Origin of the sequence: Laribacter hongkongensis DSM 14985, assembly GCF_000423285.1 — a bacterium.
In the GTDB taxonomy this organism is placed as follows: domain Bacteria; phylum Pseudomonadota; class Gammaproteobacteria; order Burkholderiales; family Aquaspirillaceae; genus Laribacter; species Laribacter hongkongensis.
In genome coordinates this window covers 203,525-302,497 of sequence record NZ_AUHR01000001.1, presented here as the reverse complement: position 1 = coordinate 302,497, position 98,973 = coordinate 203,525, and the positions used below count along the sequence as shown (strand labels likewise).

Below are 98,973 nucleotides of genomic sequence, written 5' to 3'. Positions count from 1 at the left end.
CGATCGATCTGACCTGTCACTTCTTTGACCGTTTGATGAGGCGGCGTGTTGCGAAAGCAGCACGACGGCTCGACAGTTTATGCCTGGTGGCCATAGCGAGTGGGTCCCACCCCTTCCCATCCCGAACAGGACCGTGAAACCACTTAGCGCCGATGATAGTACGGATACCCGTGCGAAAGTAGGACACCGCCAGGCTCCCCATCAAGGCCCCCAGCACACGCTGGGGGCCTTTGCTTTGTCATGCCCGTCCTCGCGCGTACGCGTATACGACCGCCTGCATCGAGTCCGGGAACAGGCCGAACCTTTGCTCATCCTGACCAGCTTCTCTGCTGCATCCGCAGGACGGTTCCGCTCCGGGGCCTCTTTCCCCGGATGACCGGTTAGCCGGTCATTACCTCAACGTGGTTGCCTGTGCCGGAGGCACACAGCCGGGATCAACCTGTCCTGCGCCCAGCAGGGCGAAGCCACGGGCCGGACAGCTCTTCCCCCCGCATCCGGGTACCGGCAGGCGACTGGCTTGTGGACGCTCTTCGCGGATGTCAGGGCGGGTCAGGCTGGCCAGGGACGGCGTGAAAAACGCGATGCTGACCTGCTCCCCCTCCTGCAGATCACTCCTCCGGCGAAACAGCAGCCCGCTGCCCGGCGGAATCTCGTCGCGTGCATAAGGACTGATGTGCCAGTGCAGGTCCAATAGACCGGCAAGGTTGGCGATATTGGTATCGTGTCCGACCAGCACCGTCAGCGGCGCTGCCTGCGGGTCTTGCAAGGTCCGGATCACCTGGTCCAGCAGGGCCGAGCCGTTGGACCGGGCAACCGGCTCGCTGCCGTTGACGAACCTGAAAGCTGCCGCGTGTGCCGGCAACAGCGCCGGCAACTGCTCTGCCGTGACCCCAAGCACGCCGGCAGGCACGCCCTGCGGCCATTCGGCTGCGGTCAGCAGCAGGTTTTCCGCCAGGCTGGCCGCAATTCCCAGGCCGCCGTGCAGCGATACCTGTTGCCGGTCGGTGCTGACATGAATCCGGGAGGGCAGCAACGGCAGTACGCAGCGCCCGGCGGCATCCAGGGACTGGCACAGGCTGGGAGTACAGCAGCCGCTGGCCATCTGCAAAGCCTGCAAGGAGGGTTGCAATGCCTGTTGCAAGCCGGGCAATTGTGGCTGCAGGGCAGCAGTGACCTGCTGGCGATCGTAGCGGCAGACGCCGGCCTTGACCGGATGGAACAACGGGTCGGTCGTCTTTTCGGACCGGACCGCAAACTTCAGCCCGCAACCCGGAGCCAGCCCTTGCAACAAGGCTGCCGCACTGGCCTGCGTGCGCTCGTCAGTATCGGCCCGGACGTGGACGCTTCCTGGTGGCGGGCAGCCTTGTCCGGGCAACAGCCCGGCCTCCCGGGCCTGCTGTCCGAGCGCCTGCCACTGGGCAGTCAGCAGGGCGGCTCCGCGAGGTGTCAGCTCCCCGCGTCCGACCGGCCAGTCCGGCAAGGCCTTGCGTGTCCATGCGGATTGCGTCGGCACGCTCTGGGTCGGAGCCCGCACGCCGTGCCGCATCACGATGACCCATTGTTCTGTTGCTGCCACGGCACTGGCAGACAGGCCCAGCAACAATCCTGGCAAGAGAAGACGCCACATGGTCCGGCTCCGTACGACAAGGTGCTTTTACCTTAGCCAGTCGTCTCCGGGTTTGCCGGCAGGAGTATCGGTCCGCGCAGCTCCAGCAGGCACGGCGGCCAGCCGTCCGCCTCGCTCCAGCGCACCCAGCCGCCGCGCAGGACGGCAATCTGCCGCGCCTGCGCCGGGCTCCAGCCGAAAGTGTCGGCCAGCAACAGACGGATCACTCCACCGTGGGTCACCAGTACCCGGTGGGTTGCTCCGGCGGTCCGGCTTTGCCAGTGCTGCCAGGCCTCTCGTATGCGGCTGGCGAAGGCAGCCATCGATTCACCACCCGGAGGCGTCAGGCGCCCCGCGGCGTAATCGTCCGCCCAGCCTGGCGGCAGCTCTGTCGTCAGGCTGTTTTCCCAGTGGCCAAAACCGGCTTCGCGCCAGCAGGCTGCCAGCTCGACTGCATGAGGCAGGGTCCTGGCGAACGCTGCGCAACGCACAAGGTCGGAGCTGGCGACGGCATCAATGGCCGGGTCGCTTGCGCTGAGGGCTTGCCAGGCGGCCTGCATCTGCTGCCAGCCCGGACCGGTCAGCGGGTGATCGGTGTGCCCCACCAGCCGGCCCGCAGCGTCGATGTCGCCATGGCGCAGCAGGGTGATGGTGCGAATGCTCATGCATCCTTGTCCGAAACACCGGCTTCGGCAAACGTGGCCATGCCGGCATGCAGGGCAATGGCTGCCTGCAACAGCGGGACCACCAGTGCTGCGCCCGAACCTTCACCCAGCCGCAGTTGCAGATCGACCAGCGGCTCCAGTTCCAGGGCTGCCAGCGCCGGGGCGTGTCCTTGCTCGTGCGAGCAGTGGCTGGCCAGCAGCCAGTGCCGCGTGGCCGGCTCCAGCCGGCAGGCCGCCAGCGCGGCTGCCGTGGCGATGAAACCGTCCACCAGCGCCGGCTGTCCCAGCCGGGCAGATTCCAGATAGAACCCGGCCATGGCGGAGATTTCCAGACCGCCGACTTCGGCCAGCCAGTCGGCCGGCGAAATGCAGCGATCTGCCGCCCGCTGCAAGGCCGCGGTAATGATGTCGCGCTTGCGCGCCAGGGCCGCATCATCAATGCCGGTGCCGCGACCGGCCACTGTGGCGCTGTCGAGCCCGGCCAGTGCAGCAATCAGGCAGGCCGAGGCCGTGGTGTTACCGATGCCCATGTCGCCGGCGATCAGCAGGGTGGCACCGGCCTCCACGGCCCGCCGGGCGGCCCGGCGACCGGCCTCGAGGGCTGCGGCGCATTCCTCTGCACTCATGGCCGGTTCGTGCAGCAGGTTGCCGCTGCCGGCGCGTACCTTGGCGTGCACGATGGGCAGTGCCGGATCGAAAACGCCTGCCACGCCGACGTCCACCACTTCCAGCCGGGCGCCGGTTTCGCATGCCAGTACATTGATGGCCGCACCGCCACGGGTGAAGTTGTGCACCATTTCGACGGTGACGGCTGCCGGATAGGCCGACACGCCCTCGCAACAGACGCCGTGGTCGGCAGCAAACACCGTAATGGCCGGTTGCAGGCGGCGGGGTATCGCCAGCCCTTGCCAGGCGGCAAACCGGCAGGCCAGCGTTTCCAGCCGTCCGAGGCTGCCTAGGGGCTTGGTCAGCCGGGACTGGCGTTCGCGGGCCGCAGACAGGGCCAGGGGATCGGGAAGCGGAACAGGCATGATGGACTCCAGAAAGGGCATGACGATACCGAAAGCCGGCGCCAGCCGCTAACGGTGGCGCTATAATCGCGCCCGCCATCAGGGTGTCTGTGCGCATTGAGCGCCAGATGAAACGGGAAGCCGGTGCAAGACCGGCGCTGCCCCCGCAACGGTAAGGTCTGTCCGACGACAAGCCGCATCATGTCTGCCACTGTTCTCGAACGGGAAGGCGATGCGACGCAAGACCGAGCCCGGAGACCGGCCCTGGGGTATCTGTAGCGGAGTATCGCGGGGAGGCGATACTGACGATGCTGGATGATCCGTCAGTGCCCGGGGCATGCGCCCCGTCTTTCTCGCACTCCTTGTTGCCGTCTTTCAGGAGTGTTGTTCACGTGTCCCAATCTGTTTTCCGTTTTGTGGCCGGCGGCGTGTCGCTGGCCATCGGCTCGGCCTTTGCCGCTGCCCCGGCCACTGATGTCGCCGAAACCGTGGTCACGGCCACCCGTACGCCCGTGCAGGCCGCCAGCCTGACCCGCGACGTGTCGGTGATCACCCGCGACGATATTGCCAGGGCCGGTCCGACCAGCCTGCCGGAGCTGTTGTCCCGCGAAGCCGGCATCGAATTTGCCAGCAACGGCGGTGACGGCCGCCAGTCTTCGCTGTTCATCCGCGGCACCAACAGCAACCAGTCGGTCGTGCTGATCGACGGCGTGCGTGTGGTGTCGGCCACTACCGGGGCCACGGCGCTGGAACAGATCCCGCTGGAGCAGATCGAGCGCATCGAGATCGTGCGCGGGCCGGTGTCGGGCCTGTACGGTGCCGACGCCATCGGCGGCGTGGTGCAGGTTTTCACCCGCAAGGGCCGGGGCGCACCGGCACCGCACCTGTCGCTGGCAGCCGGCAATGACGGCACCTGGCGCGTGGGTGCCGGCATCGGCGGCGTAGTGGGGGACACCTCGTTTGCCGTTGACGTGACCCATCGCACCACCGATGGCGGTTTTTCGGCAACCAACGCATCCAGCCAGTGGAGCTACAACCCGGACGAGGACGGCTACCGCAATACCGCCTACAGCGTGCGGGTCAGCCATCTGCTGGCCGAAGGGCACGAAGTCGGCTTCAACGCCTTCCAGGCGTTCGGCCGCGCACAATACGATGCCAACAAGGACCTGACCGGACAATTCGACGACATCCAGAAAAACCGCGTCCAGGCCAACAGCGTCTACCTGAAAAACCAGCTGACCGAACGCTGGCACAGCACCCTGACCCTGAGCCAGGCGGTGGACCGCTCGGAAAACTTCGCTCCTTCGCAACCGTGGGGCGACTACAGCTTCTTCAAGACCACCCAGGACACCCTGACCTGGCAGAACGACTTGGCGCTGGGTGCCGCTGGCCAGCTGACAGCCGGCTACGAGCACCAGAAACAGAAAGTATCCAGCACGCAGGAATTCACAGTCAGCAACCGGCAGAACAATGCCGTGTTTGCCGGCTGGAATGGCGAGTTTGGTGCCAGCCTGCTGAATGCCTCGCTGCGGCATGACAACAACTCGCAGTTCGGTGGCAAGACCACCGGCACGCTGGGCTATGGCTACCGCGTCAACGAAGCCGTCAAGCTGACCGCCAACTGGGGTACGGCCTTCCGCGTGCCGACTTTCAACGATCTTTACTGGCCGGACGACGGCAACGGCTATGTCGGCAACCCGAATCTCAAGCCGGAAAGCTCGCGCAATGCCGAGGTGGGCGCCGAGTTCAGCGGAGCGCTGGGCAAGCTCAAGCTGGCCGCGTTTGAAAACCGGGTGGACGACCTGATCAACGGCTACGACTGCAGTGGCGGTTTCCCGTGCACGTCCAGCAACGTCAACAAGGCCACCATCAAGGGCGTGTCGCTGACCGGTTCCACCGTGCTGGCCGGCACGACCCTGCGTGGCAACGTCAACTGGCAGGACCCGCGCGACGACATCACCGACAAGCGCCTGACCTATCGTTCCGAGTGGTACGGCACGCTGGATGTCAGCCGGCCGTTCGACCAGCTGACACTGGGTTCGACCCTGCGTGCAGTCGGCAGCCGCTACGCTGATTCCGGCAATACCAAGGAGCTGGGCGGCTATGCGCTGGTCGACCTTTACGCCGATTACGCGCTCAATCCGACCACCCGCCTGTTTGCCCGCGTCAACAATGCCTTTGACCGCGACTATGTGCTGGTTCCGGGTTACAACACCGCTGGCCGTGAGTGGCTGGTCGGCGTGAACTGGCAGCCCAAGTAAGCCGCAAGCTGTTTGCCGGGCCCGCATGCCGATGCGGGCCCGAGGAGAAACACCATGTTGCACCTGATTACCGGCGGCGCCCGTTCGGGCAAGAGCAGCCATGCCGAGCAGCTGGCGCGGGCGCATGCCGGGCCGATCCATTATCTGGCCACCGCTGCCGTGGGGGACGCGGAAATGGCGCACCGGGTCGTCATGCACCAGGCGCGCCGTCCGGTGCACTGGCGCGTGATCGAGTGCGGTGCCGGCCTGCCGGCCGCACTGGAGGACGCAGCCCGTCCGGACGGGCTGGTGCTGGTCGACTGCCTGACCCTGTGGCTGGTGCATTTCCTGGAGCAGCCGGCGGCTTTCATGGCGGCCCGGCAGACGCTGCTGGACACGCTGGCCGGCGTGCCGGGTGACGTGCTGCTGGTCAGCAACGAAATCGGCTGTGGCGTGGTGCCGCTGGGCGAGGACAACCGCTGGTTCGTCGATGAGCTGGGCCGGCTCAACCAGGATATCGGCGCCCTTGCCGACCGGGTTACCCTGCTGGTGGCCGGCCAGCCGCTGGCGATCAAGGCAGGCCGGACGTGAAAGGGCGCTGGCTGGCATGGCTGGCGCTGTGGCCGGCACTGGTGCTGGCATCGGTCAGTGCCGTGGACGACACCGGGCAGACCGTGACGCTGGCGCAGCCGGCCCGGCGCATCGTGTCGCTGGCACCGCATGCCACCGAGTCGCTGTACGCCATCGGTGCCGGCACGTTGCTGGTCGGCACCACCGATTTCAGCGACTGGCCGGCCGAAGCGCGCCGCCTGCCGCGGGTGGGTGGCTACGCCGGCGTCAGCGTGGAAAAGGTGCTGGCGCTCCGGCCCGACCTGGTGGTGGGCTGGGCCAGCGGCAATGCACCGCGCGAGATTGCCCGCCTCCGGGCGCTGGGCGTGCCGGTGTTCCTGTCCGAGCCGTCGTCGCTGGAGCAGGTGGCCAGCACGTTCGAGCGGCTGGGGGCACTGACGGCCCGCCAGGACGCTGGCCAGCGCGAGGCGGCCGGTTTCCGGCAGGCGGTGGCCTCAGCCCGGCAGGCGCATGCCGGGCTGCCGGTGCTGGACGTGTTCGTACAGGTCAGCGAGGTGCCGCTGCTGACGGTCAACGGCCGGCAGTTCCTGTCGGCGCTGCTGGAGGTCTGCGGCGGGCGCAACCTGTTTGCCGGGCTGCCGCAGCTGGTGCCGCAGGTCAGTCCCGAGGCGGTGCTGGCAGCACGGCCGCAGGTGATGCTGGTGCCAGGGCCGGTCAGCCGGCTGGAACGCTGGCGGCGCTGGCCGCAGATTCCGGCCGTGGCCACGGGGCAGCTCCATGGCCTGCCGCAGGACTGGGTCAGCCGGCCGGGGCCGCGGCTGGTCCGGGGGATGGATGCCGTCTGTCAGGCGCTGGACCAGGCTCGGGGATCGCGTCCCGGCGCGCCTTCGTAGACGTTTGACCCTGATCGGGCGCCGCGCTACATTCCAATGCATGATAAATGCCGAACTCGAACGTCTGCATGCCACGGTGCAGACCCTTGCCGATCTGTGCGAGCGCCTCGCGGCGGACAAGCGTGAGCTGGCGACCCGGCTGGCCGAGTCCGAAGCGCACAATGCCGCGCTGACGACCCGTCTTGACATGACGCGCACGCGGATCGAGAGCCTGATTGCCCGTCTGCCGGAGGTGAAAGAATGAGCGATACCGTCACCATTTCGGTCGAGCTGATGGGGCGCCGCTTCAGTTTTGCCTGCCCGCTGGGTGAGCGCGAGGCGCTGATGGCGGCAGCCCGCCTACTGGACAAGCGCATGCGCCATATCCGTGACAGCGGCCGCATCGTGGATGCGGAGCGCATTGCCATCCTGGCAGCGCTCAACCTCACGCACGATCTTCGTCAGGGTCGTTCGTCACCGCCTGTAGACATCGAGGCGATTGAGCGTAAAATACAAGACATAGAGAACACGGCACAAAGCACCATCTCCTCGTGTTCTGCCAGTTGATTGCTCTTTGAGATACCGGTTTAGTCCCCTGCGGCGTTCGGGATGGCTTAATTTCCCAGAACCAATATTCGATGCAAGGTTGCTGACATTTAGCATGTGGGCGTGTCGTGCTGGCTTGCCAGTGCGCCCGAAACATGCGGTTGGCGACCACCTGAACCGTAAGGTTCGGGATAAGCAGCCGGATCGACGCTTGCGGGGGCAAAATTTCCACCGCCCCTTTTACGGGGCGGTTTTCGTTTCTCCTGCTGCATTTCCCTTCGTCTTTCTCCCGTGTCCGTGAACAGCCCGACCGAACTCAAGCGTGTGCTGCGGCGCGTCTTGCGCCAGCGGAGGCAGGCACTGTCGCCTGCCGAACGGCAACTGGCTGCCCGCCGGGTGGCGGTGCAGGTGCAGCGCTTCCTGCGGCCGGGGCGCCGGGTGGCACTGTACATGGCAGCCGGGAGCGAGCTGTCATTGCAACCCCTGCTGCAACGGGCCCGCAAACGGCGCTGCCACGTGTTTGTGCCGGTGGTGCCCAGACACGGCCGGCGGCTCGGTTTTGTCGAACTGACAGAAGCCACCCGCTGGCGGGTCAGCCGGCTGGGTATCCGCGAGCCGCTGGGCCGCGGTGTGACGGCCCGGCAGCTGGATCTGGTCTGCCTGCCGCTGGTGGGCTTTGACGATGACGGCTTCCGGCTCGGCCAGGGCGGCGGCTATTACGACACCACGCTGGCACCCCTCGCGAAAGCCGCGCGCCGGCCATGGCTGCTGGGCTGCGCCTTTGCCTGCCAGCGGGTGGATGCCGTGCCGCGCGAGGCGCACGACCAGCCGCTCGACGGCGTGCTGACCGAGGCCGGACGCTGGCCGCGCCAGCTCTGATCCCTTTTGCATTGTCGGGCCGGACGTAGGCACAATGCCGCCTTTGGTCCGGTTGCCGAGCGTGTGTCATGCCTGATGTTTCCCTGTTGTTGCCACTGGCCGGTATTGGCGTAGTGGCCGGTTTTCTGGCCGGTTTGCTGGGGGTGGGCGGCGGGCTCATCATCGTGCCGGCCATGGTATGGGTGCTGGAGGCCGCCGGCGTGACGCATCAGGTCCAGCACCTGGCGCTGGGTACGTCGCTGGCGGTCATGGTGTTCACCAGCTTTGCCAGCGTGCGTGCGCACCATGCACGCGGCGCCGTGGACTGGAGCATCGTGAAGCGCATGGCGCCGGCGATGATCGTCGGCATGCTGGTCGGCTCGCAGATTGCCGGCTGGATTCCCAGCCATGACCTCAAATGGTTCTTCGTCGTTTATGCCTACGTGATCGCGTTGCAGATGCTGGCGGACAAAAAACCGCAGGGCGGCCGGCCCTTGCCGGGGCCGCTGGGACTGTGGAGCAGCGGCGGCGTGATCGGGGTGATTTCCAGTTTTGTCGGCATTGGCGGCGGTTCGATGAGCGTGCCGTTCATGAGCTGGTGCAACGTGCCGATGCCGCGTGCCATTGCCACCAGCGCCGCGCTGGGCTGGCCGATTGCCGTGGCCGGTGCCGTCGGTTACGTCATCAGCGGCTGGCATGCTCCCGACCTGCCGCCGGGCGCCGTGGGCTTTGTTTATCTGCCTGGCCTGCTCGCCCTGAGTGTGGTCACGGTTCTGGTCGCGCCGCAGGGTGCCAGGCTGGCGCACCGGCTGCCGGTGTCGCGCCTGAAAAAAGTGTTTGCCGGACTGATGGCGGTGATGGCCACGCAGATGCTGTGGACACTGGTGCGCTAATTCATGCGGAGCCTGATCCTGGCGGTGCAGTTCCTGACCCGCCTGCCGACGCCGCAGTTGCGCACGTTTGATCCGGCCTGGCTGGCCGGTGCCATCCGCTGGTTTGCCGTGGTGGGCCTGCTGGTCGGCGCGCTGGTGGCAGCCCTGGGCTGGCTGGGCGCCTGGCTGGACCCGTGGCTGGCTGCACTGCTGATGCTGGTGACGTGGGTATGGGTGACGGGCGGGCTGCATCTGGACGGTCTTGGCGATCTGGCCGACGGCCTCGGTGCGGCACACCGCAGTCCCGAGCGCTTTCTGGCCGTCCTGAAAGATCCGCACACCGGCAGCTTTGCCGTGATCACGCTGGCGCTGCAACTATTGGCCAAGCTGGTGCTGCTGATGCTGGCCGTGCGCCACGGCGTGGGCTGGAGTGCGCTGGTGTTGCTGCCGGCGTGGGCGCGGCTGGGCGCCGTATGGTGGACGACCTTGCCGCCCCTGTCGGCCGGCGGCCACGCCGAGCGCTTTGCCTGGCGTCATGACTGGCCGGCATTCTGGCTGTCGTGGTTGCTGCTGGCGGCCCTGTCGGCCTGGCTGGCACCAGTGCTGTTGCTGGCGCCAGTGCTGTGGTGGGGCTGGCGGCGCTTTCTGTGGCGGCGACTGGGCGGCATGAGCGGCGACTGTCTGGGCGCCGGTATCGAACTGACTGAAACCGGACTGCTGTTGCTGGCCGTTGTGGCGACCCGCCTGCCGCTGGCCTGACCGGCACTGGCCAGCTGCAGTCCGCCTGAGCCTGATGATGGTTTGGCGTGCTGCGACCCGCCTGTCTGCTGCATGGCGCGGCAGGGATGCCGGGCACAGGCGGAATCTCAGAACGTGTTCACGATCTCGTCGAGTTGGCGGATCATGGTGGGATGAGGAAGCCCTACGCCAGCGACATCAGTCGAGAGAAGTTTGAAGAAATCCTGCCATTCAGGAGATCGTGAACACGTTCTCAGGCCGAGGCATGCTGCCGGTGTACTGGTGTCGCGCCGGCCGCCGGGTCCGTGCCGGAATTCCGGCTACGCCTGTCCGTTAATGCCGGCCTGCAAGGGCTGGATGGCCGCAGGGCCAGGAGCGGTGTGTACGAACCCGACCGGGCGGAGGGGGCGCCGGGAATTTTGTTTCCCGGACGTGCCGTGTGCGTGCCAGGCTGGATCATCCTTTCCTGCACGGAGTCCGGCCCATGACTGCTCCCAACCTTGCTGACCTGATTGCCCTCCTGAACCAGCTGTACCAGCGTGGCCAGCCGGATGCGCCGGTCCTGTTCTGCGTGCAGTCCGGTTCCCGCCAGACGCCGCTCCTGCTGGAGCGGGTGGCGCTGGAATGGGGTGCCGGCGGTGGCCGTGAAACGGTCCGGCTGACCTTTTCACCCCCTGCCGTCACTACAGACGATGCAGCCGGCCCGGAAGACTGGGTGGTGTAGCCGTACCCGGCGCGCTGTCAGTCGCGGTGGTTACGGGCAGAGTGCAGGGCGTGCCGGTGGTCGTTTTCGGCCAGCCGCAGGGCTTCGGCCTGCGCCGCTTCTTCGGTGTCGAACGGGCCGGCGACAGGCTGCCGCGGAGGCTGTTCGTTGAGGACGTACCAGCGCGGCAGTTCGCCGAGCGACATTTTTTCGATGACATAGCCTCGCATGATGCGGCTCCGGTCGTGTGACTCCCTGTGACATAGGGGCCGGGCCGGAGCGGCTCAAGCCGCCGGTGTCGTCCGGCTGACCGGCGGTCTGTCTGCCAGGTCAGGCGTCGGCGTAGTCGACCACCAGCGGGGCGTGGTCGGAGAACCTGGTGTCCTTGTAGACAAACGCCGACTGTGCGCGGGCGGCAAGGCCGGCGGTGGCGATCTGGTAGTCGATGCGCCAGCCGACATCCTTGGCGTAGGCCTGGCCGCGCTGCGACCACCAGGTGTAGCCGGGTGCTTCCGGATAGAGCTGGCGCCAGACATCCGCCCAGCCTTCGGCAAAGCGTGCACCGATCCAGGCGCGCTCTTCCGGCAGGAAGCCGGAATTTTTCAGGTTGCCTTTCCAGTTTTTCAGGTCGATTTCGTTGTGGGCAATGTTCCAGTCGCCGCACAGCACGATGTCGCGGCCTTCGGTACGCAGGGCGTCGAGGTGCGGCAGGAAGGCGTCCATGAAGCGGAATTTCACTGCCTGGCGTTCTTCCGAGCTGGAGCCGGAAGGCAGGTAGAGCGAGATCACCGACAGGGTGCCGAAATCGGCGCGCAGGTAGCGGCCCTCACTGTCGATCCAGTCGATGCCGAGCCCCTCCACCACCCGGTCGGGCTCGCGGCGGGCATAGAGGCCGACCCCGCTGTAGCCCTTTTTCTCGGCGCAGTGGAAGGCGGCAAACGGAAAACCGGCCGGGGTGCGGTGTTCCGGCTTGAGGTCGGCGAGCTGGGCCTTGAGTTCCTGCACGCACACCACGTCGGCGCCGGTGGTGGCGAGCCAGTCGAAAAAGCCCTTCTGGGTGGCGGAACGGATGCCGTTGAGGTTGGCACTGACAATGCGGGTCAAGAGGTGGTTCTCCGGTGGGAAGCCTGCGGCCAGGCGGCCGGGCGGGCATGCTATCCTTCGCGCCGTTTTGCACAAGGATTGGGATCATGAGCGATTTTCGTCAGGATTTTATTCGCTTTGCCGTCGAAGAGCAGGTGCTGCGTTTTGGTGAGTTCGTGACCAAGGCAGGTCGCCCGAGCCCGTATTTCTTCAATGCCGGCCTCTTCAATCACGGTGCCAGCCTGCTGTCGCTGGCGCGTTTTTACGCCCGCTCGATCAGCGAGAGCGGCATTGCGTTCGACATGCTGTTCGGCCCGGCCTACAAGGGCATCGTGCTGGCCGGTGCCACGGCGATGATGCTGGCCGAGCAGGGCCGCGACGTGCCGTTTGCCTTCAACCGCAAGGAAGCCAAGGACCACGGCGAGGGCGGCACCCTGATCGGGGCACCGCTCAAGGGCCGGGTGCTGATCATCGATGACGTGATTTCCGCTGGCACGTCGGTGCGCGAATCGGTCGAGATCATCCGTGCCAACGGCGCCGAGCCGGCCGGGGTGGCGATTGCGCTCGACCGCATGGAGCGTGGCCAGGGTGAGCTGTCGGCGACCCAGGAAGTGGCGCAGAAATTCGGCCTGCCGGTGGTGGCGATTGCCTCGCTGGACGATCTCTTGGGCTTTCTGGCCGGTAGCCCGGATCTGGCGGATAACCTTACCCGCGTTGAGGCCTACCGCACGCAGTACGGTGTTCGCTGAACACCGGTATTCGGGTGCGCCGGCGGCAGTTGCCGGCCGGCTGCCGGACCGGAAAGGCCACCGCTGAAAAACCCGGCTGACAGCCGGGGAACGTACCCGCTAGGATGGCGGCACTTTATGCTGAAGGAGTGGTTCCATGCAGACTTTTGACGCCATCCGTACCCGCCGTGCGGTCAAGCATTTTGACCCGGCCCATCGCCTGACTGCTGCCGAGGAGCAGACGCTGTTCGAGCTGGCGCTGACCGCGCCGAGTGCCTTCAACCTGCAGCACGGCCGGCTGGTGAAGGTGGATGATCCGGCCCTGCGCCAGTCGATCCGCGAAGTGGCCTGGAACCAGGCGCAGGTGACCGATGCCTCTCTGCTTCTGGTGTTGACCGCCGATCTGGCCAGCTGGCGCAAGCATGCCGGCCGGATCTGGCAGGAAGCGCCGGGACCGGTACAGGATTTCATGACCGGTGCCATCGATGCCTATTACCGCGACAAGCCGTTGGTGCAGCGTGACGAAACCATGCGCAGCGGCGGCATTCTGGCGCAGACCCTGATGCTGGCGGCACGGGCCATGGGCTACGATTCCTGCCCGATGGACGGTTTTGATTTTGACGCCGTGGCGCGTCTGGTCAACCTGCCGGACGATCATGTGATCGTGATGATGGTGGCGATCGGCAAGGCACTGGAGCCCGCCCGCCCGCGCATCGGCAAGCTGCCGGTTGATGAAGTGGTGGTCCGCAACCGCTTCTGACAGCGGCGGGTCAGGCCGGCGTCACCCTCTATGGATGAAAGCGGAAAAACCGCAGTTTTTCTTGCTGGAGTCTTGTGTGCGACGCCGGTTTTGCGTATTATCCCTCTCCTCGCAGCCGGTTTCGGCGGTTGCATGTTCCTCGATAGCTCAGTCGGTAGAGCGCCGGACTGTTAATCCGTAGGTCCCTGGTTCGAGCCCAGGTCGAGGAGCCACACAAAGCGGGAATAGCTCAGTTGGTAGAGCGCAACCTTGCCAAGGTTGAGGTCGCGAGTTCGAGCCTCGTTTCCCGCTCCAGTTTCGCCCGGATGCCCATGTAGCTCAGGGGTAGAGCACTCCCTTGGTAAGGGAGAGGTCGGCAGTTCAATTCTGCCCATGGGCACCATAAGCATCCGTCGCACAGCACATCAGCCTTCCGGCTGATTTTTTTTGTCCGTTTTCCGGCCTGCATGCAAAAAAACGCCGCCCGCATCAGCGGACGGCGTGTCTGCCTGGCGGATCAGCCCTTGCGGTTGATTGCCTTGCTGCCGATGTCGCGGCGCATCTGCTTGCCGGCAAAGCGGATCTGGTCGGCGACGGCATACGCCTTGTTCTGTGCCATTTTCACGCTGTCACCGAGGCCGACGGCACACAGCACGCGCCCGCCGCTGGTGACCAGCTCGCCGGCCGTATTGAAGGTCGTGCCGGCGTGGAAGGTGACGCTGTCGTCGGTTGCGGCCGGAATGCCGGTGATCACGTCGCCCTTGCGCGGGGTCTCCGGATAGTTTTCGGCTGCCAGCACCACGCCGAGCGCTACCCGGCGGTCCCATTCGGCTTCGACCTGGTCCAGTTTCCCGTCAATACCGGCCTCCAGCAGCACGGTGAAGTCCGATTTCAGGCGTGCCATGATCGGCTGGGTTTCCGGATCGCCGAAGCGGCAGTTGAACTCGATGGTGAACGGATTGCCGGCCTTGTCGATCATCAGCCCGGCGTACAGGAAGCCGGTATAGGCGTGGCCGTCCTTCTTCATGCCGGCTACCGTCGGCAGGATGATGTCGCGCATCACCCGCGCGTGCACCTGCGGCGTTACCACCGGTGCCGGGCTGTAGGCACCCATGCCGCCGGTGTTGGGGCCTTCGTCGTTGTCCTTCAGGCGCTTGTGGTCCTGGCTGGTCGCCATCGCCAGCACATGGTCGCCGTCGACCATCACGATGAAGCTGGCTTCTTCACCCTCAAGGAAATCCTCGATCACCACGCGGGCGCCGGCTGCTCCCATCTTGTTGCCGACCAGCATGTCGTCGATCGCGGCGTGGGCTTCGGCCAGCGTCATGGCCACCACCACGCCCTTGCCGGCTGCGAGGCCGTCGGCCTTGATCACGATCGGGGCACCCTTGCCGTCCACGTAGGCACGGGCGGCAGCGGCATCGGTAAAGGTCTGGTAGCCGGCGGTCGGGATGCCGTGGCGCTGCATGAAGGCCTTGGCAAAGTCCTTCGAGCTTTCCAGCTGGGCGCAGTGCCGGGTCGGACCGAAAATGCGCAGGCCGGCGTCACGGAAGGCATCGACGATGCCGGCGGCCAGCGGCGCTTCCGGGCCGACCACGGTGAACTCGACCTTTTCGGCGCGGGCAAACTCGATCAGTGCCGGAATGTCGGTCAGGCCGACGTTTTCCAGGTCCGGGTCCAGCGCGGTGCCGGCATTGCCGGGGGCGACGAACACTTTCTGGATGCGCGGCGAGCGGGCGATGCGCCAGGCGAGCGCATGTTCGCGGCCGCCGGAACCAATAACCAGTACTTTCATGTGCAATGCTCCAAGGAATCTGTCTGTTGCCGCAGGGGTGACCTGTTGCGCGTCTGGGGTTTACAACTGCCAGCGCAACCAGCCGAACAGCACGTTGCCGTTGTTGTGACCACCGGGAATGTACGTGGCCTGCAAGGCCAGACGCCGGTACTCGACCGATACCAGAGGCAGGATGGCCGGGAACGGAATGTAGCTGTAGTCCGAGCGGGCGGTGACGCCGACCGTGAAACCGGCACCCAGCCGCACGTCGTCGGCGGGCCGCCAGATCTTCTGCCAGGCATAGCCGGCAAACGGCTCGACCTTGTCATGCGAGTCGAGGAAGAACATCGCGTACAGCGCATGCCAGTTGCCGTCGCTGTCGTAGCGGTAGCGGCCCAGCCCCAGCCCCCAGGGGTGTTCGTTGTATTCGTCGATCTTGTCCCGGTCGTAAAACGCCCGGTTGTGCCAGGTGATGGCGGGCAGGTACAGCTCGTAGCGGTCCGAGCGCCAGGTGGTTTCGACATTGTCCCAGCTGCGTTGCCAGAAGCCGGGGGCAGCGGAGCTGGCCGGTGTCTCCTGGACTGCCGGTGCAGCGGGAGCAGCGGGTGTTTCGGGGACAGCCGGTACGGTGTCGCCGGCCCGTGCGGGCAAGCCACCCAGCGTCAGCAGGCCGGCCGTCAGCCAGCAAACCATCTGTTTCATCAGGAAACTCCCCGCAGGCAGTGAAAAAGGAGCCGGCGTGCCGGCTCCGTAAGACCCGACCGGATCAGTGGCGGAAGTGGCGGTTGCCGGTGAACACCATGGCAATGCCGTGTTCGTCGGCAGCCTTGATCACTTCTTCGTCGCGCATCGAGCCGCCCGGCTGGATGATGGCGCTGATGCCCTGTTCGGCGATCACGTCCACGCCGTCACGGAACGGGAAGAAGGCATCCGAGGCAGCAACGGCGTTTTTCAGCGACAGGCCGGCATCCTGCGCCTTGCGGGCCGCGATGCGGGTCGAGTCGACACGGCTCATCTGGCCGGCGCCGATGCCGGCAGTCTGGCCACCCGCCGCGAACACGATGGCGTTGGACTTGACGAACTTGGCCACGCGCCAGGCAAACAGCAGGTCGGCCAGCTGCTGCCGGGTCGGCTGGGCCTTGGTGACGACCTTGAGTTCGTCGAGGGTGACGTTCTTGATGTCCGGGGTCTGCACCAGGAGGCCGCCGCCGACGCGCTTGAGTTCGAAGCGGTTGGCACCGGCTTCGACCGGTACTTCCAGCACGCGCACGTTTTTCTTGGCGGCGATCAGGGCCTTGGCGTCATCGGTAAAGGCCGGGGCGATCAGCACTTCGAGGAACTGGGCGCTGACGGCTTCGACGGTGGCCGCATCCACTTCGCGGTTGAAGGCAATGATGCCGCCAAAGGCGCTGGTGGTATCGGTGGCAAAGGCCAGCCGGTAGGCCGACAGCGGATCGGCTGCCACGGCCACGCCGCACGGGTTGGCGTGCTTGACGATGACGCAGGCCGGGTCGTCAAAGGTCTTGACGGCTTCCCAGGCGGCATCGGAGTCGGCGATGTTGTTGTAGCTGAGTTCCTTGCCCTGCAACTGGCGGTAGTGTGCCAGCGTGCCCGGCGCCGGGTCGAGGTCGCGGTAGAAGGCGGCCGACTGGTGCGGATTTTCGCCGTAGCGCATGTCCTGCACCTTGACGACCTGCAGGTTGAGGCGGGTCGGGAACAGGGTGCGGACCGGTTCGCCGGCCAGGCCCTGGTCGGCCTGCACGGCGGTCAGGTAGTTGCTGATGGCACCGTCGTAGGCGGCAGTGTGGGTGAAGGCCTTGCGCGACAGGTCAAAGCGGGTGGCGCGCGACAGGGCGCCGGCATTGGCACCCATTTCTTCCAGCAGGGCCGGGTAGTCGGCGGCATCGGTGACGATGGCGACGTGGGCCCAGTTCTTGGCAGCCGAGCGCACCATGGTCGGGCCGCCGATGTCGATGTTCTCGATCGCGTCTTCCAGCGCACAGCCTTCCTTGGCGATGGTGGCTTCGAACGGATACAGGTTCACGCACACCAGATCGATGTTGCCGATGCCGTGTTCGGCCATCTTGGCGACGTGTTCCGGCAGGTCGCGGCGGCCGAGGATGCCGCCGTGGATTTTCGGATGCAGCGTCTTGACGCGGCCGTCGAGCATTTCCGGAAAGCCGGTGTAGTCGGCGACTTCGATCACCGGCACGTTGTTGTCGGCCAGCAGTTTGGCGGTGCCGCCGGTGGAGAGGATCTCGACGCCGTGGGCAGCGAGGCCGCGGGCGAATTCGAGGATGCCGGTCTTGTCGGAAACGCTGATCAGCGCGCGTTCGATCTTGGTCATGACAGGGCTTTCGGTCGGTTCTTCAGGGTCGGAAACAGCCGCGACGGGCAGACGGCCATGTCACGGCATGCGACACGGCCAGGGCACCGTGCTACAGCAACTGGTAAAGCTTCATTTTCTTGCGCAGGGTGTTGCGGTTCAGTCCCAGCACTTCGGCGGCCCGGGTCTGGTTGCCGCCGGCGTAGTCGAGCACGATTTCCAGCAACGGTTTTTCCACTCGTGCCAGCACCATGTCGTACACGGCAGCCGGCGCTTCGCCGTCGAGGTCGTGGAAATACTGTGTCATAGCCTGGCGGATGGAATCGGCAATATGGTCGTGACCGGGTGTGCTCATGGTTGGATGTCCACGTCCGGCAGGTTGCCGGCGTTGTAGTCAAGACGCTCGCTCTGGCCGGCGAGCTGGTCGAAATAACGGGCAACGGCGGCGCGCTGGGCGGCCGTGCTGTCAAGCTGGTACATCGCCTGCCGGAAGGCGTTGGCATCAAAGAGGCCGTGGGTGTACCAGGCAATGTGCTTGCGGGCGACGCGGCAGCCGAGGTATTCGCCGTAGAAGCCGTACAGGTCGTCGAGGTGCTCCAGCAGCACGGCGCTGATCTCGCTGACGCGCGGCGGCGGCAGGCGCTCGCCGGTGGCGAGGAAGTGCTGGATGTCGCGGAACAGCCACGGCCGGCCCTGTGCGGCGCGGCCGATCATGATGGCGTCGGCGCCGGTGTAGTCGAGCACATGGCGGGCTTTTTCCGGGCTGTCGATGTCGCCGTTGGCGATTACCGGAATGCGGACGGCCGCCTTGACCGCCCGGATGGTGTCGTACTCGGCTTCGCCCAGGTATTTGTCTTCGCGGGTGCGGCCGTGCAGGGCCAGCGCGGCGATGCCGCTTTCCTCGGCCAGCCGGGCCACTGCCAAGGCGTTGCGGTGCTCGCGGCTCCAGCCGGTGCGGGTTTTCAGCGTCACCGGCACGTCGACCGCGCGCACCACGGCTTCGAGGATGCGCGCGACCAGCGGTTCGTCCTTCAGGAGTGCGCTGCCGGCCGCGACGTTGCAGACCTTCTTGGCCGGGCAGCCCATGTTGATGTCAATGATCTGGGCGCCGTAGTCAACGTTGCGACGGGCCGCATCGGCCATTTCCTGCGGGTCGGCCCCGGCGATCTGTACCGAGACCGGGCCGGGCTCGCCGGTGTGGTCGGCGCGCTTGAGGGTCTTGCGGCTGGTGGCCAGCGCCGTGTTGGACGCGATCATTTCGCTTACCGCCAGTCCGGCGCCGAAGCGGCGGCACAGCATGCGGAACGGCCGGTCGGTGACTCCCGCCATGGGAGCGACGACCAGACGGTTGGCAAGCGTGTACGGGCCGATCTGCATCTGCGTAAAAAATAGGCGGCAAGGGAGGAAAGGGGCGCCATTGTAATGGCTTTTGTGCCGGTCGGTACACTTTTTTGCCTAAAATTTGGGCAGTGCTCATCGGTCAGGCCGATGAGCAATTTCCCACGCTTCTGGCATACTCGCCACCATGAAAACGCTCTGTACAGTTCTGATGACTTTGGGCCTCGCCGGCTGTGCCAGCGTCGGGGTGTTCTCGCCGCATGCCCGTACCGATGAAGGCTATCTGTACGAAACGCAGATCGAGCCGCTGGCCGGCAACGACGCCCGCCTGACCGTATGGGCACCGCTGGGGCTGGGGCAGGAACAGCTGGGTCCGGCCCTGCAAAAGCTGGCCCGTGACGAAGCGGCACGGCGTGGCTGCACCAGCTGGACCACCGGCAACCAGGTAGGCGGGCTTTACAACACGCTGTGGCGTGCCCGGCGCTACGTGGCGGCCGACCTGCGCTGCACCATCATCCTGCCGCCTCCGCCAGTGCCGATCCTGCCCCTGCCGGAGGTGGTGGTGACCGAACCGCTGCCGGTGGTCGTGACGCCGGCTCCGGCGGCCAAGGCGGTGAAGCCGGCCACCAAAACGGTCAGGAAAAAGCCGGTACGCAAGAAAAAGGCACCGGCCTGCGTGTGTCCGCCGCCCGCCCGGACCGGCAAGTAAGCACGGTCTGCCGGCGCGGCAGCATCATGAAGAGGGTGAAGTCAGCCTGTAAGCCGGGTTCTGTGTTCGGGTGTTGCCACCTCAGACAGCCATTCCTCTAGGCGCACGGTTACCCGTGCGCTCCAGCAACCTACCCGGGGACGACGCGAGCCACGTCAATGCCCCCTGTTTGGTCTTGCTCCGGATGGGGTTTAGCCTGCCGTCCGTGTTGCCACGTCCGCGGTGCGCTCTTACCGCGCCGGGTTTGCACCCGGCGGCTCCGTGAAGGAGTCCACCTTTTCACCCTTGCCTGTGCCGGGTTACCCCGGCCATCGGCGGTTCTGCTCTCTGTTCCACTTTCCGTCGCCTCGCGACGCCCGGCCGTTAGCCGGCATCCTGCTCTGCGGAGCCCGGACTTTCCTCCCCCCGCAAGCGGGCGGCGGCTGTCCGGCTGACTTCGGCGCGCATTCTAGCCGATTCCGGGGCCGGCAGCCGGGATTGTTGCCGCTGCTGCAATGCGGTAAACAGGTGTCATCGCTTTTTGCCGGCCTGCTGCCATGACCGCCCTGACCCTGCATCCCCTGCGGAACACGCTCAATGACGAGGTGCACGCCCGTCCGTCGCTGCCGGTCAATACCCCGGCGCGCATCACTTCGCTGGCCTTCGTGTTTGACCTCGATGCGGCCGACAGCCAGCGCGCGGCACTGGAGCGGCTGGCGACCCGGCTCGGCATGGCGCCACCGCCGGCCGGTGCCGTGCAGTATGTCGGCCGTGCCGGCGGCATGACCGTGCGCTGGTCGCTGCATACCGAATTCGTGCGCTACACCTTCGGCATCGAGGGCAGCGGTGGCGAACCGTTTGTGCAGAATGCCCTGACCGGCATTCCGGACGACTGGCTGGCCTCGGTGCCCGGCCGCATGCTGGCCGGCGTGCATGCTCTGGTGGTGGGCGAAGCCGAAGCACCCAGCCTCAACGATATGGCGCGCGGCTGGTTTGCCGGCCACGACCTGATCGGTGCCGGCATCGCCGACGGGGCCGCCACGGCCCTGACCGACCTGCGCCTGCATGACGATGCCTACGCCGGCTGCGGCTTTGTCCGTTACGTGGTGCTCAACCGCCAGCTCAATCCGCGCCAGATGGGGCGCATGCTCGGCCGGCTGTTCGAGATCGAGTGCTACCGCATGCTGGCCCTGCTGGCGCTGCCGGTGGCCAAGCAGCAGATGCGTGAACTTGACGAAGTCAGCCTGAGCCTGAGCAGCGCCACCCGCGAACTGCTGGCGCCGACGGCCGGTGGCGACCTGCTGGCCGAACTGACCTGTCTGGCCGGCCGGCTGGAGGACGCCGTCAGCACCAGCCAGTACCGTTTTTCTGCCGCCCGCGCCTATTACCAGCTGGTGGAGCGCCGCATCGGTGAGCTGCGCGAAGTACGGCTCGCCGGCCTGCAACCGTTCCGCGAATTCATGGAGCGGCGGCTGGCGCCGGCCATGCAGACCTGCGACACCGTGATGGGGCGGCAGGAGCGGCTGTCGGTGCGCCTGCAACGGGCGACGGCGCTGATGCGCACCCGCATCGAGGTGGAGCTGCAACAGCAGAACCGCGAGCTGTTGCAGTCAATGGACCGGCGCGCCGGCTTGCAGTTGCGGTTGCAGGAAACCGTCGAAGGACTGTCGGTCGGGGTGCTGACCTACTACGCCGTTGGCCTGTTCGGCTACGTGGCCAAGGCGCTCAAGGTGCTGGGCGTGCCGCTGAATGCCGAACTGGCCACCGGACTGGCCATCGTGCCGATCGGCGGTGCGGTCTGGTGGGGCGTGCAGCGGGCCAAGCGGCATCTGGGGCACGGATGAGGCCGGAACATTCTGCTGGATTCTCCATGTGAAAAAGCCATTCATCCTGCGCAAGCCTGCACGGGCGGGGCGGCTGTCCAGCCGGAGCATGACCGGCAGGCCGGGGCGCGCAGGGACGAAGGCCAGTGATACCATCACGGTTATCCAAGCCTGACTGATGCCGGAAACCGAGATGGACCTTCACTCCTACATGCAAGACCTGGGGCGGGCGGCGCGGGCTGCCAGCCGCGAACTGGCCCGTGCCGATACCCGGACCAAGAATGCCGCACTGCTGGCCATGGCCGATGCCATCGAGCGCGATGCGGCCAAGCTGCTGGCCGCCAACGCCGACGACGTGAAGGCTGCCGTGGCGGCCGGACTGGCGCCGGCGATGGTCGATCGCCTGACCCTGACGGAAAAAACCGTGGCCGGCATGGCCGAAGGCCTGCGCCAGATTGCCTCCCTGCCGGATCCGGTGGGCGAGATGGGCGAGTTTGCCTACCGTCCGAGCGGGATCCAGCTTGGCAAGATGCGCGTGCCGCTGGGCGTGATCGGCATCATCTACGAGGCGCGGCCGAACGTGACCGCCGACGCGGCCGGGCTGTGCCTGAAGGCCGGCAATGCCTGCATCCTGCGCGGCGGCAGCGAGGCGTTCCGCTCCAACCAGGCCATTGCCGCCTGCGTGCACGAAGGGCTGGCCGCGGCCGGCCTGCCGACCGGCGCCGTGCAGGTGCTGGAAACCACCGACCGGGCCGCAGTGGGCCTGCTGATCACCATGCCGGAATACGTCGACGTGATCGTGCCGCGCGGCGGCAAGGGCCTGATCGCCCGCATCAGTGCCGAAGCACGCGTGCCGGTGATCAAGCACCTCGACGGCAACTGCCACACCTACGTCGATGTCGATGCCGATCTGGAAAAGGCACTGCCGGTCTGCGACAACGCCAAGACCCAGCGCTACGGCACCTGTAACACCATGGAAACCCTGCTGGTGCACGAGGTGGTGGCCGAGGCGTTCCTGCCGGCGATCTGCCAGGTCTACCTCGACAAGGGCGTGGAGCTGCGCGGCTGCGCCACCACCCGCGCGCTGATCGGGGCCGACAAGGTGCAGCCGGCCACCGAAGAAGACTGGCTGACCGAATATGCCGCGCCGATCCTCGCCATCAAGGTGATCGACAGCCTCGATACCGCCATCTCCCACATCAACCACTACGGCAGCCACCATACCGACGTGATCATCACCGAGAACTACTCGTCGGCCCGGCGCTTCCTGCGCGAAGTGGATTCGTCGAGCGTGATGGTCAATGCTTCCAGCCGGTTTGCCGACGGGTTCGAATACGGCCTGGGGGCGGAAATCGGCATCTCGACCGACAAGATCCACGCCCGCGGCCCGGTTGGACTCAAGGGGCTGACCAGCGAGAAATGGATCGTGTTCGGCGACGGGCAGGTGCGCGGCTGACCCGCAGCGCTTCCGCCACCTTTCCCGACACCAACCGGAGCTGCGGCTCCGGTTGTTTTTTGTACCGGTCCCGGTGCCAATCTCTTGCGGCGCTCCATGCTCCTTCGTCATTCGTGCGTCAAGCCGGCCGGCATCGCGGCACCGGCCGCAGGGGTTTTCCGATGGCCAGCCGCAGGTGTCATGCCTGCCAATGGCGGTTTCGGGAGGATGGGTGCACCAGATGCCGCAGGCAGGTTTCGCGCATCCTGGTGCCGCGTCCGGTAGCGCCGGCATTGACGGTGGCAAAACCACGGGAGGGATGGGGCGGGAGTCGTCCCGGCGGCCGGACATCGTCTGCGGCCCGTTGCCGGCCTGGCGGCTCCGCACCGGCAACGGAGGGCGGCGGCGCAAGGCGGCGGACGTTGGCTATCCTCTAGTGATGCATTTGCAACATTTCACCGGAGACTGTCATGCCGCTGCCCGACCAGCCCCACCTGCGTTACGAAGCGCTTTATGCCGAAGGCAAGGCCCGGCGCAGCAGTACGCCGCGCTCGGCCCACGCCGAGCTGCCGGCACGCGGCAACCGCAATCCGCTGGCCTTGCTGGAGCAGTCGTCCCTCGGGCGGGTGCCGGCGCTGGTGCCCCTGCGTTACCGGCGCATGCTGGCGTCGCCGTTTGCCTATTTCCGCGGCGCGGCGCTGGTGCAGGCCGACGATCTGGCGGCCGGGCCGGGGTCCGGCATTACCGTGCAGGCCGGCGGTGACACGCACCTGATGAACTTCGGGCTGTTTGCCTCGCCCGAACGCAACCTGGTGTTCGACATCAATGACTTTGACGAAACGCATCCGGCGCCGTGGGAGTGGGACCTCAAGCGCCTGCTGGTGAGCGCGGCGCTGGCTGCGCGCGAGCAGGGAGCACCGCCGGCCGTGGTACGCGACATGGTGGCAGCCGGTGCACGCCAGTATCAGGCCTCCATCGGCCGGGCTGCGCGCATGGGGACGCTGGAGGTCTGGTACGACAAGGTGACGGCCGACAACCTGGAGAGGGCGGCGGGTGACGACCCGCTGCTGAAGCAGCAGCTGGGCCGGCTGGTGCGCCAGGCGTTCAACCGCACCCATGACCGCCTGCTGCCCAAGATCACCCATGCCGGCGAAGGCCGCTTGCGGCTGCGCGACATGCCGCCGACGCTGTTTCACGTGCACGGGGCCGGCTCATTGCTGCCGGATGACGACAGCTGGCTGGCCAGCGGCGACTGGGACGGACTGGTGCGGCCGATGCTGGCCGAATACCTGGAGACACTGGTGTCCGACCGGCGGGCGCTGATTTCGCGTTTCCGCACGGTGGACCTGGCTTTCAAGGTGGTCGGGGTCGGTAGTGTCGGTACCCGCTGTCTGGTGCTGCTGTTGCAGGACGACTTTGACCAGCCGTTGTTCCTGCAACTGAAAGAGGCGCGGCCGTCGGTGCTGGAGGCCTATACCGACCGCTCGCCGCATGCCCACGAAGGTGCGCGCGTGGTGGCCGGGCAACGGCTGATGCAGGCGGTGAGCGACCCCTTTATCGGCTGGACCACCGGGCCGGCCGGCCGGCATTTCTATATCCGCCAGCTGCGCGACATGAAGGCGGCGGTACATCTGGAGCTGCTGGGGCCGGGCTGTCTGACGGCCTATGTGCGGCTGTGCGCGCGGGTGCTGGCCCGGGCGCATGCCAAGGGCAGTGGCCGGGCGGCGGAAATCGCCGGTTATATCGGCAGGGGAACGTCGCTGGCCGAGGCCATGACCCGTCATGCGCTGGGGTATGCCGACTTGGTCGAGGCCGATTTTGCCGAATTCCGGGAGGCGGTGCAGTCGGGCCGGTTGCCGGCGGACGTGCCGGCGCTGGACGGGCAGGTGGTGCCGCCGGCCTTATGAGTGGCAGGGGATGCTGGCCGGGAGTGCCGGGTGGACGCAGTTGCGGCCGGCATCCTTGGCGTCGTAAAGGGCCCGGTCGGCCATTTGCAGGGCCCGGTTCAGGTCGGCTGCTACATGACAGGCGCTGTAGCCGAAGCTCATGCTGAGGACAAACGGCTGGCCTTCGGGCGTGTGGTACAGCGTGTCGGCCATGACGTGGCGCAGGTGCTCGCACACCCGGAAAGCCTGGTCTGCGGTGTGGTGGACGGCAGCAGCAGCAGGAATTCCTCGCCACCCCAGCGGGCACAGACGTCGTACTGGCGCAGGTGTGACAGGAAGCGGCGGGACACTTCGGTCAGTACGGTATCGCCCATGTCGTGGCCGAGCGTGTCGTTGATGGACTTGAAATGGTCGATGTCGGCCAGCACCACGGCAAAGGGCTGGTCGGGATGACGGTCCAGCTTGGCGGCTTCTTCCAGCAGGCGCTTGTGCATGAAGCGGCGGTTGTAGAGGCCGGTCAGTGCGTCGTGGGTTGATTGCTGGCGCAGTTCTTCATGCAGGTTGCGCATGATCTGCTGGTAGCGGTCGCTGATGCGCAGCAGGCGTTCGAGCTGGCGCAGCTGCCGTTCATAGCGCTGACAATACGACAGGCCACGCTCGCGTTCGGCGTCCTGGTAGCGGTCGGCAATATGCGTGATGCGTTCGAGCTGGCGCAGCAGGTGGCGGTGCCGCTCCATCAGGGCAGCCAGGGCCTGGTGGAGCGGAAGCCCCTGTGAAGCCGGATCGGCCAGCAGGCGGTCGACGGTTTCTTCCAGATCGCGCATGTCGGCCTGCATGGTCAGCCTGCCCGCTTGAGGATGCTGAACGGAAACGAGCAGTCCTCGCGGAATTCCTCGGCCAGCTCGGCCACGCGCTCGTTTTCGGCATCGTAATGCCAGGCAAGGCTGACGGCCTTGCCGGCCTGATGGGCTGCTTCCATGTCGTCGAAGAGGTCCATCAGCATGCGGATGCTGCTGGTGTTGATGTAGAGGAGTGACAGCTCCAGCGTCAGTGGCGCTTGGATTTCGGCCAGATAGCGGTTGATCCATGTCAGCAGCGGGTCGAAGAATTCGAAGGCGTCTTCCGGATAGGAATCGCCGCGCAGGCTGACCCGGCCGGAGGTCCAGTCGGTATCGATGGCCGGGGTAGAGGTGGTGCCGGTTAAATGAATGTCCTGCATACGGTTCACGAAAGTTACAGGACAACCTGCAGGCTGAAAAAGCCGCTGTGGTCGTCCAGTCGGTTGAAGGATGCAGCCAGGGGCTGGCTGGCTTTGCGGGCCATGTCGATCAGCCCCAGACCGGCGCCGCTGCTGGCTCCGGCCTGGCGCGGCTGGCGCATCTGGGTTTTCCACAGGGCCTTGAGCCCGGTCTTGTCGAGTCCGGCCAGATGGTGGATGCGTTGCAGCAGCGCCTCGCCGTCCGCGATGTCGACCACATTGCCGGCATTGATGATGTAGTGATCCTGTTCACGGGAAATGGTAATCGTGCCGCTGGCCTGCGAATCTGACAGATTCTTGCTGGTGGCGTAGTGGCGGATGTTCTGCGTCATTTCGATGTAGATGGTGAATACATCGGTGACTTCGGTCGGCGTGGCGGACAGGGCTTCAAGGTGTTTGCGCAGAGCCAGCCCGATTTCTTCGATCAGGGTGGCCGAGAACAGTCCGTTGAAGGCCAGCAGGATGTTGTGCCGTTCGAACTGGTTGCGCAGGGCGAGAAGATCTTGTGGGGGCATCGTGTCGCTCAGGCAGGGGTCGTGGAAGAGGAGCAGGCGAGGTCGCCGGCGGGTTTGCGCGGGTCCGGCATGGCCGTGAACCCGATCACGCAAATGTCGTCGAGCTGCGGCTCTTGTCCCTGCCAGTCAGTCAGGGCGGACGTCAGCGTTTCCAGCCGGTCAGCCCATGGCAAGGTATGGAGTGTACCCAACAAACCGGCAAAGCGGCTGGCGCCGAAGCCGAATTCCTGCGGGCCGCCGCTTTGGTCGAGGAGGCCGTCGCTGGTCAGGTAACAGTCGAGGCCCTGAGCCGGCAGGGTCTGGCTCTGGTAGGTTTCCTGGCGTTTTTCGCCCAGTGCCCGCCGGCCACCCTTGCAGACCGTGACCGTGCCGTCGCGGTCGATGCAGTAGAGGGCGATGCGGGCTCCGGCATAGGTCAGGGTGGCTTGTCCCGGATCGATGCGCACCAGTGCCGCCTCCATGCTGGTGGGCACGCGCTGGCGGCTGGCCAGCTGTTCGGCAAACGGTGCGCGCACGATTTCGTTCATGACATTGAGGATGGCGGCCGGGTCGTGGCTGCCAACCCGGTCGATGGCAGTCTGGAAAGCGCCGTGGGCCAGCACGGTCATCAGGGCTCCGGTCACGCCGTGGCCGGCGCAGTCGACCAGTCCGGCCAGCCAGCCGTCAGCATCGCGATGAAAGAGGTACAGGTCGCCGCTGACGATGTCCTTGGGGCGCCACAGCACCAGCAGTTGTCCCTGGCAGGTGTCGGTCAGGGCGGTCTGCGGCAGCATGGCATGCTGGATCATCCGGGCACAGTGGATGTTGTCCTGCTGGCGGGTCAGCATGTCCGTCAGCTCGCGGGTGCGGGCGCTGACGGTGGCTTCCAGCTCGGCCGTGTGGCGCTGTACGCGGCTGGCCATGCGGTTGAAGGCTGTGGCCAGCTCGCCGATCTCGTCCTGGCGCGTCAGGTGCAGGTTGATGTCGTACCGGCCGCTTTCCATGCTCCGTACGCCCTGGCTCAGCGCCAGCAGTGGCTTGAAGACCAGCAGGTGGGTGCCGAAATACATCAGGATCATGGCCAGGACCAGCAGGCCGGCCAGTACGGACAGGGCGCCGAGCAACAGGCTGGAGTCAAGGAGGGCGCCGGCATGGGCTTCGACGGCGCTGACGGCAAACCAGTCGAGCGCCGGCAGCCAAGTGATGGCCATCAGCTGCTGCTGGCCTTCCAGGGTGACGTTCAGGGTCTCCACCGTGCTCTGGCTGGTCCGCAGCCGCTGCATCGCTGCCTGGACCCGCGGCTGGTCATCTGGCCCCGACAACAGCCGGAACAGGGTCTGGGTCGGCACCTTGTCCGTCACCATCTGGTGCTCGATCCGGGCCGGATCCGGATGGGCCTGGATGGCACCGTTGCCGGCCAGCAGCATGGAGCTGAGTCCGGACGTGTCGTGGCGGGCAAAACGTTGCAGGAAGTGCGTCAGCTCGAATCCGGTACCGACAAAGCCCAGAGGCGTGCCGTCGGTATCGGTCACCAGCACGTTGACCCAGACGTTGGTCACGCCTACCTGCTGGTTGGTATTGATGTTGAAGTTGTAGGGCGTGCGTTTGGCGGTGCTGGCAAAGAACCATGCATCCGCCGGTACGTCGCGCTGCATGGTGCCGCGCGGAGCGCTGGAAAAAGCCAGGGTGTTGTCGTTGAAATAAAAATGCCGGCTGGTAATCACGCCGGCAAACAGGCTGTGTTCGCCAAACAGGCGGCGGAATGATTCGGCCTCGGCAAAAAAGGCTTTCCGGTAATCCGGGCGGGATTCGTCGCGCAGGAAATTGCGGGTGGCATCACTGTCGGCCAGCTTTTGTGACAGGGCCAGCTCGCGGGCCACGGGCAGCATGAACTGCTCTTTGCTGAGCAGTGCATGGTTGCGCACGACTTCGGCTCCGTAGCGCTCGCGGGTCAGGTCGATGAAAATCCAGCTGGTGGCCACGGCTGCCAGCAAAAGCATGACAGCCAGCAGCCCCATGAAGGTGGCTGCCTTGCTGCGCAGGCCCAACCGCAAGATTGCAGACATGGCACGCCCGGAGAATCCGGCAGATACCGGATACGGATAGATAGAGCGGATATTCTATCTGCTGCACATGCAGCAAGGTGTGTGCTACCTCAAAAACGCTCGCCAGGCGCCAGATAACGCCACTGTCCCTGCGGCAAATCCCCCAGCATGATGCGGCCGATGCGGATGCGCTTGAGGCCGACCACGCGCAGGCCGACCAGCTCGCACATGCGGCGGATCTGGCGTTTCTTGCCTTCCACCAGCACGAAGCGCAGCTGGTCGCGGTTCTGCCACCACACGCGGGCCGGTTTGAGCGGCACGCCGTCGAGTGCCAGACCGTGATTGAGCAGACGCAGGCCTTCTTCGGACAGGCGGCCTTCCACGCGCACCAGATATTCCTTGTCGACCGGCGAGTTTTCGCCGATCAGCTGCTTGGCAATGCGTCCGTCCTGGGTCAGCACCAGCAGTCCGGTCGAGTCGATGTCCAGCCGGCCGGCCGGTGCCAGTCCCTGCAACTGCGCGGGCTTCCAGACCGTGCGGCTCGGGTCCTGTTGCCAGTGCCGCTCCGGCACGATCAGGGTGGCAGCCGGCTGGTAGCCTTTTTCAGCCTGCCCCGACACATAACCGATCGGCTTGTGCAGCAGGATGGTGACACGGGTGTTCTGTGCCTCGCGCGCCCGTGCGTCCAGCGTGATGCGCTGGTCCGGGCTGACCTTGCTGCCCAGCTCGCTGATGATCTGGCCATCGACGCTGACCCAGCCGCGTGCGATGTAGTCGTCTGCCTCGCGGCGCGAGCACAGGCCCAGTTCGGCCATGCGTTTGGAGAGGCGAATCTTGTCCGATTGGGAGTCCATTGACGTATCCGGTACGCCTTGCGGCGCAGAAAAACCAAAAACCGGAAACGGTCCCGCCAGCGGGCGGGCCGTCTTCCGAAAACCTTGAACCGGTCGCCCGGTTGCACTGATCCGTGCCGGCCGGTCCCTGCCGGTTGCGTACGGCAAGGACCGGATCAAAACAAAACGTCCCGCGCTGATGCGGGACGTTACAGTATGCCGTCACCCGGTCGCTGGCAGTGTCGTGCCGGTGACCGGTGGCGTCGTGGTGCTTACTGGTCCTGCAACCGCTCGCTGACATACGCCGAGGCGCGCAGCTGTTGCAGCCATTCGGCGTAGACCTGTTCGGACTTGCGGGCGCGCAGCTCCTGGCGGATTTCCGCACGCTGGCGTGCGTCACCGATGTCCTGCTGGCGGGTGCCGTCGACAAGGATCAGGTGCCAGCCGAACGGCGAGCGAACCGGCTGCGACAGCTGGCCGACCGGCAGGGCGAGGTAGGCACGTTCGAATTCCGGCACCATGTCACCGGGGTTGACCCAGCCAAGGTCGCCGCCTTTCGGGGCACTGCCGTCTTCGGAATACAGCTTGGCAGCTTCGGCAAACGGCATGCCGTTTGCGATGCGGTCGCGGATCTGCAGGATGCGCGTCTGGGCGTCCTTGTCGCTGGTGATTTCATTGGCGCGCACGAGGATGTGGCGGACCTGGCGCTGTTCGACCATCTGGGCGTCACCCCGGCTGCGGCGGGCTTCCAGCTTGAGGATGTGCAGGCCGTTGGCCGAGCGCAGCACCTGGGTCGACTGGCCCGGCTTGAGCTGTTCCAGCGCTGCCACGAAGACCGGCGGCAGGCGGGTGGCCGAGCGCCAGCCCAGATCGCCGCCCGACAGGGCGTCCTGTGCATCCGAGTAGCTGGCGGCTATCTGGGCAAACGGTGCGCCGGCGGCCAGTTTGGCCGCGGCATCGCTGGCACGCTGCTGGCGCTTGGCCACTTCCTGCGGGCTGGCCTGCTCGGGCAGGGTGATCAGGATGTGCGACAGCCGGAATTCGGTCCGGTTGGCCGACACGGCGCTCCTGAGCACGGCGTCGACTTCGCTGTCGGACACGTTGACCTTGCTGTCGACCTCGCGTTCACGCAGGCGGTCGAGGATCACCTGGCGCGACAGGTCGGCCCGGAAGGCGGCTTCGTTGATGCCGTCGGCCTTGAGACGGGCACGGAACTGTTCCGGTGTCAGGCGGTTCTGTTCGGCCAGCCGGTCCATGATGCGGTCCAGCTCGGCACTGTCGAGGGCGATGCCGTTGTTGCCGGCGTACTGGAGCTGCACCTCTTCGTTGATCATGCGTTCGAGCATCTGCTGCTGCAATACGCCGGCGGGCGGCAGCGGTACCTTCTGGCGCGTCAGCTGGGCTTCGGCTTCGCGCACGCGGGTATCCAGCGCCTGCTGGGTGATGGCCTGCTTGTTGACGACCGCGACGATGCGGTCAACGGTGCGGACTTCTGCAGCAGCCGAGGCCGGGGAAGCCAGCAGGCTGGCGGCCAGGGCCGCAGCGGCAAAACGGGTCAGGGACGAGGGGATCATCATGGCAGCACGGAGTTTCGGGAGGGCTCGACATAGCCTGGCAATGCCAGTTTGAGGGCCTCCAGCGGGTTGTTGCCGAGCTTGCCCAGGCCGGCGAGCTCAAGCTGGAAGAAGAAGCTGGTTTTCTGGCTGTCCAGGCCGTTTACGTAGCGCTGGGCGAGGAAACGCATGGCCCAGCAGCCGGCACGGTATTCGATACCGGCCAGCCGCTCCAGCGACTGCTTGTCGGACAGCGAGTAGTTTTCGCGCGCATAGCCGTACCAGCGCGGGGCGATCGGCCACAGGATGCCGAGGTCGATCTGTTTCTGGTTGGTGAACAGCGTGTTGCTGACCTGGACTTCGCGGTCGTAACGGTAGCGCAGCGACAGGATGCGCGCGTCGTCCGGCGAGTAGCGGATGCCGGCGTTGTAGTACTCCGGTTCGCTGAGGGTGTTGTTCCACTGGAAATTGCCGTCAAGGCGGGTGCGGCGGTTCAGGTCGCCGCCGGCGCTGACGAGGATGTCCGACAGGCCTTTTTGCGGCGGGGTGCCGCCGGGCAGGGTGACGCGCTGGTCGATGAACGAGTAGCGGGCCGCCACGCCGACCCGCAGCCGCTCCAGTCCGTTGTCCGGATCGATGAAGCGGCTGGTGAGTGCGGTGGTGATCTGGTTGGCGTCGTTGATGCGGTCGTAGCCCGAATAGCGGTTGGGCGTGAAGATCTGCGCGTAGTCGAACTGGTTGAGCACGGTGTCGAAGACCGGCAGCCGTGACTGGTCGCGGTAGGGGATGTAGACGTAGTAGAGGCGGGGCTCCAGCGTCTGTACGTAGTCGTTGTCGCCCAGCGAGAACGGCCGGTTGAAGAACAGTCCCGAATCGACGCTGACCATCGGCAGGGTGCGGGTCAGGGTCTCGCTGACCTGGTCGGCGTAACCGTGACGGTCGCTCAGCGCGTAGCGGGTGTAGTTGAGTCCCAGCTCCGGCGTGGCATAACCCCAGCTGCGGGTCAGTGGCAGCGAGACGCTCGGGTTGAGGACCAGGCGTTCGCCTTCCTGCAGGGTGGGGTGGGCAAAGTTGACATATTCACTGGTGAAGCGGGCATCAACGCCACCCCACTGGCGGCTGCTGTTGAACACGATTTGCGGCAGGCGCTGGTACGGCGTGGTGATCGGTGCGGCCGGATCCTGCAGGGTCTGGTATTTCTGCGTGCGCAGCAGCCAGCTGCCCCAGCCCGGACTCCAGGTCAGGTAGGCGTCCTGCAACAGGTTGGTGTTGTCGGCCACGCTGAAGCGGCCGGAACCGAAGTCGCGGAAGTAGCTGTCGTCGCTGGCCCGGCTGTAGTCGATGCCCAGTCCGACGGTAGGGCTCAGGCGCTGGCTGTGCTTGAACGACACATAGTTGCGATTGCCATCGTATTTGCGGTCGTCGATGCCTTGCAGTACCAGCGTACCGCGGTAGTCCGGGTCCAGATAGCGGTATTCGCCGCCCAGCATCAGGCCGCGGCTGGTAATCATGCGTGGCGTGATCGTGGCGTCGCGGTTGGGGGCGATGTTCCAGTAGTACGGCAGGGTGAAATCAAATCCGTTGCCGCTTTCCATGCCGAATGTCGGCGTCAGCAGGCCGGACTTGCGTCGTCCGTCGAGCGGGAAATCGAAATACGGCGCCCACATCAGCGGTACGCCCTGGAACTCGAACACGCCGGAACGGGCCTCGCCCACGCTGGTCAGATAGTTGAGCCCGATGTCGCGGGCGCGGATGTACCAGTCGTCGCGACCCGGTTCGCAGGTGGTGAAGCGGCCTTGCTCGACGCGGTAGAGCTGGTCGCCCAGCATTTCGACCTTGCTGCCTTCGGCCCGCAGGGGGCTGGTCTTGCGGGTCATGTCCGCGTCGTAGATGACGCCGCGTTCGGCATCGATCAGGTAATCAAGGTCGCGGCCGACCAGCTTGTCGCCGTTGGCGCGCAGCAGGGTGGCACGCGGCCCGGCCAGTACCCGGTTCTGTGCCTGGAAGTAATCCAGCCAGTCCGATTCCACGGTCTGGTCCCCGCGCGTGACCACCACTTCGCCTTCGGCACGCAAGGCGTTTCCGATGACGCCCGTCATCTGGTCGGCGGTCAGCACCGTTTCCGGTGCCGTTCCGGTGCCGGTTGCGGGTACGACAGGTGACTGGACTTGCGTCTCCGGCGTTTGCCAGGCAGCAGCACGGTCGGTGCCGGCCAGGGGGGCGTCGGGAACGGCAGGGGCATCGGCCAAGGCGAAGGCAGAAGCCAGCGCCGCGGCAAGAGGGGTTACGCGGATCAAGCGCATCGAGCGGGTGGCAGTATTCGGAAGGTCGGCGGGCACGACGACAAACGAATTGTCGCGCGAACGGTACGGAAATCGTGCGCTAAAATCGCACAGTTTGCCTTTTGCCGCAATTCTTGAGACCCGCATGTCCCGATTCCAAGCCCTGCAAGACTGGGTGGCTGCCCAGCGCCCCGGCCAGACCTTTACCCTGGCGCCAGCCTCGGCCGACGCCAGTTTCCGCCGTTATTTCCGTGTGTCATTGGCGGGCGAAAGCCTGATCGTCATGGACGCGCCCCCCGGGCACGAGGACTGCCGTCCGTTCGTGCAGGTCGCCGGGCTGTTTGCCGGTGTCCACGTGCCGGCCATTCTGGCTGCCGACCTTGAGCAGGGATTCCTGCTGCTCGAAGACCTTGGAAACACCACCTACCTGGACGTGCTGACACCGGACAATGCCCGGTCGCTGTACCTCGATGCCATTGACGCCCTGGTGACCATCCAGACCGCCAGCCGACCGGCGGTGTTGCCCGGATACGACGCCGCCCTGCTGACCCGCGAAATGCAGCTGTTCCCGGAATGGTTTGCCCAGGTGCACCTGAAAAAGCCCTTCACCCTGGCGCAGCGCAAGGTATGGGACGAAGCGCTGGCGCTCATCCTCGGCAACGTGCTGGCGCAGCCGCAGGTGTTCGTGCACCGCGACTACCACAGCCGCAACCTGATGCAGACCACGGAACGCAATCCGGGCGTGATCGACTTCCAGGATGCTGTCTACGGCCCGGTTACCTACGACCTCGTGTCGCTGTTCAAGGATGCCTACGTCAGCTGGGACGAGGAATTCTGCCTCGACATGGTCATCCGCTACTGGGAGCGCGCCCGCAAGGCCGGTCTGCCGGTCAATCCGATGATCGACGAATTCTGGCGCGACTACGAATGGATGGGCGTGCAGCGTCACCTCAAGGTCGCGGGCATCTTTGCCCGCCTCTGCCACCGCGACGGCAAGGACGGCTACCTCAAGGACATTCCGCTGGTGCTCGGTTACCTCAAGAAAGCCTGCAACCGCTATCCGGAACTGCGCCCGCTCGGCGAGCTGATCCGCGACCTGACCGGCGAGCAGCAGAATGTCGGGTTCACCTTCTGATGAGGGCGATGATCCTGGCAGCCGGTCGCGGCGAGCGCATGAAGCCGCTGACCGACCACACGCCCAAGCCCCTGCTGCCGGTCGGCCGCCAGCCACTGGTCGGCTGGCACCTCACCCGGCTGGCCGCTGCCGGCTTCACCGACATCGTCATCAACACCGCCTGGCTGGGCGCACAGTTGCCGGCCAGGCTCGGCGATGGGGCCGAGTGGGGCGTGCAGATCCGTTATTCGCACGAAGGCGCGACCGGGCTGGAAACCGCCGGCGGCATCGCCACCGCCCTGCCACTGCTGGGGGATTCGCCGTTTCTGGTGGTCAACGGCGACGTGCTGACCGACATCGATTTTGCCGCCCTGCGGGCAGTGGCGCCGGTGCTGGATGGCGTGACGCGACTGGCGCACCTGGTGCTGGTGGATAACCCGCCGCATCACCCGGACGGTGACTTTGCCCTGGCGGCTGACGGCCGGGTCAGCGCCAGTCCGGCGCTGACCTTCAGTGGCGTCGGCGTCTACCATCCGGCCCTGTTTGCCACTACCCCGGCCGGGCAGCCGGCCCGGCTCGCGCCGCTGTTGCGGCAGGCGATGGCGGCCGGACAGGTCAGCGGTTGCCATCACCACGGGCTGTGGCTTGACGTGGGCACGCCGGAACGGCTGACCGAAGCCGACCGGCTGGCGGCAGCATGGAGCTGACGCCGCGCCGGCTGCTGGGCATCGACCCCGGCAGCCGCATCACCGGGTTTGGCGTGATCGACCTCGTCGGCAGCCAGCGCGTCTATGTTGCCTCGGGTTGCATCCGCACCCGGGCCGGCGCACCACTGACCGAGCGCATCAAGACCCTGCTCGAAGGCCTTTCCGAAGTAGTGGCCGCCTACCAGCCCGGCGAAGCGGCGGTCGAGCAGGTGTTCGTCAACGTCAATCCGTCGGCCACGCTGATGCTCGGCCAGGCGCGCGGCGCGGTGCTGTCGGCGCTGGTGCTGGCCGGCTTGCCGATCAGCGAATACACCGCCTTGCAGGTCAAGCAGTCGGTGGTGGGGCACGGCAAGGCCGACAAGGAGCAGGTGCAGCACATGGTGGTGCGGCTCCTGGGACTGACTGGCACGCCGCAGGCCGATGCGGCCGACGCGCTGGCGGTGGCGCTGTGCCACGCCAACCACAGCCATGCGGCGATTGCCGGTTTTGCCAGGGCCGGCCTGCGCATCAAGGGCGGGCGGCTGGCCTGACCCCTCGGCGGGGGGCGGTTTTTGGCGCTACAATCCGGTCATTTTTCGCCATTTACTTACCGGAGCCTGCCCGCCATGCGCGCCAGCCAGTATTTCCTCTCGACGCTGAAGGAAGCGCCGAACGAAGCCGAACTTCCGTCCCACAAGCTCATGCTGCGCGCCGGCATGATCAAGCGCCTGTCGAGCGGCCTTTACACCTGGATGCCGCTGGGGCTGCGCGTGCTGCGCAAGGTAGAGGCCATCGTGCGCGAGGAAATGAACCGCGCCGGCGCCATCGAGCTCCTGATGCCGGCAATCCAGCCGGCCGAACTGTGGCAGGAATCCGGCCGCTGGGAGTTTTACGGCAAGGAACTGCTGAGGGTGAAGGACCGTCACGAGCGGGATTTCTGCGTCGGCCCGACCCACGAAGAAGTGATTACCGACGCCGTGCGCAAGGAAGTGAAGAGCTACAAGCAGCTGCCGCTCAACTTCTACCAGATCCAGACCAAGTTCCGCGACGAAGTGCGTCCGCGCTTTGGCGTGATGCGCGCCCGCGAATTCGTGATGAAGGATGCCTATTCCTTCCATGCCGACTTTGACAGCCTCAAGGCCACCTACCAGGGCATGTACGACGCCTATTGCCGCGTGTTCACCCGGCTGGGGCTGGATTTCCGTCCGGTGGCAGCTGATACCGGTTCGATCGGCGGCACCGGCAGCCATGAATTCCAGGTGCTGGCCGACTCCGGCGAGGACGTGATCGCCTACTGCCCGACCTCCGGCTTTGCCGCCAATATCGAACTGGCCGAAGCCGTGGCGCCGGCCACGCCGCGTCCGGCGGCCAGCCAGCCGCTGGCCAAGGTCGCCACGCCGGGGGTGAAAACCATGGCGGATCTGGAAGCCTTCCTCAAGCAGGATCTCAAGACCATGGTCAAGGCGATCGTGGTCGAGGGAGACGATGGCGCCCCGGTGCTGCTGATGGTGCGCGGGGATCACGAGCTCAATGAAGTGAAGGCCGAGAAGATCGCTGGCATCAAGCTGCCGCTGACCTTTGCCAGCCCCGAATCGATCATCGCCGCGTTTGGCGCCAGGCCGGGTTCGCTGGGTCCGGTCGGCTTCAAGGGCCGCATGATTGCCGACCGCACCGTGGCGGTGATGGCTGACATGGTGACCGGTGGCAACGAGGACGACGTGCACCTGACCGGTGTCAATTTTGGCCGTGACTGTGCCGAACCGGAAGTGGCCGACCTGCGCAACGTGGTGGAGGGCGATCCGAGTCCGGATGGCCAGGGCGAAATCCGCCTGCGCCGCGGCATCGAGGTCGGACACGTATTCCAGCTGCGCAAGAAGTACGCCGAGGCAATGGATTGCGGCTTCCTCGATCAGGACGGCAAGCGCCAGATCATGGAAATGGGTTGCTACGGCATCGGCGTGTCGCGTGTGGTGGCAGCGGCGATCGAGCAGGGCTTTGACGAGCGCGGCATCATCTTTACCGACACCATGGCACCGTTCACGGTCAGCATCGTGCCGATGGGCTACCGCCGCAGCGAGAGCGTGAAGGCCGCCGCCGATGCGCTGTACGCCGAGCTGGTTGCAGCCGGAGTGGACGTGCTGCTGGACGACCGTGACGAGCGTCCGGGCGTGCTGCTGGCCGACAGCGAACTGATCGGCATTCCGCACCGCGTGGTGATCGGCGACCGCGGCCTGAAGGAAGGCAAGGTGGAATACCAGGGCCGGCGCGAGACCGAAGCGACCAGCGTGGAAGTGGCGGAAATTGCCGCTTTTGTGCGGAGCAAGCTGGCCGTCTGACCGTCATGCGCCGGTTCCGGTGACTGTTCAGGCGGCTGACACGGTCGCCGGGATGTCCGGTTTCAGGATACCTCCAGGCCAGGATTCATGGCTCGTGCAATAAACGAATAACTCCCGCTGCTGGCGAGACTGGCAGCGGGGGTTTTTGCATGGGGAGGTTCTGGCAGGATGTGAGGGCAGGGCGGGTTTGCTGCCGGAGGTCAGGCCGGTGCTGGCGCCGTAAGGCTCTGCAGTGTGCCATCCGGGCTGCGTCGGTCCGTGGCGGCTGGCTGAGTGGCCGGGTGTGCTGGCAGCAATGTGTGCCTAGGCGTGCGGATGTTGCTGGACGAGTTCGCGCAGGAGATCAAGGCCGGCTAACCAAACCCATGTTTCGGATAGTTGCGAACTTGGTAGATCAGTAACTTGCCGATGAGTCATGCGGTTTTGTTGGCGACTCTAAACACGGAGATTCCGGATGCAGAAACTACAGGGGGGACGCGAGGCCGTGCGTTGCCGTCTGCGGGTTGTTGCCGGGGTCCCTGCCTGCTCCGGGCCGTCCGGGTGTGGCCGGAGCTGATGTCGTGCCCCTGTCCGGGCACGCAATGCCCGGTCGCTGTGCATGACGTGCAGAAGACCGGGCGGGGATTCAGTTGCTGCCGCGGGCGCGCCAGAGTTCGTCCAGATGCTGGGTGGCAGAGGTCAGTTCGCGTTCGGCACCACCCTTGAGGCTGCTGGCCTCCATGACTTCCTGCTCGGCGCGGGTTTTGGCGGTCTGGGCATCGGTCAGGCGCTGGTCGGCCCGGGTGAGTTCCTTTTGCGCGGTATCCAGCCGCTGCTGGGCCGTGTTGAAATTCTGGCGGGCGGTCTGGAACCGCAGCTGGGCCGCCAGCAACTGTTCGTCCAGCGACTGGGCCAGGGCGGAGCCTGCCAGTGAGGCCAGCGTCAGGCCAAGAAGGATGCGCGGGATCATCGGGACTCCTGAACCGGAAAGGGAAGCCCCGATAATGCCAGGTCAATGGCCGGGCGTCGAGCCGGCCAGGCTGGAGAAAGGGCCTTGGCCGGATGTTGCGGGCAAGGATGTCGTGCCGGCGTGCGGCAGGGGCCATGGTTTGCGTACCAGGCGTCCGGGGGATGCCGGCATGGCTGATGGATGAGGCTGTGTTGTTCGTACGGACGAAGCGCAGCGGCTGGAGTCGTCCGCCTGGTTGCCGGTCGGGCTGCCATGAGGGCGGTGCCGGAAGTTTGCCGCAACAGGCCGGAAACGGACCTGTCGCGGACCAGGGGTGAAGGTTGCTCAGGCACGGGCGTCGAACGCGGCATGAAAGGTCACGGTGGCGCAAGGGACGGGCGGGCCGAAGCTCAGGGCCTGGAAGTAGCCCGGCGGGATGCCGGGCAGGGTGAGGCCGGTATCCGGTACGAAGCCGAAGCGCGAGTAGTAGGCTGGATCGCCCAGCAGCACGCAGCCGCTGGCGCCGGTCTGCTGTTGCAGCATGGACAGTGCCTGTCGTACCAGCTGGCTGCCGATGCCGCGCTGCTGGCAGTCAGGGTGGACGGACAGGGGGCCGATGCCGTACCAGCCCGGGGTGCCGCAGGACAGGGTGACGGGGGAGAGGGCGATGTGTCCGGCCAGTTGTCCGTGTTCCAGTGCGACCAGCGACAGGGTGAGCTGGCCGCTGCGGCGCAGGGCGTTGACGATGAACTGCTCGGTATGGTTGGTGTGCGGGGCGTTCAGGAAGGCTTCGCGGGTCAGCTCGCTGATGGCGTTGATGTCGGAGGGTTGCTCGGGGCGAAGATGCAGGGACATGACGGGCTTTCGTGCAGGATGCCGGGCCGCCGGCCTGCTGCGTCAGGGCAGCGGCCGGTGGGTGGGACGGTTACTGGTTGTCGAGCTGGGCGCGAACGGCGAGCAGGCCGTTCCTGTTGATCCGGTAGGGCTGGCTGTTTTTCGAGCTGACCAGCCGTTTGGCCTTGAGCTTCTGGAAGACGGCCAGCGTGCAGTCGGACAGGATGTGCCCTTCGCGGGTATGGCATTCGACGGTGGTGATGCGGCCGGCGTCGTCGCGGATGCGTACGATGTAGCCGCCTTTGGCGAGGACGTGCAGGGTCCTTTGCTCCGGTCTGGAGATATTCATTATGGATAACTGCCGGCAATCAATGACTCACGCGGCGGCTGCCTGCGTCTGGCAGAGCCGCCCGGTTTGCGGGACATGTCGGTAACATTGGCCTGGACAACAGGCCTGTGTTACCGGATTGCTGCAATCTCCAACATATGAACCTTCTGCAAAGGATCTGGATGAGGTGGCCTGTTCAGGGCCGGAAAACATGCTAACGGCTCGGGGGCAGGCAGGACAATGCCCTGCGGGATGCAGCCCCGGTTGGCCGTCGCAAAAACAGAAAACCCGGCCAATGACCGGGTTCTGCCTGAAACGGTGGTGGGTCGTGCGGGATTCGAACCTGCGACCAACGGATTAAAAGTCCGCTGCTCTACCAGCTGAGCTAACGACCCGAGTCATCCCTGACGGGGTGACTTGAAGCAATCTGTGGTGGGTTGTGTAGGGTTCGAACCTACGACCTACGGATTAAGAGTCCGCTGCTCTACCAGCTGAGCTAACAACCCAGAGTCATCCCTGACGGGGTGACCTGAAGCAATCTGTGGTGGGTTGTGTAGGGTTCGAACCTACGACCTACGGATTAAGAGTCCGCTGCTCTACCAGCTGAGCTAACAACCCAGAGTCATACCAGGCAAGTGATGCGCGGCGGCAAAGTGGTGGGTCGTGCGGGATTCGAACCTGCGACCAACGGATTAAAAGTCCGCTGCTCTACCAGCTGAGCTAACGACCCTCTTGCGCCGAGAGGCGGCAATTTACGCGCTGAAAACGTATTTCGTCAAGTCATTATTGAGGAACGGAAGGCGTTACGGCCGAAATTTCCTGCAGGAATGCCGCTGGCGGCATGAAACCGATCACCCGGCCGCTCTCCTGGCCTTGCGCAGAAAACAGGATGATGCCCGGCGGGCCGAACAGTCCGAAGTGCTTGAGCAGCGCCTGGTGCGCCGGCGTGTTGGCCGTCACGTCAGCCTGCGCCAGCGCCATGCCGCGCATGGCCTGGGCCACCGCCGGATCATGGAACGTCTTGCGTTCCATCTCCTTGCACGACGCACACCAGTCGGCATAAAAATCGAGCAGGACCGGCCGGCCGCGGTTGGCCGTGAGGAAAGATTCCCACTCCGCCAGCGAACTGACGGACGTGAAGGCCGGAGCCGCCGTTGCCGGACTGTCGGCACGGGCTGTCAGCGGGGCCAGCGGATAGCGCGGGTCGTCGGCGCCAGCGAGGCTGCCGACCAGCTGTACGGCACCCAGCAAGGCTGCCAGCAGGCCAAGGCTCTTGAGCAGGCGGCGGCCGGGGTGACTGCCGGCCGGCATGGAATCAAACGCTCCGGCAAACACTGCGCTGACGATCAGGATGATGCCGTAGGCCGCCAGCGGCAGCGCCGGCGGTAGGTAGGGCGCCAGCAGGTAGACCGCCAGCAGCAGCATGCCGACCCCGAAGACGGCCTTGACCGCCTTCATCCACGGTCCGGCTTTGGGCAGCAGCTGGCCGCCGGCCGCACCGACCAGCAGCAGGGGCGCTCCCAGTCCCTGTGCCATGGCGAACAGTGCCACACCGCCGGTCAGGGCATCGCCACTGGCACCGATGTAGCCCAGCGCCACCGCCAGCGGCGGCGCCACGCACGGGCCGATGATCAGCGCCGACAGCGCGCCCATGCCGAACACCGATGCCAGTCGGCCGCCGGTCAGCCGGTTGGACGACGACGCCATCCGGGCCTGAAAGCCGGCCGGCAGCTGTACGCTGATGATGTCAAACATGGCCAGCGCCAGCAGGACCAGCATGACCGCTGCCAGCACGGCCACTTCCGGCCGTTGCAGCCAGACGGTCAGCCAGCTGCCGGTCAGCCCGGCGGCGACGCCGACCACGGTATACGTCAGCGCCAGTCCCTCAACATAGGCCAGCGCCAGCAGCAGCCCGCGCCAGCCGTGGGCAGCCGTGCCGTGGCCGGCAATGATCGCCGAAACAATGGGCAGCATCGGGTACAGACAGGCGGTCAGTGCCATACCCAGCCCGGCGACAAAAAAACTGGCGGTCAGTGCTTCCCAGCCCAGCGATCCGAGTCCGCTGCCGTCACTTGCCGGCTGGCTGGCCGGTGATGTGGCAGCCGGCGGGGCCGACAGAAAACCGGCGGCCGGCGAACCGGCCGATACCGTGCGTCCGTCCGCGGCCAGCGACAGGCGGATGGTCTGCGGCGGATAACACACGCCGGCATCGGCGCAGCCCTGCTGGGTGATCACCAGCTGGACCGGCGACGGCGTACCGGCGGGCAGCCGTGCTTTGCCTTCGACCGCCTGGCGCCAGACCGGGGTTTCGCCGAAAAACGGATCATGCTTGAGCTGGCCCGGCGGCAGTTCCGGCCGGATGTCGGCGGGCGGTTCGGTCCGGATGCTGACACGGTCGCGGTACAGGTAATAGCCGTCGGCAATGGCCCAGTTCAGGCGCACGACATCGCCCGAGCGGCTGGCAGACAGGGCAAAGGCCCGTTCGGGCGGCAGCAGGTCTTCGGCTGTCAGGGCGTGCGCGCAGAGCGCAGTCCAGAACAGCAGGCAGGCACACAAGAATCGCTTCATGGTCGGAGGGAATAATGTCTCAGGGTTGGCTTGAAATCGTTTCACTGACGACCCAGCTTAAATAGGGCGCGTAGCCGGCAGAGACCGGCAGTTGCAGGATTTCCGGTACGTCATACGGATGCGACTGCCGTACCTGCCGCTCCAGGGCCGGCCAGGCGGCCGCCGTTGTCTTGATGAGCAGCGTGACTTCCTCGGCGCATTCCACGACATCGTTCCAGCGATAGACGGAAGTGACGCCAGGCAGCAGGTTGACGCAGGCAGCCAGCCGTTGTGTGACCAGCAAGTGTGCCATCGTGCGGGCACTGTCTGGATCGGGCATATTGACAAGAACCAACCGCACGTCTGATGGATCATTGCTACGCATGCGAATTTTTCTCCTGTTGCTTCTGGCGTTTCCGTTCGTCGAACTCGCCCTGTTGATCTCGCTGGCCGACTGGATCGGTGCCGGCGGGGTGTTCCTCTACCTGGTGCTGTCGGCCCTGTTGGGCATTGTCATGCTGCGCAACCAGAAGCTCGGTGCCCTGCTGACGCTGTTTTCGGTCATGCGCGAAGGCCGGGCTTCGGTCTGGCAGCTGATGTGGCCGCTGCGCTACCTGCTGGCCGGAGCACTGTTCGTGCTGCCCGGCATCATCAGCGAAGTGGCGGCCGTCCTCCTGTTGCTGCCGTTCAAGGGGCCGGCGCTGGGCAGTGCCGGCACGGGCGGTACTGCGGGCAGTCCGCCGTTCGACACGCCACCGGGGCCGCAGGCCGGCGGTGGCAGCACGATAGACGGTGAATATCACCGGGTGGATGATGATCGTACACAGTTGACCGAACGCAAACCTTAATTCATGCCGAGCAGTTACGTTACAGGCTTATTCCTTGACAGGTAACAGCCCGGCGGCCGCTTCGGGCGTGATGCCCCGGATGTCGACCACCTTGTGCCGGCTGCAATCGCCGCTCTTGAGGGTGACGGCCGAGCGGGACACGCCAAGGCCGCGGGCCAGGAAAGCCAGCAGGCAGGCGTTGGCCTTGCCGTCGACCGGCGGAGCGGCCAGCCGGATCTTGAGCGCGTCTCCGTGAAGGCCGGCCACCTCGGTGCGCCTGGCGCCCGGCTGGACGTGCAGGGTCAGCCGCACGCCGTCGGCCGTTGCTGTCAACCAGTTCATCCTGTATCCGTGATGCGTGTTGCGGACACAGATTCTAGCAGTCACCCCTTATGGAGGATTTGTCCATGGATATCGGTATCAGTCAGGAAGATCGTGCGCGCATCGTCGAGGGACTCTCTCGGGTGCTGGCCGACACCTATACGCTTTATCTCAAGACGCACAACTTTCACTGGAACGTCGTCGGACCGAAATTCCGCACCCTGCACCTGATGTTCGAAGAGCAGTACAACGAGATGTGGATTGCCCTCGACGCACTGGCCGAGCGCATCCGCGCACTGGATGCTCCGGCACCCGGCACCTACGCCGAGTTTGCCCGGCTGACCGCCATCGCCGAAACCGTCGGCGTGCCGGATGCCGACACCATGACCCGCGTGCTGCTCGACGGCCACGAAACCGTCTGCCGCACCATCCGTGGCCAGCTGGCTGCCCTGGACGCCGCCAACGACCAGCCGTCGCTCGACCTGCTGACCCAGCGCCTCGAAGTGCACGAAAAAACCGCCTGGATGCTGCGCAGCCTGCTGGCCTGACTCACCGCATTCACTCTCTGGCAACGCGCGACTGACCGTCGCGCGTTTTTTTGTGCCCGGACGGTAGCGGATGCGCCGGTAGCCGGGTGCAGATTGTCTATGCTGTTTACATTGATCGTCGTGTGGTTTATTTCATGCCTATCACCTTGCCGCTTCCCGCGCCCCGTCAACCTCGCGTGCTGGTCTGGGTTGCCATTGTGCTGGGCATGGCGGCGGTCGCATGGCTATCCCTGGTTCCGGCACGAGTCAGTCCTGTCGCTCCGCTGGTCTGGTGGCCGGTCGGAGTAGCGCTGGCTGTCATGCTGCGCTACGGCTTGCGTACGCTGCCGGCCTTGTGGCTGGGACTGGTGGCGGGCATGGTACTGGGCATGCCCGCCGAACCGCTGGTACACATGCTGTTCGATAGCCTGCCCGACCTCCTTGTCGCCGGCGCAGTGGCCGTCTGGAGCCGCTGGCTCCTTGGCGGAATCCAGTTACCGCCTTGGAGGCAGACCCTGCCCGGTCTGCTCTTGCTGATGTTGCTGGTACTGGTGGGAGAGAGCATCAACTGTGTCCTGGCCCTGCTGCTGTCCGGACAGCCTGATCCAGCATGGCGCGAACCTCTGCTGGAATGCTGGTTGGCGGACCTGCTGGCATTTCTGGTCGTCGGATCCCTGTCGATGCCCAGCCGCTGGCGGCTGGGATCGTGGGCCATGGAGGCCGAACGGGCTGCTGTTCTGACCATCGGCGTGGTGTCATGGAGCGTGGCAGCCTGGTGGGAAGGGCCGGCACCACTGGTCAGCCAGCTGGTGTCTTTCGGTTTCATTCCGCTGGTGGTCTGGACCGCCATCCGGCTGACCCTGCGCGACGTCGGATTGCTGACCCTGCTGGCCGTCCTGCCGTTTTATGTGCTGGGGGTGGCGCCGGCCGGGCTGGAGCAGATCGGCCTTGCCACCGGCAGCGGCACCGGATTCGTGGTGATGCTGCTGGTGCTGTACCTGCACGACAGCGAACAGCAGCGGCACCGGCAGGAGCGCCTGCGCCGGCAGGAAATGCGCCAGCTGCGGCGGGCACAGCGCGACATCATCCTGCAGGCAGCCGACATGATTCCTTCTGCCGTGGTACTGACCCGGCTGAGCGACCAGACCATCGTTTACGCCAACGAGGCCCTGGCGCGCCTGTTCGGTTATCCGCGTGCATCCTTCATCGGCCGCACCTCGCTGGAAATGGGCATCTGGAACAACCCGGACGACCGGCACGAGCTGCTGGCGCGCATGCATGCGCCAGTACCGCAGCCGTTCAACTGCTGGATGCGCCGGGCTGACGGCACGCGCTTCTGCATCGAGCTGCAAAGCTCGCGCGTGACGTGGGGCGACAGTGCATACATGCTGACGGTGGCGCACGACATCGACCAGCTGGTGCGGGCCGAGTCGCTGGCGCGGGACGGCGAACGCTCGATCAAGGAGGCGCTGGCCCGGGCGCAGATCGGCTACGTTGACCTGGACCTGGCCCGCGACCGGGCGGTCGGCAACAGCGTGATGGCTGAAATGATGGGCTATCCGGACGACGGAGCAGTGCTGTCGCCGATTCCGCAGGACTGGATCGGGCGCGTGCATCCGGACGACCGTGACATGGTGCGGCTGCGCTACCGCAACCTGATGGCCGGACGGGCGCCCATCGACGGCCTGGAATTCCGGCTGGAGCACGACCGGGACTGGCGCTGGGTCATGGCCACGCTGGTGCCGATCGAAACCCTGCCGGACGGGCGGGCCTTGCGCGTGCTGGGGGTCTACGTGGACGTCACCCGCCTGCATCTGGCCACGGCCGAGCTGCGGCTGGCCGCACACGTACAGGAACACACGCCGGACGCCGTGCTGATCTGCGATGCCGCCGGACGGCTGCTCAAGGCCAACCGGGCCATGCAGCGCCTGACCGGCTGGGCGCCCGAAGTGCTGGTCGAGGAACTGCTGGCAGACCTGCGTTCCGATGCTTACCCCGTGCCGCCGGCCAACCGCAGCTGGGAGGGCGAATGTCACTACCGGACGCTGTCCGGCGTACCGCTGGCCTGCTGGCAGCGCCAGAGCCCGGTCCTTGACGAGTATGGCAACCTGTCATACCTGCTGGTGACGCTGAGCGAGCTGTCCGAACGCCAGCGGCAGGAGGCGCGCATCCGCTATCTGGCCGAGCACGATTCGCTGACCGGGCTTTACAACCGTGCGGCCCTGATCGAACGGCTCGGCGACGTGCTGTCCCAGGCGCGGCGCCAGCCGCATGTCGGTGCAGTCATGTATCTCGACCTTGACCGTTTCAAGCAGATCAACGACACCCTCGGGCATGAAGCCGGCGATGCCCTGCTGATCGAAGTCGCGCGGCGCATCCGTTCGGTCGTGCGGACTGGTGATGCGGTCGGGCGCATGGGCGGCGACGAATTCGTGGTCCTGCTGGCACGGCTGGAGTATCCGCGCGATGCCGCTGCGGTGGCCGACAAGCTGCTGGCCGCCTTGCTGGAGCCCTTTGTCCTGTCCGGGCAGCGGGTCGAATCGCCGGCCTCGATCGGCGTCGCCATGTTTCCGCAGGACGGCGAGGATGCCGACACCCTGCTGCGGCATGCCGATGCCGCCATGTACGACGTCAAGACACAGGGACGGGGTCGCTGGCAGTTCTTTACCTCGGCCCTGCAAAGCCAGGTGGCCAACCGCCGTGCCCGCGAGGCCATGCTGACCCGGGCGCTGGAGCGGCGCGAATTTGTGCTCGAATACCAGCTGATCTACGGTAATCCGGTGCGCGAGCCGCTGGCGATGGAAGCTCTGCTGCGCTGGCATACACCGGCCGGCGAACGGCTGCCGGCGCAGGCATTCATCGATCTGGCCGAGGACATGCGGCTGGCGCTGCGGCTGACCCGCTATACCCTGGACCTGGTCGGCCAGCAGCTGGCCGGCTGGCTGGAGGCCGGGCTGGTGCCGGTACCGGTAGCGATCAACCTGACCTCCCGGCAGTTCCATGACCCGTTGCTGGTGACGCATGTGGCCGAGACCTTGCGGGAACACCGGCTGGACGGGCAGTGGATCGAGTTCGAGGTGGCCGAATCCGCCCTGTTTGCCGATCTGGAACAAAGCCGCAAGCAACTGGCCCGGCTGGCCGAACTCGGCGTCGGTGTGGCCGTGGACCGTTTTGGCGGCGACATCCGTCGCTGGTTCGAGCTGGCTGATGCACCGCTGACCCGGATCAAGGTCGAGTGCAGCGTCCTGGCCGAACTGTCCGGAAATGACCGTGGCCGCATGGCGCTGTCGGCCTGGCAGGGCGTACTGGGTCGGCCTCTGGCCGTAACCGGCGTTGAAAGCGATGACGATCTGGCCTGTGCCGAACGGATCGGCAGCCAGGCCGTACAGGGCTGGGTCTGCCAGGCGCCGCTGAATGGCGAGCAGATGGCCCAGGTCCTGCGCCAGCGGCAGGCGCGGGAGGCCGGTCTGCTCGCGGAGCCGCCGGCGGCCGGGTAGCGCGAAAGGGCGTGTTACACTGCTCGTTTCCGTGTCTGCCTTGTGTGTTTGCCTTGCGTCACGAGACCGTTTTCCCTGCCCGCCGCCTCAGGCGCCTTGTTGCCCTGCTGACGGCTCTGGGGCTGCACGTTGCACTGCTGTGGACGCTGGGCGGATCTGCCGTCCGGCCGCTTCCGGCTGCATTGCCGCCGCTGGAGGCGTGGCTGGTGACGGCTCCGCCACCACCACCACCACCGGTTGTTCCTGCCAGGGCGGAGCCGGCTCCGCCGCCCCCGGCCGAACCGCCGCCCAAGGTGGCCCGCGCCGCCATTCCCCTGCCGCCTCCGCCCAGGAAACCGGTGCTGCCCAAGGCGGAGCCGGTGGCACCCCGTACCGAAATCCGGACACCCGAGCCGCCACTGCGCACTCCGCCGGCTGGCGCCAGTGCGCGCGACTGGCTGGCCGATGCGCGTGCACTGGCGCGCGATGACCGCGACAGCGGTCGCAACCAGCCGGTCAGCCAGCGCTCTGCCCGTGTGGGCAGTTCAAGCCGTGATCCGGTGTTGCGGGCGTATGCCGACGGCTGGCGGCGCAAGGTCGAGGACGTGGGACGGCTCAATTATCCCGAGTCGGCACGGGCGCAAGGTCTGGCCGGCCGGCTGGTGCTGGCCGCCGACATCGCACCGGACGGTACATTGCTGTCAGCCCGCATCGAGAAAGGCTCCGGCCAGCCGGAACTGGACTCGGCGGCGCTGAACATCGTGCGGCTGGCGGCACCCTATGCCCCGTTTCCGCCGGCCCTGGCGCGTGACTATGACCGGCTGACGCTGGTGCGGACCTGGTCGTTCAGCCGGGACGGCAACCTGTCAGCCCCCTGACATCTGGTTTTTTCTGGAGAATTTCCATGTACGAAGTAAATCGCAGCGTGCTTGTCATCAAACCGAAGCAGCCTTTTGTGGACTGGCTGTTGTCGCTGCCGTTCCGGTTTGATCCGGAGGAGGTCAACCTCCTTAACCTGCGCGAAGACTGCAACGCATTGCTGGTACCGCCGGTCGAGGATTTTTCCGAGGTGCGCGATTTCATCAAGGCCAACTGGTCCGGCCTGTTCGAGGCCGAGCTGGCCGACTGGTGCGAGGACGACAGCCTGTGGCCGACGCCGCGGACGCAAAACCTGTTTTCGCAGTGGTTCGAGGTGGAAACCCATTCGGTGGTGACGGACCTGGCCGAGGCACCGCTCGAGCGCGAGGCATTCGATGCGCTGGACCTGCCGGATGCCGAATGAATGGCGATGTGGTGTAATCACCGCAAACGGGCGTTTGAACCCGTCCATCCAGCGGAGGAACCATGCATCAGATCGACATAAAAGTTCGCGGTTACCATCTCGACCTCTACGGTCACGTCAACAATGCGCGTTACCTGGAGTTTCTCGAGGAAGCGCGCTGGGCCTACTTTGATGACGAGGCTGATCTGGTGGCTTACATGCACGAAGGCTTTGCCTTCGTGGTAGTCAACATCAACATCAGTTACCGGCGCCCGGCGCTGATGAACGAGGTGCTGACGCTCGACACCAGCATGCACGAGGTGGGCCACCGCTCGGCCGTGATCCGGCAGGTGGTGCGCCACAAGGAATCCGGTGCCGTGGTGGCCGAGGCTGACGTGACGTTTGTGCTGTACAGCGAGCGGGACAAGCGTGCCATCGTGATCGATGGCGAGCTGCGCGCGCTGCTGGAGCGGCTGTCGGCCCGTGACCGGGCGGCCGGGTCGGACTGCAAGTAAACAACAACGAGGTGGCAATGAAGAAAATCCTGCTGGCCGTGGCGGCGCTGGCCGTAGTGGCGGTCATCGCCTGGACGGTAACCGACCGTAATCCGGCTCCGGCGGTGCAGTACCAGGCCCTGGATGGTCGTACCACCTCCACCGAGGCACTCAAGGGCCGGGTGGTGCTGGTCAATTTCTGGGCAACCAGCTGTCCTGGCTGCATCAAGGAAATGCCGGCGCTCAAGGATACCCACACCAGATATGCGCCCAAAGGCTACGAAACGGTGGCGGTAGCCATGAGCTACGACCCGCCCGATTACGTCAAGACCTATGTCGAGCAGAACCGGTTGCCGTTTTTCGTGGCGCTCGACAGCCAGGGCCAGCTGGCACAGGCCTTCGGCGGCGTGCAGCTGACGCCGACATCGATCCTGGTCGGCAAGGACGGCCAGATCATCAAGCGCTATCTGGGCGAGCCGGACTTTGCCGAACTGCACCGGCTGATCGAGCAGGCGCTGGCGGCCTGATCCGGCATTCGCAAGGCATCCTGTGCGGGCAGGCCGGCAACGGTCCGCCCGTTTTCATGAAAATGTCACGATTATCCGGTCGCAATCGACGCCGACAGGGTCGGTGCGGTGCTATCATCCGCAGCTTGTTGCCGACCATTCGTTTGTTAGTCCGTCATGCTCAACCGACGCCCCCGTCGTTCCATGAGCCAGATCAACGTCGTGCCCTATATCGACGTGATGCTGGTCCTGCTGGTGATCTTCATGGTGACTGCCCCGATGTTTGCGCCGGGTGTGGTCAACCTGCCGTCCGTCGGACGCGCGGCGCAGGTCGAAACCGAACCCCTGCAGGTGACCATCGGCAAGGATGGCGAATACGGTCTGGCCGACAAGGGCAAGACCACGTCCTATGGCGAGGTGCCGGCGCTGGTCGCCGCCATCCAGTCCGACCTGGCCGGGGATGCCCAGCGCCCGGTGGTGATTTCCGCCGACAAGACCGTGGCGTACGAAAAAGTCATGGATGTCATGAGCGCCCTGCAAAAAGCCCGGGTCGAGCGGGTCGGCCTGCTGGTCAAGTCGGAGCAGTAATGACCCCGGTCGAGACACGCCGGGCGAGCTTTGCCGCCTCGCTGGGCCTGCATCTGTTGCTGGTGGTGGTCCTGACCCTGTCGGTATCGGTCAGCTCCCCGTCGTTCAACGCTCCGCCGGCCATGGCCGAACTGTGGAGCGCGCCGCCGATGACCCGCATGCGGGCGCCGGAACCCGTGGCACCGTCCCGTCCCGAGCCGGTGCCGGAGGCAGAAAGCGTACCGCTGCCCGAAGTGGCCAAACCCGACATCGCCCTGAAAAAACCGGAACCGAAGCCGGAAAAGAAGCCCGAACCCAAGCCTGAGCCGAAACCGGAACCGAAGCCGGAGAAAAAACCCGAGAAAAAGCCGGAACCCGAGCCCAGGGCCGAACCCAAAAAGACCGAGAAAAAAGCCGACAGCAAGCCCGTCGCCAAAAATGACGTACCGGCCAAACCGGCATCGAAAAATGCCCGGCCCGGCGATTTTGACGTGGATGACGCCCTGGCAGACCTTGGCAGCACCAATACCCGCATCCCGCCCAACAGCACCCGGACCCAGTCCGGCAGCAAGGATGGCGTACCCAATGGCGTGGCTGGCGGCGTGGGTGCCGGCAGCGGCAACGGCGGCAAGGGCTACGAATCACTGGTGATTTCGCGCGTGCGGCCGCTGGTGCAGGTGCCGTCCGATCTGGCCGGCAATCCGACCGCCGTGGTGCGGGTCACCCTGCTGCCTTCGCTTGAGGTGCGCGAGGTCAAACTCCTGCAATCCTCGGGTAATGCACAATATGACGAGGCCGTGCAGCGTGCCGTGCTGGCGGCCAAGACGTTTCCTGCCCTGCTGTCGGGCATGAAGTTTTCCGACGTGCGGGTGATGACCCTGAAATTCCGACCGAGGTAGCGATGAAGCTGATGCAATTCTGGTGCAAGTCCGTGCTGCTGCCGGCCCTGTGCGCGCTGTTGGCCGCCGGCCCGGCGCGCGCCGAGCTGACTGTCGAAATCGTTGGTGGCGGCACCAGCCAGCACCCGATTGCCCTGCCGGTGTTTGCCGGTGAAAACCAGCTGCCGGGCGGTCTGACCCCGATCGTCAAGAGCGACCTCGCCCGGACCGGCGTATTCCGCTTCGTCGACGTGGCCAGTGTCGGCAACAACCCGTCCGAGCCCGGCCAGATCCAGTATCCGCTGTGGCGCTCGGCCGGAGCGTTTTCCATTTCGGTCGGCAAGGTCGTGCCGCAGGCCGACGGCCGGATGGCCGTGAGCTTTGCCCTGATGGACGTGAACCAGAAACGGCAGCTGACCGGCGGCAGTTTCGCCATCGAGCCCAAACAGGGCCGGCAACTGGCGCACCTGATTGCCGACATGATCTACGAAGCCATCACCGGCCAGAAGGGCATCTTCGGCACGCGCATCGTGTATGTCGCCCAGCAGGGCCGCAACAGCTACGAGCTGCGGGTGGCCGATGCCGACGGTGCCGGCGAACAGACGCTGCTGCGCTCGAAAGAACCGCTGATGTCGCCGGTCTGGTCGCCGGACGGCAGCCGCGTGGCCTATGTCTCGTTCGAAACCAAAAAGCCGGTGGTATACGTGCACAACGTGGCCACCGGTGCCCGCCGCGCCGTGGCCAACTTCAAGGGCTCCAACTCGGCCCCGGCCTGGTCGCCGGACGGCACGCGACTGGCCGTGGCGCTGACGCTGTCGGGCAATACCCAGATCTATCTCGTGGGGGCCGACGGCGGTACACCGCGCCGGCTGACCCAGAGCCAGGGCATCGATACCGAACCGGCTTTCACGCCGGACGGCAGCCGCATCCTGTTCACTTCCGACCGTGCCGGCGGCCCGCAGATCTACAGCATGCCCGCGAGCGGCGGCCCGGCCACCCGGCTGACCTATGAAGGCAATTACAACGTCAGCCCGGCAGTCAGCCCTGACGGCAAGAGCTTTGCCTTCGTGCGCCGCGAAGGCGGCCGTTACCGCGTGATGGTGCAGCAATTCGGCTCGTCGCAGGCCAACTACGTGTCGGACACCCAGTTCGACGAGTCACCGAGTTTTGCCCCCAACGGCAAGATGATCCTGTTCGCTTCCGAGCAGGGGGGCCGAGGCGTGTTGTACACCGTGACTGCCGACGGCCTGACCAAAACCCGGCTTGGCGCTTCGGGTGATGTGATGGAGCCCGACTGGGGTCCGATGCCGCGCTGATTTTTCCCTGATACTTCCTCATAACAAGGAGATCCAAGATGTTGAAGCAGTCCCTGTCCGCTCTCGCCGTCGTCACCCTGCTGGCCGCTTGCGCCAGCACCAAGCCGGCCGATCCGAATGCCAATGCCAACGCCGCTGGTGCCAACCAGGGCGCTACTGCCGGCCAGATGACCTCCGGCAACGTCGATCCGCTGAAGGATCCGAACAACATCCTGTCCAAGCGCAGCGTGTACTTCGACTTCGACAGCTCGGCCGTCAAGGGTGAATACCGCCCGGTAGTGGAAGCCCATGCCCAGTACCTGAAGCAGAACACTGCCCGCAAGGCGCAGATCCAGGGCAACACTGACGCCCGCGGCAGCCGCGAATACAACCTGGCCCTCGGCCAGCGCCGTTCGGAATCGGTCAAGCAGGCCATGCGTGTGCTCGGCGTGCCGGAAGCCCAGCTCGAAGCCGTCAGCTTCGGCAAGGAAAAGCCGCGCGCTACCGGCACCACCGCCGCTGACTACGCTGAAAACCGCCGCGCCGACGTGGTGTACGACGGCGAATAAGCAGGGTTACGGTCCGGCCGCAGGCTGACCCGTACCTCCCCGACCCGGATGCGGCTGTGGCAACATCCGGGTTGTTTTTTGCCGACTCCGAAAGCCCGTTCGCATGAATCCGATTCTCCGACGCCTGACCCTGGCCGCGTTGCCGGCCTTCGTGGCGGCTGGTTGCGCCTCGACCAACGATCTGGAGCAGACCCGTGCCCAGGTCGTGCAGCAGCAGCAGCGCCTGCAACAGATCGAAAGCAAGATTTCCAACGAGCAGCTGCTGGAAATGTTGCGGCAGGTGGAAATCCTCAAGGCCGAGACCGCCAAGCTCAAGGGCGATGTCGAGGTGCTGACCTATAACCTGCAAACCACCCAGACCCGCCAGAACGACCTCTACAACGACCTGGACCAGCGCCTGATGCCGCTGGAGGGCAAGACGGCCGCACCGGCTGCCGCCGCCGGTGAAACTGCCGGCAATCCGGCCGTGGCGCAGACCCAGCCGACGGTCGATCCGGTACAGGCCGGTTATGACCAGGCGCTGGGTCTCTTGCGCCAGCGGGACTTCAAGAAGGCCATCCCGGCGCTCAAGAGCTTTATCGATGCCAATCCGCAGGCTGCGCAGGCTCCCGATGCCCGCTACTGGCTGGGCGTCGCCTACAACGCCGAACGCCAGTTCCAGCCGGCCATCGACACCTACCAGCGCTTTATCGAGCTGTCGCCCAACCATCCACGTGTGCCGGATGCCATGCGCAACCTTGGCGGTTGCCAGCGTGACCTGGGTGACACCGCCCGTGCCAAGTCCACCTGGCAGGCGCTGATCAAGAAATTCCCCAAGAGCGAAGCCGCCCAGAAAGCCAAACAGCAGCTGGCCAGCCTCAAGTGAGGGCCGGATGGCGTGCAGTCACCGAATTTGTCGTGCTGTTCGCCGGCCTGCTGGCCTACATCGTGGTCGGGCTGGTGCGGGAAGCCATCGGCTGGCTGCGCCGGACCGGACGTGGCCCCGGCTGATTCAGCCGGTTGCCTGCGGCTGTACGTCCAGCCAGTACAGGCCGTAGTGGACGTGATGCTGCTGCAAAGCCGTGACCATTGCCCGCGTCAGCCGGTGGCCGGCTGCCAGCAGCAGGCGGCCGTCCGCTGTAACCAGGTTCTGCGTCAGCAGGTCACCGGCGCGCAGCCGGCCGACACGGGTGCGTTTTCCTGATGGCAAACTGACGGCAGGCACGGGTGGCGACATGAATGTCGTGGCCATGTGGTGCAGCGGATCGCTGCGTGGTCGCTTGTGGCTCAGCAGGTGCCACACCATTGCCTCGATGTCCGCTGGCCGCAGCGGTTTGGCCAAAAAACCGTCGGCGAGCAGGGCTTCGGCTGCCAGCCGGTGCAGCGGGTCATCATGGCAACTGAGAAAGACGAACGGAATGTTGGGGCGGGTGGCCGTTTGCCCAGCACGGATATGTGCCAGCAGCTCCAGCCCGTTCATCGGCGTCATCTCCACATCGCAGACGATGGCATCAATGTAGTGCTCATGAATCACCCTGATGGCGCTGTTGCCATCCGTGGCCTGCAACAGACGTTCAGGCTGGGTGCCCATGCCGGTCAGCACCCGTGCCAGCAGGGCCCGGACCAGAAGCAGGTCATCGACGATCAGGATGCGCGCTTGCGCCAGAGGGATGGACATGGCATGACTCCGGTCATCACATGGCATTCAGCATATGTGATGATCGGAGCCATGATGCTACGGTATGCCGGAAGGTACGGGTGACGGTGTTTGAGCATGTGTGGCGCGTAACACGGTAATGGTTTCCGCACCGAAGTGCCGGCGATACTGTAACAGCACGCTGATCACGGCGGAGGTCAGGATGCTGCCGCGCGGCAGCAGCAGGTTACCCGAGTGGCTGCACAGGTCTGCCGTCAGCAGCTGACCCGGTGCCATGGCCAGTACCGGTCGGGTGAGCGAGAGCCCGGCCGGCAGCGCTGCCGGCAGCCTGACCACCTGGCAGCAGGCCGGTTCGGCCGGCCGGCGCGTGGCCAGCAGGCGGATGATGCTGCGCTCGACCTGGAGCGGGTGCGGCGGTTTGGCGATCACGCCGTCCACTGCCAGCCGGGCCGCTGCCAGCCGGTGTTCCGGCGTGCCGTCGGCGGTGACGACCAGCACCGGCTGGTTGGCCGGGGCCGCACTCTCGCCCTGGCGGATGCGTGCCAAGAGTTCCAGCCCGCTGACCGGCGCAAAATCCAGCGCGCTGATGACGATGTCTGCCGGTTGCTCGGCCAGCTGCGCCAGTGCGCTCTGCCCGTGCTCGGCGTGGTGGATGCTGGTGGCCGGAATGCCGAGCCGGGTCAGGATGCCGGTCAGGATGGCGCGGGCCGGCGGCAGCCGGTCGACCAGCAGGATGCGGCTGGCCGCGAGTCGTTCCCTCATGCTGTCTCTCCGCTGCCGGTCGTGTCGTTGCCGGTTTCCGGACCGGGCAGGCGTGTCACCAGCAACTGGTCGATGCGGTGGCTGTCGATGTCGACCACTTCAAAGTTGTAGCCGGCAAACTTGACGCAGTCGGTGCGCTTGGGAATCTTGCGCAGCATGTACATCATGAAGCCGGCGATGGTTTCGTAATGCTCGTCGTCCGGAAACTGGTCGATCGCCAGTGCCCGCATCACGTCGTCGATCGGCGTCACGCCGTCCACCAGCCACGAATGCTCGTCGCGCTGCACGATCTGTTCTTCCTCGCCGGCGCTGATCAGGTCACCCATCACCGTGCTCATCACGTCGTTGAGGGTGATCACGCCCACTACCAGCGCGTACTCGTTGAGGATGACGGCGAAGTCCTCGCGGGCGCTCTTGAAGCGGGCCAGGATTTCCGACAGCGTCAGCGTGTCCGGAATCAGCAGCACCTGCCGCAGCATCGGCTCGGTCTTGAGCGAGATCGACTGGCCGTTGAGCATGCGTACCAGCAGGTCCTTGCTGTCGACATAGCCGACCACCCGGTCGATTTCACCATCGCTGACCAGATACTTGCTGTGGGCGTTGGCGGCCACCGTCTGCCGTACCTGTTCGCTGTCGGCATTCAGCGGCAGCCAGACGATGCTCTCGCGTACGGTCATCGACGAAGCCACCGTGCGGCTTTCCAGTTCGAACACGTTCTCGATCAGCTGGTGCTCGCCGGCGGCCAGCACACCGGCTTCGGCACCGGCTGCCACCACGGCCGCGATGTCTTCGGACGTGATGGCGTCCTCATGCCGGGTGGGGATCTTCAGCAGGCGGAAGATCGCGTCGGCCAGCCCGCTGAAAAACCATACCAGCGGCCGGCACAGCGTCACGCACACCAGCATCGGCCGGACCACCCGCACGGCAATGGCTTCCGGAAACAGCAGCCCCAGCCGCTTGGGTACGAGGTCGGCGATCAGGATGAACAACGCCGTTACGGTCACGAACGAACAGACAAAGCTGATGGTGGCCAGCTCCGGGCCGGTGTAGACCAGCCCGATCAGGCCGGAATAGTACGGGGTAAAGGCCGACTCGCCGACGATGCCGCCGAGGATGGCCACGGCGTTGACGCCGATCTGCACCACGGTGAAAAAATGTCCCGGCTCGGCCTGCAAGGCCAGCACCCGCCGGGCGTTGACATGGCCTTCGTCGGCCCACTGGCGCAGGCGCATCTTGCGGGCGGCGGCCAGGGCGATTTCCGAAATCGAGAAGAACATGCTGGCGGCGATCAGCAGCAGGATCAGCCCCAGTTGCTGTGCAAAACTCATACAGTATCCGTCAGTAGTGTCCGGTTTTTGCTGCCGGACGAGGCCACCAGCATACACCGTGAGCCCGTACCAGCCGCATGGGCTGGCGTAAAATGCCCGGTCCGAAGCTGAAAAACCTGACCGGTTTCCGAACAAAAGCATGACAAATTCCTGTGAGCTGTGCACACCCTCTCCGTTTCCGGTGCTGTTTGCCGACACCCGCCTGAGCGTGGTGCTGGTCACCGACACACCGGACTATCCGGCATTCTGCCGCGTGATCTGGCGCGGACACGTACGCGAAATGACCGATCTGTCCGCCGCCGACCGGGCCTACCTGATGGACTGGGTGTTCCGTACCGAAGCGGCCCTGCGCACGGTGCTGGCACCCGACAAGATCAATCTGGCCAGCCTTGGTAACGTGGTACCGCACCTGCACTGGCACGTGATCCCGCGTTTTGCCGACGACGCGCATTTTCCGGCGCCGGTCTGGGCAGCGCGGGCCCGCGACGGCGTGGCCCATGGCCGGCCGGACCTGGCCGCAGCCCTGCGGGAAGTGCTGGGCACCAACCCGCCGGCGCCACAAGGCCTGGCGTGACAGACAGCCTGGTGCCGGCCGCAAGAGCCGGATGCCGGCTGGCCGACGTGAAATGAAGCAGACCGCCGGCCGTGGGCCGGCGCGCAAGGAAGTGATGGCAGCATGAAGTGGTGGCAATTGGGCAGCATCGCAGGTCTGGTGCTGGGATTGGGAGCGTGTTCCGAACAGGCCACGCAGGATCTGGCAGACGCCGCGCTCAAGGCCGGCCAGCAGGCCGTGGTCAAGGAGCTGAAAAACCTGGCGCAGGCCTCCGCGCAGCCGGCAACGGCACCGGCTGCTGACCCGGAGGTCGTTGAACTGGTCTCCGGTACCCGGGCGGTGGGGCAGCGGGATTTCACCAATGCCAAGAAGGTGTTGCCGCGGGTGTTCCGCGGGCTGGAGGAGGATTTTTATTGCGGTTGCCGCTATCAGGGCAAGGATGTGGACTGGGCCAGTTGTGGCTTCGTACCGCGCAAGAACGCCGAGCGTGCCAGCCGCATCGAATGGGAACACGTCGTGCCGGCATGGACGCTGGGCCACCAGCGCCAGTGCTGGCAGGACGGCGGGCGCAAGAACTGCGCCGCCAGCGACCCGGTGTTCCGCATGGCCGAAGGCGATCTGGTCAACCTGGTGCCGGCCGTCGGTGAAGTGAACGGCGACCGCAGCAACTATCCGTTCAGCGCCTGGAGCCGGCAGCCCGAACCGGTATACGGCCAGTGCCGGACGGTGGTCGATTTCGGCATGAAGCGGGTGCAGCCGCGCGAGGAGGTTCGTGGCCGCGTGGCACGCATCCAGTTCTACATGCACGAACGCTACGGCCTGCGCATGTCCGCCCAGGACCGGCAGCTGTTCTGCGCCTGGAGCCGAGAATATCCGGTTGATGGCTGGGAAACCGAGCGCAACCGGCGCATCGAGGCCATCCAGGGCAGCGGCAACGGTTTTGTGACCGATCCGGCGAAACTGGCTGCCGTGTGCGGCTGAGCAGACGGCATCAGCCCAGCCGGAAATAGGCAACCGAATCCACCAGCTGCGCCGACATGGCGTCGAGCCCCTGCATGCCGTCGGCGAGCTGCCGGGTGGCGCCGTGGTTGTCGCGGGCCAGCTGCGCGACATGAGCGGCCTGTTCGGCCATGCGCCGGGTGCCCTCGCGGGCATGCCCCAGCTGTTCGACGATGGCGGCGATGTCCTGTCGCGCCACCTCGGCGCTGGCGCTGATCTGCTTCATGGTCAGCAGCGCCCGGTCGGCCAGCCCGGCGCTGCCTTCTGCCTGGGTGGCATTCTGGCGGAAGTCCTCGCCGGCACTGGTTGCCGTGGCGCGGATTTCGGTCATGAACCGGGTGATCGATTCGGTGGACTGGCGGGTGCGGTCGGCCAGTTTCCGGACTTCGTCGGCCACCACGGCAAAGCCCCGTCCCTGCTCCCCGGCGCGGGCCGCTTCAATGGCGGCATTCAGCGCCAGCAGATTGGTCTGCTCGGTCACTTCGCTGATCATCTGCACGATCTGGTTGACCTGTGAAATCCGCTCGTCGAGGGCACTGATCCAGTGGGCAGCCTTCTTGACGGCACCGGCTGATTCGCGGATTTCCTCCACGACCTGCAGGATGACCTGCTCGCCGGCCTGGGTCTGCTGCCGGCTCTGGTCGGCCCGCAGGGCTGCGGCATGCATGGTGTCGATGGCACCCGCCAGCTGCTCGGTGTCGGCAGTGATCTGCTCGGTGGCCGTTTGCTGCCGGGCGCTGCTGCTGTCAAGACCGCTGGCCAGCCGGGCGATTTCGCAGGACACCTGGCCCAGGCCGGTGCTGCAGGTGCTCATCTGGCTGACGACCGCGTGCCATTGCTGTTGCAGCCGTGCCAGCTCGCCGATCAGGCTGTGCTCGGTGCCGGCCTGCGGTTGGATGGAGCGCGACAGGTTGCCTTCGGCCAGCTGGTGGGTCAGCTGGCGTGCATCGCGGGGTTCGCCGCCCAGCTGCTGGAACATGCTGCGGTACAGCCAGCGGGCCGCCAGCAGCAGCAGCAGGGCAGTCAGCCCGGCACAACCGGCAATCCACAGGCTGGCCTGCCACAGGCTGGCTTGCAGGCTGGCGGCTTCGGCAGACGTTTCGGTGTCGAGGTGGGCACTGAGGGCCGAGAGCTGCTCGTCCGAGCGGGTGACCTGACGGTCAAATTCGTCCATCAGCGCATTGCCCTCTGCCCGGCCCTGTTCATACGCGGGCAGCATGCGTTCGCCCTGGGCCAGCGTGGTGGCGGCAGAAGCCTTGAGGCTGCGGGCTTCGCCAGCCAGAGCCGGTGCCAGCTTGGCCAGCAGGTCGAGGCTTTTGAGCGCCTGAGCCTGCGCCTCGCGCGCCTCGGTGAGCGAATCCGGATTACCGGTCAGCGCGGCATCGGTCAGGAACTGCTGTACCTGTACCAGCTGGTAGCGGGACTCCGCCAGGGTACCCATCAGGGGTGTGGTGACTGTCTGGGCCAGCCGGATGTGGTGACGGATCACCTGCAACTGCTGGACGGCCACGCCGGCCAGAATGCCCAGCAGGACCAGGCAGGTGCCGATGAAAATGCTCAGGCGGGTACTCAGGCGCAAGGCAGGACGGGGCATGACGGTCTCCGGCAGCTGGGGTATGCGCAAAGCATAGTCAGGGCCGCGTGTCATGCCAGCCTTGCCGGCCGGAAGGCACCATCCGGTGCCCGTCCGCAGGTCAGATGTTGGCGCCCTCGTCGACAAACACCGACAGTTTCTTCGGTCGTACCCACACTGCATCACCCGGCAGCAGGCCGAGCTGGCGGTATTCTTCGCGTGACAGCGCCGCGTCGATCAGGCGGTCGTCGTCGGCGCGTACCTCTATTCGCACCACCGGCCCGACGGCGTGGATGTGCTCGACCACTCCGCGTGCCAGCGCCTCGCCGGCCTCGCGCGACAGCGCGAGGTCGTGCGGTCGCACGTAGATCCGTGCTGCGCCTCCGGATTGCGCGGCCGGGGTTTCCAGCCGGTGCCGGTAGTCGCCGATCGCCACGCCACCGGCTTCGATCCGCCCGTGGAACAGGTTGACGTCACCGAGGAACTGGGTCACGAACGGACTGGCCGGCGCATCGTAGATCTGCGCCGGGGCACCGACCTGCTCGATGGCACCGTGGTTCATCACCACCACCCGGTCGGACACTTCCAGCGCCTCTTCCTGGTCGTGGGTGACGAACACGCTGGTGATGTGCATTTCGTCGTGCAGGTGGCGCAGCCAGCGGCGCAGTTCCTTGCGCACCTTGGCGTCCAGCGCCCCGAACGGCTCGTCGAGCAGCAGCACCTTCGGCTCCACCGCCAGCGAGCGCGCCAGGGCAATGCGCTGGCGCTGGCCGCCCGACAACTGGCTCGGGTACGCGTCAGCCAGCCAGTCGAGCTGCACCAGCTTCAAAAGCTGCATCACCTTGTCGCGGATCGCCTCTTTCGGCGGCCGGCTGGCGCGCGGGCGCACGTTCAGGCCGAAGGCCACGTTGTCGAACACCGTCATGTGGCGGAAGAGGGCGTAATGCTGGAACACGAAACCGACCTGGCGTTCGCGCACATGGCGGTCGGTGGCGTCTTCGCCGTGAAACAGGATCTGGCCGCTGTCGGGCACTTCCAGCCCGGCGATGATGCGCAGCAGCGTGGTCTTGCCGCAGCCCGACGGGCCGAGCAGGGCCAGCAGCTCGCCCGAACCGATGTCGAGGCTGACATCGTCCAACGCGACAAAATCACCGAAGGTCTTGCGGATATGGCGGATATCGATACTCATGGACGTCCATCCTGTCAGGGAGTCGGTGCGCTGACAGCCAGCCGGGCGCGGGCTTCGAGCGGTACGTCGCGGCCGGCAGCGTGTTCGCGGCTGGCGCGCCATTCGACGAGGGTTTTCAGCACCAGCGTCACCAGCGCCAGCAGGGCAAGGATGGCCGCGCAGGCAAAGGCACCGACGAAGTTGTATTCGTTGTAAAGGATTTCCACGTGCAGCGGGATGGTGTTGGTTTCGCCGCGGATGTGGCCGGACACCACGCTGACCGCACCGAACTCGCCCATCGCCCGCGCATTGGTGAGGATGACGCCGTAGAGCAGGCCCCACTTGATGTTGGGCAGCGTCACCTTCCAGAAGGTCTGCCAGCCCGAGGCACCCAGCACGATGGCGGCCTGTTCCTCGTCGGCGCCCTGCGCCTGCATCAGCGGGATCAGTTCGCGGGCGACAAACGGGAAGGTGACGAACACGGTGGCCAGCACGATGCCCGGCACGGCAAACATCACCTTGATGTCGTGGTCGGCCAGCCACGGGCCGAGCCAGCCGGCGCTGCCGAACAGCAGCATGTACATCAGGCCGGCCACCACCGGGCTGACCGAAAACGGCAGGTCGATCAGCGTGGTCAGCAGGCTCTTGCCGGGAAACTCGAAGCGGGCGATCGCCCACGCCATCGCCACGCCGAACACCACGTTCAGCGGTACCGAAATGGCGGCGGTCAGCAGGGTTAGCCGGATGGCGCTGACGGCCTCCGGCTCGGTCAGGGCGGCGGCGAACAGCTCCCAGCCCTTGGAAAACGCCTCCCAGAACACCGAGACCAGCGGGACCAGCAGGAACAGGGTCAGGAACGCCAGGGCGATGGCGGTCAGCAGCCAGCGTACCGGCCGTGATTCTGTGGTGGCGGCCGAACGCCGGTCGTGGGCAGCAAGAGCCATGGACGGGGCCTCCCTAGCGCACACCGTGGCGGCGGTTGGCCCACCACTGGATGCCGTTGATGACGAAAAGCAGGACGAAGGCGATCACCAGCATCGCCACGGCAATGGCCGTCGCGCCGAGGTAGTCGTATTGCTCGAGCTTGCCGATGATCAGCAGCGGGGCAATCTCCGACACCATCGGCAGGTTGCCGGCAATGAAGATCACCGAGCCGAATTCACCGCTGGCGCGGGCAAATGCCAGGGTGGCGCCGGTCAGCAGTGCCGGTGTCAGCGCCGGAAACAGCACGTGGCGGAAAATCTGCCAGCGGCTGGCGCCGAGGCTGGAGGCGGCTTCTTCCAGTTCGGTTTCGAGGTCTTCCAGCACCGGCTGCACCGTGCGCACCACAAAGGGCAGGCTGACGAAGGTCAGCGCCACCAGGATGCCCAGCGGGGTGAAGGCCACCTTGATGCCCAGGGGTTCGAGCCACTGGCCGAACCAGCCGTTGGGCGCGTACAGCGTGGCCAGCGCAATGCCGGCCACTGCGGTGGGCAGGGCAAAGGGCAGGTCTACCAGCGCATCCACCAGCCGCTTGCCCGGGAACGGGTAGCGCACCAGCACCCAGGCCACCAGAAAGCCCATGACCGCGTTGATGAGGGCCGCCAGCGCCGAAGCGCCGAACGAGAGGCCCAGGGCGGACAGGACTCGCGGGTTGAACACGGCGGCGGCGAAGCCGGCCCAGCCGAGGGCGCCCAGCTTCATCACCAGGGCGGCCAGCGGCAGCAGCACGATCAGGGACAGCCAGAAGAGGCCGTAGCCCAGCCCCAGGCCAAAGCCCGGCAGCACGGAGTGGCGCGCGAATGCCATGCTGATTCCTGCCTAGCGCTTGGCGTAGATCTGGTCGAAGGTGCCGCCGTCCTTGAAGTGGACGTCCATGGCCTTCTTCCAGCTGCCGAAGGTTTCTTCAACGGTAAAGGTCCTGATCGGCGGGAACTGGCTGCTGAACTTCGCCAGCACGGCCTTGTCGCGCGGACGCAGGTAGTTCTGCGCGGCGATGGTCTGGCCTTCCGGGCTCCACAGGTATTGCAGGTAGGCTTCGGCCTCCTTGCGGGTGCCCTTCTTGTCGACCACCTTGTCGACCACCGACACCGGGCTTTCGGCAAGGATCGACACTTTCGGATAGACCACGTCAAAGCTGCCGCGGCCGAATTCGCGTGCCACCATTTCCGCCTCGTTCTCGAACGTCACCAGCACGTCACCGATCTGGCGCTGCATGAAGGTGGTGGTGGCGGCCCGGCCGCCGGCATCCAGCACCGGCACGTTGGCAAACAGCTTCTGTACGTAGGCGCGTGCGGCCGGTTCACCGCCGGCCTGCTGCGCCTGGCCCCAGGCGGCAAGATAGGTGTAACGGCCGTTGCCGGTGATCTTCGGATTGGGAATGATCACCTGCACGCCCGGCTTCACCAGGTCGTTCCAGTCGCGGACCTGCTTCGGGTTGCCCTTGCGGACGAGGAAAATCATGGTCGAGGAAAACGGTGCGGCATTGTCCAGCAGGCGTTTTTGCCAAGTGGCCGGCAGCAGGCCGCCGCGCTCGGCCAGGAGATCGATGTCCGGTGCCTGGTTCATGGTGATCACGTCGGCCTGCAGGCCGTTGGCAACGCTCATGGCCTGCTTGGACGAGCCGCCGTGCGACTGTTGCAGGGTAACCGTTTCGCCGGTCCGGGCCTTGTAGGCCTTCTGGAACGCCGGGTTGTAGTCCTTGTAGAAGTCGCGCATCACGTCGTAGCTGACGTTGAGCAGGGTGGCATCTGCAAGGGCCGGCAGGGACAGGCCGGCGAGGGACAGGGCCAGGAACAGGCGGCGCAGGGTGGCAGGCATGACACGGACTCCGGGCGGAATGGCAATGCCCGGAGCTTACCCAATTGTCTTTATATCCATAAAGACCGATTGTTAATTCGTTTATATCTTTTGGAAATTAAACGACAGGAACCGGCGAGGCCGCTTTCTATACTGGACCCCGGCGGGATGTCCCCGCGTGAAAGGCATGCCATGACGCATTCTCCTCCGGTATCCGGACTGGTCAGCGTGGCCAGTCCGCTGGATGTCGGCCGGACACTGGACCGGTTGTCCGCTGCGCTGACGCAACGTGGCTGGTGCGAATTTGTCCGCATCGACCATGCCGCCGCCGCAGCGGCCGTCGGGCTCAGCCTGTTGCCGCGCACCGTGCTGGTATTCGGCAACCCGGCCAGCGGCACCGGGCCCATGCAGCACGCACCGACCCTGGCCATCGACCTGCCGATGAAAATGCTGGTGTGGCAGGACGATGCCGGGCAGGTCTGGGTGAGCTACAACAGTGCCGGTTATTTTGCGGATGTCATCCTTGCACGCCACAATCTTGTTCCACCGGATGGCCAACACGAACGGCTGGCGGATCTGCTGGACCAGGTTGTACAGGACGCAACCGCATTTTATGCGGAATAGCCTTGTTTCACGTTCAAAATGACTGGATCAGGGTTATTTCTTGAAATAAACGGCTGCAGTGTCTATTTTTCGGGTTCGGCAGATCTTTCAGGGCGTTGGCATGGCTGATACCCGTCAATTTTTCGCCGAGGCCGGACCGGCACCATGCCGGTCTGGCGTGTCTGGATCATTGCCCCGGTATCTGCCGGGGTTTTTTTGGGTACAAGTTCCGGTCAGCCGGCACTCAGCCGCAGCAGTGCCCGGCTGACCAGCACCAGCCCCATGCTGGCGGTGACCGTCATGGCCGAGCCATAGCCGGCGCAAGCCAGCCCCTGCGGCGCGGCACCGCTTTCACAGGCGGCGCCGGCCTGCGGCTTGCGGACCGGTTCGTCGGAAAACACGCATTCGATGCCGAACCGGGCCTTGGGATCGCGCGAAAAACCGTATTTCTTGCGCAGTTCATAGCGCAGGCGGGCACAGACCGGGTCGCCGGTGACCCGGGCCAGGTCGGCTACCTGGATGCGGGTGGGGTCGATGCGGCCGCCTGCGGCCCCGCTGACCAGCAAGGGCAGCGACTGGCGCCGGCACCAGGCCGCCATGGCGGCCTTGGCGCGCAGGTCGTCGATGGCGTCGATCACCAGCCCGACGGGCGGGGCCAGCAGGGTGGCGACATTGTCGGCGCTGATGAAATCCTCGACGGTGTGGACCTGGCAGGCCGGGTTGACCAGCCGGACGCGCTCGGCCATTGCCTCGACCTTGGGCAGGCCGAAAGTGCCGTCCAGCGCGTGGATCTGCCGGTTGACGTTGGATTCGCACACGTTGTCGAGGTCGATCAGCGTCAGCTCGCCCACCCCGGCGCGGGCCAGTGCTTCCACGGCCCAGCTGCCCACGCCGCCGATGCCGACCACGCAGACATGGGACTGGCGGATGCGGCCGGCTTCGGCGTCGCCATACAAACGGTGCATGCCGCCAAAGCGGCGGTCGAGGTCGGGCGCAGTCATCGCGGCAAGTCCCTGAAAAAACGGCGGATGCTAGCGCCCTCCTGCCTGCGCCGGCAAGAGGCGGCCGGCCGGCTTGACCGGGGTCAAGGCCTGGATATGCAAAATAAATAGAATGGCCGGCGTTTTTGTCCACGGAAAGACACGCATGACTGCCTGCCGTATTGCCATGATCGGAGCCGGTGAAACCGGTACGCCGCTGTTGCAGCAACTGATTGATGCACCGTTTGTCGAAGTGGTCGGCGTGGCCGACCTTGATCCGGCCCAGCCGGGCATGCAGCTGGCGACCCGTCACGGCGTGGCCGTGACCACGCAGTTCCAGGCGCTGGCCCGTGACGCCTCGATCGACATCCTGATCGACGTGACCGGCGTACCCGAAGTACGCGACAACCTGCGCGCCATCATGCAGGTCACCAGCAACACCCACACCCTCATCATGCACGAGCGCATTGCGCTGCTGATGCTGTCGCTGTCGGCCGGCCAGTGGGTCGGCAGCAAGCACGACGACCTCGAATACGCCTGAGCCTGCCTGCCGGGAATGCCTGCCGGCGCAGTGTTCCGGCCGGTGTCATGACCGGTGCTGCACACACGACAACGCCGCATTTCCTGGTCCGGGAAGTGCGGCGTTGTCGTTACGGGCCTTGGGGTCGGCAGTCAGGCAGCGTTGCCGACCGGGGCCCGCCGGCCATGTTGCCTGTGTAGGCCGCCCGCCGTGTGCGCCCGTCCGGTCCCGTTGCGCCGGGCGCTGCCGGCCGTTTCCGGCCGGAAGCCGGCGCAGGAAGGCATTACCACGAGGTGTCGCGGTCCGGCGTGGCAGTGATGCGGTGCAGTGACAGGTCAGCGCCGTTGTATTCCGCCTCGTCCTCCAGGCGCAGGCCCATCGAGCGGCGCAGCAGGCCGTATACGGCCAGTCCGCCGGCAAATGCCAGCGTGACCAGTCCCAGCGTGCCCGCCAGCTGGCTGGCGAAGCTGACCCCGCCCAGTCCGCCCAGGGCTGTCTGGCCGAAAATGCCGCAGGCCAGCCCGCCCCACACTCCGCACAGGCCGTGCAGCGGCCAGACACCGAGCACGTCGTCGATCTTCCAGCGGTTTTGCGTCAGGGTGAACAGCTGGACGAACAGTGCGCCGGCCACCGCTCCGACCACCAGTGCCCCGACCGGGTGCATCACGTCGGAACCGGCGCACACGGCCACCAGCCCGGCCAGTGGGCCGTTGTGGATGAAGCCGGGGTCATTGCGGCCAAGCCATTGTGCCGCCAGCGTGCCGCCGACCATGGCCATCAGCGAATTCATCGCCACCAGCCCGGAAATTGCCTCCAGCCGCTGCGCGCTCATCACGTTGAAGCCGAACCAGCCCACGATCAGGATCCAGGCACCCAGCGCCAGGAACGGGATGGAGGACGGCGGGTGGGCGGCAATGCCGCCTTCCCGGGTATAGCGGCCCCGGCGCGGGCCGAGCAGCAGCACGGCGGCCAGCGCCATCCAGCCGCCCGAAGCGTGAACCACCACCGAGCCGGCAAAATCGTGGAATGCAGCGCCGAAGGTGGCTGTCAGCCAGTCCTGCACGCCGAAGTGGTTGTTCCAGGCCAGCCCCTCGATCAGCGGGTAGACCAGTCCCACCAGCAGGAAGGTGGCGGCGGTCTGCGGCCGCAGGTTGGCCCGTTCGGCGATGCCGCCGGAAATGATGGCCGGGATGGCGGCGGCAAAGGTGAGCAGGAAGAAGAACCTGACCAGTTCATAACCGTGACTGGCCGCCAGCAGCGTGGCCGGTGCCCAGAACGACACGCCGTAGGCCAGCGTGTAGCCGACGGTGAAATACGCCACCGCCGACACGGCAAAGTCGGTGAGGATCTTGACGAGGGCGTTGACCTGGTTTTTTTTGCGTACGGTGCCGAGTTCCAGAAAGGCAAACCCGGCATGCATGGCCAGGATCATGATGGCGCCGAGCAGCAGGAACAGGACGTCGCTCGAAGTCGGGGCAGGAGAAGTCATGGTAGGCACCGTGATGGGGAATACGGTGCTGTTTTAGCAATATTTATGCCAATAGTTTATTTTGTGTCGAAGACCATGCAGGCTACCCGTGCCTCATCTTGATGCATTCATGCCGTTTCCGGGTGCATCTGTTGGCGCTGTTTTTGTGCCAGTCCGGCATAGTGCGCTGCTTTGTCCGGCTGTCCGGTATGGGCATAGAGCACAGACAGGTTGTGGCTGGCCAGAAAACTGCCGCGGGCCGGAAGGCTGTTTTCATGATGGTGGGCGGTGCCAAGCTCAAGGCAGCCCAGCCAGGCTGCTTCGATGACAGACAGGATGGCCGGCGCGTCGGCCGGTGCGGCGATGGCGTAGTCCAACAGCAGGTCGCCCAGCACGAACAGGAAATCGGCCGAGTCGGCCAGATGCGGCTGCCAGTGTTCCGCCAGGGGGATGGCCTGGTCGAAACGGCCAAGCTTTTTCAGGCAGAACAGCAGGCGGCACACCAAGTCTGCCGTATAGGGAGGGTATCCGGCCGTGTCGGGCAGGGCCTGGAGGTAGTGATGGACGGCGGTGGCAAAGTCGTCGCGGACCTCGAATTCCTTGCCGGCTTGGTAGTGCAGATAGGGATTGGTCGGATACGCTACCAGCTCTGCCTGCAGCAGTGGCAGGTTGCGTTCTTTCTTGTGGGCATTGAGCGGATGCTCCAGATAGCCATCATGCCCTAGCACGATCCGGGTACGGAAATACGGCAGGTCCGAGGCGGGGTGTTCGTGTATCCGTCCCTGATAGCGGACCGTTGCAGGCAGCAGCCGCGGAATCCAGCAGTCGGCATGCGTCCGCAGCCCTTCTAGGACACACTCGCTGCGGACGCATACAAGCCCAGTGCTGTCTGGTACATGACGGACTGCTTCACGCAAAGTTGCCGGATCGACCAGCCATTCATCCGCGTCAATGACGAAATTCCAGTCCGTACAGGAAAGGGACAACGCCGCATTGCGGGCAGCGGAAAAATCGTCATTCCATGCAAAATGTCCGATCCGGCAGCCAAACCGGCTGGCGATGGCAACGGTGTCGTCGGTTGATCCGGTATCTACCACCACGATTTCGTCAACGTGTGCGGACACGCTTTCAAGGCAGCGGGCAAGCCGAGCGGCTTCGTTTCTGACAATCAGGGTAGCGCTGACGCTGGGCATGGACAATATTCCGGTCATCGATAACGGAGGGCATCTAGGCAGAAGGGACCATCCGAGTCAAGTCCGGGCAGCCCGGATGCCTTTGCCTACACTGAAGGGTCGCTGCCGCCTGGCGGTATTTCAGGAAGGAACACATATGGACAAGCTCCTGCATCTTGACCTCAATCTCGACAAGCACCTCGACGCTACACTGGTGATCGAATGCCCTGTCTGTGGCCATGAAATCACTCACCATTTCCGTTCGCTGGAGCCCGACAGCGTGCTGGTGTGCAGCCAGTGCCAGCACAGCGTCACGGTCAGCGAGGCTGACCTGGAGCGGGCCGAGGCGCTCTACCAGGCCATGCTGCGTGACGGCGAGCAGTAACCCCGGCCGGGCGGCCCGGTTGACAGCGCCCGCCCGGACACCGACCATCGCGCTCCCTGTCGTTGTCCCCTGGTTGCATCATGCCGCGCGCCGATGTTGTTCTGGTTGAACTGGGCCTTGCGCCGTCCCGTACCGTTGCCCAGCGGCTGATCGCCGCCGGGCGTGTGCATGTCGAGCGCGGCGGCCGGTCCGTGACCGTGAAAAAATCCAGTGAAACGCTGGATGCCGGCGAAGCGGTCGGGATCACGCCGGACCCGGCCGACCGCTACGTGTCGCGCGGGGCGCTCAAGCTGGAAGGCGCTCTGGCGCGGACCGGCGTCAGCGTGTCCGGCCGGCTGGCGCTGGACGTGGGCCAGTCCACGGGTGGCTTTACCGACTGCCTGTTGCAGGCCGGTGCGGCACGGGTGGTGGGCATCGACGTCGGTCACGGGCAACTGCATCCGCGCATTGCCGATGATCCCCGGGTGGTGGCGTTTGAAGGCATCAATGCCCGTGCACTCGATCTGGCTGCCATCCGGGCCGCCGCCGGGCAGGATTCCGTCGACCTGATCGTGTGCGACGTGTCGTTCATCTCGCTGACGCTGGCCTTGCCGCCGGCCCTGCCGCTGCTGGCACCGGGCGGCGTGTTGCTGTCGCTGGTCAAGCCGCAGTTTGAAGTCGGCCGCGAAGGCATCGGCCGTGGCGGACTGGTGCGCGATGCCGGCCTCTATCCGCAGGTGGAAACGAAAATCCGCATCCTGTGTGCCGAAGCCGGTCTGAGCGTGCGTGATTACTTCGACAGCCCGATCCTGGGGGGCGACGGCAACCGCGAGTTTTTCGTCTGCGCCGTGCGCGAATAACGCCCGGATCTGGCGCTTGCCGGTGAGTGTGCCCGGGATTCATGCCGTGGCCGGAGATTCATGATCCAATCATGCCGGATGCCGGCGCACAGGCATGTTCCTTTGCCTGCCGGTTGTCCTTTGGTGGAGGTGGCTGGCTCCCGGCGGCAGGACTCCTTAGTGTCCAGGCGGTCTGGAACCGGCTGACCGGGAGTGCCGCCTCGCGTCAGAGGGCAGGCCCGGGATCCGGCCCGGTCACTGTTTGCCCGGCTCATGTGCCTGTATTGTTGCCTGCCTGTGCTTTGCGCGGAGTAGCCTGCCGGTGTTGCCGGTCTGGTTCCGCCAGCAGTGTGTCCGGCTTCAGGGGCTGGCAGGGCGCCGCCGGTTGGCTGCACCCATGCTGCACGGGCGGATTCAGCCCAGTTGCTGGCCGGCAAGGCCTGGGCGGCCGGCGACAAATGCGCTGGCCTCCAGCCGCTTGCCACCGGCGGGTTGCAGGCTGGTGATGCAGAGTGCTCCCTCGCCGCAGGCCACGGTCAGGCCATGCCGGTCGGCGGCGATGACCATGCCGGGCGTGCCGCTGCCCGCAACCGGGGTGGCGGCCCAGACTTTCAGGGTTTCGCCGCCCAGCCGGGTCCAGGCGCCAGGCACCGGGCAGTAGCCGCGCACGCGCCGATCGAGCTCGGCAGCCGGCAGGTTCCAGTCGAGTCCGGCTTCTTCCTTGCTGAGTTTCTGCGCGTAGGTGACGCCGGCTTCCGGCTGGATCACTGGCGGGTAGCGATCCGGGGTGGCCAGCACGTCGACAATCGCGCTGGCACCCAGTGCCATCAGGCGGTCGTGCAGGCTGGCGGCGGTGTCGTCCAGGCTGATCGGCGTGGTGACGACATGGCGCATCGGCCCGGTGTCGAGACCGGCTTCCATCTGCATGATGGTGACGCCGGATTCGGCATCACCGGCGAGAATGGCGCGCTGGATCGGCGCGGCACCGCGCCAGCGCGGCAGGATGGAGGCATGGATGTTGAGGCAGCCCAGCCGCGGCAGGTCGAGCACGGCCTGTGGCAGGATCAGCCCGTAGGCGGCCACCACCATCACGTCGGCCTCCACGGCACGCAGCATGGCCTGGGCCTCGTCGTTGCGCAGGCTCAGGGGTTGCTCGACCCGCAGGCCGAGTTCCAGCGCCCGTGCCTTGACGGCCGAGGGCTTGAGCTTCATGCCGCGGCCGGCCGGCCGGTCGGGCTGGGTCAGCACCAGCGGAATGTCGTGGCCGGCGGCGGCCAGGGCCGAGAGGGCGGCGGCGGCAAAGTCGGGAGTGCCGGCAAAAATCAGTTTCATGGGCGCACCGTGGACAAAAAGGCCGGCGGCCGAAAGGCCGCCGTGGTGAATCGGAACCACCCCGTTCCGGGGCAGGAAGCCAGCAGTTACAGGCTCTGGCGCTCGCGCTTCTTCAGCTTCTGCTTGATGCGGCTCTGCTTCATCTGCGACAGGTGTTCGACGAACACCTTGCCGTCGAGGTGGTCGATTTCATGCTGGATGCAGATGGCCAGGAGACCTTCGGCGTCGAGGCTGAAGGGCTGGCCATTGCGGTCGAGGGCTTCGACGGTGACGGTTTCGGCACGGGTGACCTTGTCATAGATGCCGGGCACCGACAGGCAGCCTTCTTCGTATACGGTTTCGCCGGCCTTGCGGGTGATGACCGGGTTGATCAAGACCAGAAGGCCGTCGTGTTCTTCCGACAGGTCGATCACCACCAGCCGTCGGTGATAGTCGATCTGGGTGGCGGCCAGCCCGATGCCGTGGGCGGCGTACATGGTCTCGGCCATGTCGTCGATCAGGCGGCGCAAGGCGTCGTCGACAACGTCGACCGGCCTGGCTACCGTGTGCAGCCGTTCGTCGGGGTAATGCAGGATGTTGAGTAGCGCCATGGCGTGATAATGTCTGTAAATCAGAGGGATGCGAGCGGGCGGCACTGCCGTCGGCTGGCACTTTACATGTGGGTGCCGTGAGCTGTTTGACAAGGGTCGCCATGCCGTCAACCACCATTATATCGACAGCTGCCTGCTCTGACGGATTCCGTGCAGGCTCCCGTTCTGCCACTGCCTTGCCGGCGGCCCTGTTGCATCTGGCCCACATTCCCGGCCTGGGTGCCGTTCGCCTCAACCGCTTGTTGCAGGCATTCGGCTCGGCCGAAGCGGTACTGGAGGCCGGTACGGCCGGGCTGACCGGCATCGTGCCGGCCAGACTGGCCGAGGCCATCGTGCAGACCGACACCCGGCGCGAACAGGAGGCCGTGGCAGCATGGCTGGCGCGCGGCGAAGGGCGCGACCTGCTGACGCTGGCCGATGCCGACTATCCGCCGGCGCTGGCCGAGCTGACCGACCCGCCACCGCTGCTGTACTTGCACGGCCGGCGCGAGCTGTTGCAACAGCCGATGCTGGCCGTGGTGGGCAGCCGGCAGGCAACGCCGCAGGGACGACGGGATGCCACCCGCTTTGCCCGGGCACTGGCCGGATCGGGGCTGACCGTGGTCAGCGGCCTGGCGGCCGGCATTGATGCGGCTGCGCACGAAGGTGCACTGGCAGCCGGGGGCGGGACCGTCGGCGTCATCGGCACCGGCATCGACCGCATTTATCCGGCAGCCAATCGTGATCTGGCGTACCGGATGGCGGCCGAAGGGTTGCTGGTCAGCGAGCTGCCGCTGGGCAGTCCGCCGCTGGCCGCGCATTTTCCGCGGCGCAACCGGGTGATTGCCGGGTTGAGCCTGGGATGCCTGGTGGTGGAAGCCGACCTCGAAAGCGGCTCGCTCATCACCGCCCGGCTGGCCCTGGAGGCCGGGCGTGAGGTGTTTGCCATGCCGGGGTCGATCCACTCGCCGGTGGCCAAGGGCTGCCATGCCCTGATCCGGGAAGGTGCCAAGCTGACCGAGTGCCTGGAGGACATCCTGTCCGAGTTGCCGCCCGTGCTGTCTCCGCCGGCGGCGGTGACCCGGTCGCAGGCTGTGCCGCAGGTCATCGAGGATGCGGTACTGGCTGCGCTGGGAGCAGAAATCCTGACGCTGGACAGCCTTGTCGAGCGTACGGGCTTGACGGTCGACACCCTTTTGGGGATGCTGCTCGCTCACGAGCTTGCCGGACAGGTTGTGGGACTGCCGGGCGGGCGTTATCAGCGCATGCTGTAACCTTTTGACGGTGCAGCATTTTTTCTTTCCGGTTCTGGTTCATTCATGTTTGATGTCATCGCCTTTCTGGTGCAGGAGTATCGCGACTTTTCGGCCTGTCCCGGCCCGGACGATCTGGCGCGCAAGCTGGCAGCGGTGGGATTCGAGGATGACGTGATCCATGATGCACTGGACTGGCTGTCGTCACTGCTGGCGCAAGGGGCCGTGCCCGAGGTGCTGGCCGAAAGCCGCCTGCCGCGCATCCTGACCCAGGAAGAGCGCGAGGGCCTGCCGCTGGAAGTACAGGATTTTGTGCTGTTCCTGGATCGGGTCGCCGCCGTCAACAACGTGCAGCGCGAGCAGATCCTCGACCGGCTGATGGATGTGCCGCCCGACGAACGCTCGCTGGATGCCGCCCGCCTGACCGTGCTGGCAGTGCTGTGGCGCCACGCGGCCGAGGTCGATGCGCTGATCGCCGAGGAACTGATGGTGGCGATCGACGGACCCATGCCGTTGCAATAAGGGCCATCTGCCCTTGTGGAGTGCCATCCATCGCTCTACCATGCCGCCCTTCGACAGGCCGGGCTTGCGTTTTGTGCACGTCTCCCGGATAGAAACAAGGGTTCCGACCCGCTGCATCACGTGATATCGACATGCCCGCCAATCTGCTGATCGTTGAGTCGCCCTCAAAGGCGAAACCGCTGAAAAAATACCTCGGGGCCGACTTCGAGGTACTCGCCTCTTATGGGCACGTGCGCGATCTGGTGCCGAAGAACGGCGCTGTCGATCCCGAGCACGACTTTGCGATGAAGTACCAGATCATCGCCAAGAACGCCAAGCACGTGGACGCCATCGCGTCGGCAGTGCGCGAGGCCGACAACATCTACCTCGCAACCGACCCGGACCGCGAAGGCGAAGCGATCTCGTGGCACCTGTTGCAGATCCTGCAATCGAAAAAGCTGCTCAAGGACAAGAACGTCCAGCGCGTGGTGTTCCACGAAATCACCCAGAACGCCGTGCTGGATGCCGTGGCGCATCCGCGCAACATCCTGCAGGAACTGGTGGATGCCCAGCAGGCACGCCGGGCGCTCGACTACCTGGTCGGCTTCAAGCTCTCGCCGCTCCTGTGGAAGAAAATCCGCCGCGGCCTGTCGGCCGGCCGGGTACAGAGCCCGGCCCTGCGGCTGATCTGCGAACGCGAAGCGGAAATCCGCGCCTTCGAAACCCGCGAATACTGGTCGGTGCACCTCGACAGCCACAAGGGCCGGCAGAAATTCTCCGCCCGCCTGACCGACTGGCTGGGCCGCAAGCTCGACCAGTTCGACATCCCCGACGAAACGTCGCAGGCCGGTATCCTCGCTGCCCTGGCGGGCAAGCCTGCCAGCGTGACGGCGGTGGAAAAGAAAAAGAAGTCGCGCAGTCCGGCTGCACCGTTCACCACCTCGACCCTGCAACAGGAAGCCGTGCGCAAGCTCGGCATGACCACCGACCGCACCATGCGCACCGCGCAGCAGCTCTACGAAGGGGTCGATGTCGGCCAGGGCCAGGTCGGCCTGATCACCTACATGCGTACCGACGCCGTGGTGCTGTCCAACGACGCGCTGACCGAAATCCGCTATTACATCGGCGAACACTTTGACGCCGACTACCTGCCCAAGAGCCCGGTCAGCTACAAGAACAAGTCGAAGAACGCCCAGGAAGCGCACGAAGCCATCCGGCCGACCTCGATCTTCCGTACGCCCGAATCGGTCAAGCCCTTCCTGACGCCCGAGCAGTTCAAGCTCTACACCATGATCTGGAAGCGCACGCTGGCCTGCCAGATGGCACCGGCGAAGTTCGATACCACCGCCGTCGACATCACCGTCGGCGACGGCGTGTTCCGTGCCAGCGGCCAGGTGCTGACCTTTCCCGGCTTCATCGCCGTCTACCAGGAAGACAAGGACAGCGACGATGCTGCCGCCGGTGACGACGACGAAGCCCGCCTGCCGGTACTGGAGGTCGGCGACGAACTGCCGGTCGACAAGCTCTACGGCGAGCAGCACTTCACCCAGCCACCGCCGCGCTATTCCGAAGCCAGCCTCGTCAAGGCGCTGGAGGAATACGGCATCGGTCGCCCGTCCACCTACGCCTCGATCATCAAGACGCTGAAGGACCGCGAATACGTCACGCTGGAGAAAAAACGCTTCGAGCCGACCGACACCGGTGACATCGTCAACAAGTTCCTGACCGAGCACTTCGAACAGTACGTCGACTACAACTTCACCGCCCGGCTGGAAGACCAGCTTGACGACATCTCCAACGGCAAGCGCCAGTGGGTGCCGGTGCTCGACAGCTTCTGGCAGGGCTTCAAGAAGCAGCTGGAGGAAAAGGAAGGCATCAGCCGCGCCGAAGTCACCACCCAGCAGCTTGACGAAGCCTGCCCCAAGTGCGGCAAGCCGCTGAACATCCGCTTCGGCAAGCGCGGCCGCTTCATCGGCTGCACCGGCTACCCGGAATGCGACTACACCCGCAACCTCAACGAAACCGCCGAAGAAGCCGCAGCGGCCGCCGCTGCCGAGCAGGAAGAACTGGTGGTGATCGAAGACCGGGTGTGCCCGGAGGACGGCGGCCAGCTCGTCATCAAGAAGGGCCGCTTCGGCAAGTTCATCGGCTGCGCCAACTACCCCAAGTGCAAGCACATCGAGCCCCTGGAAAAGCCGCGTGATACCGGCGTCACCTGCCCGGTGTGCAAGACCGGCCATCTGGTCGAGAAAAAGAGCCGCTACGGCAAGCTCTTCTACAGCTGCAACACCTATCCCAAGTGCACCTACGCGGTGTGGAATCCGCCGGTGGCGGAAAACTGCCCGCAGTGCGGCTGGCCGGTGCTGACCATCAAGACCACCAAGCGCCGAGGCACCGAAAAGGTGTGCCCGCAGAAGGAATGCGGCTGGAGCGAAGTCATCGCCCCGCCGGCCGGCAAGGACGAAGCACCGGCCGACTGAGCGGCACGCCTCTCAGCCGTTTTCCCGCACGCCACGCCTGACACGCGTGGCGTGCGGCTTTTCAGGGCGGCGACCACGACTGGCGGTAGCCGGCCGGTCCGGGCATGGCGATGCGCTCCGGCAGGTTCCGGGTCAGCCTGTCTTCCACCGGACAAACCGGGCGGGCAGGCCGTGGCGTATTCCGGCCTGTTCCGGGCACCACCAGCGTCATGTCGGCTGCGATGAAGCCGGCGGCATGTCCGGTCCTCCGTGTTGTCACCGGTACGTTCCCCGACTCCCTGCCAAGGCGGCCGGGCACGGTATTGCCCTTGGGCGCCGGCCGCAGGCCGGGGCAACGTGCGCCGATCTGGCGGAGTTGTCTCCTGGCTCCTCCTGCGCGTACCACACGGGCCAGTCATGCTGGGCCGACAAGCCGGCCGCTCATCCCGTGCCGGAAAGCGGCCGTCCCGTGTTGCCGTGCCGGCAGCCATGCTTCCGGCCGGCCTGCCGCTGCCACGGCATGCCCCGGGCATGGCCCGGCACCTCTTTCCGGTCAGCCTGGCCGGCCGCAGTGGGAAAAGCGACTGTGCCCGGCGCAATCCTGCTGCGGGCGGGCTTGACGGTGGCGTTGTCAGGTAAGGACAATTTACCCATATAGGTTTGACCGCCCGGCCTTGTCGGTCCGGGCGGTCGTTCATGTGGGGATCATGGAAGCAACATCCTTGTCGGCCGGTGTCGGGCCGACTGCGTTTGACGACATGCGCGCCGGCATCCGGCGCGGTTTTCCGATCGTGCTGGGTTACCTGCCGCTCGGCTTTGCCTTTGGCGTGCTGGCCGTGCAGAACGGCATCCCCGGCTACGCCGCGGTGCTGATGTCGATCTTGGTGTTTGCCGGCTCCGGCCAGTTCATCGCTGCGGCCATGTGGGGCGCAGGGGCAGCACCGTGGGCGATCATCTTCACCAACCTGATCATCAACCTGCGCTACCTCTTCATGTGCGCGGCGCTGGCGCCGTGGCTGTCGCGCTTTTCGCGCCTGCGGCAGGTGCTGTTCGGCTACGAAATCACCGATGAAATCTTTGCCGTCCACTCCAGCGCCATGCACCGGCATGAAACCGCGCGGGCGCCCCTGGTGTTTGCCGTCAACCTGACTGCCCACTCGGGCTGGGTCGGCGGCACGCTGCTGGGTGCCGTGTCCGGTTCGCTGCTGGCCGATCCGCGCCATCTGGGGCTGGACTTTGCCTTGCCGGCCATGTTCTTTGCCCTGCTGGTGCCGCTGTGCCTGACGCGCCTGCGGCTGCTGGTGGCCCTGCTGGCCGGTGGTCTGTCGGTCGGCTTTGCCCTTCTGGGCACCGGCAGTTGGAACGTGATCCTTGCCACCCTGATCGGCGCGTCGGTTGCCACCTGGCTGACCCGGAAAGAGGACAAGGCATGAGCTCGACGTCACTGTGGATCACCATTCTGGGCATGGCGCTGGTGACGGCGCTGCTGCGTGCGCTGCCGATCACCCTGCTGGCCGGCCGCCAGCTGCCGCCCCTTCTCGCCCGCTGGCTGTCGTTCGTGCCGGTGACGGTGCTGGCGGCCCTGCTGCTGCCGGACATCGTGCTGCGGCAAGGCGAACTGGCACTGACCGTCGACAACCTGTTCCTGTGGGCATCGCTGCCGACGCTGGCGGTGGCCTATTTCACCCGCAACTTCTTCGGCACCATGCTGACCGGCATGGTGACAGTGGGAGTGGCACGCTGGCTGCTGCCGGCCGTGTTCGGGCTGTAGCCGCGCATCCAGTCAGGATCTGGCCGACACGCTTTCGCGTCCACGTTGGCGGAAGGGCTGGCACGGATCCTTTGCCGGCGCTGCCGGCTGGCAAACCGCCGCCGTTGCAGTGCGACGCAGCTGCCGGCCGCACATGAGGCGAGCCGGTCCAGACCTGCCGCTTCCTGGCTGGCGGACAGACAGGCCTGGCACGCTCAGTGCGGCGGCAGGCTCAGGCGGGCCAGCAGGCTGCGCATGACGTGCTGAACCTGTTCGGTCAGTGCCGCGCGGTCGAGTTCCGGATGCAGGACGGCACGGATCAGCAGGCCGTTGAACAGGGCGCTGATGACTTCCAGCGTGCTGTCAAGCAGCTCCGGCGCAATGGCCGGCTGCGCCGGGTCGCCCAGCAGCAGCTCGCGCAGGTGCTGGCGGGCGCTGGCATCGGCTTCGCGCAGGATGCTGGCCACGTGCGGATTGCGGGCTGCTTCGGCCAGCATTTCCAGTTGCAGGGCGCTGTAGGTGGGTTCCAGGTTGTCGTCGACACCGCGCTGGACCGAGTTGACCAGTGCGGCGTGCAGCGATTCCGGCCGGGCGGCGATTTCGGCCATCAGGGAAAACAGCTGCTGCAGGTCGCGGCTGATGATGGCGGTGATGATGTCGTCCTTGCTGGCGAAAAAATGGTAAACGTGGCCGGCGCTCATGCCGGCGGTGCGGCAGATCTGCGCCATGCTGGCCCCGTGGTAGCCGTGCCGGCGGAAGCAGTCGGCCGCGGCATCGAGAATCTGCTGGCGGCGGGCTTCAGCCAGCAGTGGATCATGCTGGCGGCCGGGTTTGCGGCGAGTGGACGGGTTCATGGCGGGTCGTGTGACGGGTGGATCGGAAAAATGACATTGGATTATCGCGGCTGGCGATCTGGCCGGCGACTCTTTTTATACGTCATGGCATGAAAAATGCCGCCGGTGCACCGGCGGCAGGATACCTCAGCCGGAGAAGATCAGCCGCTGTTGCGCAGGCCGGTGGCCAGGCCGTTGATGGTCTGGTGGATGGCGTACAGCAGCTCCGGATTGTCCGGATCCTGGCGCAGGCGGGCCAGCCCGTCGATCTGCAACAGGTTGAGCGTGGTGAAGTACGGCATGCGGGCAGCCAGGCTGCGCGCCAGGGTCGGGTTGCCCGCCAGCAGCCGGGTCTGGCCAGTGATGGCGCAGAAGGCATCGCGGGTGCGCTCGAATTCGCCGCGGATCAGGCCGTATACCCGTTCGCGCACGGCCGGGTCCGGCACCAGCGAGGCGTATTCCGCCGCAATCTGCATGTCGGCCTTGGCCAGCACCATTTCCATGTTGTCGAGGGCGACGCGGAAGAAGGCCGATTCCTGCCACAGCGCGGCCAGCCGGTCGCGGCCGGTGGTGCCGTGGCGGGCGAGGAAGGCGCTCATGGCGCTGCCGACGCCGTACCAGCCCGGCAGCATCACCCGCGACTGCATCCAGCTGAATACCCACGGGATCGCCCGCAGGTCGCTGATCGACGCCAGCGTCTTGCGCGAGGCCGGGCGGCTGCCGATGTTGAGCTTGGCGATCTCGTTGATCGGCGTGGCGGCCAGGAAATAGTCGATGAAGCCGTCGGTTTCGATCAGCTGGCGATAGGCCTGATAGCTGTCGGCCGCCAGTTCGCCGAACACGCTTTCGTCGGTCGGGCAGGACGGGCGCGGCACCAGGCTGGCTTCCAGCGTGGCGGCCAGCAGGGCTTCGAGGTTGCGCTGGCCGATGGTGCGGTCGGCGTACTTGGAGGCGATGACTTCGCCCTGTTCGGTGATGCGGATCTGCCCGGCCACCGTACCGGCCGGCTGCGCCAGGATGGCATCGAAGCTCGGGCCGCCGCCGCGGCCGACCGAGCCGCCGCGGCCGTGGAACAGGCGGATGCGCACGCCAAACAGGTTAAAGACTGCCACCAGCCGCTTTTCGGCGGCATAGAGCGCCCACTGGCTCATCAGGTAGCCGCCGTCCTTGTTGCTGTCGGAGTAGCCCAGCATCACTTCCTGTACGTCCTGGCGGCTGGCCAGCAGGTCGCGGTACAGCGGGATGGCGAACAATTCGCGCATCACCGTGTCGGCGTGTTCCAGATCCTCGATGGTCTCGAACAGCGGGATGATGTTGGCGCGTGCCCGGTGGCGGCCGTCGGCCTCCAGCGGCAGCAGGCCGCTCTCCTTCATCAGCAGTGCCACTTCCAGCAGGTCGCTGGCCTCGGCGCAGTTGGAAATGATCAGGTTCGGCAGTGCGCCCTCGCCGTAGCGGTCCTGCAAGGCCCGGGTGGCGGCAAACAGGTCCAGCTCGCGCTGCACGCCGGGCGAATACTCGATGAACGGCGAGGCCAGCGGCCGGGCGTGGGCGAGCTCGGCGAGGAGCCAGGCGCGCTTGCCGGCTTCGTCCAGCGCGTCGTAACCGGGCTGGCCGGCGCGGGCAAACAGTTCGGCCACGGCCGCGCCGTAGAGGTCGGCATGCTGGCGCTGGTCCAGCGGCATCAGGAAGAAGCCGAACACGCTGACCGCGCGACGCAGTTCGCGCAGGCGGCCGCCGGCCAGCAGCGTGCTGCCGTGGGTGTCGAGCGAGCGGGCGATGGCGGTCAGGTCGGCGCCCAGCTCGTGCCGGTCGCGGTAGGGTGCCGCCTCGGCATGGCCAAAGCGCGAGTGGAACGGAATGTCGCGCTCGCGGGCGGTGGCGGCCAGCCGTGCCAGCAGGGTGGCGATGGCGCGGCGGTAGGGTTCTTCTTCGCGGCTGATGGCGGTATCGGGCGAGCAGTCGCTCAGTGCCTGCACGGCCGGGCTGACCTGCACCCGGCGGTCGGACAGCGACAGCTCGCGGTAGAGGCCTTCGAGTTCGTAGTCGTAATGGGCAAAGGCAATTTCGGCCTGGCGCGACAGGGCGTAGCGCAGCAGGTCGGCGTTGACGAACGGGTTGCCGTCGCGGTCGCCGCCGATCCAGCTGCCGATGCGGTAAAAGTTGGGGATTTCGATGCGGGTGCCGAAGGTGGCAGCGATGTCGTCTTCCAGCCGGCCGTACAGGGCCGGCAGGGCATCAAGGAAGGTCAGCGGATGATAGGCGATGCCGTTTTCGATTTCGTCCTTGACCGTCAGCTTGAAGGGGCGGATGTCGGCCGTCTGCCAGAGCGTCAGCAGCACCCGCTTGAGCTTGGCCGTCAGGGCGGCTTCGGCGTCGGCATCGACATCGGGGTGGTCGAGCAGTTGCAGGAACTTGCGGATGGCACGCTGGCAGTCCAGCGTGGTCTGGCGCTGCACTTCGGTCGGATGGGCGGTCAGCACCGGCACGATCTGGGCGTATTCCAGCAGGCCGGCCAGCGTGTCGGCGGTGATGCCGTGTTCGCGCAGGATGGTCAGCGCACGGGCCAAGCTGCCCGGCTGCGGTGGCGAACCGGCCTTGCGGTGCGCCTTGCGGCGGCGGTTGTGGTGCAGGTCTTCGGCGAGGTTTTCCAGCTGGGCTAGCAGGCCGCTGGAACGCAGCAGGGTGTCGAGGACAACGGGTGACAGCTGTTGCAGGTGCGTGCGCAGCGGGCTGAGGTCTTCGGTGTGACAGGCCAGTTGCGGGATCTGCTCGACTTCTTGCCAGACGGCATCGCCGACCTGCTCGCGTACGACCTCGGCCAGCAGCCGGGTCAGGCGCATGCGATCGCGCGTCAGGGGCAGATCCTTGTCAAAGTCGGAAGTCATGCTCAGGTATCCTAGAAAAATGAACCGGGTCGACTGTTGGCTAATGAAAATCCGGTACGGTCATGATGTTAGAATTGCAACAAATTAACACAGGAATATTGGGTATGAAGCAAGTCGTCATTGCCAGCCGCGAGAGCCCGCTTGCCATGTGGCAGGCCGAGCATATCCGGGCGCGTTTGCAGGCGCTGTATCCGGGGCTGGAGGTCAGCATCCTGGGCATCACCACGCAGGGCGACCGCATTCTGGACAAAACCCTGAACAAGATCGGCGGCAAAGGGCTATTCGTCAAGGAGCTTGAGCTAGCCATGCAGGAAGACCAGGCCGACCTGGCAGTGCACTCGATCAAGGACGTGCCGATGGATCTGCCCGAAGGCTTTGCGCTGGCGGCGATCTGCGAGCGCGAAGACCCGCGCGATGCCTTCGTGTCGCCGCGCTACGCCAGCCTCTCGGAGCTGCCGGCCGGCGCCGTGGTCGGCACGGCCAGCCTGCGCCGCGAAAGCCAGATCCGCGCCCGCTATCCGCACCTCCTGGTAAAGCCGCTGCGCGGCAACCTGCAAACGCGGCTGCGCAAGCTCGACGAAGGCCATTATGACGCCATCATCCTGGCGGCCTCCGGCCTCAAGCGCATGGGGCTGGCCGAGCGCATCCGCATGGAGCTGTCGACTGCCGACAGCCTGCCGGCCGTGGGGCAGGGCGCGCTGGGCATCGAAATCCGTGCCGACCGCACCGACCTGATGGCGCTCCTGGCGCCGCTCAACCATCCGGCCACCTACGCCTGCGTCACAGCCGAGCGCGCCATGGGCCGGGCGCTGGGTGCGAGCTGCCAGATTCCGGTGGGCGGCTATGCCGAGCAGCACGAGCACATGCTGGTCATGCGTGGCTTTGTGGCCACACCCGACGGCACCACCCTGCTGCACGCCGAAGCCACGGCTCCGGCCGAATACGCCGACGCGCTGGGTCGCACGATTGCGAAGAAACTGCTGGACCAGGGCGCCGACGACGTGATCGACGCGGTGAAGGCTGCCGGCTGAGCGTTGCCGCCTGACTGACCAGCGGGCGTCCCGGCGGGACGCCCGTTTTGTTGCCGGCCTGCCTATAACACAGGCATGTCCGCTTCCACTCCCCCGGCTCCCCCGCGTTGGCGGGTGCGCTTCCAGCTCTACCTGACCGCCGTACTGGCCCTACTGGCGCTGGTGGCGGGTAGCGCCGTGTCGTGGCTCAACTACCGCAGCGCCAGCAGCCAGCTGATCGACAGCCATGTCACCCAGTTCGATTACGCGGTCAGCGCCGCCGAATCCCGTACCGAACACCTGCTGGCGCCGGTGGACGCCACCTTGCAGATGCTCGGCGGCAGCGCACTGGTCACGGCCGGCTCGCTGGCCGCCCGGCTGGAAGCCCTGCCGCTCCTGATCCGGGCCCTGCGGCAAGACCGGCGCCTGTCGGCGCTTTACCTCGGTTATCCGGACGGCGAGTTTTTCCTGCTGCGTCCGCTGGATTCACCCGACAGCCGGCGTCTCTTCATGGCGCCGCCCGACAGCCGCTATCTGGTTCAGGGCATCGACCAGCAGGACGGCCAGCGCTGGATGCAGTTTGTCTATCTCGACGAAGCCGGCCGGGTGCTGTATCGCCAGCGGCTGCTCAGTCCGCCGTTCGACCCGCGTACCCGGGGCTGGTACCAGAGCGCCGTCCGGGCTGCCGGCCAGCGCATCCTGACCGAGCCCTACCGCTTCTACACCACCGGCGAGGCCGGTGCCTCCGTGGCACGCGAAATCGCACCCGGCGTGGTGGCCGGAGCCGACCTGTCGCTTCAGGACCTGTCGCGCTGGCTGGTGCGCCAGCCGCGGATCAGCCGCAGCGAAATCGTGCTGTACGATGCCACCAGCCTGCGCCTGCTGGCGTCCAGCCTGCCGCCGCAGCCCGACCGGCACGGGCTGGCCCTGCCGGAGCTCGGCAACCAGGGATCGGCCGCCATGGCCGCGCTGGCGCGCGGGCCGCATCCGCTCGGCGCCTACCCGGTCGAGGTGGACGGCGAACCGTGGCGGGTGGTGGTGCGGGCCTTGCCGCAGACCAGCTACGGGCCGCCGCTGCGGCTGGCCGTGCTGGTGCCGGAAGACGAACTGCTGGCCGCGGCCCGGGCCGAGGGCGCCCGGGCGCTGCTGCTGACCGGGATACTGGTGCTGGTGGTGGTGCCGCTGGCATGGTGGATTGCCGGCCGGGTGTCGGCCTCGCTGGTGGAGCTGGCCGGCCGCGCCCGTGCCATCAATGCACTGGATTTCTCGCCGAGGCCGCCATTGCACTCGGCCATCTGCGAGATCGACACGCTGGCGCAATCGATGGACGGCATGCAGGCCACCATCGGGCATTTTCTGGCCATCGGGCTGGCCCTGATGCGCGAGCGGGAGCCGCACGCCCTGTATGACCGGTTGCTGGCCGAAACGCTGGCTGCGGCCGAAGCGGCAGCGGCAGGACTGTATTTTCTGGATGCCGACCGGCGCCAGCTGTTGCCGGCCGGCGGGCTGACCGGCGAACAGCCGCTGATCCTGCCGGCACTGAGCCTGCGCAGCAGCCTGCACGACGTGCGGGCGCGGGCACTGGAAACCGGCCGTTCGCAGATCGAGTCCCTGCAACCGGACAGCCCGGTCTTTGACGATCTGCCCCCATCGGTCGCAGCCTTGGGACGTCAGGGAGCATCCATCCGGCTGTGTGTACCGCTGATGGGGCACGAGGGGCGCAGCATCGGCGTACTGGTCCTGCTGTTCGTGCACGGACAGACGCTGTCCCACGAGCGTCAGGCTTTTATCGAAGCCCTGGCCGGGCTGGCCGCCGTCGCCATCGACAACCAGCAGCTCCTGAGCGCGCAGACGGCGCTGCTCGATTCGCTGATCCGGCTGCTGGCCGGTGCCATCGACGCCAAAAGCCCGCACACCGGCGGCCACTGCCAGCGCGTGCCGGTGCTGCTGCGCTGGCTGGCCGAAGCTGCCTGCGAGGCCCGGCAGGGACCGTTTGCCAGCTTTCGGCTGACACCCGGACAGTGGGATGCACTGCTGATCGCCGGCTGGCTGCACGACTGCGGCAAGGTCACCACGCCGGAATACGTGGTCGACAAGGCGACCAAACTCGAAACGCTGTACGACCGCATCCACGAGATCCGCACGCGCTTCGAGGTGCTCAAGCGCGATGCCGACATCGATTACTGGCGCGGCGTGGCCGCCGGCGGAGATGCCGCGGCCCTCGGCCGCACCCGCGACGAGCGCCATGCCGCACTGGACGCCGACTTTGCCTTTGTTGCCGCCTGCAACACCGGCGAGCGGCCGTTAAGCGACGCTGACCTTGCACGATTGCGACGCATCGGGGCCCGGACCTGGCAACGTACCCTGGACGACCGGCTTGGCATCAGCCATGAAGAACAGAGCCGGCTGCCCGCTGCCGGTCCGCTGCCGGCCACCGAACCCCTGCTGGCCGACAAGCCCGGTCACCGCGTGCCGCGTCCGGACGGTGACGGTACGGCGGCCAATCGCCGGCGCGGTTTCAGCATGGAAGCCCCGGACTGGCTCTATGACCGGGGCGAGCTTCACAACCTGAGCGTGCGTGTCGGCACGCTGACCGCCGAGGAACGTTACAAGATCAATGAACACATCATCCAGACCATCGAAATGCTGAGACAGCTGCCGTTTCCGCCCCACCTGAAACAGGTGCCGGACATCGCCGGCAGCCATCACGAACACGTGGACGGCAGCGGTTATCCGCGCGGCCTGATGCAGGACGACATGAGCGTCGAGGCGCGCATGCTGGCGATTGCCGACGTATTCGAGGCGCTGACCGCGGCCGACCGCCCCTACAAGACCGGCCAGCCGGTCAGCGAGGCACTGGCGCGCATGCGTGCCATGTGCGAGCGCGGCCATCTGGACCGCGATCTCTTTGTCCTGTTTGTCGAAAGCGGCGTCTGGCGCCGGTACGCCGAACGCTATCTGGCACCGGCCCAGCTCGATGCGGTGGACGTCGCCGCCGTGCTGGCCCCGCCCGGCGACCGGACCCCTGCCACGCTGCGCTGAAAAATGAACCGTATGAAATTCCCGCTTTCCTGCCCCCTGTGGCTTGTCGCCGCCTCTGCCCTGCTGGCGGGGTGTGCGTCCACCCACGGTATCGAACCGCAAACCCGTACTCCCGATCCGGCCGCACTGGCGCTGGTCCCGGCGTCGTCGGCCACCGCCGTGCGTCCGGTGGCCGACGACGCCTGGCAAGCCCTCGGTTCGCCGGCACTGGCCGGACTGGTGCAGCGTGCTCTCAGCGACAACCCGGATCTGGCCGCTGCCGCCGCCCGGGTGCGTGCCGCCGGGGCCACCCTGTTGCAGGCCCGTTCCCGGCGCCTGCCGCAGCTGGATGCCCGACTGACGGTCGAAAGGCTGCGCGAGTCGGCCAACGGCCTGTATCCGCCACCGATCGGCGGCCAGTGGTACACGCTGTACCAGCCTGAGGTGACGTTCAGCTATCTCTTCGATTTCTGGGGTCAGATGGCCGCGCTGGCGCGTTCGGCCGAGGCTGGCGTGGCCGTGGCTGCCGCCCGCGAACGCGACGTGCGGCGCCTGCTGGGCTATGCCGTAGCCATGCAGTACGTGGCCCTGGCCGAATCGGTCGAACGTCAGGAGCTGCTGTCCCGCGAGCTGGCCACGTTCGAAGCCCGCCAGTCGCTGTTGCAGCAGCGGGTGGCAGCCGGGCTGACGCCGCGCAGCACGCTGGCTGTCCTGCGGGCCGCGACCGAACAGCAGCGCGGAGCGCTGGCAGCGGCCGGGCAACAGGTGGCGCTCAACCGGCACGCACTGGCCCAGCTGACAGGGCAGGGGCCCGAGGCCACGCGCCGGTTCATGCCTTCCCCTCTGCCGGATCCCGCCGCCCTGGTCCTCCCGTCCGAACCCACGCTGGCTGCCCTGGTGTCGCGACCGGACGTCGAGGCCGCGCGACTGGCCATTACCGCTGCCGCCGAAGACATCCACGCTGCCCGGGCGGCGTTTTATCCGAGCATTTCGCTGTCGGCGTTTGCCGGCCTGTCGGCGCAGGACACGGGTGACTTGCTGACCCGCGCCAGCCGCATGTTCGGGCTGGCACCGGTGATCGACCTGCCGCTGTTTGACGGCGGCCGCCGCCGCGCCGGGCTGGCCGCGGCCTCGGCCGGATTCGATGCGGCCAATGCCAGCTATACCGCCAGCCTGATCACGGCTGCGCGCGAGGCGGCAGACGGTTATGCAGCGGTCGAGGCCAGCCAGGCCGTGCAGCAGGCCGCCACGACCGCGCGCGCCGAAGCTGGGCTGGCCCTGCGGCTGGCCGGCGAGCGGGCCGGAGCCGGCATCGGCTCGCGCGAAACCGCGCTGGCCGCCGAAGCCGAACTGCTGGCCGCCCGCCAGAGCGAAACCAGTGCCCGGGCCACCGCCTGGCAGGCACGGCTGGCAACGGCCCGTGCGCTGAGCCGCTGAATCCACAAGATCAACTAGGAAACACGTTCATGAATACTGCTGATACTCCGGCGCCGGCACCTGCCCGCACCCGCAAGAAGGCCCTGATCTGGCTTGCGGTGGTGGTCATCGTGTGCGGCGTGGCTTTTCTCCTGTACTGGCTGCTGTACGGCCGCACGCACCTGTCGACCGACGACGCTTACGTCGGCGGCGATCTGGTGCAGATCACCCCGCTGACCGGCGGCACCGTGGTCGCCATCAATGCCGACAATACCGACCTGGTGCGGGCCGGCCAGCCGGTGGTGCGGCTGGACCCCACTGACGCCACGCTGGCGCTGGAGCGGGCCGCCACCCAGCTGGCGCAGGCGGTGCGCTCGACCCGCGGGCAGACTTTCAGTGCCGATGCCGCTGCCGCCGAGGTGGCGCTGCGGGCCGCGCAGCTCAAGGAGGCGCAGGGCAACCTGGCGCGCCGGCAGAAGCTGGCCGGTACCGAAGCGGTGACGGCCGAGGAGCTGGCCAATACCCGCGATGCCGTGGCCAGTGCCGAGGCGGCGCTGAATGCCGCCCGGCAGCAGCAGGCGGCGGCGCGGGCGCAGGTGCTGGGTTCGCCGCTGGCCGAGCAGCCGGCAGTGGCCAGCGCCATCAGCGCCTACAAGAGTGCCTGGCTCAACTGGCGGCGCACGGTCATCGTGGCGCCGGTCGACGGCTATGTGGCCCGGCGCACGGTGCAGGTGGGCAGCCAGATCCAGCCGGGAACGCCGCTGATGGCGGTGGTGCCGCTGTCGAAGGTGTGGGTCGAGGCCAACTACAAGGAGACCCAGCTGAGCCAGATCCGCATCGGCCAGCCGGTGACGCTGACCAGCGATGTCTATGGCTCGTCGGTGGAGTATTCCGGCCGGGTGGCGGGCCTGTCGGCCGGGACCGGCAGCGCGTTTTCGCTGCTGCCGCCGCAGAACGCCACCGGCAACTGGATCAAGGTGGTGCAGCGGGTGCCGGTGCGGATCGAGCTGGATCCGGAACCGCTGAAAAAGCATCCGCTGCGCGTGGGGCTGTCGATGGTCAGCACGGTGGATACCACGGACACCAGTGGTCCGGTGCTGACGACCGTGGCGCGCGCGAAGCCGGTAATGGCAACGCGGGTGTACGCGGCCGAGCTTGACGATGTCAGCGCCCGGGTGGCGGACCTGATTGCCGCCAATGCCGGCGGGCAGGGCTGAGGCGATGACGTCGCATCCGCCGCTGACGGGCGCGCAGCGCTGGCTGATTACCGTGTCGCTGGCGATGGCCACTTTCATGATGGTGCTGGATTCGTCCATCGCCAACGTGGCCATTCCGACCATTTCGGGCAACCTCGGTACCTCGGTCAACCAGGGTACGTGGGTGGTGACGAGCTTTGCCGTGGCCAATGCCATTTCGGTGCCGATCACCGGCTGGCTGGCCCGCCGCTATGGCGAGGTACGGGTGTTCATGGTGTCGGCACTGGGCTTCATCGTGGCGTCGGCACTGTGCGGCCTGTCGCAGTCGCTGGAGATGCTGATCTTCTTCCGGGTGTTGCAGGGCGGGATTTCCGGCCCGCTGATTCCGCTGTCGCAAAGCCTGCTGCTGCCGTGCTATCCGCGTGACAAGCAGGGGCTGGCACTGGCGCTGTGGGCGATGACGGTGGTGGTGGCGCCGATTTTCGGGCCGATCCTCGGCGGCTGGATTTCCGACAACTGGCACTGGAGCGGCATTTTCTTCATCAACGTGCCGATCGGCATCCTGGTGCTGTGGGCCGGCTGGCCGATCCTGCGCCATCGCGAGACTGACACCTTCGTGCTGCCGGTGGACAAGATCGGGCTGGCCCTGCTGGTGATCGGCGTGGGCAGCCTGCAGATCATGCTCGACAAGGGCAAGGACCTGGGCTGGTTCGGTTCGTGGGTGATCGTCACGCTGGCGGTGGTGGCGGTGATCGGCATCGTGGCGCTGATCATCTGGGAACTGACCGATCCGCATCCGATCATCGACCTGTTCCTGTTCCGTTCGCGCAATTTCACCATCGGCACCATCGCCATCAGCCTGGGTTACATGCTGTATTTCGGTGCCATCCTGCTGCTGCCCCTGCTGTTGCAGGCGCAACTGGGCTACACTGCCTTCCAGGCCGGGCTGGCGACGGCGCCGGTCGGCATCCTGCCGGTGATCCTGTCGCCGCTGATCGGGCGGTTTTCGCACCGCATCGACCTGCGCTGGCTGGCTTCGCTGAGCTTTCTGGCATTTGGCGGCAGCTTCATCTGGCGCGCCTGGACCTTCGAGCCGGGCATCAACTTTGCCGGCGTGGCGTGGCCGCAGTTTGCCCAGGGGCTGGGGGTGGCGTGCTTTTTCATGCCGTTGACGGCGCTGTCGCTGGCCGGACTGCGTCCGGACCAGATCGCCGGTGCGTCGGCGCTGTCGAATTTCCTGCGCACCCTGTTCGGTGCGATCGGCGCGTCGATCGTGACCACCATGTGGGACCGGCGCGAGGCCGTGCACCATGTCGGGCTGATCGGCCATCTGGACCCGTACAACCCGGCCTACCGCGCTTCGCTTGACCAGCTGGCGGCGGCCGGATTGCCGCCGGAGGCCGCGAAGACCCTGATTGCGCAGCAGGTGACGCAGCAAAGCTACATCATCGGCGGCAACGAACTGTTCTGGGTGTCCGGCCTGTTGTTTTTTGCGCTGGTGATCATCGTGTGGTTTGCAAGGCGCCCGTCGCCAGCGGCTTCCGCGGCCGGCGGCGGGCACTGACGGCGCCGGGCAGCCGGCCGGTGGCTGGGCTATGGTGAAGCCTAACGGCGTGTTTGAGAGGGCACGCCCGGACGCGACGGGGCCGGCATCTGCAATTGGCCCTATCCGTCGGCGCGCAGTCAGGCTAAACTTCGCGCTCCCGCGTTGAGCCGATCCCGCGCGGGTTTTCTCTTTCCCGAGTGGCGCGTTCTGCGCCCATCGTTACGAATTTGCTGTCTGCCCGGATTGGCCTCGCGAATGCGAGAGGCGGGCGCGGGAACCATGCTGCATGAGCTCGATTTCCTTTGCCGACCTTCAACTGGTCGATCCACTGTTGCGTGCGATCACCGAGGCTGGCTACACCGAACCGACCCCGATCCAGCGCGAGGCGATTGCGCCCGTGCTGGCGGGACGGGATTTGATGGCCGCTGCCCAGACGGGCACCGGCAAGACCGCCGGCTTTGCCCTGCCACTGTTGCAGCGGCTGGCGGCGACCCACCCGCACCCGCATCCGGCCGGAAGGCCGCGTGGGCTGGTCCTGACACCGACCCGCGAACTGGCCGCCCAGGTGGGCGAGTCGATTGCCACGCTGGGTACACACCTGCCGCTGACTTCGCTGGTGATCTTCGGTGGCGTGCGCGTCAAGCCGCAGATCGAGGCGCTGACCCAGCGTGTCGACATCCTGATCGCCACGCCGGGCCGGCTGATCGATCTGGCCAAGCAGGAGGCCGTGGACCTCTCGGGGGTGGAAATCCTCGTGCTGGACGAGGCCGACCGCATGCTCGACATGGGCTTCATCCGTGACGTGCGCAAGGTGCTCAAGCTCCTGCCGGCCGAGCGGCAGAACCTGTTGTTCTCCGCCACCTTCAACGACGACATCAAGGCACTGGCCGACACCTTCCTGCACGACCCGCAGCTGGTGGAAGTCTCGCCGCCCAACAGCACCACCGAACTGGTGACGCACCACGTGCATCTGGTGGACCGCAACCGCAAGCGCGAACTGCTGACGCATCTGGTCGAGTCGCGCCAGTGGCAGCAGGTGCTGGTATTCACCCGTACCAAGCACGGCGCCAACCGGCTGGCCGAAGTCCTGGCGAAAGGCGGCATCCCGGCCGCTGCCATCCACGGCAACAAGAGCCAGGGCGCCCGCACCCGTGCGCTGTCCGAATTCAAGGACGGCAGCCTGCGCGTGCTGGTGGCCACCGACATCGCCGCCCGCGGCATCGACATCAGCGAACTGCCGCAGGTGGTGAACTACGAACTGCCCAACGTGCCGGAAGACTACGTGCACCGCATCGGCCGCACCGGCCGTGCCGGCAGCCCGGGCGAAGCCGTGTCGCTGGTGTGCGTGGACGAACTCAAGCTGCTGGCCGACATCGAGGCCTTCATCGGCCGTCCGATTCCCCAGTTCACCGAACCGGGATTCGAGGCCGACCTGAGCGTGCCGCCGCAGCCCTTGCTGCCGCCGCGTCACCAGCAGGGCCGCCAGGATGGCGAGGGCGGTGAGCCACGCGGGCAGCGCAACAAGAAAAAGCCGCACAACAAGCCCGCGCGCCGGGCCGATGCACCGACCCTGCCGATGGATGCGCCGGAGCATGACTCCGGAGCGCCGGCTCCGGTTGCAGAAGCCCAGCCGCCGCGACAGCGCAAGCCGGCTCCCGGCCAGCCGAATCCGGCAGGCAAGCCGCAAGGTGCTGCCCGCGACGGCAAGAAGCCGCGCCCGCAGAACCAGCAGAACAAGAAGTCCGGCCAGCCGTTTGAAGCCCGCGAGCCGCGTCCGCCGCGTGAAAACGACGGCAACCGGACCGATGGCCAGCGCAAGCCGCGTTCGGGCAATTCGTTCGAAAGCGATCCGTCGGTCTACCAGGGGCAGCCGGTGCTGCTGTCACACCTGATGGACCTGTCCGGTGCCACCCCGCGTCCGCGCCGTCCGCAAGGCGGCGGCCACGGCGGACCGGGCGGCAGCTTCAAGGGCGGCAACAAGCGCCATCGCGGTGGCGGCAACGGCGGCGGCGGTGACAACCGCGGCAACCGCTGATCCGGCCGGTACACAGCATGAAAACGGGCTGCCTGATGGGCAGCCCGTTTTGCATCGGCAAGGCGGCGGATCAGCCGGCCAGTTGCCAGCGCAGGGTTTCACCGGCGCGCAGCGGAACCAGCGTGTCGTTGCCGTAGGGCAGGCTGGCCGGGACGGTCCATTCTTCGCGCTTGAGCGTGACCGTGCCGGTATTGCGCGGCAGCCGGTAAAAATCCGGGCCATTGAAGCTGGCAAAGGCTTCCAGCCTGTCGAGTGCGCCGGCGTCCTCGAAGGCTTCAGCGTACAGCGGCAGGGCAGCGTGGGCGCTGAAAATGCCGGCGCAGCCGCAGGCGGCTTCCTTGGCATGGCGGGCATGCGGGGCGCTGTCGGTGCCGAGAAAGAACCGGGTCGAGCCGGAGGTCACGGCACGGGCGATGGCGGCGCGGTGTTCCTCGCGCTTGAGCACCGGCAGGCAGTAGTGATGCGGGCGCAGGCCGCCGGTAAACAGGGCGTTGCGGTTCATCAGCATGTGCTGCGGCGTGACGGTGGCGGCGATGTTGTCCGGGGCGGCCAGCACGAATTCGGCGGCCTGGCGGGTGGTGATGTGCTCCATGACCACGCGCAGCGTCGGCAGTTCGGCCAGCAGCGGTTGCAGCACGGTGTCGATGAATACCGCTTCGCGGTCGAACACGTCGATCTGCGGATCGGTGACTTCGCCGTGCACCAGCAGCGGGACACCCAGTTCAGCCATGCGCGTCAGCGTGGGCAGGCAGCCTGACAGGCTGGTGACGCCGGCATCCGAATTGGTGGTGGCGCCGGCCGGATAGAGCTTGAGCGCGTGCACAAAGCCTGATTCGGCCACGCGGTCGATCTCTGCCGGCGGCGTGTTGTCGGTGAGATAGAGCGTCATCAGGGGCTCGAAGGCTGGTCCGCCGGGCGGCAGGGCGGCCAGGATGCGCTCGCGGTAGGCCGCAGCCTGGACTACGGTGGTGACCGGCGGCTTGAGGTTGGGCATGACGATGGCGCGGGCGAATTCGCGGGCGCTGTAGGCCGCGACGGCCGCCAGGGCCTCGCCGTCGCGCAGGTGCAGGTGCCAGTCGTCGGGACGGGTAAGCGTCAGGGTGTGCATGGGCAGGCTCGCTGGGCGGTGGGGATTATTTGCGGCGCAGGACGATGCGGAACTTGCCGTCAGGGCGGGTATCCGACAGCAGCAGGACATTGCCGGTCTGGCGGCAGAACGCGTCAAAGTCACCGGGTGCTGCCGGGTCGGTGGCAATCACTTCCAGCACCTGACCGCTTTGCAGGGTGGCCAGCGCCTTTTTGGCGCGCAGCATGGGCAGCGGGCACGACAGGCCGCTGACGTCGAGAGTCTGGTCTGGGTTCATGACGTAGAGTCTTGGGACGAAACGAAAAACGCGGGTATTCTACCCTTGCCACTGATTTCCCGCCCTGTTGCTGCCATGTGCCTGATCGCCCTTGCCTGCCATGCCGTCCCCGGTTTTCCGCTGGTGCTGCTTGCCAACCGTGACGAGCAGTACGCGCGCCCGAGCGCGCCTGTTGACTGGTGGGACGACCAGCCCGGCATTCTGGGAGGGCGCGACCTGCAAGCCGGCGGTGGCTGGCTGGCCATCCACCGTGACGGCCGCCTGGCAGCCGTGACCAATGTGCGGGACGGCCGCCGGTATGCCGGCCGGCGCAGCCGTGGCGAACTGGTGACGCACTTCCTGACCAGCGAAGGGCCGCTGACGGATTTTACCGGCTGGCTGAGCCGGCATGGCGGAGACTTCGCCCCGTTCAACCTGGTGTTCGGCCGGGTGGATGCGCTGTATGTCTATCACAGCCCGACGCGGGAGCTGCGCCGGCTGACACGCGGCATCCACGGCATCAGCAATGGCCGGCCTGACGCCGGCTGGCCCAAGGTGGAGCGCCTGAACAGCCACCTGCGCGGGCTGGCGCGCCTGCCCGCCGAGGACAGCGTGTTCGAGTGGCTGGCCGACCGCGAGGAAGCGCCGCTGGCGCAGCTGCCCAACACCGGTGTCGGTGCCGGGCTGGAGCGGCTGCTGTCACCGGTATTCATCGCCGGCCGCGACTACGGCACACGGGCCAGCAGTTTTCTGGTGGTCGATGCACAAGGTCGGGTACGCTTCACCGAACAATCCTGGTACGCCGGCCGCCCCGACCGGCGGCGTCCGTTTCAATTCCGTCTGGAGCCCCGTTCATGTCCTTCCCCCGCCTGATCTGCCTTGCCCTCGCGTGTGCCGTGTCGTCCGTCGCCCTTGCGCGCCCGGATGGCCCGCGAAATTTCCAGGGCGACTGGGAAGAAAAAGCGCCGTGGCAGGAATCCGCTGCCGAGCTGCCGGCCTGGCCCGCTGCTGACGACTGGAAACCGTTTGATGCCGGCCGGGTCAGCGACAACCGTTTTTACGTGTCGGCGTCCTCGATCACCCTGCCCGGTGACGGCACCGTGCGCTATGCCCTGAAAGTGGTCAGCCCGGAAGGTGCCCAGAACTACATGGTTGAAGGTGTCCGCTGCGCCACCCGCGAGTGGAAGCGCTTTGCCACGGGCCGCCCGGAGACCGCCAGCTGGCGCGTCAATCCGCGTGCCGGGTGGCAGAAGATGATTCCGGGCCATGTGCCGCAGGTCCAGCTGGACCGGGCAATCTTCTGCCCCGAGCGTGGCTACCCGGTGGATTCGGCGGACGAAGCCCGGAAACTGTTATCACGGGCGGGTTAAACCGTCTGTTTGGATGTTTTTGCCGCTGGTCAAAAACGCCCCTGTCTCTCTGACGGGGGCGTGTCGTTTTCTGATACATTAAGTCATTGATCGAAAAGGACGATGGGTTGCTCGGCCTCAACGAAGTGAAGCATGTCCATGCTTGTTTCCGGTGGTGAACTTGATTTTTCGCAATATCAAACTTGGGATAATTCTCTAGATTGGTGCCGAAAAGCAAAGCAAATGCCTTTTCTGGCATGTTTTTGCAATTTTTCGTTCCAAATAACGGAGATGACCCATGAAGAAGACCCTGATTGCGACCGCTGTCGGCATGACCCTGTGTGTTCCGGCCCTGGCTGCGACTGAATTCACTGGCGACAAGATCGACGGTGTACCGGTGATCAGCAAGCTTGACGTCAGCGACCTGGCTGCCGGCAAGACCCACCGCTTCTTCTTCAAGGGCAGCGAGAACGGTATCGGCGAAACGTTCTACGTACCGGTGGTGGTGGCCAAGGGTGCCAAGGACGGCAAGAAACTGGTGCTCAACAGCGGCAACCACGGCGACGAAGTGAACGGCGTGCGCGTGGTGCAGAAAGTCATGGCCGGCATTGATCCGCAGAAGCTGACCGGCACCGTGATCGGCGTGACCGGCTCCAACCCGAATGCCATCAACCGCATTACCCGCGAGTGGGAAGGCTACAACGACGGCGGTTTCAGCCAGAACTTCAACCGCCTGTTCCCGGGCAAGGCCGACGGCACCGCCCAGGAGCAGCACGCCTACCGCATGTGGAACAACCTGTGGAAGGGTAACGCCGACGTGCTGATCGACATGCACACCCAGTCCACCGGCACCACCTTCCCGTTCTTCATCTACGCCGATTACCGCAATCCGGTCGTGGTGCGCATGGCCGAACTGTTCCCGGCAGACCAGATCAAGAAGGATCCGGGCGAAAAGGGCTCGACCGAGACCGAATTCGTGTCAGCCGGCATTCCGGCCATGACGGTCGAACTGGGCAATCCGCGTGCTTTTGACCCGGACATGGTCAGCCGTGGCGTGGAAGGCACCCGCAACGTGATGATCGATTTCGGCATGATCAGCGGCAAGATCGGCCGGACCACCAAGACCCAGAAGACCTATTTCGGCAATGACATGGCCAACGTGCGCGCCACCCAGGGCGGTTATGCCGAAGTGCTGGTCAAGCTCGGTGACGACGTGAAAAAGGGCCAGAAAGTGGCCGTACAGCTCAACCGTTTTGGCGATGTGGTGAAGGAATACACCGCTCCGGTAGACGGCAAGGTGCTGTCGACCGGCTCTGATGCCGTACGTGAAGCCCGTGGTCTGCTGGTGCGCATCCTGACCCGGAACCCGGACCCGAAGTGCGACAAGGGTTGCTGATGATTGCCGGTTGAAGGCAGGCTCCCTGCACCGCGCTCTTGGGCGCGGTGTTTTTTTAGCGGCGGTCGGCCTCCAGCACGACAAAGCCGTTGCGCATGCGGTGGCGCCAGGTCTCGAATTCGGCCAGCGGCAGCGGCCGGGCAATCAGGTAGCCCTGGGCGAGGTCGCAGCCGGCATGCTGCATTTCCTGGTATACCTCGGTGGTTTCCACGCCTTCGGCAATTACCGACAGGCCCAGCGCGTGCCCGAGGCTGACGATGGAGCGCACGATGGAGCGGTTGTGCGGGGTCAGGTCGGTCAGGAAGCCGCGGTCGATCTTGAGTTCGTCGACCGGCAGGCGCGACAGGTAGGCCAGTGACGAGTAGCCGGTGCCGAAGTCGTCGATGGAAATCCGCAATCCGGCCCGGTGCAGTTCCTTGAGGGTGTGCAGAACCCGTTCCGGCTCGGCCATCAGGGCGGATTCGGTGATTTCCAGGCACAGGTCGCATGGCGAGGCCGAGTGTGCAGCCAGCTTGCCCAGTACCCGGCCGGCAAAGGCCGGATCGGCAAGGTCGCACATGGAGATGTTGACCGAGACGGGGAGCGGGATCAGCTGCCGGCGCCAGTCGGCCACCTGCTGGCAGACGGCGTCCAGCATCCAGTCGGTGAGCTGGCGGATGCGGCCGGTTTCTTCGGCAAACGGGATGAATTCGGAGGGCGCCACCCAGCCGCGCTGGGGGTGCTTCCAGCGGATCAGTGCTTCGGCCTGCATCGGATGGCCGGTGATCAGCTCGACCTGCGGCTGGTAGTGGACCTGCAGTTCCTGGTTGGCCAGCGCGCGTTTCAGTTCACCGAGCAGGCTGAGCTTGGTGTGGTGGCGCTCGCGTTCCAGCGGGTTGAATTCGGCCCATTGCCGGTGCTGGTGCTTGGCGGCATAGAGTGCCACCTCGGCATAGTGCGACAGCTGGCTGATGTCTCCGCGTCCGTCTGCCTGTGGATAACCGGCAAGTCCCAGCGTGATGCTCAGGTCGACCTGGTGCTCATCCACGCGCAGGGGAGTGCCTTCGAGCTCGCGGATCAGCAGCTCGGAGATGTCGGCTTCGGCCTGCTGGCTGTTGCAGACCAGCAGGGCAAACACGTTGCCGCTCATGCGGAAACACACGGTATGGTCCAGCGGCAGCCTTTCCAGCCGGCGGGCGGTCAGGCGCAGGGCAATGTCGCCGGCCTCGAATCCGAGCAGGTCATTGATGACCCACATGCGGTCAATGTGGACCAGTACCAGCAGTACGCGGGTGTCGGGTACGCTTTCGAGGTGGGTCAGCTGCTGTTGCAGGGCCTTGCGGTTGCCAAGACCGGTCAGCTCGTCCTGGAGTGCCTGGTTGCGCAGGTCGCGTTCCCGGGTGGCGATGGCTTCGCCCATGCGGTTGAGGCTGTCGGCCAGCTGGCCGATTTCGTCCGGACGGTGGACGGGTACCCGCAGGCGGTAGTCACCATTGGCAATGCGCTGGGTGACATGCAGCAGCTCACGCAAGGGGCGGGTGAGGTTGCGCGCCACGAGCCAGGTCAGCACCAGTGCAATGACGATAATCTTGAGGCCGATGACTGCAACATGCAGCAGGCCGTCGTGGTGGTGGAAGATGGCCTGCTCCCGGTCCAGGTAGATCAGCCAAGAATAGCCGACGATCCCGACCAGATTGATCACCATGAACAGCAACAGCATCTTGCTTTGCAGGCCAAGCCGTATCAAGCCCCGATTCATGAACACCTCGCATCGCGTGTCCGCGCAAAGGAGGGCGGATCCCGCTCAAATCATTTGCTTTGTCTTAGTGAGTAGTCGAAATGCTTGCCGGAGGGCAAGACCGTGACCCCGAATTTGGCATCCTTTGGTCTGTTGATTTATGCATTTTCGATGGGCGGTGCCGGTCGGACCAATTGGCCGGGGCCCAAAACACCACGCCCCCGCAAGGCGGGGGCGTGACGGATGCAGCAAGGACCGGCCGTTCAGTCCGGCTGGTAGGCGTACGGCCGCGGAGGTACGCGCGACGCGGCAAAACGCGCCAGCTCGTCCAGGTCCTGCGGGCGATCCCACCAGGTCTGGCGCAGCTTCAGACGCTCGGCCTGGACCTGCGGGTTTTGCTCCAGAAATTCATTCATGAAGCGGGTGTAGTCTGACTGGTACATGGCCATGATGGCTCTCCTCTTCCTGTGCAGTGCGGCGGATTGTAGCCCAATCAGCGTAATGGCATGTGACGGCATGGACCGTTTGCGCCAGTCATGAAGGCGGTACGGCACGGCTTGAAAGGTCTTATACTTGTCGTTTTCGTTTCGCATGCAGCAACGGGAGTCACACATGAATGACAACAAAGCCTGGTCCGGGCGCTTTGCCGAGCCGGTGGCCGAACTGGTCAAGACCTACACCGCTTCGGTGGATTTCGACCGACGCATGGCCGAGTTCGACATTCAGGGCTCGCTGGCGCACGCCCAGATGCTGACCCGCGCCGGCGTGCTGTCCGAAACCGACCTCGACGCCATCCGCTCCGGCATGCACACCATCCTGGAAGACATCCGCGCCGGCCGTTTCGAATGGTCCGTCGATCTGGAAGACGTGCACATGAACGTCGAAAAGCGCCTGACCGACCGCATCGGTGACGCCGGCAAGCGCCTGCACACTGGCCGCAGCCGCAACGACCAGGTCGCCACCGGCATCCGCCTGTACCTGCGCGACGCCATCGACCGCATCGTCGGCTTTGTCCGGGGCCTGCAGGCTGCCCTGCTGGATCTTGCCGAGCCGAACGCCGCCACGGTCATGCCGGGCTTTACCCACCTGCAAGTGGCGCAGCCGGTCACCTTTGGTCACCACCTGCTCGCCTACGTAGAAATGCTCGGCCGTGACGCCGAGCGCATGCAGGACTGCCGCAAGCGCGTCAACCGCCTGCCGCTGGGTGCCGCCGCACTGGCCGGCACCACCTATCCGATCGACCGCCACTACACTGCCGAACTGCTCGGCTTCGACGACGTGTGCCACAACTCGCTGGACGCCGTCTCCGACCGCGATTTCGCCATCGAGTTCACCGCCGCCGCCAGCCTGGTGATGACCCACCTGTCGCGCCTGTCCGAAGAGCTGATCCTGTGGATGAGCCCGCGCGTCGGCTTCATCGACATTGCCGACCGCTTCTGCACCGGCAGCTCGATCATGCCGCAGAAAAAGAACCCGGACGTGCCGGAGCTGGTACGCGGCAAGGCCGGGCGGGTCACCGGCCACCTGATGGCGCTCCTGATGCTGATGAAGGCGCAGCCGCTGGCCTACAACAAGGACAACCAGGAAGACAAGGAACCGCTGTTTGACACGGTGGACACCCTGATCGATACCCTGCGCATCTACGCCGACATGATGCGCGGCATCACCGTCAGGCCGGAAGCCATGCGCGCCGCCGTGTTGCAGGGTTTTGCCACCGCCACCGACCTTGCCGACTATCTGGTGAAAAAGGGCGTGCCGTTCCGCGACAGCCACGAAATCGTCGCCCGCACCGTCAAGCTGGCCGAAGTGCAGGGCTGCGACATCGCCGACCTGCCGCTGGACGAACTGCGCGAATTCAGCGAACTGATCGAGGCCGACGTCTACGACGTGCTGACACCGGAAGGCAGCCTGGCCCAGCGCAACCACGTCGGCGGGACCGCACCCGAGCAGGTGCGCGAGCAGATCGCCCGCTGGCGCCAGCGGCTGGCCCACGCCTGATCCCGCATCCGGGCTCCTCTGCACCCACCCGCCGGCCGGCGGGTTTTTTCGTGCCGCAGACCAGCGCAGATGGCCGGACCGGCAGCATCTGCCGGCTATTCTCGCCCGTCAGCCCGTCAGCCCGTCAGCCCGTCAGCCCGTCAGCCCGTCAGCCCGTCAGCC

The 98,973-nt window shown here is 66.0% G+C and carries 97 protein-coding genes, 7 tRNA genes, 1 rRNA gene, 2 other RNA genes and 1 riboswitch; of the genes, 58 read left to right on the top strand and 49 right to left on the bottom strand.

Annotated elements, in window-relative coordinates; all coding sequences use genetic code 11:
• Positions 1-82 precede the first annotated feature (82 nt).
• Positions 83-195, top strand: a 5S ribosomal RNA gene (gene rrf, locus G542_RS0101510).
• Between the two features lie 196 nt (positions 196-391).
• Here the strand turns inward: rrf and G542_RS15595 are convergent.
• Genes G542_RS15595 through cobT form a run of 3 tightly spaced genes read right to left on the bottom strand, consistent with a single transcriptional unit; the run spans position 392 to position 3,302 of the window.
• Positions 392-1,627 (bottom strand): histidine-type phosphatase, encoded by a 1,236-nt coding sequence (locus G542_RS15595; RefSeq protein WP_012698667.1) that lies wholly within the window; start codon positions 1,625-1,627, stop codon positions 392-394.
• 32 nt (positions 1,628-1,659) lie between these two features.
• On the bottom strand, positions 1,660-2,271 hold the full coding sequence (locus tag G542_RS15590; protein ID WP_012698666.1) for a histidine phosphatase family protein: 612 nt from the start codon (positions 2,269-2,271) through the stop codon (positions 1,660-1,662).
• A complete protein-coding gene (gene cobT / locus G542_RS0101495) occupies positions 2,268-3,302 on the bottom strand; it encodes a nicotinate-nucleotide--dimethylbenzimidazole phosphoribosyltransferase (RefSeq protein WP_012698665.1) in 1,035 nt (344 codons plus the stop codon). Before cobT ends, G542_RS15590 begins: the two co-directional genes overlap by 4 nt.
• Positions 3,303-3,366: 64 nt before the next feature.
• Positions 3,367-3,562: riboswitch (cobalamin riboswitch) on the top strand.
• Positions 3,563-3,673: 111 nt separating this feature from the next.
• Between cobT and G542_RS0101490 the strand changes: the two genes are divergently transcribed.
• From G542_RS0101490 to G542_RS0101450, 10 genes are all read left to right on the top strand, one after another.
• A complete protein-coding gene (locus tag G542_RS0101490; RefSeq protein ID WP_162142317.1) occupies positions 3,674-5,542 on the top strand; it encodes a TonB-dependent receptor domain-containing protein in 1,869 nt (622 codons plus the stop codon).
• 54 nt (positions 5,543-5,596) lie between these two features.
• Positions 5,597-6,112, top strand: a complete 516-nt coding sequence (cobU, locus tag G542_RS0101485; protein ID WP_012698663.1) for a bifunctional adenosylcobinamide kinase/adenosylcobinamide-phosphate guanylyltransferase — start codon at positions 5,597-5,599, stop codon at positions 6,110-6,112.
• Positions 6,109-6,984 carry a cobalamin-binding protein gene (locus tag G542_RS0101480; RefSeq protein ID WP_012698662.1) on the top strand — a complete coding sequence of 292 codons (876 nt, stop codon included), beginning with the start codon at positions 6,109-6,111 and terminating at the stop codon, positions 6,982-6,984. Before cobU ends, G542_RS0101480 begins: the two co-directional genes overlap by 4 nt.
• Before the next feature lie 40 nt (positions 6,985-7,024).
• Positions 7,025-7,228 (top strand): hypothetical protein, encoded by a 204-nt coding sequence (locus G542_RS0101475; RefSeq protein ID WP_012698661.1) that lies wholly within the window; start codon positions 7,025-7,027, stop codon positions 7,226-7,228.
• Entirely contained in the window at positions 7,225-7,530 is a 306-nt protein-coding gene (locus G542_RS15585; protein ID WP_034984698.1) for a cell division protein ZapA, read from the top strand. The genes G542_RS0101475 and G542_RS15585 overlap by 4 nt, the downstream gene beginning before the upstream one ends.
• A 22-nt stretch (positions 7,531-7,552) precedes the next feature.
• A non-coding RNA gene (ssrS, locus tag G542_RS17770) (6S RNA) lies at positions 7,553-7,733 on the top strand.
• Between the two features lie 67 nt (positions 7,734-7,800).
• Positions 7,801-8,388: a 5-formyltetrahydrofolate cyclo-ligase gene (locus G542_RS0101465; protein WP_244878666.1), complete on the top strand. Its 588-nt coding sequence runs from the start codon at positions 7,801-7,803 to the stop codon at positions 8,386-8,388.
• Between the two features lie 68 nt (positions 8,389-8,456).
• The gene (locus tag G542_RS0101460; RefSeq protein ID WP_012698658.1) at positions 8,457-9,260 is read left to right on the top strand and encodes a sulfite exporter TauE/SafE family protein; all 804 of its coding nucleotides are present in this window, start codon (positions 8,457-8,459) and stop codon (positions 9,258-9,260) included.
• Positions 9,261-9,263: 3 nt separating this feature from the next.
• The gene (locus G542_RS0101455; RefSeq protein ID WP_012698657.1) at positions 9,264-9,998 is read left to right on the top strand and encodes an adenosylcobinamide-GDP ribazoletransferase; all 735 of its coding nucleotides are present in this window, start codon (positions 9,264-9,266) and stop codon (positions 9,996-9,998) included.
• A gap of 463 nt (positions 9,999-10,461) precedes the next feature.
• Positions 10,462-10,701, top strand: a complete 240-nt coding sequence (locus G542_RS0101450) for a hypothetical protein (protein WP_012698656.1) — start codon at positions 10,462-10,464, stop codon at positions 10,699-10,701.
• 17 nt (positions 10,702-10,718) lie between these two features.
• On the opposite strand, the gene G542_RS15580 is transcribed toward G542_RS0101450, so the two are convergent.
• Both G542_RS15580 and G542_RS0101440 read right to left on the bottom strand, forming a co-directional pair.
• On the bottom strand, positions 10,719-10,910 hold the full coding sequence (locus G542_RS15580) for a hypothetical protein (protein ID WP_034984696.1): 192 nt from the start codon (positions 10,908-10,910) through the stop codon (positions 10,719-10,721).
• Between the two features lie 100 nt (positions 10,911-11,010).
• A complete protein-coding gene (locus G542_RS0101440; RefSeq protein WP_012698654.1) occupies positions 11,011-11,784 on the bottom strand; it encodes an exodeoxyribonuclease III in 774 nt (257 codons plus the stop codon).
• Between the two features lie 86 nt (positions 11,785-11,870).
• Here G542_RS0101440 and pyrE point away from each other — a divergent pair, with 86 nt between their 5' ends.
• The 5 genes from pyrE (at position 11,871) to G542_RS0101415 (ending at position 13,633) form a co-directional block, all read left to right on the top strand.
• Positions 11,871-12,512 (top strand): orotate phosphoribosyltransferase, encoded by a 642-nt coding sequence (gene pyrE, locus G542_RS0101435; protein WP_012698653.1) that lies wholly within the window; start codon positions 11,871-11,873, stop codon positions 12,510-12,512.
• Positions 12,513-12,648: 136 nt separating this feature from the next.
• The gene (locus G542_RS0101430; protein WP_012698652.1) at positions 12,649-13,251 is read left to right on the top strand and encodes a nitroreductase family protein; all 603 of its coding nucleotides are present in this window, start codon (positions 12,649-12,651) and stop codon (positions 13,249-13,251) included.
• A gap of 136 nt (positions 13,252-13,387) precedes the next feature.
• Positions 13,388-13,463 (top strand) — tRNA-Asn (locus G542_RS0101425).
• Positions 13,464-13,469: 6 nt separating this feature from the next.
• A tRNA-Gly gene (locus tag G542_RS0101420) sits at positions 13,470-13,545 on the top strand.
• A 13-nt stretch (positions 13,546-13,558) separates the two neighbouring features.
• Positions 13,559-13,633, top strand: a tRNA-Thr gene (locus G542_RS0101415).
• A 114-nt stretch (positions 13,634-13,747) separates the two neighbouring features.
• Here the strand turns inward: G542_RS0101415 and purD are convergent.
• From purD to dusB, 5 genes are all read right to left on the bottom strand, one after another.
• Positions 13,748-15,025 (bottom strand): phosphoribosylamine--glycine ligase, encoded by a 1,278-nt coding sequence (gene purD, locus G542_RS0101410; RefSeq protein ID WP_012698651.1) that lies wholly within the window; start codon positions 15,023-15,025, stop codon positions 13,748-13,750.
• A 60-nt stretch (positions 15,026-15,085) separates the two neighbouring features.
• Positions 15,086-15,706, bottom strand: coding sequence for a lipid IV(A) palmitoyltransferase PagP (gene pagP, locus G542_RS0101405; RefSeq protein ID WP_012698650.1), 621 nt, complete (start codon positions 15,704-15,706; stop codon positions 15,086-15,088).
• Positions 15,707-15,770: 64 nt separating this feature from the next.
• Positions 15,771-17,351: a bifunctional phosphoribosylaminoimidazolecarboxamide formyltransferase/IMP cyclohydrolase gene (gene purH, locus G542_RS0101400; RefSeq protein WP_012698649.1), complete on the bottom strand. Its 1,581-nt coding sequence runs from the start codon at positions 17,349-17,351 to the stop codon at positions 15,771-15,773.
• 91 nt (positions 17,352-17,442) lie between these two features.
• On the bottom strand, positions 17,443-17,685 hold the full coding sequence (locus G542_RS0101395; RefSeq protein ID WP_012698648.1) for a helix-turn-helix domain-containing protein: 243 nt from the start codon (positions 17,683-17,685) through the stop codon (positions 17,443-17,445).
• Positions 17,682-18,707 carry a tRNA dihydrouridine synthase DusB gene (dusB, locus tag G542_RS0101390; RefSeq protein ID WP_012698647.1) on the bottom strand — a complete coding sequence of 342 codons (1,026 nt, stop codon included), beginning with the start codon at positions 18,705-18,707 and terminating at the stop codon, positions 17,682-17,684. The genes G542_RS0101395 and dusB overlap by 4 nt, the downstream gene beginning before the upstream one ends.
• A 172-nt stretch (positions 18,708-18,879) precedes the next feature.
• On the opposite strand from dusB, the gene G542_RS0101385 reads away from it, so the two are divergent.
• Positions 18,880-19,377, top strand: a complete 498-nt coding sequence (locus tag G542_RS0101385; protein ID WP_147640261.1) for a hypothetical protein — start codon at positions 18,880-18,882, stop codon at positions 19,375-19,377.
• Between the two features lie 33 nt (positions 19,378-19,410).
• On the opposite strand, the gene rnpB is transcribed toward G542_RS0101385, so the two are convergent.
• Positions 19,411-19,815: RNase P RNA component class A (rnpB, locus tag G542_RS17300), an RNA gene on the bottom strand.
• A gap of 98 nt (positions 19,816-19,913) precedes the next feature.
• Here rnpB and G542_RS0101380 point away from each other — a divergent pair.
• The 3 genes from G542_RS0101380 (at position 19,914) to G542_RS0101370 (ending at position 24,521) form a co-directional block, all read left to right on the top strand.
• Positions 19,914-21,200: a DUF3422 domain-containing protein gene (locus G542_RS0101380; RefSeq protein ID WP_027823186.1), complete on the top strand. Its 1,287-nt coding sequence runs from the start codon at positions 19,914-19,916 to the stop codon at positions 21,198-21,200.
• 172 nt (positions 21,201-21,372) lie between these two features.
• Positions 21,373-22,635, top strand: a complete 1,263-nt coding sequence (locus tag G542_RS0101375; RefSeq protein ID WP_027823185.1) for a glutamate-5-semialdehyde dehydrogenase — start codon at positions 21,373-21,375, stop codon at positions 22,633-22,635.
• Positions 22,636-23,084: 449 nt separating this feature from the next.
• On the top strand, positions 23,085-24,521 hold the full coding sequence (locus tag G542_RS0101370; protein ID WP_027823184.1) for a DUF2252 domain-containing protein: 1,437 nt from the start codon (positions 23,085-23,087) through the stop codon (positions 24,519-24,521).
• On the opposite strand, the gene G542_RS19400 is transcribed toward G542_RS0101370, so the two are convergent.
• From G542_RS19400 to G542_RS0101335, 8 genes are all read right to left on the bottom strand, one after another.
• The gene (locus G542_RS19400; RefSeq protein ID WP_280513432.1) at positions 24,516-24,713 is read right to left on the bottom strand and encodes a diguanylate cyclase domain-containing protein; all 198 of its coding nucleotides are present in this window, start codon (positions 24,711-24,713) and stop codon (positions 24,516-24,518) included. The two genes, G542_RS0101370 and G542_RS19400, sit on opposite strands and share 6 nt — an antisense overlap.
• Complete coding sequence (locus G542_RS19395; protein ID WP_280513431.1) at positions 24,659-25,324, bottom strand: diguanylate cyclase domain-containing protein; 666 nt, start codon at positions 25,322-25,324, stop codon at positions 24,659-24,661. Before G542_RS19395 ends, G542_RS19400 begins: the two co-directional genes overlap by 55 nt.
• Before the next feature lie 14 nt (positions 25,325-25,338).
• Positions 25,339-25,719 carry a biofilm regulation phosphoprotein SiaC gene (gene siaC, locus G542_RS0101360; protein WP_012698639.1) on the bottom strand — a complete coding sequence of 127 codons (381 nt, stop codon included), beginning with the start codon at positions 25,717-25,719 and terminating at the stop codon, positions 25,339-25,341.
• 14 nt (positions 25,720-25,733) lie between these two features.
• Complete coding sequence (siaB, locus tag G542_RS0101355; protein ID WP_012698638.1) at positions 25,734-26,273, bottom strand: biofilm regulation protein kinase SiaB; 540 nt, start codon at positions 26,271-26,273, stop codon at positions 25,734-25,736.
• A gap of 8 nt (positions 26,274-26,281) precedes the next feature.
• Positions 26,282-28,318: a SpoIIE family protein phosphatase gene (locus G542_RS15570; RefSeq protein ID WP_081666701.1), complete on the bottom strand. Its 2,037-nt coding sequence runs from the start codon at positions 28,316-28,318 to the stop codon at positions 26,282-26,284.
• 89 nt (positions 28,319-28,407) lie between these two features.
• A complete protein-coding gene (locus tag G542_RS0101345; protein WP_012698636.1) occupies positions 28,408-29,151 on the bottom strand; it encodes a pseudouridine synthase in 744 nt (247 codons plus the stop codon).
• Between the two features lie 251 nt (positions 29,152-29,402).
• Complete coding sequence (locus G542_RS0101340) at positions 29,403-30,707, bottom strand: peptidylprolyl isomerase (protein WP_051189838.1); 1,305 nt, start codon at positions 30,705-30,707, stop codon at positions 29,403-29,405.
• Positions 30,704-33,112: an LPS-assembly protein LptD gene (locus tag G542_RS0101335; RefSeq protein WP_081666700.1), complete on the bottom strand. Its 2,409-nt coding sequence runs from the start codon at positions 33,110-33,112 to the stop codon at positions 30,704-30,706. The genes G542_RS0101340 and G542_RS0101335 overlap by 4 nt, the downstream gene beginning before the upstream one ends.
• Here G542_RS0101335 and G542_RS0101330 point away from each other — a divergent pair.
• From G542_RS0101330 to G542_RS0101315, 4 genes are all read left to right on the top strand, one after another.
• Positions 33,111-34,100 carry an aminoglycoside phosphotransferase family protein gene (locus G542_RS0101330; protein ID WP_012698633.1) on the top strand — a complete coding sequence of 330 codons (990 nt, stop codon included), beginning with the start codon at positions 33,111-33,113 and terminating at the stop codon, positions 34,098-34,100. The two genes, G542_RS0101335 and G542_RS0101330, sit on opposite strands and share 2 nt — an antisense overlap.
• On the top strand, positions 34,100-34,786 hold the full coding sequence (gene murU / locus G542_RS0101325) for an N-acetylmuramate alpha-1-phosphate uridylyltransferase MurU (RefSeq protein ID WP_027823181.1): 687 nt from the start codon (positions 34,100-34,102) through the stop codon (positions 34,784-34,786). Before G542_RS0101330 ends, murU begins: the two co-directional genes overlap by 1 nt.
• Complete coding sequence (ruvC, locus tag G542_RS0101320) at positions 34,777-35,316, top strand: crossover junction endodeoxyribonuclease RuvC (RefSeq protein WP_027823180.1); 540 nt, start codon at positions 34,777-34,779, stop codon at positions 35,314-35,316. The genes murU and ruvC overlap by 10 nt, the downstream gene beginning before the upstream one ends.
• Before the next feature lie 75 nt (positions 35,317-35,391).
• Complete coding sequence (locus G542_RS0101315) at positions 35,392-37,101, top strand: proline--tRNA ligase (protein ID WP_027823179.1); 1,710 nt, start codon at positions 35,392-35,394, stop codon at positions 37,099-37,101.
• A 625-nt stretch (positions 37,102-37,726) separates the two neighbouring features.
• Here the strand turns inward: G542_RS0101315 and G542_RS0101310 are convergent.
• From G542_RS0101310 to cutA, 9 genes are all read right to left on the bottom strand, one after another.
• Entirely contained in the window at positions 37,727-38,050 is a 324-nt protein-coding gene (locus tag G542_RS0101310; protein ID WP_012698629.1) for a hypothetical protein, read from the bottom strand.
• A gap of 324 nt (positions 38,051-38,374) precedes the next feature.
• Positions 38,375-38,884: a GNAT family N-acetyltransferase gene (locus G542_RS0101305; RefSeq protein WP_027823178.1), complete on the bottom strand. Its 510-nt coding sequence runs from the start codon at positions 38,882-38,884 to the stop codon at positions 38,375-38,377.
• Positions 38,885-38,954: 70 nt separating this feature from the next.
• Positions 38,955-39,212 carry a YjhX family toxin gene (locus tag G542_RS0101300; protein WP_012698627.1) on the bottom strand — a complete coding sequence of 86 codons (258 nt, stop codon included), beginning with the start codon at positions 39,210-39,212 and terminating at the stop codon, positions 38,955-38,957.
• A gap of 298 nt (positions 39,213-39,510) precedes the next feature.
• Positions 39,511-39,586 (bottom strand) — tRNA-Lys (locus G542_RS0101295).
• 35 nt (positions 39,587-39,621) lie between these two features.
• Positions 39,622-39,697 (bottom strand) — tRNA-Lys (locus G542_RS0101290).
• A 36-nt stretch (positions 39,698-39,733) separates the two neighbouring features.
• A tRNA-Lys gene (locus tag G542_RS0101285) sits at positions 39,734-39,809 on the bottom strand.
• Between the two features lie 36 nt (positions 39,810-39,845).
• Positions 39,846-39,921 (bottom strand) — tRNA-Lys (locus G542_RS0101280).
• 53 nt (positions 39,922-39,974) lie between these two features.
• The gene (locus G542_RS0101275; protein WP_244878665.1) at positions 39,975-41,759 is read right to left on the bottom strand and encodes a protein-disulfide reductase DsbD; all 1,785 of its coding nucleotides are present in this window, start codon (positions 41,757-41,759) and stop codon (positions 39,975-39,977) included.
• A gap of 19 nt (positions 41,760-41,778) precedes the next feature.
• Positions 41,779-42,123 (bottom strand): divalent-cation tolerance protein CutA, encoded by a 345-nt coding sequence (gene cutA, locus G542_RS0101270; protein WP_012698624.1) that lies wholly within the window; start codon positions 42,121-42,123, stop codon positions 41,779-41,781.
• On the opposite strand from cutA, the gene G542_RS0101265 reads away from it, so the two are divergent.
• A complete protein-coding gene (locus G542_RS0101265) occupies positions 42,122-42,586 on the top strand; it encodes an FxsA family protein (protein WP_027823175.1) in 465 nt (154 codons plus the stop codon). The genes cutA and G542_RS0101265 overlap by 2 nt on opposite strands.
• A gap of 27 nt (positions 42,587-42,613) precedes the next feature.
• On the opposite strand, the gene G542_RS0101260 is transcribed toward G542_RS0101265, so the two are convergent.
• Positions 42,614-42,907: a DUF167 domain-containing protein gene (locus tag G542_RS0101260; RefSeq protein ID WP_012698622.1), complete on the bottom strand. Its 294-nt coding sequence runs from the start codon at positions 42,905-42,907 to the stop codon at positions 42,614-42,616.
• 65 nt (positions 42,908-42,972) lie between these two features.
• On the opposite strand from G542_RS0101260, the gene G542_RS0101255 reads away from it, so the two are divergent.
• The 12 genes from G542_RS0101255 to G542_RS19390 all read left to right on the top strand — a co-directional run bounded on the left by G542_RS0101255 (position 42,973) and on the right by G542_RS19390 (position 53,449).
• On the top strand, positions 42,973-43,434 hold the full coding sequence (locus tag G542_RS0101255) for a Dps family protein (protein WP_012698620.1): 462 nt from the start codon (positions 42,973-42,975) through the stop codon (positions 43,432-43,434).
• Between the two features lie 134 nt (positions 43,435-43,568).
• Positions 43,569-46,910, top strand: coding sequence for a bifunctional diguanylate cyclase/phosphodiesterase (locus G542_RS0101250; RefSeq protein WP_081666699.1), 3,342 nt, complete (start codon positions 43,569-43,571; stop codon positions 46,908-46,910).
• Between the two features lie 53 nt (positions 46,911-46,963).
• A complete protein-coding gene (locus tag G542_RS17295; RefSeq protein WP_162142316.1) occupies positions 46,964-47,767 on the top strand; it encodes an energy transducer TonB in 804 nt (267 codons plus the stop codon).
• A gap of 26 nt (positions 47,768-47,793) precedes the next feature.
• Positions 47,794-48,171 (top strand): hypothetical protein, encoded by a 378-nt coding sequence (locus tag G542_RS0101240; RefSeq protein ID WP_012698618.1) that lies wholly within the window; start codon positions 47,794-47,796, stop codon positions 48,169-48,171.
• 62 nt (positions 48,172-48,233) lie between these two features.
• Positions 48,234-48,665, top strand: coding sequence for an acyl-CoA thioesterase (locus G542_RS0101235; protein ID WP_027823172.1), 432 nt, complete (start codon positions 48,234-48,236; stop codon positions 48,663-48,665).
• A gap of 17 nt (positions 48,666-48,682) precedes the next feature.
• Positions 48,683-49,171, top strand: a complete 489-nt coding sequence (locus G542_RS0101230) for a peroxiredoxin family protein (RefSeq protein ID WP_012698616.1) — start codon at positions 48,683-48,685, stop codon at positions 49,169-49,171.
• A gap of 156 nt (positions 49,172-49,327) precedes the next feature.
• Positions 49,328-49,738 carry a protein TolR gene (gene tolR / locus G542_RS0101225; RefSeq protein ID WP_012698615.1) on the top strand — a complete coding sequence of 137 codons (411 nt, stop codon included), beginning with the start codon at positions 49,328-49,330 and terminating at the stop codon, positions 49,736-49,738.
• Positions 49,738-50,616 (top strand): energy transducer TonB, encoded by an 879-nt coding sequence (locus tag G542_RS0101220; protein WP_027823171.1) that lies wholly within the window; start codon positions 49,738-49,740, stop codon positions 50,614-50,616. The genes tolR and G542_RS0101220 overlap by 1 nt, the downstream gene beginning before the upstream one ends.
• 2 nt (positions 50,617-50,618) lie before the next feature.
• Positions 50,619-51,911 (top strand): Tol-Pal system beta propeller repeat protein TolB, encoded by a 1,293-nt coding sequence (gene tolB, locus G542_RS0101215; RefSeq protein ID WP_027823170.1) that lies wholly within the window; start codon positions 50,619-50,621, stop codon positions 51,909-51,911.
• A gap of 38 nt (positions 51,912-51,949) precedes the next feature.
• The gene (pal, locus tag G542_RS0101210) at positions 51,950-52,459 is read left to right on the top strand and encodes a peptidoglycan-associated lipoprotein Pal (RefSeq protein WP_012698612.1); all 510 of its coding nucleotides are present in this window, start codon (positions 51,950-51,952) and stop codon (positions 52,457-52,459) included.
• A gap of 103 nt (positions 52,460-52,562) precedes the next feature.
• Positions 52,563-53,324: a tol-pal system protein YbgF gene (ybgF, locus tag G542_RS0101205; RefSeq protein ID WP_027823169.1), complete on the top strand. Its 762-nt coding sequence runs from the start codon at positions 52,563-52,565 to the stop codon at positions 53,322-53,324.
• On the top strand, positions 53,321-53,449 hold the full coding sequence (locus G542_RS19390) for a hypothetical protein (protein ID WP_012698610.1): 129 nt from the start codon (positions 53,321-53,323) through the stop codon (positions 53,447-53,449). The genes ybgF and G542_RS19390 overlap by 4 nt, the downstream gene beginning before the upstream one ends.
• 1 nt (position 53,450) lies before the next feature.
• On the opposite strand, the gene G542_RS15560 is transcribed toward G542_RS19390, so the two are convergent.
• From G542_RS15560 to paeA, 3 genes are read right to left on the bottom strand one after another with little or no spacing between them, the layout of a single operon-like run.
• Entirely contained in the window at positions 53,451-54,116 is a 666-nt protein-coding gene (locus tag G542_RS15560; protein WP_012698609.1) for a response regulator, read from the bottom strand.
• Positions 54,117-54,173: 57 nt separating this feature from the next.
• Complete coding sequence (locus G542_RS0101190; RefSeq protein WP_012698608.1) at positions 54,174-54,857, bottom strand: response regulator; 684 nt, start codon at positions 54,855-54,857, stop codon at positions 54,174-54,176.
• Positions 54,854-56,185, bottom strand: coding sequence for a polyamine export protein PaeA (paeA, locus tag G542_RS0101185; RefSeq protein ID WP_027823168.1), 1,332 nt, complete (start codon positions 56,183-56,185; stop codon positions 54,854-54,856). The genes G542_RS0101190 and paeA overlap by 4 nt, the downstream gene beginning before the upstream one ends.
• Before the next feature lie 139 nt (positions 56,186-56,324).
• Here paeA and G542_RS0101180 point away from each other — a divergent pair, with 139 nt between their 5' ends.
• Positions 56,325-56,759, top strand: a complete 435-nt coding sequence (locus G542_RS0101180) for an HIT family protein (protein WP_012698606.1) — start codon at positions 56,325-56,327, stop codon at positions 56,757-56,759.
• A 102-nt stretch (positions 56,760-56,861) separates the two neighbouring features.
• Positions 56,862-57,719 carry an endonuclease gene (locus tag G542_RS0101175; protein WP_027823167.1) on the top strand — a complete coding sequence of 286 codons (858 nt, stop codon included), beginning with the start codon at positions 56,862-56,864 and terminating at the stop codon, positions 57,717-57,719.
• Between the two features lie 10 nt (positions 57,720-57,729).
• Here G542_RS0101175 and G542_RS0101170 read toward each other — a convergent pair whose 3' ends face one another.
• The 5 genes from G542_RS0101170 to G542_RS0101150 form a co-directional block, all read right to left on the bottom strand.
• Positions 57,730-59,331 carry a methyl-accepting chemotaxis protein gene (locus tag G542_RS0101170; RefSeq protein ID WP_027823166.1) on the bottom strand — a complete coding sequence of 534 codons (1,602 nt, stop codon included), beginning with the start codon at positions 59,329-59,331 and terminating at the stop codon, positions 57,730-57,732.
• Positions 59,332-59,431: 100 nt separating this feature from the next.
• Positions 59,432-60,499, bottom strand: coding sequence for a sulfate/molybdate ABC transporter ATP-binding protein (locus G542_RS0101165; protein ID WP_012698603.1), 1,068 nt, complete (start codon positions 60,497-60,499; stop codon positions 59,432-59,434).
• Between the two features lie 14 nt (positions 60,500-60,513).
• Entirely contained in the window at positions 60,514-61,422 is a 909-nt protein-coding gene (gene cysW, locus G542_RS0101160) for a sulfate ABC transporter permease subunit CysW (RefSeq protein WP_012698602.1), read from the bottom strand.
• A 13-nt stretch (positions 61,423-61,435) separates the two neighbouring features.
• Positions 61,436-62,266 carry a sulfate ABC transporter permease subunit CysT gene (cysT, locus tag G542_RS0101155; RefSeq protein ID WP_012698600.1) on the bottom strand — a complete coding sequence of 277 codons (831 nt, stop codon included), beginning with the start codon at positions 62,264-62,266 and terminating at the stop codon, positions 61,436-61,438.
• A gap of 12 nt (positions 62,267-62,278) precedes the next feature.
• A complete protein-coding gene (locus G542_RS0101150; protein WP_155826570.1) occupies positions 62,279-63,277 on the bottom strand; it encodes a sulfate ABC transporter substrate-binding protein in 999 nt (332 codons plus the stop codon).
• Between the two features lie 171 nt (positions 63,278-63,448).
• On the opposite strand from G542_RS0101150, the gene G542_RS15555 reads away from it, so the two are divergent.
• Positions 63,449-63,880 carry a DUF302 domain-containing protein gene (locus G542_RS15555; protein ID WP_027823164.1) on the top strand — a complete coding sequence of 144 codons (432 nt, stop codon included), beginning with the start codon at positions 63,449-63,451 and terminating at the stop codon, positions 63,878-63,880.
• Between the two features lie 212 nt (positions 63,881-64,092).
• Here G542_RS15555 and G542_RS15550 read toward each other — a convergent pair whose 3' ends face one another.
• Positions 64,093-64,860: a tRNA threonylcarbamoyladenosine dehydratase gene (locus tag G542_RS15550; RefSeq protein WP_012698598.1), complete on the bottom strand. Its 768-nt coding sequence runs from the start codon at positions 64,858-64,860 to the stop codon at positions 64,093-64,095.
• Positions 64,861-65,005: 145 nt separating this feature from the next.
• On the opposite strand from G542_RS15550, the gene G542_RS0101135 reads away from it, so the two are divergent.
• The gene (locus tag G542_RS0101135) at positions 65,006-65,380 is read left to right on the top strand and encodes a Gfo/Idh/MocA family oxidoreductase (protein WP_027823163.1); all 375 of its coding nucleotides are present in this window, start codon (positions 65,006-65,008) and stop codon (positions 65,378-65,380) included.
• A 262-nt stretch (positions 65,381-65,642) separates the two neighbouring features.
• On the opposite strand, the gene G542_RS0101130 is transcribed toward G542_RS0101135, so the two are convergent.
• Positions 65,643-66,848: an ammonium transporter gene (locus G542_RS0101130; RefSeq protein ID WP_027823162.1), complete on the bottom strand. Its 1,206-nt coding sequence runs from the start codon at positions 66,846-66,848 to the stop codon at positions 65,643-65,645.
• A 107-nt stretch (positions 66,849-66,955) separates the two neighbouring features.
• Positions 66,956-68,020: a glycosyltransferase family 2 protein gene (locus G542_RS0101125; protein WP_012698593.1), complete on the bottom strand. Its 1,065-nt coding sequence runs from the start codon at positions 68,018-68,020 to the stop codon at positions 66,956-66,958.
• A 136-nt stretch (positions 68,021-68,156) separates the two neighbouring features.
• Here G542_RS0101125 and G542_RS0101120 point away from each other — a divergent pair, with 136 nt between their 5' ends.
• Together G542_RS0101120 and G542_RS0101115 are read left to right on the top strand one after the other, a co-directional pair.
• A complete protein-coding gene (locus tag G542_RS0101120; RefSeq protein WP_012698592.1) occupies positions 68,157-68,384 on the top strand; it encodes a hypothetical protein in 228 nt (75 codons plus the stop codon).
• A gap of 80 nt (positions 68,385-68,464) precedes the next feature.
• Positions 68,465-69,223: a TlyA family RNA methyltransferase gene (locus tag G542_RS0101115; RefSeq protein WP_027823160.1), complete on the top strand. Its 759-nt coding sequence runs from the start codon at positions 68,465-68,467 to the stop codon at positions 69,221-69,223.
• Between the two features lie 393 nt (positions 69,224-69,616).
• Here the strand turns inward: G542_RS0101115 and fmt are convergent, their stop codons facing one another.
• Together fmt and def are read right to left on the bottom strand one after the other, a co-directional pair.
• Positions 69,617-70,534: a methionyl-tRNA formyltransferase gene (gene fmt / locus G542_RS0101110; RefSeq protein WP_027823159.1), complete on the bottom strand. Its 918-nt coding sequence runs from the start codon at positions 70,532-70,534 to the stop codon at positions 69,617-69,619.
• Positions 70,535-70,620: 86 nt separating this feature from the next.
• Positions 70,621-71,124, bottom strand: a complete 504-nt coding sequence (def, locus tag G542_RS0101105; protein ID WP_012698588.1) for a peptide deformylase — start codon at positions 71,122-71,124, stop codon at positions 70,621-70,623.
• 191 nt (positions 71,125-71,315) lie between these two features.
• Between def and dprA the strand changes: the two genes are divergently transcribed.
• From dprA to topA, 3 genes are all read left to right on the top strand, one after another.
• The gene (gene dprA, locus G542_RS0101100; protein WP_308417715.1) at positions 71,316-72,377 is read left to right on the top strand and encodes a DNA-processing protein DprA; all 1,062 of its coding nucleotides are present in this window, start codon (positions 71,316-71,318) and stop codon (positions 72,375-72,377) included.
• 45 nt (positions 72,378-72,422) lie between these two features.
• Positions 72,423-72,878 carry a Smg family protein gene (locus tag G542_RS0101095; RefSeq protein ID WP_012698585.1) on the top strand — a complete coding sequence of 152 codons (456 nt, stop codon included), beginning with the start codon at positions 72,423-72,425 and terminating at the stop codon, positions 72,876-72,878.
• A 131-nt stretch (positions 72,879-73,009) separates the two neighbouring features.
• Entirely contained in the window at positions 73,010-75,337 is a 2,328-nt protein-coding gene (topA, locus tag G542_RS0101090) for a type I DNA topoisomerase (RefSeq protein WP_012698584.1), read from the top strand.
• A 61-nt stretch (positions 75,338-75,398) separates the two neighbouring features.
• On the opposite strand, the gene G542_RS18355 is transcribed toward topA, so the two are convergent.
• Positions 75,399-75,596 (bottom strand): hypothetical protein, encoded by a 198-nt coding sequence (locus tag G542_RS18355; protein ID WP_012698583.1) that lies wholly within the window; start codon positions 75,594-75,596, stop codon positions 75,399-75,401.
• A gap of 427 nt (positions 75,597-76,023) precedes the next feature.
• Here G542_RS18355 and G542_RS0101075 point away from each other — a divergent pair, with 427 nt between their 5' ends.
• Positions 76,024-76,749, top strand: a complete 726-nt coding sequence (locus G542_RS0101075; protein WP_027823156.1) for an AzlC family ABC transporter permease — start codon at positions 76,024-76,026, stop codon at positions 76,747-76,749.
• Positions 76,746-77,087 (top strand): AzlD domain-containing protein, encoded by a 342-nt coding sequence (locus G542_RS0101070; RefSeq protein ID WP_027823155.1) that lies wholly within the window; start codon positions 76,746-76,748, stop codon positions 77,085-77,087. The genes G542_RS0101075 and G542_RS0101070 overlap by 4 nt, the downstream gene beginning before the upstream one ends.
• Positions 77,088-77,281: 194 nt before the next feature.
• Here G542_RS0101070 and G542_RS0101065 read toward each other — a convergent pair whose 3' ends face one another.
• Together G542_RS0101065 and ppc are read right to left on the bottom strand one after the other, a co-directional pair.
• Entirely contained in the window at positions 77,282-77,920 is a 639-nt protein-coding gene (locus G542_RS0101065; RefSeq protein ID WP_027823154.1) for a TetR/AcrR family transcriptional regulator, read from the bottom strand.
• Between the two features lie 140 nt (positions 77,921-78,060).
• Complete coding sequence (gene ppc / locus G542_RS0101060; protein WP_027823153.1) at positions 78,061-80,784, bottom strand: phosphoenolpyruvate carboxylase; 2,724 nt, start codon at positions 80,782-80,784, stop codon at positions 78,061-78,063.
• A 104-nt stretch (positions 80,785-80,888) separates the two neighbouring features.
• Here ppc and hemC point away from each other — a divergent pair, with 104 nt between their 5' ends.
• The 6 genes from hemC to G542_RS15535 all read left to right on the top strand — a co-directional run bounded on the left by hemC (position 80,889) and on the right by G542_RS15535 (position 91,008).
• Positions 80,889-81,815 (top strand): hydroxymethylbilane synthase, encoded by a 927-nt coding sequence (gene hemC, locus G542_RS0101055; RefSeq protein ID WP_027823152.1) that lies wholly within the window; start codon positions 80,889-80,891, stop codon positions 81,813-81,815.
• Positions 81,816-81,890: 75 nt separating this feature from the next.
• Complete coding sequence (locus G542_RS15545) at positions 81,891-84,836, top strand: HD domain-containing phosphohydrolase (protein WP_081666696.1); 2,946 nt, start codon at positions 81,891-81,893, stop codon at positions 84,834-84,836.
• 12 nt (positions 84,837-84,848) lie between these two features.
• The gene (locus tag G542_RS15540; RefSeq protein WP_012698575.1) at positions 84,849-86,252 is read left to right on the top strand and encodes an efflux transporter outer membrane subunit; all 1,404 of its coding nucleotides are present in this window, start codon (positions 84,849-84,851) and stop codon (positions 86,250-86,252) included.
• Positions 86,253-86,281: 29 nt separating this feature from the next.
• Positions 86,282-87,448, top strand: coding sequence for an HlyD family secretion protein (locus tag G542_RS0101040; protein WP_027823151.1), 1,167 nt, complete (start codon positions 86,282-86,284; stop codon positions 87,446-87,448).
• Between the two features lie 4 nt (positions 87,449-87,452).
• Positions 87,453-88,991: a DHA2 family efflux MFS transporter permease subunit gene (locus tag G542_RS0101035; RefSeq protein ID WP_012698573.1), complete on the top strand. Its 1,539-nt coding sequence runs from the start codon at positions 87,453-87,455 to the stop codon at positions 88,989-88,991.
• Between the two features lie 268 nt (positions 88,992-89,259).
• Positions 89,260-91,008 carry a DEAD/DEAH box helicase gene (locus tag G542_RS15535; protein ID WP_012698571.1) on the top strand — a complete coding sequence of 583 codons (1,749 nt, stop codon included), beginning with the start codon at positions 89,260-89,262 and terminating at the stop codon, positions 91,006-91,008.
• A gap of 70 nt (positions 91,009-91,078) precedes the next feature.
• Here the strand turns inward: G542_RS15535 and pyrC are convergent, their stop codons facing one another.
• Positions 91,079-92,116, bottom strand: coding sequence for a dihydroorotase (gene pyrC, locus G542_RS0101025; RefSeq protein ID WP_012698570.1), 1,038 nt, complete (start codon positions 92,114-92,116; stop codon positions 91,079-91,081).
• 25 nt (positions 92,117-92,141) lie between these two features.
• Positions 92,142-92,372 (bottom strand): sulfurtransferase TusA family protein, encoded by a 231-nt coding sequence (locus G542_RS0101020; protein ID WP_012698568.1) that lies wholly within the window; start codon positions 92,370-92,372, stop codon positions 92,142-92,144.
• Positions 92,373-92,417: 45 nt separating this feature from the next.
• On the opposite strand from G542_RS0101020, the gene G542_RS0101015 reads away from it, so the two are divergent.
• From G542_RS0101015 to G542_RS0101005, 3 genes are all read left to right on the top strand, one after another.
• Entirely contained in the window at positions 92,418-93,224 is an 807-nt protein-coding gene (locus tag G542_RS0101015) for an NRDE family protein (protein WP_012698569.1), read from the top strand.
• Positions 93,206-93,721, top strand: coding sequence for a CNP1-like family protein (locus G542_RS15530; RefSeq protein WP_012698567.1), 516 nt, complete (start codon positions 93,206-93,208; stop codon positions 93,719-93,721). Before G542_RS0101015 ends, G542_RS15530 begins: the two co-directional genes overlap by 19 nt.
• A gap of 277 nt (positions 93,722-93,998) precedes the next feature.
• Positions 93,999-95,096 (top strand): M14 family metallopeptidase, encoded by a 1,098-nt coding sequence (locus tag G542_RS0101005; protein WP_012698566.1) that lies wholly within the window; start codon positions 93,999-94,001, stop codon positions 95,094-95,096.
• Positions 95,097-95,151: 55 nt separating this feature from the next.
• On the opposite strand, the gene G542_RS15525 is transcribed toward G542_RS0101005, so the two are convergent.
• Positions 95,152-96,834, bottom strand: coding sequence for a putative bifunctional diguanylate cyclase/phosphodiesterase (locus G542_RS15525; protein ID WP_051189834.1), 1,683 nt, complete (start codon positions 96,832-96,834; stop codon positions 95,152-95,154).
• A gap of 242 nt (positions 96,835-97,076) precedes the next feature.
• Positions 97,077-97,262 carry a DUF3460 family protein gene (locus tag G542_RS0100995; RefSeq protein ID WP_012698564.1) on the bottom strand — a complete coding sequence of 62 codons (186 nt, stop codon included), beginning with the start codon at positions 97,260-97,262 and terminating at the stop codon, positions 97,077-97,079.
• Positions 97,263-97,425: 163 nt separating this feature from the next.
• Between G542_RS0100995 and argH the strand changes: the two genes are divergently transcribed.
• Positions 97,426-98,811, top strand: a complete 1,386-nt coding sequence (gene argH / locus G542_RS0100990; RefSeq protein ID WP_012698563.1) for an argininosuccinate lyase — start codon at positions 97,426-97,428, stop codon at positions 98,809-98,811.
• Positions 98,812-98,973: the final 162 nt, after the last annotated feature.

Coding starts and splice junctions, on each gene's coding strand:
- G542_RS0101305 (WP_027823178.1), bottom strand. CDS start 38,884: ATGTCCCTGCATCTTCGCCCCGAGCAACCCTCCGACATCAACGCCATC.
- G542_RS0101315 (WP_027823179.1), top strand. CDS start 35,392: ATGCGCGCCAGCCAGTATTTCCTCTCGACGCTGAAGGAAGCGCCGAAC.
- G542_RS15525 (WP_051189834.1), bottom strand. CDS start 96,834: ATGAATCGGGGCTTGATACGGCTTGGCCTGCAAAGCAAGATGCTGTTG.
- G542_RS0100995 (WP_012698564.1), bottom strand. CDS start 97,262: ATGGCCATGTACCAGTCAGACTACACCCGCTTCATGAATGAATTTCTG.
- G542_RS0101300 (WP_012698627.1), bottom strand. CDS start 39,212: ATGAATATCTCCAGACCGGAGCAAAGGACCCTGCACGTCCTCGCCAAA.
- pyrE (WP_012698653.1), top strand. CDS start 11,871: ATGAGCGATTTTCGTCAGGATTTTATTCGCTTTGCCGTCGAAGAGCAG.
- G542_RS0101475 (WP_012698661.1), top strand. CDS start 7,025: ATGATAAATGCCGAACTCGAACGTCTGCATGCCACGGTGCAGACCCTT.
- G542_RS15545 (WP_081666696.1), top strand. CDS start 81,891: ATGTCCGCTTCCACTCCCCCGGCTCCCCCGCGTTGGCGGGTGCGCTTC.
- G542_RS0101455 (WP_012698657.1), top strand. CDS start 9,264: ATGCGGAGCCTGATCCTGGCGGTGCAGTTCCTGACCCGCCTGCCGACG.
- G542_RS19400 (WP_280513432.1), bottom strand. CDS start 24,713: ATGGCCGACACGCTGTACCACACGCCCGAAGGCCAGCCGTTTGTCCTC.
- ybgF (WP_027823169.1), top strand. CDS start 52,563: ATGAATCCGATTCTCCGACGCCTGACCCTGGCCGCGTTGCCGGCCTTC.
- G542_RS0101240 (WP_012698618.1), top strand. CDS start 47,794: ATGTACGAAGTAAATCGCAGCGTGCTTGTCATCAAACCGAAGCAGCCT.
- G542_RS15555 (WP_027823164.1), top strand. CDS start 63,449: ATGACGCATTCTCCTCCGGTATCCGGACTGGTCAGCGTGGCCAGTCCG.
- G542_RS0101395 (WP_012698648.1), bottom strand. CDS start 17,685: ATGAGCACACCCGGTCACGACCATATTGCCGATTCCATCCGCCAGGCT.
- G542_RS0101235 (WP_027823172.1), top strand. CDS start 48,234: ATGCATCAGATCGACATAAAAGTTCGCGGTTACCATCTCGACCTCTAC.
- G542_RS19395 (WP_280513431.1), bottom strand. CDS start 25,324: ATGCGCGATCTGGAAGAAACCGTCGACCGCCTGCTGGCCGATCCGGCT.
- pal (WP_012698612.1), top strand. CDS start 51,950: ATGTTGAAGCAGTCCCTGTCCGCTCTCGCCGTCGTCACCCTGCTGGCC.
- def (WP_012698588.1), bottom strand. CDS start 71,124: ATGGCGCTACTCAACATCCTGCATTACCCCGACGAACGGCTGCACACG.
- G542_RS0101260 (WP_012698622.1), bottom strand. CDS start 42,907: ATGAACTGGTTGACAGCAACGGCCGACGGCGTGCGGCTGACCCTGCAC.
- G542_RS0101125 (WP_012698593.1), bottom strand. CDS start 68,020: ATGCCCAGCGTCAGCGCTACCCTGATTGTCAGAAACGAAGCCGCTCGG.
- siaC (WP_012698639.1), bottom strand. CDS start 25,719: ATGCAGGACATTCATTTAACCGGCACCACCTCTACCCCGGCCATCGAT.
- G542_RS0101230 (WP_012698616.1), top strand. CDS start 48,683: ATGAAGAAAATCCTGCTGGCCGTGGCGGCGCTGGCCGTAGTGGCGGTC.
- G542_RS15530 (WP_012698567.1), top strand. CDS start 93,206: ATGTCCTTCCCCCGCCTGATCTGCCTTGCCCTCGCGTGTGCCGTGTCG.
- G542_RS0101450 (WP_012698656.1), top strand. CDS start 10,462: ATGACTGCTCCCAACCTTGCTGACCTGATTGCCCTCCTGAACCAGCTG.
- G542_RS0101275 (WP_244878665.1), bottom strand. CDS start 41,759: ATGAAGCGATTCTTGTGTGCCTGCCTGCTGTTCTGGACTGCGCTCTGC.
- G542_RS0101190 (WP_012698608.1), bottom strand. CDS start 54,857: ATGAGGGAACGACTCGCGGCCAGCCGCATCCTGCTGGTCGACCGGCTG.
- G542_RS0101250 (WP_081666699.1), top strand. CDS start 43,569: ATGCCTATCACCTTGCCGCTTCCCGCGCCCCGTCAACCTCGCGTGCTG.
- G542_RS15585 (WP_034984698.1), top strand. CDS start 7,225: ATGAGCGATACCGTCACCATTTCGGTCGAGCTGATGGGGCGCCGCTTC.
- G542_RS0101375 (WP_027823185.1), top strand. CDS start 21,373: ATGGACCTTCACTCCTACATGCAAGACCTGGGGCGGGCGGCGCGGGCT.
- tolR (WP_012698615.1), top strand. CDS start 49,328: ATGCTCAACCGACGCCCCCGTCGTTCCATGAGCCAGATCAACGTCGTG.
- G542_RS0101345 (WP_012698636.1), bottom strand. CDS start 29,151: ATGGACTCCCAATCGGACAAGATTCGCCTCTCCAAACGCATGGCCGAA.
- G542_RS0101340 (WP_051189838.1), bottom strand. CDS start 30,707: ATGATGATCCCCTCGTCCCTGACCCGTTTTGCCGCTGCGGCCCTGGCC.
- murU (WP_027823181.1), top strand. CDS start 34,100: ATGAGGGCGATGATCCTGGCAGCCGGTCGCGGCGAGCGCATGAAGCCG.
- cysT (WP_012698600.1), bottom strand. CDS start 62,266: ATGGCATTCGCGCGCCACTCCGTGCTGCCGGGCTTTGGCCTGGGGCTG.
- G542_RS0101385 (WP_147640261.1), top strand. CDS start 18,880: ATGACTTTGGGCCTCGCCGGCTGTGCCAGCGTCGGGGTGTTCTCGCCG.
- G542_RS0101330 (WP_012698633.1), top strand. CDS start 33,111: ATGTCCCGATTCCAAGCCCTGCAAGACTGGGTGGCTGCCCAGCGCCCC.
- G542_RS15590 (WP_012698666.1), bottom strand. CDS start 2,271: ATGAGCATTCGCACCATCACCCTGCTGCGCCATGGCGACATCGACGCT.
- G542_RS0101065 (WP_027823154.1), bottom strand. CDS start 77,920: ATGAACCCGTCCACTCGCCGCAAACCCGGCCGCCAGCATGATCCACTG.
- G542_RS15540 (WP_012698575.1), top strand. CDS start 84,849: ATGAAATTCCCGCTTTCCTGCCCCCTGTGGCTTGTCGCCGCCTCTGCC.
- G542_RS0101095 (WP_012698585.1), top strand. CDS start 72,423: ATGTTTGATGTCATCGCCTTTCTGGTGCAGGAGTATCGCGACTTTTCG.
- G542_RS0101175 (WP_027823167.1), top strand. CDS start 56,862: ATGAAGTGGTGGCAATTGGGCAGCATCGCAGGTCTGGTGCTGGGATTG.
- G542_RS0101380 (WP_027823186.1), top strand. CDS start 19,914: ATGACCGCCCTGACCCTGCATCCCCTGCGGAACACGCTCAATGACGAG.
- G542_RS0101075 (WP_027823156.1), top strand. CDS start 76,024: ATGGAAGCAACATCCTTGTCGGCCGGTGTCGGGCCGACTGCGTTTGAC.
- topA (WP_012698584.1), top strand. CDS start 73,010: ATGCCCGCCAATCTGCTGATCGTTGAGTCGCCCTCAAAGGCGAAACCG.
- G542_RS0101130 (WP_027823162.1), bottom strand. CDS start 66,848: ATGACTTCTCCTGCCCCGACTTCGAGCGACGTCCTGTTCCTGCTGCTC.
- G542_RS0101120 (WP_012698592.1), top strand. CDS start 68,157: ATGGACAAGCTCCTGCATCTTGACCTCAATCTCGACAAGCACCTCGAC.
- cutA (WP_012698624.1), bottom strand. CDS start 42,123: ATGCGTAGCAATGATCCATCAGACGTGCGGTTGGTTCTTGTCAATATG.
- G542_RS0101035 (WP_012698573.1), top strand. CDS start 87,453: ATGACGTCGCATCCGCCGCTGACGGGCGCGCAGCGCTGGCTGATTACC.
- argH (WP_012698563.1), top strand. CDS start 97,426: ATGAATGACAACAAAGCCTGGTCCGGGCGCTTTGCCGAGCCGGTGGCC.
- G542_RS0101310 (WP_012698629.1), bottom strand. CDS start 38,050: ATGATCCCGCGCATCCTTCTTGGCCTGACGCTGGCCTCACTGGCAGGC.
- purH (WP_012698649.1), bottom strand. CDS start 17,351: ATGACCAAGATCGAACGCGCGCTGATCAGCGTTTCCGACAAGACCGGC.
- pagP (WP_012698650.1), bottom strand. CDS start 15,706: ATGAAACAGATGGTTTGCTGGCTGACGGCCGGCCTGCTGACGCTGGGT.
- G542_RS15580 (WP_034984696.1), bottom strand. CDS start 10,910: ATGCGAGGCTATGTCATCGAAAAAATGTCGCTCGGCGAACTGCCGCGC.
- G542_RS15550 (WP_012698598.1), bottom strand. CDS start 64,860: ATGACTGCGCCCGACCTCGACCGCCGCTTTGGCGGCATGCACCGTTTG.
- G542_RS0101170 (WP_027823166.1), bottom strand. CDS start 59,331: ATGCCCCGTCCTGCCTTGCGCCTGAGTACCCGCCTGAGCATTTTCATC.
- G542_RS0101070 (WP_027823155.1), top strand. CDS start 76,746: ATGAGCTCGACGTCACTGTGGATCACCATTCTGGGCATGGCGCTGGTG.
- G542_RS0101370 (WP_027823184.1), top strand. CDS start 23,085: ATGCCGCTGCCCGACCAGCCCCACCTGCGTTACGAAGCGCTTTATGCC.
- G542_RS0101150 (WP_155826570.1), bottom strand. CDS start 63,277: ATGCCTGCCACCCTGCGCCGCCTGTTCCTGGCCCTGTCCCTCGCCGGC.
- cobU (WP_012698663.1), top strand. CDS start 5,597: ATGTTGCACCTGATTACCGGCGGCGCCCGTTCGGGCAAGAGCAGCCAT.
- G542_RS0101020 (WP_012698568.1), bottom strand. CDS start 92,372: ATGAACCCAGACCAGACTCTCGACGTCAGCGGCCTGTCGTGCCCGCTG.
- G542_RS0101115 (WP_027823160.1), top strand. CDS start 68,465: ATGCCGCGCGCCGATGTTGTTCTGGTTGAACTGGGCCTTGCGCCGTCC.
- ppc (WP_027823153.1), bottom strand. CDS start 80,784: ATGACTTCCGACTTTGACAAGGATCTGCCCCTGACGCGCGATCGCATG.
- G542_RS0101180 (WP_012698606.1), top strand. CDS start 56,325: ATGACAAATTCCTGTGAGCTGTGCACACCCTCTCCGTTTCCGGTGCTG.
- paeA (WP_027823168.1), bottom strand. CDS start 56,185: ATGAGTTTTGCACAGCAACTGGGGCTGATCCTGCTGCTGATCGCCGCC.
- G542_RS15595 (WP_012698667.1), bottom strand. CDS start 1,627: ATGTGGCGTCTTCTCTTGCCAGGATTGTTGCTGGGCCTGTCTGCCAGT.
- dusB (WP_012698647.1), bottom strand. CDS start 18,707: ATGCAGATCGGCCCGTACACGCTTGCCAACCGTCTGGTCGTCGCTCCC.
- G542_RS0101460 (WP_012698658.1), top strand. CDS start 8,457: ATGCCTGATGTTTCCCTGTTGTTGCCACTGGCCGGTATTGGCGTAGTG.
- G542_RS0101165 (WP_012698603.1), bottom strand. CDS start 60,499: ATGAGTATCGATATCCGCCATATCCGCAAGACCTTCGGTGATTTTGTC.
- cysW (WP_012698602.1), bottom strand. CDS start 61,422: ATGGCTCTTGCTGCCCACGACCGGCGTTCGGCCGCCACCACAGAATCA.
- G542_RS0101040 (WP_027823151.1), top strand. CDS start 86,282: ATGAATACTGCTGATACTCCGGCGCCGGCACCTGCCCGCACCCGCAAG.
- G542_RS15570 (WP_081666701.1), bottom strand. CDS start 28,318: ATGTCTGCAATCTTGCGGTTGGGCCTGCGCAGCAAGGCAGCCACCTTC.
- purD (WP_012698651.1), bottom strand. CDS start 15,025: ATGAAAGTACTGGTTATTGGTTCCGGCGGCCGCGAACATGCGCTCGCC.
- G542_RS0101335 (WP_081666700.1), bottom strand. CDS start 33,112: ATGCGGGTCTCAAGAATTGCGGCAAAAGGCAAACTGTGCGATTTTAGC.
- pyrC (WP_012698570.1), bottom strand. CDS start 92,116: ATGCACACCCTGACGCTTACCCGTCCCGACGACTGGCACCTGCACCTG.
- ruvC (WP_027823180.1), top strand. CDS start 34,777: ATGGAGCTGACGCCGCGCCGGCTGCTGGGCATCGACCCCGGCAGCCGC.
- G542_RS0101220 (WP_027823171.1), top strand. CDS start 49,738: ATGACCCCGGTCGAGACACGCCGGGCGAGCTTTGCCGCCTCGCTGGGC.
- tolB (WP_027823170.1), top strand. CDS start 50,619: ATGAAGCTGATGCAATTCTGGTGCAAGTCCGTGCTGCTGCCGGCCCTG.
- G542_RS15560 (WP_012698609.1), bottom strand. CDS start 54,116: ATGTCCATCCCTCTGGCGCAAGCGCGCATCCTGATCGTCGATGACCTG.
- G542_RS0101005 (WP_012698566.1), top strand. CDS start 93,999: ATGAAGAAGACCCTGATTGCGACCGCTGTCGGCATGACCCTGTGTGTT.
- siaB (WP_012698638.1), bottom strand. CDS start 26,273: ATGCCCCCACAAGATCTTCTCGCCCTGCGCAACCAGTTCGAACGGCAC.
- G542_RS0101255 (WP_012698620.1), top strand. CDS start 42,973: ATGGATATCGGTATCAGTCAGGAAGATCGTGCGCGCATCGTCGAGGGA.
- fmt (WP_027823159.1), bottom strand. CDS start 70,534: ATGAAACTGATTTTTGCCGGCACTCCCGACTTTGCCGCCGCCGCCCTC.
- G542_RS0101265 (WP_027823175.1), top strand. CDS start 42,122: ATGCGAATTTTTCTCCTGTTGCTTCTGGCGTTTCCGTTCGTCGAACTC.
- hemC (WP_027823152.1), top strand. CDS start 80,889: ATGAAGCAAGTCGTCATTGCCAGCCGCGAGAGCCCGCTTGCCATGTGG.
- G542_RS0101135 (WP_027823163.1), top strand. CDS start 65,006: ATGACTGCCTGCCGTATTGCCATGATCGGAGCCGGTGAAACCGGTACG.
- G542_RS15535 (WP_012698571.1), top strand. CDS start 89,260: ATGAGCTCGATTTCCTTTGCCGACCTTCAACTGGTCGATCCACTGTTG.
- cobT (WP_012698665.1), bottom strand. CDS start 3,302: ATGCCTGTTCCGCTTCCCGATCCCCTGGCCCTGTCTGCGGCCCGCGAA.
- G542_RS0101430 (WP_012698652.1), top strand. CDS start 12,649: ATGCAGACTTTTGACGCCATCCGTACCCGCCGTGCGGTCAAGCATTTT.